Below are 115,343 nucleotides of genomic sequence, written 5' to 3' on the forward strand. Positions count from 1 at the left end.
ACGGGCAGGACCGGGAGGGGTACCGCCGGTACCTGGTCTCCCACGAGGTGGGGCACGTCCTCGGGCACGGGCACGACCCCTGCTCCGGACCCGGGGAGCCCGCGCCCGTGATGCTGCAGCAGACCAAGGGCCTCCAGGGCTGCACGCCCCAGCCCTGGCCGCACCCGTGAGCGCCGCTCCGGGAGCCGTGCCGCCCGGTGGGGCGGCCGGCGGGGGGCGCCTGCCGCCGCTGGTGGAGCCCGGTCCCGCGCTGACGCCGGAGCGGCGCCGCCGCGCGGCGCGCCACCTCGTGCTCGCCGAGCTCGGCGAGGAGGGCCAGCGGCGGCTCGCGGCGGCCCGGGTGCTCGTGGTGGGGGCCGGGGGACTGGGGTCCCCGGTCATCAGCTACCTCGCCGCGGCGGGGGTGGGGACGCTCGGCGTCGTGGACGACGACGTCGTCAGCACCTCGAACCTGCAGCGCCAGGTGCTGCACGGCGCCGACGACGTGGGCCGGCCCAAGACCGCCAGCGCCGCGGACGCGGTCCGCGCCCTCGACCCCGGCGTGGTCGTGGTCGAGCACGCCCGCCGCCTCGCGGACCCGGCCGAGGCCGCCGCGCTGGTGCGCGGCTACGACCTCGTCGTGGACGGGGCCGACAACTTCCCGACGCGCTACCTGGTGGCCGACGCGTGCGAGGCCGCGGGCGTGCCCGAGGTGTGGGGCTCGGTGCTGCGCTGGGACGGGCAGGTCAGCGTCTTCTGGCCGGGGCGGGGCCCGACCTACCGGGACCTGTTCCCCGCGCCGCCGCTCGCCGGCTCGGTCGCCTCGTGCCAGGAGGCCGGCGTCCTGGGCGCCGTGTGCGGCGTCGTGGGCGCGGTGATGGCCGCCGAGGCGGTGAAGCTGCTCACCGGGACGGGCAGGCCGCTCGTCGGCCGCGTCGTCGTCCTGGACTCGCTCGCGATGACCTGGCGCGAGCTGCCGGTCCGCGCGGGCGGCCGGGAGGCGGCCTCCCCCGCGGCCGGGGGCGCGGCGGCGCGCCGCGGCGACCACGGGCAGGTGGTGGCGCCGGAGCGGCCCGGGGTCTCCGAGGTCGCGCCGGAGGACCTCGACGCGCTGCTGGCCGCGGGCGCGGCCGTCGTGGACGTGCGCGGCGAGGCGGAGCGGTCCGCGGCCCCGGTGCCGGGCGGGGTCCGGGTGGACCTCCACGAGGTCCTCTCGGCGCCGGGGGAGCGCCCCGCCGCCCTGCGGCCCGGCGGGGTGCTCGCGGACCTCGACCAGGGCGCGCCCGTCGTCGTCGTGTGCGGCAGCGGCGTGCGCTCGCTGCTCGCGGCCGAGCAGCTGCAGGACGCCGGGTTCTCCTCCGTCCTGCACCTGCGGGGCGGGGTCGCGGCCTGGCTCGAGCGGGCGTGAGCGCCGGCGGGGGCGGGCGGGGCGGTCGCCGGCGCCTGCGCGGGGAGGAGTGGACCCGGGCGGTGCTGTCCCTCGTCGAGCAGGTGCCGCCCGGGCGCGTCCTCACCTACGGCGACGTCGCCGAGCTGCTCGCCAGCGGCGCCGCGCGCTCGGTCGGGCGGACCATGGCGCTGCACGGCTCCGAGGTGGCGTGGTGGCGCGTCGTGCGCGCCGACGGGACGCTCCACGACGCCCTCGTGGAGCGCGCCGCGCGCGAGCACGAGCGCGAGGGCACGCCCCGGCGGGCCGGTGGCGCCGTCGACCTCGCCCGCGCCCGCTGGGACGCCGAGGGCTGGGACGCCGAGGGCCGGGACGGCCCGCCGGCCTGACGCGCGCGCCGGGTCCGCGCGCGCGGTCGGGCGGGGCCGGGCGGTGCCGGTCTCCGGTGCCGGCCCCGGGTCCGCTCCCGGGTCCGCTCCTGGGTCCGGTCGTCGGTGGCTCGTGCTTGGGTGACGGCGTGGTGGAGCAGGAGCGCGCAGCAGCCCCCCGGACCCGACCCGGCTCCGGTGCGGGGCCCGTGCGGCTCGTGCGCCGTCCCCGTGGGGCCGCCCGCCCGGTCGTCCTCGACGCCGACCAGCGCCGCGTCGTCGACGCCGCGCCCGGGTCGGGGCGGCTGGTCGTCCTGGGCGCGCCGGGGACCGGTCGCACCACCGCGCTGGTCGAGCTCGTGGCCTCCCGCGTCGAGCGCTCCGGCGCCGACCCCGGCTCGGTGCTCCTGCTCGCCCCCGGGCGGCTGGCGGCGGCCTCGCTGCGCGACCGGGTGGGCGCGCGGCTGCAGCGCACCGCCGTCGAGCCCGCGGCCCGCAGCTGGCACGCCTACGCCTTCTCCCTGCTGCGCCGCACGGCGCTCGAGCGCGGCGAGCCCTCGCCGCGGCTGGTCTCCGGTCCCGAGCAGGACAGGGTCCTGGCGGACCTGCTGTCCGGCCACGCGCACGGGCAGGGGCGTCGCCCCGGCTGGCCCGCTGCCGTCCTGCCGGCGCTGGGGCCGGCGGGCACGGGGCTGCGCGGGCTGCGCGACGAGCTGCGCGACCTCGTCATGCGCTGCCTGGAGAGGGGCACGACGGCCGAGGAGCTCGAGGAGCTGGGGCGCACCGCCGAGCGGCCGGAGTGGGTCGCGGCTGCCTCGGTGCTGGCCGAGTACGAGGAGGTGGCGGCCCTGCGCGGCGGCGGGGCGCACGACCCCTCCGCGCTCGTGGACGCCGCGGCGCGCCTGCTCGAGGACGACCCCGACGTCGCCGACGCCGAGCGCGCCCGGTGGACGCTGGTCGGGGTGGACGACCACCACGAGGCCGGCGCCGCCGTGGCGCGGCTCCTGGACGCGCTGAGCCCGGGGGGCGTCGCGCCTGACCTCGTCGTCACCGGCGACCCGGACTCCACCACGCAGTCCTTCCGCGGCGGGGACCCGGTGCACCTGGTCGAGCTGGCGTCGCGCTCGCGCGTGGTGGTGCTCGGCACCCGCCACCGCTGCGGCCCCGAGCTGGCGGCCGCCGTGCGCCGGGTGGCGGACGGCGTCCCGAGCGCGGGCCTGGTCGCCCAGCGCCGCGCCGAGCCGTCCGCGGGGCCCGCCGACGCCCCGGCGGCCTCCTCGGAGGCTGGCTCCGAGGGGGCTGGGTCCCCAGGTGCCCACGGGCCGGAGGCCGGGTCCCCGGAGTCCGGGTCCGCCGGGTCCCCTGACGCGGCGTCGCGGCCGGGCCGCCCCGCGCTCTCGCGCGCGGTGCTGGCGTCGTCCGCCGCCGAGGGCGCGTACGCGGCGCACGTGCTGCGCGAGGCGCACCTGCTGGACGGCGTGCCCTGGGGCCGGATGGCCGTCGTCGTCCGCAGCGCCGGGCGCACGGGGAGCCTGCGCCGGGCGCTGGCCGGCGCGGGGGTCCCCGTGGGGGAGACCGGCCCCGGCGTGCCCGTGCGCGACGAGCCCGCCGTCCGCCCGCTCCTGCTGGCGCTCGCGGTGGCCCTGGACCTGCGCGCCGGCACGCGCGAGCACCTCGACGCCGACGCGGCCGTCGCCCTGCTCACCTCGCCCCTCGGCGGCGCCGACCCGGTCTCGCTGCGCCGGCTGCGGCGCCGGCTGCGGGCGCTGGAGCGCGAGGTGGCGCCCGCGGGGGTCGTCCGCAGCAGCGACGAGCTCCTCGTCGGCCTCCTGGCCGACGAGGCGGGCCCGGTGGCGGCGCGGGTGCTCGCCGAGGACGACCGCGACGTCGCCCCCGCGGCGGCCGTGCTGGGCGTCCTGCGCGCCACGCGGGCGGCCCTGCCGCCCCTCGAGGTGCTGGAGCCCGACACCTCCGCCGGGGCGCGGACGCCGGGGCACCCGCCCCCGGGGGCCGCCGACCCGGGCGACGCCGAGGAGGTCCTGTGGGCGCTGTGGTCGGCCAGCGGGCTCGGTCCGCGCTGGCGCGACCAGGCCCTGGCCGGCGGTGCCGCGGGGCGCCGCGCCGACCGCGACCTCGACGCCGTCGTGGCGCTCTTCGAGGCCGTCGCCCGCTTCGCCGACTCCGCCGTCGTGCGCGGGCCGCGCGCGCTGCTCGCCCAGCTCGCCGGGCAGGACCTGCCGGCCGACACCCTCGCCGAGCGGGCGCCCGCGGGCGGCAGCGTCGCCCTGCTGACGCCGCAGGCCGCGGCGGGCGGCGAGTGGGACCTCGTGGTGGTCGCCGGGCTGCAGGACGGCGTGTGGCCGGACACCCGCGTGCGCGACGGCCTGCTCGGCGCCCAGGCGCTCGTCGACCTGCTCGCCGGGCGCGGCGACGGCTCGTCCCGGGGGCCCGGCGTCCGCGCGCAGGTGCTGGCCGACGAGCGCCGGCTCCTGCACGTCGCCGTCTCCCGGGCCCGCCGGCGGCTGGTCTGCACCGCTGTGGCGGACGGCGACCAGCGCCCCTCGCCCTTCCTCGACGTCGTCGTGCCGCCCCTCCCTCCCGCCCCGGGAGCCGAGGCCGACGCCGACGTCGAGGAGCGCACGCGCGTGCCGCGCCAGGTGTCGCTGCCGGCGCTCGTGGCCGAGCTGCGCCAGGTGCTCACCACGCCCGACGGCGGGCGGGACGGCTCCGGGCGCGCCGTGGACGGCGACCGCCGCGCCGCCGCCGCGGTCGAGCTGGCCCGCCTGGCGGCCGCCGGCGTCCCGGGGGCCGACCCCGACGACTGGTACGGCCTGCCCCCGCTCAGCGACCCCGGGCCGCTGCACCCCGGCGACGAGCGCGTGCCCGTCTCGCCGTCCAAGGTCGAGCAGCACGGCGCCTGCCCCCTGCGCTGGGTCCTCGAGGCCTCGGGCGCGCTCGCGCAGGAGTCGTCCTCGGCCGGGGTGGGCACGCTGGTGCACGACATCGCGGCGCACGCCCCCGACGCGGACCGCGCCGCGCTGGGCGCCGAGCTGGACCGCCGCTGGCACGAGCTCGGCGCCCCGGACACCTGGCCGGGCCGCCGGGAGCGGGCCCGCGCGGAGAAGATGCTCGACAACCTCGCGCCCTACCTGGCGACGTCCGGCGGGCGCGAGCTCGTCGGCACGGAGGTCGAGCTGCGCGTCGCCGTCGGGCGGGCCCTGCTCACCGGACGGGTGGACCGCCTGGAGCGCGACGACCAGGGCCGCCTCGTCGTCGTGGACCTGAAGACCGGGAGCGCGGCGAAGAAGGACGACCTCGCGCAGCACCCGCAGCTGGGCACCTACCAGGCGGCGGTCGAGGCCGGGGCCTTCGACGAGGTCGTCGCGCCCGCGGAGCCGGCGAGCGCGTCGCAGGAGCCGCTCGCGCGCCGCAGCGGCGGCGCGCGGCTCGTCAACGTGCACCCGAGCCGGGCCAAGCACGCCGAGCAGGCGCAGCCGCCGCTGGAGGCGGCCGAGGACCCGGGGTGGGCGCGCGACCTCGTCCTGCGCACGGCGGAGGGCATGGCGGGCGCCGTCTTCCCCGCCCAGGACGGCCCGACGTGCCGCACGTGCCCGGTGCGCACCTCCTGCCCCGTGCGCGCCGAGGGCCGGCAGGTGGCCCCGTGAGCCCGGCCGCGGGTCGTCCGTCCGGCGACGGCGACCAGCTGCTGCTCGAGCTGCCCGGTGAGGAGCCCGCGCCCGCCGCTCCGTCGCTGGACGCGCTGGCGGTGGCGCGGCTCCTGCGGCGCCACCCGCCCACGCCCGAGCAGCGCGCGGTCGTCGAGGCCGGGCTGGAGCCCCTGCTCGTCGTGGCGGGCGCCGGGTCCGGCAAGACGGAGACGATGGCGGCGCGGGTGGTCCAGCTCGTGGTGTCCGGCCAGGTGGCCCCCGACCGGGTGCTCGGCCTCACCTTCACCCGCAAGGCCGCCGGCGAGCTGGCCGAGCGGGTGCGCGTGCGCCTGCGCGGGCTGCGGGCCGCTCTGGCGGCGCGCGGGGACGGCGCGCTGGTGGTGCCCGAGGGCGAGCCCGTCGTGGCCACCTACCACTCCTACGCCGCGGGCGTCCTGGCCGAGCACGGCCTGCGCGTCGGCGTCGAGCCGGGCGCGCGGGTGCTGGGGGAGGCGGCGGCCTGGCAGCTGGCGTCGGAGGTGGTCGAGCGGTGGACGGGCGACCTGCCCGGCGTGGACTCCGCCGTCTCGACGGTCGTGCAGGGGGTCCTCGCGCTGGCCGCGGAGGGCGCCGAGCACCTCGTGGAGCCCGAGGCGCTGGACGCCGCCCTCGGCGAGGTGCTGGAGCGGGTGGGCTACCTGCCCAAGGACGACGCCGGCGGTGCGCCGGCCCGGCCGACGCCGTCCTCGCCGGTCGGCAGGGCCGTCTCGGCGCTGCGGGCCCGCCGCGCGCTCGTGCCGCTGCTGCACGCCTACGCCGAGCGCAAGGCCGCCGCCGAGGCGCTGGACTTCGGCGACCAGGTGCGCCTGGCCGCCCGGGCGGCCGCCCGCGCCCCGGCCGTCGGCGCGGTCGAGCGCGGGCGCTACGACGTCGTGCTGCTCGACGAGTACCAGGACACCAGCCACGCCCAGCTCGAGCTGCTGCGCCACCTGTTCGGCGGCGGGCACCCCGTCACGGCGGTCGGGGACCCGCACCAGTCCATCTACGGGTTCCGCGGGGCGAGCGCGGGGACGCTCGAGCGCTTCCCGGCCCAGTTCCCGCGGGCGGACGGCGCGCCGGCGCCGGTGCTGCACCTGTCGACGAGCTGGCGCAACGACGAGGAGGTCCTCGTCGCCGCCAACGCGGTCTCCGCGCCCCTGCGCGGTCCGGTCCCCGACCCGGTGGGCACCGACCCGGTGGACGCCGACCCGGTGGACGCCGCGCCCGTGGGCACCGACCCGGTGGGCACCGACCCGGTGGACGCCGCGCCGGTGGTGCCCGCTCCGGCCGGAGCCGACCCGGCGACCGGCAGCGGGCCCGCGGTCCCCGGCCCCGGTCGGTCCCGCGGCACCGGTGCACCGCTGGTGCCGCCGCTGGCCGCGCGGCCGGAGGCCGGGCGCGGCGAGGTCCGCGCGTCGTGGAGCGCGACGTCGGTCGCGGAGGCCGACGCGCTCGCCGAGGGCGTCGAGCGCGCGTGGCGGGCTCCGGGCGGGCAGCCGACGGCGGCCGTCCTGTGCCGTCGGCGCGCCCAGATCCCGGCCGTCGAGCAGGCCCTGCGGGCGAGGGGGCTGCCCGTCGAGGTCGTCGGCATGGGCGGGCTGCTGGAGCGGCCCGAGGTCCTGGACGTCCTCGCGGTGCTGCGCGTGCTGCACGACCCGGGGCGCGGCGACGCCCTCGCGCGGCTGCTCACCGGGCCGCGCTGGCACCTCGGGCCCCGCGACCTGCGCGCCCTGGGGCGGTGGGCCCGTCGCCTCGCGGACGACCCCGTCGGTGCGGTCGAGCCCGCCCCGGAGGCCGACCCCGCCGGCGAGGTCGGGCCCGAGGGGGTGCCGTCGGCCGAGGACGCCGGGGCTCCGGGGACCCGCCGCGACCGGCCGGAGCCCTCGGAGGCCGCGGGGCTCGTCGAGGCGCTGGCCGCCCTGGCGGGAGACCGCCCGGGCAGCGGCCCGCAGCGCGGGCTCTCGCCCGAGGGCCACCGGCGCCTCGTCCGGCTGGCCCGCGAGCTCGCGGGCCTGCGCGCGCGCAGCGGCCAGCCGTTGCCCGACCTCGTGGCCGACGTCGTCCGCACGACCCACCTCGACGTCGAGCTCGCCGCGGCCCCCGGGGCCTCGCCGTCGTCGGCGCGCGCGCAGCTGGACGCGCTCACCGAGGTCGCGGCGTCCTTCACCGAGTCGGCCCGGGGCGCGTCGCTCGGCGGCTTCCTCGCCTGGGTCGACGCCGCGGCCGCCCGGGAGCGCGGTCTGGAGCAGGCCGAGGAGGACGACCCCGTCGGGGAGCCCGACGAGGTCGAGCCCAGCCGCACCGCGGTGCAGGTCCTCACGGTGCACGCGGCCAAGGGCCTGGAGTGGGACGTGGTCGCGGTCCCGGGCCTGGCCGAGGGCACGTTCCCCAGCCGGGTGGGCGGGGGGCGCGCCGGGGCTCCGGACACCGGGTCCGGCTGGCTCGTCGGGCTCGACGCGCTGCCGTACGACCTGCGGGGCGACGCCGCGTCGCTGCCGCGCTGGCAGTGGGGCACGGCGCGCTCGCTGGAGGAGCTCACCGCGCGCACGACGGCCTTCCAGCAGGACTGCGGCGCCCACGCCGTCGACGAGGAGCGCCGGCTCGCCTACGTGGCCCTGACCCGCGCCCGGCACCTGCTGCTGCTCTCGGGGGCCTCCTGGACGCCGGGCCGCAAGACCCCGGTGCGCCCCTCGCGCTTCCTGCTCGAGGTGGCCGCGGCCCTCGGTCCCGACGTCCTGGCCGACCTCGAGCGCTCGGCGGCGGAGACGGGCGAGGGCGCGCCGCCCCCGGACGCCGTCACGGCGCCCTGGCCCGACCCCTCCGGGCCGCCGGAGGCGCTGCGCGGCGCGGCGGAGGCCGTCCGCGCCGTGCTGGCCGGCGCGTCGTCCGGAACGGCGCCGCTCGGTGAGCAGCCGGCTACGGAGTGGACGCGCGAGGTCGACCTGCTGCTCGCCGAGCGGGCGGCCGCTCGCCGGCCGGTGCGCGACGTCGAGCTGCCGGCGCACCTGTCGGCCTCCCGCGTCGTCGCGATGGCGCGCGACCCGCAGGCGCTGGCGCTCGCGGTGCGCCGCCCGATGCCCGCGCCCCCGGCGCGCGCGGCGCGGCGCGGCACCGCCTTCCACGCCTGGCTGGAGCAGCGCTGGGGGGCGGCGGCGCTCGTCGACCTGGACGACCTGCCGGGCGCGCAGGACGAGGGGGCGGCCGACGACGCCGCGCTTCCCGCCCTGCAGGCGGCCTTCGAGGCGTCCGAGTGGGCCTCGCGGGTGCCCGTGGCCGTCGAGGTGGCCGTGGAGACCCCCGTGGACGGGACCGTGCTGCGCGGTCGCGTCGACGCGGTCTTCCGGACGCCGTCGGGCGGCTACGAGGTCGTCGACTGGAAGACGGGCCGCCCGCCGGGGGCGGGGGACGAGCGCGCCGCCGCGGTGCAGCTCGCCGTCTACCGCCTGGCCTGGTCGCGCGTCGTCGGCGTCCCCCTGGAGGACGTCTCCGCGGCCTTCTTCTACGCGGCCACCGGGAGCACGGTCCGCCCGGTCGAGGGCCTCGACGAGCAGGCGCTCCTGGCGGTGCTGCGCAGCGCCCCGCTCGAGGGCTGAGCCGGGGGGCCGGCCGGGGGACGGCTCGCCGCAGTGCGCCGCTCAGCGGTGGGTCGGGACCTCGAGGTCGACGCACAGGGCGCGGTGGTCGCCCACGCCCAGGTCGAGGGCCACCTCGCCGGTCCGCCACGGCAGCAGGGCGGAGCCGCGGCGGTCGCCCAGCGGCGGCAGGGCGAGCACGTGGTCGAGCTGCCGCTTCGGCGAGGGCAGCGGGTAGGTGTCCCGCGTGACGAGCGCCCGGGCGCGCAGCAGGCGCGACGGGGCGGCGCCCGGGAGGTTCAGGTCGCCCACGAGCAGCACGGGGCCGGGCAGGCGGGCGGCCCACGTGCGCACGGCCCGCAGCTGGCGCACCGCGACGGGCGGCGCGAAGGAGAGGTGGGCGGCCACGACGGTCACGCCGTCGAGCTCGGCGGCCACGGCCACGCGCGGCTCGTCCTGGACGACGAGCACACCGGGGCGCCCGGAGTCCGGGTGCCGCACGGGCAGGGGCAGCGGGAAGCCGCCCGCTCGCAGCGGCAGGGCGCTCCAGCGGCGCACCGGCCGGCGCACGAGCAGGGCGGTGCCGTAGCGCGGCTGCTCGTCCTCGGGCCACAGCGGGTCCTCGAGCCGGCCGGCGACGGGCAGCTGCTCGCCGCCCGACCCGGGGACGCCGAGCACCGTGGGGGCGAAGCGCCAGTCGACCTCGCCGCCGGCGGCCGCCAGGACGCGCGCCACGACGGCGGGCTGGTGGACCCCGCCGGAGCGGGCGGCGCCCACGTCGAGCTCCTGCACGGCGAGGACGTCGGGCGCGACGTCGACGAGGGCGGCCAGGGCGGCCCCGAGCGCGTCGGGGTCGCGCAGGTGGCTCCCGAGCGAGGGCTCGGTCGCCCCCTCGACGGGGGCGTCCGGCTCGGGAGCGCCGGCCGCGGTCCCCGGTCCGCGGCCGGAGGCGATGTTGGCGGTGGCGACGCGCAGCCTCAGAGCGCCTCGCCCCCGACGTCGGAGTCCAGGTCGCGCAGCATCTGCACGGCGTCGTCGACGACGCCCGCGTCGTCCGTGCGCACGCCGTGGAGCAGCCAGCGGACGAGCGCGACCTCGCCGGAGAGCTGCGCGCGCACCGGCAGGTGCCGGTCCGGCGGCTCGTGGCGGGCGACCGCGTAGGCCTCGAGCACCGTGTCGAGCGCGTCGGTGTCGGCGCCGACGGCGACCCAGGCGAGGTCGTCGGCCGGGTCGCCGACCCGGGCCTCGCCCCACTCGACGACGGCGACGACGTCCCGCCCCTCGGCGAGCACGCGCTCGGGGGTCAGGTCCCCGTGGACCAGGCACGGCGAGAAGCGCCAGCGGCCGACGTCCTCGGTGGCCTTCTCCCACCGGCTCAGCAGGCCGGGGGGCACCTGCCCGGTGCTCGCGGCGCGGTCCAGCTCCACCAGCCGGCGCTCGCGGTGCTCCTCGGCGGTGTAGGCCGGGAGCCCGACCTCCTCGGCCGTCGAGGGCGGCAGGTCGTGCAGGCGGCCCAGCGCGGTGCCGAGGGAGGACGACAGCCCGGGGCCCGGGCGGAGGTCGCCGGGGTGCAGCGGGCGCCCGGGCGGTCGGCGGTGGATCACCGCGCGACCGCCCCCCTTGAGGGAGGCGGACCCGACGAGGTCGGGGACGGCGAACGGGAGGACGTCCTCGCCCAGCGAGCTGAAGCGGCGCAGCAGCGAGGACTCCTGGTCGAGGAGCAGGCCGGAGGCGGCGTCCAGCGGGGCGCGCACCACCCACTCGCTCCCGGAGGCGTCGGTGACGACGGCGGCGTCGACGTCCTCGCCGACGCCGTCCTCGACGCCGGCCCGCCGCGTCCCCTGCAGCACCAGCCCGGGGACGGCGGCGCTGGCGAGGGCCGCGAGCACGAGGGGGGAGCGGGGCACCGGCACACGGTAGACGCCCGCGGGGGCCCCGCACCTCCGGGCGGGGAGACGAGCGCCGTCGCCGGGCTCCCCCGCCCGAGCGCGGGTCCGGGCGCCCCGCCCCCGGCCCGTCGGCCGGCCGCGGGGCCCGGGCCCGGTGGCCCCGCGCGGTCCCGCCTACGGTGGCGTGGTGAGCCCGCTGCGCAGCCTCCTGCTCTCCCGCTCGACGGTGGACCGGGACGGTGAGCGGCGCACCGACCCCGAGCTGCTGGCCGCCCTGTGGGCCGACCAGGCCACCCGGGTGCTGCGGGTGCGCCCCGACGGCTCGGCGCCGGTGCGGGCACGCGCCCTGGGGTCGGCCCTCGAGCTCGTGCCCCCGCACCAGGTGGCGCGCGCGCTGCCCGAGGACGCCCCCGTGGTCTACCTGGGGCGCGAGGACGACGGCACGGCGCACGTCGCCGTCGAGGTCCCGGACGACCAGGAGGTCGCGGACGCGGCGGGGTGGCCGGTGCGCTCCGGCGACGAGGAGTGGGCCGGTCTGCGATCCGTGGCCGCCGACCTCGACGACCGGGACGCGGGGCTGCTCGTGGCCGCGGTCGGGGTCCTCAACTGGCACCGGGTGCACCCGCACTGCCCGCGGTGCGGGTCGCGCACGCGCGTCACGACGTCGGGCTGGACCCGCACGTGCGCCGTGGACGGCAGCGAGCACTACCCGCGCACCGACCCGGCGGTGATCATGGCCGTCGTCGACGGCGACGACCGCCTCCTGCTCGCCCACAACGCGCTGTGGCCGGAGGGGCGCTTCTCGGCGCTGGCGGGCTTCGTGGAGCCGGGGGAGCCGCTGGAGGCCGCGGTGCGCCGGGAGGTCCTCGAGGAGGTCGGCGTCGTCGTCGGGGAGGTCCGCTACGAGGGCAGCCAGCCGTGGCCCTTCCCCGCCTCCCTGATGCTCGGCTTCACCGCCCGCGCCGTCTCCACGGTCGTCCGCGTGGACGACGTCGAGATCTCCGACGCCCGCTGGTTCACCCGCGCCCAGCTGGCCGAGGCGGTCACCTCCGGCGAGGTGCTCCTGCCGCCGTCGACGTCGATCGCCCTGCGGCTGGTGGAGGAGTGGTACGGCGAGGAGCTCCCCGCCCGCCCGTCCTGGTGAGCGGCGCGCGGGCGGCCGCCCGGGTCGGGGGAGCCGGGGTCGGGGGAGCCGGGGTCGGGGGAGCCGGGCTCAGGCCCAGGCGCTGGGCACGTCGCCGGTGAGGAGGGCGGGCCGACGCGGGTCCTCGGCCCGCACCACGAGGTCGGCCCGCGGCGCGGGATCGGTCTCCTCGACGTAGCGCGCCCACGCGCCGGTCTGCCGCTCGGCGTCGACGGCCGGCAGCCGGCGCCGCACGGCGGCGTCGGAGACCAGCAGGTGCACGGACAGGTCGAGCGCGTCGGCGGTCTCCCACCGCAGCAGGTAGGGCCCGTCGAGCACCAGCACGGAGCCGGGCGCCGCGGTGCGCCGCGGCGCGCGGGTGGCCCGGTCCGCGGCCTCGTCCCACAGCGTCGCCAGCCACGTGCCGGCGCCCCCGGGCCCGAGCGGGTCGAGGACCTCGCGCCGCAGCCCGAGGTGGTCGGTCCACGCCTCGTAGCCGGTGCCCGGGTCGGCGGGGCCGGCCGCCAGGCGCACCGACCGCGGCCGCAGGAAGTCCCGCGCCCGCACGCGCAGGACGCCGGCGCCCTGCGCGGCGAGCGCCTCGGCGACCGCGTCGCCCACGAGCTCCCCGTCGGCGGGCACGGCCGCGTCGACGCCGACGCGCACCGCCGCCCCGGCCGCGGGGTCCGCGCGCATGGCCAGCGACGCTGTCATCGCGCGGTCGGCCACCCGCTCGGCGAGCGCCCGCACGTCGAGCGGCTCGACCGAGTCCGTCCGGTGGCTGGGCTGCTGCCGTCGGGGCACGTCCGTCCTCCTCCGCGAGCGGTCCAGCGGCCGGTGGGCGGCCGTGTCGGGTCGGCGCGGGCTGGCCCGGCCGCATGTGCGGTGCGTCTCGGCCGGGGGCCCCGCGATGCGCCGCGGCCCCGCCGCCCCGGGGGCAGCGGGGCCGGGCGCACGGCGCGAGCGGGTCAGAGGCGGCTCTTGACCTCGGCGAGCGAGGGGTTGGTGGCCGTCGTGCCGTCGGAGAACAGCAGCGTCGGGACGGTCTGGTTGCCGCCGTTCACCTCGGCGACGAAGTCGGCGGTGCCGGCGACCTCCTCGATGTTCACCTCGCGGTAGGAGATGCCCTCGCGGTCCATCTGCCGCTTGAGGTTGCGGCAGTAGCCGCACCAGCTCGTCGTGAACATGGTGACGCCGCCCTCGGCGGGGCGGTGCTCGGTGGTCGCGCTCATCGGGTCTCCTCGGGTTTGTCGCGGTCTCACGTGCTCGGCGGCGCGGTCAGCGGCGGCGGCCGGGGGCGACCGCCTGCTGCGCGCTGTCGGACCCCTCAACGCGCGGACCCCCGCACGTCATCCGCCCGCGGCACGGGCCGGCGAGGGCTCGTCCACAGCCCCTCCCGCCCGCGCGTCGTCCACCGCGGTGGTGGACGGTCCTCGACCCGCCGGCGAGCGGTGCGAGCATGGGCCCGCCATGACCGACCTCTCCGCTGCCGCCCCCCTCGCCCGCCCGGGCGACCCCGACGCCGTGCTGGAGGGGCTGGACCCCGAGCAGCGCGAGGTCGCCCAGGCCCTGTCCGGGCCGGTGCGCGTGCTCGCGGGGGCTGGCACGGGCAAGACGCGCGCCCTCACCCACCGGATCGCGCACGGCGCCCTGGCCGGGGCGTGGCAGCCCCAGCAGGTGCTGGCGGTCACGTTCACGGCCCGCGCTGCCGCCGAGATGCGCACGCGCCTGCGCGACCTCGGCGTCCCCGGCGTCCAGGCGCGCACGTTCCACGCCGCGTCGCTGCGGCAGCTGCAGTACTTCTGGCCCCAGGTGGTCGGCGGGGCGCTGCCGCCGCTGGTCGAGCACAAGGCGCAGCTGGTCGCGCAGGCCGCCTCGCGACTGCGCCTGCGGGTGGACCGCGCCGCGGTGCGCGACCTGTCGGCCGAGGTCGAGTGGGCCAAGGTCGGCATGCTGACGCCGGACGCCTACCCCGAGGAGGCCCGGCGCCGCGGGCGGGCGGCCCCCGCCGGGCTGGACCACCTCGCCGCCGCGCGCGTGCTGCGCGGGTACGAGGAGGTCAAGACCGACCGCGGCGTCATCGACTTCGAGGACGTCCTGCTGCTCATGGTCGGCGTCCTGGAGGAGCGGGAGGACGTCGCCCGCGCCGTCCGCTCGCAGTACCGGCACCTCGTCGTGGACGAGTACCAGGACGTCAGCGGGCTCCAGCAGCGCCTGCTGGAGCTCTGGCTGGGCGAGCGCGACGACGTGTGCGTCGTCGGCGACGCCAGCCAGACCATCTACTCCTTCGCGGGGGCGGACCCGAAGCACCTCCTGGAGTTCGACCGCCGCCACCCCGGCACGCGCACGGTCCGGCTCGTGCGCGACTACCGCTCCACCCCGCAGGTGGTCGGTCTCGCCAACGGCCTGCTGGACCGCGCGCCCCGCTCCGCCACCCGCGCCCGCGTGGAGCTGGTGGCCCAGCGGCCGGCCGGGCCGGCGCCGGAGTTCTGGGAGAACGCCGACGACGACGCCGAGGCGGCCCGGGTGGCCGCCTGGGTCGAGGCGCGCATCGCGGAGGGCCACCCGGCCAGCGAGATCGCCGTCCTGTTCCGCACGAACAGCCAGTCCGAGCCCCTCGAGCAGGCCCTGGCCGCCCGCGGCATCGGCTACCTGCTGCGCGGCGGTGAGCGCTTCTTCGCCCGCAAGGAGGTCCGCGACGCGGTCCTGCTGCTGCGCGGCGCTGCGCGCTCCGACGACGGCGAGCAGCCCCTGGGGGCCCTGGTGCGCGACGTCCTCTCCGGCGCCGGGTGGGCCGAGAAGGCCCCCGAGGGCTCGGGTGCGGTGCGCGAGCGGTGGGAGTCGCTCCAGGCCCTCGTCGCGCTCGCCGACGACGTCGCGGCCGCCCGCCCCGACGACCGCCTGCCGCAGCTCGTCGCCGAGCTCGACGAGCGCGCCGCGGCGCAGCACGCGCCCGTCGTCGAGGGCGTGACCCTGGCGTCCCTGCACGCCGCCAAGGGCCTGGAGTGGGACGCCGTCGTCCTCGTCGGCCTCTCCGAGGGGCTGATGCCCATCTCCTTCGCCGCTGACGACGCCGACGCCGTCGAGGAGGAGCGCCGCCTGCTGTACGTGGGCGTCACGCGCGCCCGCGAGCGGCTCGTCATCTCCTGGACCCTCTCGCGCACCCCGGGCGGGCGGGCCTCGCGCAAGCCCTCGCGCTTCCTCGACGGCCTGCGCCCGTCCTCGTCCTCCGACGCGGCGCCCGGCCGGGGCAGCGGCTCGACCCGCGGGTCGCGCTCGGGGGGCCGCCGCAGCGCCGCCCTCAGCCGGTGCCGCACGTGCGGCGAGCCGCTGACGAGCGCCGCCGCGCGCAAGACCGGCCGCTGCGAGGACTGCCCGCCCACCTACGACGAGGGCGTCTTCGAGGCGCTGCGGGAGTGGCGCTCGCGCACGGCGGCCGAGGCGAAGGTGCCCGCCTACGTCGTCTTCACCGACGCCACCCTCGTGGCGGTCGCCGAGGCGCGTCCCTCCGACACCGCCGGGCTGGCCGCCATCGCCGGCATCGGCCCCGCCAAGCTCGACAAGTACGGCGAGGACGTCCTCGCGCTGCTCGCCGCCGGCTCCTAGCCCGCGCTCCGAGCCCCCACCACGGCCCGCGGCGACGCCGCGTCTGCACGAGCGGCGGGGTCCGTCCCGCCGCTCGTGCAGGGGCTCGCGCCTCGGGCGCAGCGGCCCTCGGACGTGACCCGCGCCGTGCCCCCCGCCTCCTGCCCGACCACCGTCCGCGGGTCCGCGCGGAAAAGGCGTTGTGCGCGCCGCGGCGGCTCCCCTAGCGTCTGCTCCGGCAGCGCAGGAGCGCGCCCCCGCGACCGCGGGCGGCGCCCAGGTGGAGGAGGTGGTCCCCGGTGGTCAGCACGACGACGTACGACGTCCGCACGGTCGACCGCGTCGGGAACGTCCTCCCCGTCGCCGACTCCGGCACCGGTGGGGTCTGCCTCGCCCTGGCGGCCGACCGCACCGCCTCCAAGGCGGGCGGCTCGCAGATCGCCTTCATCCCGCTGGGTCTCGGAGGAGAGCTCCGTCCCCGGCGCGGCGACCGCGGCTCCGCGGAGCCCGGCGGCCGCGAGCTGACCGGCGCAGAGGTCCGCGAGGGCTCCGCGTCCTCCGGCCGCGGCAGCTCGACCTCCCACCTCATGACCGACTTCGCCCGTGTGGCGGGGGCCGTCGACGGCTTCCGCCACCTCCGCTCCTGCGGGACCCCCGTCCCCGGCAGCGCTCCGAGCGCCACGGCCCCCTAGGCCCGCGCTCGAGGCCCTGCCGAGGCCGCGGCTCCCGACCCGGGAGCCGCGGCCTCACCCGTTGCGCCGCGGCTCCTCCTGACCGCCCCCGCCCGACGACCTCGGGCAGCACGACCAGGAGAAGAACCGTGCAGCTCACGGCCATGCTCGAGCCCCCTCCCACCGGTCCGGACGACCGCGGCGCCGTCCCGTGCCGGGACGGCGACGGCGACCTGTGGTTCGCCGAGGCCCCCGCCGTCCTGGAGGAGGCCAAGACCCGGTGCGCCCCCTGCCCCCTGCGCGAGGCCTGCCTCGCCGGTGCCCTCGACCGGCGCGAGCCGTGGGGCGTCTGGGGCGGCGAGATCTTCGACGGGGGAGCCGTCATCGCGCGCAAGCGGCCCCGCGGCCGCCCCCGCAAGCACCCGGTCGCGGTCGCCTGACCGCTCCCGCCCGCTCGTCCACCAGCCCGCACACCCGCGTCGCCCCCGACCCCCGTCGGGCGCGGCGCGGGACGCCCCTGAGGAGCGCTCGCCGTGAGCACCCGCCCCGCCCGTCCTCCCGACCACCTGCCCGACCCCGCCGGGGTCCTCGCCCGGCCGACGACCCAGCCCGTCAGCTCCTCGACGCTCACCGCCCGCGCGCTGCGCGGGGCCCGGGACGAGCGGCGCCTCACCGACGCCCTGGCGCTGCGCGCCGCCGACCGGCTCGAGCGCCGGGCGCTGCGTGCCACCGAGCGCGCTGCCGGCGCCCGGCGGCGCGCGGAGACCGCCGCTGCCCTCGCCCGCGCCTGACCCGGGAGCCCGCCACCGCCGGTGGCGGGCTCTCCGTCGTCCGGGCGGCAGTCGCCCCGGCGGCGCCCTGGTGACCTGGGCCGCGGTGCATCAGGCCCGGTGCTCTGCGTCGTGGTGACCCGAACCCGTGACCCGAACCCGTGACCCGAACTCGGTGACCCGCACCCGGTGACCCGCACCCGGTGAGCCGCACCCGCTGACCCGCACCCGGTGACCCGCACCCGGTGACCCGCACCCTGGTGACCGGCACCGAGGTGACGTCCAGGGGGGTGGGGCGGCTGGTGCCACGGCACGTGAGCCGAGCAGCCCCCGCGGGGCGCGAGCCCCGCGGGAGCGCGGAGGCAGTGCCGTGGCACCAGTCGCCCCACCCCACCCAGCCCGGCGCCCGCGACGCCGCCCCGCGTCCCCTGTCCCCGTGAGCGCGCCCCCGCCCACCGGGGCCCGGGGAGCCGCTCGAGCCGGGGGAGTGCACGAGCGAAGGGCTGCCGCGGTGCCCGGGCCGCGGCTAGCGTCCGGCGCGTGCGCAGCCACCTCTTCGACCCCGCCCACGCCGAGCAGCAGACCTCGGCCCGCTGGACCCGTCAGAACCACAAGATGGCCCGGGTCGTCCTGGGCCCCGACGTGCTCGCGGCCAAGGGGGCGATGGTCGCGTTCCAGGGCGACGTCCGCTTCGACCACGAGGGCTCGGGCAGCGTCGGGCGCCTGGTGCGCCGGCTCGTGTCGTCGGCGGACACGCCGCTCATGCGCTGCTCGGGCGCGGGCGAGGTCTTCTTCGCCCGCCGGGCCGAGGACGTCTTCACGGTCGAGCTCGAGGGCGACGCCATCTCCGTCGACGGCGCGAACGTGCTGGCCTTCGACGCCGACCTGGACTGGGACGTCCGGCGCGTCCAGGGCGCCGGGACCCTCACGGGCGGTCTGTTCACCCTGGAGATCAGCGGGCGGGGCACCGTCGCCCTGACCAGCGACGGACCGCCGGTGCTGCTGGACTGCTCGCAGCAGCCCACGTCCGTGGACCTGCAGGCGGCGGTGGCGTGGTCGGCGAACCTCCGGCCGACGCTGCGCAGCAGCCTGAACGCGCGCTCGATGCTGCGGGGCGGCACCGGCGAGGCGTTCCAGTACGTGTTCTCCGGGCCGGGCTTCGTGGTCGTCCAGCCCAGCGAGGGCCAGCCGGTGCCGCAGGGCGGTGGCGGGAACGGCGGCGGCCTGGGGGACCTCTTCAGCTGACCGAGCCCTCCTGCCCGGGGCGAGGGCACGGGGCGGCGCGCCCGCCGGGCGTAGTCTCCGGTCCGTGGCTGCCGTCGACTTCCCCGCCCGGATCCGCGACCTCCGGACGACCTACGGGTCCATCCGCGACGTCACGGACGTCGAGGCGCTGCGCGCGACGATCCGCGAGCTCTCCGAGCAGGCGTCGGCGCCGGACCTGTGGGACGACGTCGACGCCGCCCAGCAGGTCACGAGCCGCCTGTCCCACGCGCAGGGGGAGCTGGACCGGATCGACCGCCTCGGCCAGCAGCTGGACGACCTCGAGGTGCTGGTCGAGATGGCGGAGGCCGCCGAGGGGGCCGAGCGCACCGAGACCCTCGCCGAGGCCGAGCGCGAGCTCGAGCAGCTGCGCACGGCGATGGCGCGGCTGGAGGTCCGCACCCTGCTGTCGGGGGAGTACGACCCCCGGGAGGCCATCGTGACGATCCGCGCGGAGGCCGGGGGCGTCGACGCCGCCGACTTCGCCGAGATGCTCCTGCGGATGTACCTGCGCTGGAGCGAGCGGCACGGCTACCCGACCGACGTCTACGACACCTCCTTCGCGGAGGAGGCGGGCATCAAGTCCGCGACCTTCAAGGTCTCGGCGCCCTACGCCTACGGGACGCTGTCGGTGGAGCAGGGCACGCACCGGCTGGTGCGCATCTCGCCGTTCGACAACCAGGGCCGCCGCCAGACGTCGTTCGCGGGCGTCGAGGTGCTGCCCGTCGTGGCCGAGACGGACGCCGTCGAGATCCCGGAGAACGACCTGCGGGTCGACGTCTTCCGCTCGTCGGGCCCTGGCGGCCAGAGCGTCAACACGACCGACTCCGCGGTGCGCCTGACCCACCTGCCCACCGGGGTCGTCGTGTCCTGCCAGAACGAGAAGAGCCAGCTGCAGAACAAGGCGGCGGCGCTGCGCGTGCTGCAGGCGCGCCTGCTCGAGCGCGCCCGCGCCGAGCGCCAGGCCGAGCTGGACGCGCTCAAGGGCGCCGACGCGGGCAGCTGGGGCAACCAGATGCGCTCCTACGTCCTGCACCCGTACCAGATGGTCAAGGACCTGCGCACCGAGCACGAGGTCGGCAACACCTCCGGCGTCTTCGACGGCGACATCGACGGCTTCCTCGAGTCGGGGATCCGCTGGCGCCGGCAGGGCGAGAAGACCTCCGCCTGACCCGGAGGCCCCTAGCACCTCCGGGAGGGCCGCGCGGGACGCCCGGCGGGTGCTGTGGGTGACGACTCCGAGCGTCACTCGTCCGGGTGAACCGCTGCCCCCGGCGGCGCCGCGGGGCGTGCGTTTCGTTGGCGGATCGTGACCGCCTGTGGAGTGCGTTTCGGCATGCGGTGTGCAAGGACGTATGGTCGTCCACGGCCAGGGAGCTGCGCGTCCGGCGCGCAGGCGGGTCGAGCAGGACGGCGGGAGACCGCCGTCCCGGAGACCCGCGTCGACGAACCACCCCGCGCACCACCCGCTGAGGACCCCGAGACCCGGCCCCGCAGGACGTGCAGTGATCCGCTTCGACGACGTCACGAAGACGTACGACCGCACCGCGCGGCCCGCCCTCGACGGCATCGACCTCGAGGTCGCCCGCGGTGAGTTCGTCTTCCTCGTGGGCGCCTCCGGCTCCGGCAAGTCGACCTTCCTCCGCCTGGTGCTCAAGGAGGACGACGCCAGCTCCGGCGCCGTGCTGGTGGCCGGCAAGGACCTGCGCCGGCTCTCCATCTGGAAGGTGCCGCACCTGCGCCGCCAGATCGGCGTGGTCTTCCAGGACTTCCGGCTGCTGCCCGGCAAGACGGTCTTCCAGAACGTGGCCTTCGCCCTGCAGGTCATCGGCCGCTCCCGCGCCTCCATCGCCGTGGCGGTCCCCGAGGTGCTCGAGCTCGTCGGGCTCGAGGGCAAGGGCGAGCGCCTCCCGCACGAGCTCTCCGGCGGCGAGCAGCAGCGCGTGGCCATCGCCCGCGCCATCGTCAACAGCCCCTCGATCCTGCTGGCCGACGAGCCGACCGGGAACCTCGACCCGACCACGAGCCTGGGCATCACGCGCCTGCTCGAGCGCATCAACGGGCGCGGCACGACCGTCGTGATGGCCACCCACGACGACGACATCGTCGACAGCATGCGCAAGCGCGTGGTCGAGCTCGTGGACGGCCGGGTGGTCCGCGACGAGCACCAGGGCGGCTACGTCACCGGCGCCGTCCCGGTCGTGCCCCCGCCGGACCTGTCCGTGGACCACCGCGGTGCGGTCTCGACGGACCTCACCGCCGACGGGCAGGCCGTCGCGGGACCGGGAGGGGGGCAGCGATGAGGTTCCAGTTCATCCTCTCCGAGATCGCCATCGGCCTGCGCCGCAACCTGGCCATGACGGTCTCCGTCGTCCTGGTCACCTTCGTGTCGCTGACCTTCGTCGGCGCCGGCGCCCTCATGCAGCAGCAGGTGTCGACCATGAAGGGCGACTGGTACGACCGCGTCCAGGTCGCGATCTTCCTGTGCACCGCGGACAGCCTGTCCGCGAGCTGCTCGGGGGCGGCCGGCGAGGAGGACAAGGCGGCCATCCAGACGGCGCTGACGTCCCCGCCCCTGTCGCAGTACGTCTCGGAGGTCCAGTTCGAGTCCAGCGACGAGGCCTACGCCCAGTTCCAGGCGCAGGACGAGCAGCTGAGCGCGTCGGTCACGCCCGACCAGCTGCCCGAGTCCTTCCGCGTCGGCCTCGTGGACCCGGAGCGCTTCGGCGTCATCAGCGAGAGCTTCCAGGGCAGCCCGGGGGTGGAGGAGGTCGTGGACCAGCGCGAGGTCCTCGAGCCCTTCTTCGCCGTCCTCAACGCCGCCACGGCTGGATCTCTGGCCCTCGCGGGTGTCATGCTGGTCGCCGCCGTGCTGCTGATCGGCACGACCATCCGGCTCGCGGCCTTCAACCGGAGGCGCGAGACGGGCATCATGCGGCTCGTGGGCGCCTCCAGCACGTTCCTGCAGCTGCCCTTCCTGCTCGAGGGCGTCATCGCCGTCTGCCTCGGGGCGGCCCTGGCGGGCGGCGTGCTGCTGCTCGCGGTCGACCGGGGCGTCACGGGCTGGTTGGCCCAGCAGGTGCCCGCGTTCGACTACATCACCGCGACCGACGTCTGGGCCACGATCCCGTGGCTCTTCCTGGGCGGCATCGTCCTGGCCAGCGTCGCCTCTCTCGTGTCCCTGTCCCGCTACCTGAAGGTCTGACTCGATGAGCCTCCCCCCCACGTCAGCGCTCGTGCGCTCTCGCTGCCTCGTCCGCCCGGTGGTGGCCGCCCTCGGCCTCGCCGTGGCCGTCGCCCTCGTGCCGGGTGGGGGCCCGGCCGCGGCGGCTCCAGCGGACGACGCCCGCGCCGAGAAGCAGGCCGTCGACTCGTCGCTGTCCGCCCTGCAGGGCGACCTGGTCGGCACGTCCGCCGAGCTCACCGCGGCCTACGCCGAGTACGCCTCCGTGCAGGAGGAGCTCCCCGGTGCCCAGGCGGCGGCGGACCTCGCGCGCCAGGTGCAGGCGCAGGCCCAGGCGGCCGCGGACGACCTCGCCCAGCGGCTGAGCGCGTCGGAGAAGGCGCAGACGGCGGCGCAGCAGTCGGTCCAGGAGACCGAGGTCGCGATGAGCGAGTCGAAGAGCTCCCTGGGCAACATCGCGGCGTCCTCCTACCGCAGCAGCGGCGTGCCCAAGGGCCTCGCTCTCGCGATGGGCTCCAGCGACCCCGACGACTTCGCCTCGCGCACGGCAGCCGTCTCCGGCCTGTCGGCCGCCGAGGCCGACGTCCTCGCGGCCCTCAGCTCGGACGAGGCGGTGCGCCAGAGCGCGACCAACCGCCTCGTGGCCGTCCGCGAGCAGGTGGCCGGGCTCAAGGCCGAGGCCGAGGCCCAGCTCGCCGTCGCCACCGAGGCCACGCAGGCCGCCGAGCAGCGGCAGGCCGAGGTCGAGGCCCTCGTCGTCCGCCAGCAGCAGGCCGTCGCCACCATCGAGTCGCGGCAGGCGGAGGAGGAGGCGCGGCTGCAGGAGCTGCAGTCCGAGTCCGACTCCCTGGGTGCGCAGCTTCGCGCCATCGCCGAGGAGGAGCGTCGCAAGGAGGCCGAGGCGGCTGCGGCGGCCGCCGCGGCGCAGGCGGCGGAGGCTGCCCGCAGCAGCAGCAGCTCGTCCGGCTCCAGCTCGTCCAGCTCGGCCTCCAGCGCGCGCGCGGCCGCTCCCTCGGCCGTCAGCCGCAGCGCGGGGCGCGACAGCGGCGGCGCGCTGATGCGCCCGCAGGGCTCGGTCACCTCGCCCTTCGGCATGCGGATGCACCCGATCAAGGGCTACATGCGCATGCACAACGGCGTGGACTTCGCCTCGGGCTGCGGCACGCCGATCCGGGCGGCCGAGGACGGCACCGTCGTCTCGGCCAGCTACAACGGCAGCTACGGCAACATCATCGTGCTCAACCACGGCATCGTCAGCGGCCAGCCCGTCGCGACGGCGTACGCGCACCTGCAGAGCTTCGCGGTGCGCTCGGGCCCGGTCTCCCGCGGCGACGTCATCGGCTACGAGGGCACGACGGGCGGCTCGACCGGCTGCCACCTGCACTTCGAGGTCCGCATCAGCGGTTCCCCCGTCGACCCCCTGAACTGGGTCTGACGCGACCGCCCGTCCCGGCGTCGCCGCGACGGGACTCGTAGACTCAGCAGCCAGACGCCGCGACGCCGGCGGTCCGCCCCGGACCGCCGGCGTCCGGCCGTCCGGGGGTCGACGGCCCCCGGACCGCAGGAGGAGGAGGTGCCGCCATGGCGAGGGCTGGGCACAAGACCGCGCAGAAGAAGGGCGGGCGCGGAGACGACGGCCGCCTCGTCGTCGCGTCCAACCGCCGCGCGCGGCACGACTACCACCTCTCGGAGACGTGGGAGGCGGGGATCGTGCTGTCGGGCACCGAGGTGAAGTCCCTGCGGGCCGGGCGGGCCTCGCTGCTCGACGGCTTCGTCTCGGTGGACCGCGGTGAGGCGTGGCTGGAGGCGGTCCACATCCCCGAGTACACGCTGGGCACCTGGACCAACCACCCGGTGCGGCGCCGCCGCAAGCTCCTCCTGCACAAGCTCGAGATCGAGAAGATGGCCGCCGAGATCCGCGAGGGCGGCATGACAGTGGTGCCCCTGCAGCTGTACTTCACCGGCGGCCGCGCGAAGGTCGAGATCGCGCTGGGGCAGGGCAAGAAGAACTGGGACAAGCGGCAGACGCTGCGCGAGCGGCAGGACACCCGCGAGGCCCAGCGGGCCATCTCCCTGCGCGTCCGCCAGGGGGAGTGAGCCCGGCGCGCGCGGCAGCCCGCGCGGCGGGCGGGACGGGCACCGGGACGACACGACGAGGACGACGATGAGCAGCACGAGCACCTCCGGCCCCGCCCTCGAGCTGGGCATCACGACCTTCGCCGAGACGTACCCGGACCCGAGCACCGGGCGCCTGCTGTCGCACGGCGAGCGCCTGCGCCAGGTCGTCGCGGAGGTCGAGCTCGCGGAGGCGGTGGGCCTCGACGTGTACGGCGTCGGGGAGCACCACCGGGCCGACTTCGCGGCGTCGTCACCGGCGGTCGTGCTGGCGGCCGCGGCGGCGAGGACGAGCCGCATCCACCTGACGAGCGCCGTCACCGTCCTGTCCTCGGACGACCCCGTGCGCGTCTACCAGGACTTCGCGACGCTCGACCTGCTCTCGCAGGGGCGCGCGGAGGTCATCGCGGGGCGCGGCTCCTTCATCGAGTCCTTCCCGCTCTTCGGGTACGACCTCGGCGACTACGACGAGCTCTTCGCCGAGAAGCTCGAGCTGCTGCTGGCCATCCGCGCGGCGGCGGGCGACGGCGAGCCGGTCACCTGGTCGGGCAGGCACCGCCCCGCGCTGCGCGGTGTCGAGGTGCACCCCCGCACCGAGGGCCACGACCTGCCGGTGTGGGTGGGCGTCGGCGGCAACCCGCAGTCGGTCGTGCGCGCCGGGGTGCTGGGTCTGCCCATGGCCCTGGCCATCATCGGCGGCCGGCCGGCCCAGTTCGCCCCCCTCGCCGACCTGCACCGGCGAGCGGTCGCCGAGGCCGGCCACGACCCGCTGCCGGTCGCCGTGCACGCGCACGGCTTCGTGGGGGAGAGCACGTCGGCCGCGGCCGACACCTACTACCCCTCGTACGCGGTGGCCATGTCGCAGCTCGGCCGCGAGCGCGGGTGGGGAGCCATGACGCGGCGGAGCTTCGACGAGATGCGCGCCCCGCAGGGCTCGCTCGTCCTCGGCGACCCGCGGGAGGTGGCCGACAAGATCCTCGCGATGCGGCGCGACCTCGGCATCACGCGCTTCCTGCTGCACGTGAGCGTCGGCACGCTCCCGCACGAGCAGGTGCTGCGCGCCATCGAGCTGCTGGGCACCGAGGTCCGGCCCCTGGTCGAGCGGGCGCTGGCTCCCGCCTGACGACCGAGGAGCGCACCCGGACCGCGCCGCGGGGCGGTCCGGGCGGCGCTGGACCTGGGTCCCCGGCGGCGAGCTCAGGCGTCCGGGGCCAGGCGGACGAGCATCTTGCCCGTGTTGGCGCCGGACAGGACGCCGAGGAACGCCTCGAACGCGCTCTCGACGCCGTCGGTCACGGTCTCGCGGTGCACCAGCTCGCCCCGCGCGAGCCAGCCCGCCATCTCGCGGGTGAACTCCTCGGTGCGCTCGAGGTGGTCGGTGACGATGAAGCCCTCCAGGCGCAGCCGCTTGCCGATGGCGACGCCCAGCGTGCGCGGGCCCGCCGGTGCCGACGTCGCGTTGTAGCCGGAGATCGCCCCGCACAGGGCGACGCGCCCGTGGTCGCGCATGCGGGGGAGGGCGGCCTCGAGCATCGGCCCGCCGACGTTGTCGAAGTAGACGTCGGCGCCCTCGGGCAGCAGGCGGCCCAGCAGCTCGCCTGCCCCGGCGCTGCGGTGGTCCGCGGCGTCGGTGAAGCCGGCCTCGGCGAGCAGCCAGCGCACCTTCTCCTCCCCGCCGGCGGTGCCGACGACCGCGCCGGCGCCCTTGAGCCGCGCCACCTGACCGGCCACGGACCCGACGGCGCCCGCCGCCCCCGAGACGAGCACGACGTCGCCCTCCCGCATCTGCGCGACGTCCAGGACGCCGACGTAGGCGGTCAGGCCCGTCGTGCCGAGGACCCCGAGGTACGCCTGCGCCGGGGCGAGGTCGGCGTCGACGACCCGGACGGCGCCGGCGGGCAGCACGGCGCGCTCGCGCCAGCCGCGGTCGTGGAGGACGACGTCGCCCTCGGAGACGCCCTCGACGCCGTCGCCCACCAGCTCGACCACGCCGACGGCGCCGCCCGTCATCGGCTCGCCGATCGCGAACGGCGGCACGTAGGAGGGCCGGTCGTCCATCCGGCCGCGCATGTAGGGGTCGACGGACAGCCACGTGTTGCGCACGCGCACCTCGCCCGGCCCCGGGTCCGGGACCTGCACCTCGTCGAGGCGGACGTCGGTGCGGGCGGGCTCGCCCTGGGGGCGGGCGGCGAGGGACCACTGGCGGCTCGGTGCGGGGCTCATCCTCCGACGCTACGTCGCCCCCGCCGGCCCGGCGTCGCCGAGGGCTGCCCGGGTGGTGGCCGGGAATCCGGGGTGACCGGGAGCCGTTGTGCGCAGTACAGTCGGAGAGCCCAGCGGGCACCCGGGGGACCGGGTCCGGCTGGACCGGTGGCGCGGCGCGAGAGCGGCGGGCGGCCGGGGACAACTCCACAGGGGGGTGACAGGTTTCGACGTCGTTCTCTGAACCAGGGGAAGCGGGTCGAGGATGCAAGGTCAACTCGTTGATGCTCCTTGCAAACCTATAGGTGCCGATTCCAAGCGCACCGACTTCGCCCTCGCCGCCTGAGCGAGGAGTAGAGGTCCGTCGGTCTGAGAGTGCTCTCGACTCAGTAACCGGCGTCAGCTAGAGAGCCACTGGGTGCGGTCCTCGCCATCGGGGCCGCTCCGACATCCAGATGGCTGGGCCTGGGTCAGCGGCGCGCCTGCGCGATCGCTGGGGCCGAGAAACTCCCGAGCAGGCTGCACCCGGAGAAGCCCTGGTGATGCGACGACGGACCCGGGTTCGATTCCCGGCACCTCCACCCCTGGGGCCACCGCTGCGAGGCGGCGGCCCGTGCGACACCGAGAGGCCCACCCCACCAGGGGTGGGCCTCTCGTCGTGCGCCCACCTCGTGCGGCGGGCGCCCGTGCGGTAGGCAGGGTGCGCCTCCCGTCCCGGTGGGCGGACCCGAGGGCACGAGGAGCACCCGATGGCCGACGACACGACCACCGCCGACGACAGGACCACCGCGGACGACCCGTACGGCCCGTCCGGCGCCCCGCCCCGGACGCGGCTCGGGCTGGTGGCGACCCTCGTCGAGGTGGTCCGCCTGCCGCTGGACCTGCTGCGCGCGCTGGTGGTCCTCGTGCGGCTGCCCGTCGACGTCGTCCTCCTGCTCGGCTACCTGGTCCGCGAGGCCCCGGAGCTGCTGCGCGACGTCCGCAGCACGGTCAACGACGTCGCGCGGCTCGTCCACCACGGCGAGCGCGGAGGCGCCCTCCAGGAGCTGCTCGACGAGCTCGCCCGCGCCGCCCGGGCCGACAGCGCGGGCAGCCTCACCCACCTGCTGCGCTCCGCCGGCGACCTGGCGGCGGCGCGGGCGGAGTCGGAGCGGCGGCGCCTCGCCGCGGGCGTCCTGCCGCCGGGCTCGGACGGCGGCTGAGCCCACCGGGACCGGGGCGCGGAGCCCCTCGGCCCGCAGGCGCGGTGGTGGACCACGCCGATCACCGGTGCAGCTCGCCGGCTGACCTCCCCGCGGCCGGGCGTGCGGGCGCGGCCGGCGGGGGGAGGGCGACCGGTGCGCGGAGCCGCCCCTGCTTGCGGGCGTACATGGCCCGGTCGGCTGCCCTCAGCGCGCCGTCGACCGCGTCGTCGGTCCTCCCCGTGACGGGTGCCAGGCCGATCGAGGCGCCCACGACGACCGACCGCCCGTCCGGCAGGCGGACCGGGGCGCGCAGCGCGCGCGCGAGGGCCTCGACGAGGTCGGACGGGTCCGCGTCGTCGCGTCCGGAGGGGAGGACAGCGGCGAACTCGTCACCACCGAGCCTGGAGACGACGGCGTCCTCGCCGAGGACGGCGCACAACCGCTGGCCCACGGCGACGAGCACGTGGTCACCGGCGTGGTGGCCGTGCCGGTCGTTGACGAGCTTGAAGCCGTCGAGGTCCAGCAGGAGGAGCTCGGCCGTGTCGCCGTGCCCGCCACGGGTGCACAGCGCCTCCCGCAGCCCGCGCCGGTTGAGCAGGCCCGTGAGCTCGTCGGTGCGCGCGAGCCGGTGGGCGTCGGCGGCCTCGCGGGCCTGTCCCAGCGCGAGGGTGAGCAGGAGCACGGCCGCACCGAGCGTCGTGACCGCCGCACCGGCGAGGAGGGGACCCGCCGGGCCGGGGAGGGCGGGCCGGACGACGAGCAGGGCCAGGGCCGCCACGGCGGCGGCCACGACGGGGGTGCGTGAGCGCCACCGGTCGCCCGTCACGAGCGGGGTCCTCGTCGCGGCGAAGCCGCTCACGACCGTCGCCAGGGCGACGCCGTACGCGGTGTGGTGGAGGGCGACGACGACGTCCCCCTCGAGCCAGCCCGACACGAGCAGGGCGTCGAGCACCGCCAGGGCCCCGAGCCCCGCGGCGACCAGCCACGTCCCCGCGGAGGGTCGTGCTCCCGCTCGCCGGACCTGCACGAGCACGAGGACGACCAGCGCTGCCCAGACCGCGGGGTAGACGGCGCCCACGGCGACGCGCGGCGAGAGGTGGCCGGTGACGAGCGGGTTGGCGAGCAGGCCGCCCACGGCGCTCGTGACGCCGCCGACCACGACCACGGTCTCGGCGACGAGCACGGACCACCAGCGGAGGCGGTGGGTGGGGGAGGTCCGCACGTCGGGCGGGGCGACCACGTCGAGCCGGACGGTGGCGGCGAAGGCCAGCAGCGACGCCACGAAGAGCCACTCGTGCTCGGTGGGCAGCGCGGTGGGGGGCTCCTCCTCGAAGACGGCCAGCACGGCGGCTGCCGCCCAGGTGCCCACCGCCAGGACGAGGGCCGTCGCCGCGGCGCGGCGCCGGCGGCGGGTCACGGCCAGCGCGCCGGCGCACGCGACGACCATCGCCATCCCGACGACGGTGAGCAGGGCCATCCCCCGGACCGCGAGCACACCGCCGACGAGGCCCAGCACGACGGCCGTCGGGAGGCCGACGAGGACGACGACGACGAGCACGACGTGCGCGGGAGACGCCGTGCGCGCCCGTCCGCCCGCAGACAGCTCGCCCGGAGGCGTCCCGCCCGCCGAGCCCCTGATCGCCTCGCCCACCCGACCCCCCGCTCCCGTCCGCCCGCGAGCCTCCCAGGTGGGGGGTGCCCGCGGCAGGCGTACCGCGCAAGGCGCCCAGGACGCCCGCGGACCGTGCGCGGGACGCGTCGCTCGCCTAGCGTCGGCGCCGTGCCGGCCCGCGAGCTCGTCGTCCTCGGGACGTCGTCGGCGGTGCCGACGCGGACGCGCGGCCACTCCGGGCACCTGCTGCGCTGGGACGGCGAGGGCCTGCTCGTCGACCCGGGGGAGGGGACGCAGCGGCAGATGCTGCTCGCGGGCGTCTCGGCCTCCGACGTCGACGTCATCGCCCTGACGCACGAGCACGGCGACCACGTGCTCGGCCTGCCCGGCGTCCTGCAGCGGCGGGCGATGGACGGCGCGACGACGCCGGTGCCGCTCGTCTTCCCGGCGCCGGCCGCCCCGCTCGTCGCGCACCTGCTCGGCGCGGCGGCGCACGCGGGCGCGCTCGCCGTCCCGTGCCCCGTGGACGGCGACGGCCCGGTGCGCGGGCCGGACGGAAGCCTGCTGCGCGTCGGGGGCGCCGTCCTGCACGCCGTGGCCCTGGACCACCGCGTCCCGGCGTGCGGCTACCGGCTGGTCGAGCCGGACGGTCGGCGGATGCTGCCGGCCGCCCTCGCCGACCGCGGGGTCACCGGCCCCGCCGTGGGCGCGCTGCAGCGCGAGGGGCGGCTGGAGGTGCCGGGCGGCGTCGTGCACCTGGAGGACGTGAGCGCGCCGCGTCGCGGGCAGGTGGTGGCCGTGGTCGAGGACACGCGCTGGTGCGAGGGGGCGCTGCGCGCGGCGGCCGGGGCCGACCTGCTGCTGTGCGAGGCCACCTTCGCCGACGCCGAGGAGCACCTCGCGGCGCCGTACGGCCACCTCACCGCGCGGCAGGCGGGCCGGCTCGCCCGGGAGGCGGGCGCGCGGCGGCTCGTGCTCACCCACTTCTCCTCGCGCTACCCCGACGTCGGGCCGCTGCTGGCGCAGGCCCGCGAGGAGCACGACGACGTCGTCGCGGCGGCGGACCTGGAGCGCCACCCCGTCCCTCCGCGGCGCTGAGGAGGGCGGACGGGCGACGACTCGCCCGTGATGGGCCGGCGGGTCAGCGGGTCAGCGGTGGAGCCAGGCGGAGAGGTCGTCCGGGAAGAGGTCCCGGGCGCGCTCGGCGTAGCGCTCGCGCACTCCGGATGGGGCGACCCGGTCGCCGTCGCCCGACCGCCCGCCGCGGAAGAAGGCCCGGCGGTCGAGCAGGACACCGGCGTCGGGGGCCAGCTCGTCGGCGCGCCCGCGCATCGCGGCGAACGTCGTCGCCGCCGCCACGGCGGCGACGCGCTCGTCGGACGCGGCCAGGCCCAGGTGCTCGGCGAGGCGCCGGACCTGGCCGGGCAGGTCGGCGAGCAGGTCCGCGTAGTGCACGAGGACGACGTCGTGCGGACCGCCGCGCCGGCCCCGGGCGTCGCGCAGGTGGTGCGCGACGCCGGGGAGGGAGTCCAGGGCCTCGCGCGGGTCGGGGTCGTCCTCGACCCAGCGCGCGAGCCAGTCCTCCAGCGCCGGTCGGGCCCGCGGCGGGGCGGGAGGGGCGCCGGTGAGCCGCGCGAGCGCGGCCCGGTCGAGGTTGGCCCCCTGGTGGAACAGGGAGACGGCGGCGTCGAGCGGGTGGCGCGCGGCGACGACGTAGGTGACGCCCTCGACGAGCGGGACCCCGTCGAGCGGGCTGTGCGTCTTCAGCACGCGTCGGTGCTCCTGCGCCGCGAGCCGCGCCGCCAGCTCCTCGAGGGGCTCCACGAGGTGGTCGACCCACGGCGCGAGGACGGGCAGCGGGCTCGGCAGGGGCCCCGGTCCGTGCAGGAGGTGCAGGCAGACCGCCTGCACCCAGGTGGTCCCGTGCTTGGAGCGGGTGCTCACGACGACGTCGCCCGGGCGCAGAGGGACCGCGCCCCAGCGCGCGCCGTCCTCGTCGGAGGACCGGTAGCGGTGCGGGGGCGGGACGTCCACGCGCTCGACGCTAGCGGCGCCGCCCGACCTTCCGGAGGACCACGAGGTAGAGGCCCACGAGCGCGATGATCGGCCCGGCGGTGGCCCAGAACGAGCTCCCGGTCATCGGGCTGCCGCCCACGACCCCGACGCCCTGCAGGGTGAACAGCACCCCGAGCAGCACGAGGACGACCCCGACGGCGGTGAGCACGGCCGAGCGGCTCACGAGGTCCTCGCCGTCCGCTCGCTGCGGGAGCGGGTGAGCAGGTGCACCACCGCGCCGACTCCGAGCAGCAGGCCGCCGATGAGCCAGTTCTCGAGCGGCTGCTGCGCGAAGAGGACGGCGCAGGAGACGAGGGCGAGGACGGGCAGCGCGCGAGGGGCGCGGAAGTGGTCGTGCGCCACCTCGTCCTCCCGCAGGACGAGGACGGCGAGGTTCGTGCTGGTGAAGACGACGAGGAGCAGCAGCACCACCGTGCTGGCGAGGGTCTCGAGGCTGCCGACCAGGGCCAGCCCCATCGCCAGGGCGGTCGTCACGACGATGGCCGCCCACGGGGTCTGGCGGTTGGGCAGCGTGCGGCCGAGCACGGCGGGCAGGAGGCCCTCCCGGGCCATGCCGTACACGAGCCGGCTCGCCATGATCATCGTGAGCAGCGCCCCGTTGGCGACGGCGATCAGGGCGATGAGGCCGAAGAGCCAGGACGGCACGCCCGCGTCGGCGGCGTCCACGACGGCCAGGAGCGGGCCGCTGGTGCTGGCGAGCTCGTCCGAGGGCAGGACCGTCACGGCGGCGAGCGCGACGAGGACGTAGACGACGCCGGCGATCAGCAGCGACCCGAAGAGCGCCCGGGGGTACGTGCGCCGGACGTCGCGGACCTCCTCGGCGAGGTTGGCGGAGGTCTCGAAGCCGACGAAGGAGTAGAAGGCGAGCAGCGCCGCGCCGAGCACGGCGGCCCAGGGCGAGACGTCGGGCCGCAGCTCGAGCGCGCGACCGAGGTCGCCGTCCCCGCGCCCGAGCACGACGGCGCCGAGGACGACGACGAGCACCAGGCCGCCGACCTCGACGACGGTCATGCCGACGTTGGCGCCCAGCGACTCCTTGATGCCGCGGGCGTTGAGGGCCGCGATCAGGGCGAGGAAGACCACGGCCACCAGCACGGGCGGCGCGTCGAGGAACGGGCTCAGGTAGTCCCCCCCGAAGGCGATGGCCAGCCCCGCGGCGCTGGTGACGCCCGCCGCGAGCATCGACCAGCCCACGAGGAAGGAGATGAAGGGCCGGCCGTAAGCGCGCTGGGCGAAGACGGCCGCCCCGCCGGCGCGCGGGTACTTGGTGACGAGCTCGGCGTAGGACGCCGCCGTCAGCAGCGACATGCCCAGCGCCACGAGCAGGGGGATCCACACGGCGCCCCCGACCTGCTCCCCGATCACGCCGACGAGGGCGTACACCCCCGCGCCCAGGACGTCGCCGAGGATGAACAGCAGGAGCAGGGGTCCGGTCACACCGCGCTTGAGGCGGGTGTCGTCGTCACGCGTGGCGGGAGGTGAGGTCACGGGGACAGGGTGGGGCACACCGCTGTCCGGCGCGTGCCGGGCGTCCGCACCGCGGACGGGGGACGCCCGGCGACGGGCTGCGGGTCAGGGGTGCAGGAGGACCTTGGTCCACCCGTCGGTGCGGTCGTCGAAGTTCCGGTAGGCGTCCGGCGCCTCGTCGAGGGCCAGGTCGTGGCTGACGATGCTGCCGGGGGAGGCCTTGCCGGCGATGATCAGGTCGCGCAGCTGGCGGTTGTAGGCCTTGACGTTGGCCTGGCCGGTGGCCATCGACAGGCCCTTGAACCAGAAGTCGCCGTAGGGGAAGGCGAAGCGCCCCTCCTTCGCCTCCTCCGTGGCAGCGCCCGGGTCCTGCGGCACGAAGACGCCCACGACGCCGATGCCGCCGGTCGCACGGACCGACTGCACGAGCGTCTCGATCGTCGTGCCCGGCTTCTCGGCGCCGGTGTGGTCGTGCGCCTGCCAGCCGACCGCCTCGACGCCGCGGTCGGTGCCGACGCCGTCGGTGAGCTCCATGATCTGCTCGACCGGGTCGCCCTTGCTGTCGTCCACGGCCACCGCACCCATCTTCTCGGCCAGCGCGAGCCGGTCGGGGGCGCGGTCGACGACGTAGACCGCGCTGGCGCCGCGGACCTGGGCCGACAGGGCGGCCATGAGGCCGACGGGGCCGGCGCCCATGACGACGACCGAGTCGCCGGGCTCCATGCCGGACAGCTGCACGCCGTGCCAACCGGTCGGGAAGACATCCGACAGCATCGTGAAGTCGGCCTCGTGCTCGGTGCCCTCGGGCAGGTGGAGCGCGTTGAAGTCGGCGAAGGGCACCCGCAGGAGCTCGGCCTGGCCGCCCTGGTAGGGGCCCATGTCGGCGAAGCCGAAGGCCGCCCCGGCGGTGCCGGGGTTGGTCTCGAGGCAGAAGGCCGTCCGGCCCCGCATGCAGTTGCGGCAGTGGCCGCAGGCGATGTTGAAGGGCAGGGAGACGCGGTCGCCCTTCTTCAGGCGCGTGACGCCGGAGCCGACCTCCTCGACCACGCCCATGTTCTCGTGGCCGAAGATCCGGCCGGTCTCGATGTCGGTCCGGCCCTCGTACATGTGCAGGTCGGACCCGCAGATGTTCGTGGTCGTGATCCTCACGACGGCGTCCGTCGGGACCTCGACCCTCGCGTCGGGGACGTCGACGACCGAGACGTCCTTGGGGCCGTTGTAGACGAGTGCTCGCACAGCTGGTACCTCCGGTGGTGGGTCCCGGGAGCCCTGCAGGTGCGGGCTCCCGGCGCTCTCGACGGTACGAGCGGCGCGCGGGGGCTGCCCGGTGGGCGCTCGGCGGCCCGCCGTGGTGAGCGGGCGGCGGGGGGCGTGCGGCGCCACCCTGGGCCCATGGCGGAGCGCGGGACGACGGGCCGGGTGCTGGACGACGCCGAGGTGGAGGGGCTGGACCGCTGGTGGCGGGCGGCCAACTACCTGGCGGTCGGGCAGATCTACCTCATGGGCGACGACCCGCTGCTGAGCCGGCCGCTGGCCGCGGAGAGCACCAAGCCGCGGCTGCTGGGCCACTGGGGCACGACCCCGGGGCTGAACCTGCTGTGGGCGCACGCCAACCGCTGCATCCGCGAGCGCGACCTCGAGGCGCTGTTCGTCACCGGGCCCGGGCACGGCGGCCCGGCGGTCGTGGCCAGCACCTGGCTCGAGGGCACGTGGACCGACGTCTACCCCGACGTCACGCGCGACCTGGCGGGGATGGGGAAGCTGTTCCGCCAGTTCAGCTTCCCCGGCGGCATCCCCAGCCACGTCGCCGCCGACGTGCCCGGGTCGATCCACGAGGGCGGCGAGCTCGGCTACTCCCTCTCCCACGCGCACGGCGCGGCCTTCGACGACCCCGACCTCGTCGTCTTCTGCGTCATCGGCGACGGGGAGGCCGAGACCGGTCCGCTCGCCGGCTCCTGGCAGTCCGTCGCCTTCGTCGACGCCGCCCGCGACGGAGCCGTGCTGCCGGTCCTGCACCTGAACGGCTGGAAGATCGCCAACCCGACCACGCTGGCGCGGCTCTCGGACGCCGACCTCGTGGCCCACCTCGGCGGCCGCGGCTACGCGCCCGTCGTCGTCGAGGGGCCGCTGGAGGGGGAGGGCCCCGCCGACGTCCACCGCCGCCTGGCCGCCGCGCTCGACGAGTGCCTCGACGGCATCGCCGCCATCCAGGCCCGCGCCCGGCGGGAGGGCGCGCCCACCGGGGAGGTCGAGGACGCGGCCGACGTGCCCCGCTGGCCGCTGCTCGTGCTGCGGACCCCGAAGGGCTGGACCGGGCCGGCCGAGGAGGGCGGGAAGCGCGTCGAGGGGACCTGGCGCTCCCACCAGGTGCCCATCTCGGAGGTGCGCGGCGACGACGACGCCCGCCGCCGGCTCGAGGAGTGGATGCGCTCCTACCGCCCCGAGGAGCTCTTCACGGAGGACGGGACGCCGCAGCAGGACCTGCTGGACCTCGTGCCGCGGCCGGAGCGCCGCATGAGCGCCAACCCGCGCACCAACGGCGGGTCGGTCTCGCGGCCGCTGCGCCTGACCGACTTCCGCGACCACGCGGTGGAGGTCCGCGGCCCGGGCGAGACGATGCACTCCCCGACGACGGTGCTGGGGGACTGGCTCGCCCGGGTGGCCCTGGACAACACGACGACCTTCCGCCTCTTCGGTCCCGACGAGGTGGCCAGCAACCGGCTGCAGGCCGTCGTCGAGGCCGTGGGACGCGCGTGGGCCGAGGAGGGGCACCCCGACGACGACCGGATGCGCCCCTCGGGCCGGGTGATGGAGGTCCTGTCCGAGCACCTCGTCCAGGGGTGGCTGGAGGGCTACCTGCTCACCGGGCGCCACGGCGTGCTCACGAGCTACGAGGCCTTCGTCCACATCGTCGACTCGATGGTCAACCAGCACGCCAAGTGGCTGAAGGTGACGCGGCAGCTGCCGTGGCGGGAGCCGCTGCCCTCGCTGAACTACCTGCTCTCCAGCCACGTGTGGCGACAGGACCACAACGGCTTCTCCCACCAGGACCCGGGCTTCCTCGACCACGTGGCCACCAAGAAGGCGGAGATCACGCGGATCTACCTGCCGCCGGACGCCAACACGCTGCTGTCGACGATGGACCACTGCCTGCGCAGCCGGCACTACATCAACGTGGTCGTCGCCGGGAAGCAGATGGTCCACGACTACCTGCCGGTGCAGGAGGCGGTCGAGCACTGCGCCCGCGGGCTCGGGATCTGGGACTGGGCGAGCGACGACGAGGGGCGCGAGCCCGACGTCGTCGTCGCCGCGGCCGGGGACGTGCCGACCCTGGAGGCGCTCGCCGCCGTCGACCTCGTGCGCACGCACCTGCCCGAGGTGCGGGTGCGCTTCGTCAACGTCGTCGACCTCATGCGGCTGCAGAGCGACCGCGAGCACCCGCACGGGCTGTCCGACACCGAGTTCGAGACGGTCTTCACGAAGGACAAGCCGGTCGTCTTCGCCTTCCACGGCTACCCGGCGCTCGTGCACCGCCTCACGTACGAGCGGGCGAACCACGCGAGCTTCCACGTGCGGGGCTTCATCGAGGAGGGCACCACGACCACCCCCTTCGACATGGTCTCCGCGAACCGGATGGACCGCTTCCAGCTGGCCGTCGACGTCCTCGACCACGTGCCCGGCATGGCGCCCCGGTACGCGGCCCTGCGCCAGCGGCTGCTGGACGCCCGCCGGCGCGCCCGCGAGTTCGCCTACCTCCACGGCGAGGACCCGACCGAGATCAGCGGCTGGCGCTGGCCCCACGGCGGCGTGGACCACCCGATGCCCGGCGGGCAGGAGGAGGCGCCGTCCGCCGCGGCCTCCAGCTAGCGGCCGGCGCCCGTCGCCGACAGGGGCGCCCACACCCCCGGGGCCGTGAAGCGCAGCCACGGGGCGTCCAGGCCGACCTCGCCCGCGCCCGGGGAGGACCAGTCGCACACGCCGTCGGGGAAGACCTCCTGCAGCCGCGCCCAGGCGGCGTCGTCCATCGCCGGGTACTCCTCCCGCGCCGGCTCGCGCAGCGCGCAGGTCACGACGTCGCTCGCCAGCGGACCGCCCGCGACGATCCGCGGCGAGGCGTAGGAGGGGAAGAGCTCGTCGCACGCGCCCTCGCGGTAGCGCTGCTCCTCCTCCAGGCGGCGGCCGTCGGGCGCGACGCAGGCGTCGACGAGGCCGTCCGGCCTCGCCTCCACGACGACGTCGTGGGGGTCCCTCCCGCTGCGGTCCGCCGCCACGGCCAGGAGCCACTCGTCCATGGCGAGCAGCGACTCCTGCAGCAGCGGGCTGCGCAGGTCGAACAGCCCGTAGGTGTCGTCCTCCACGAGCATCACGAGGTTGTCCGCGTCGCCGTTCGCCTCGAGGAGCCGCTCGCGCAGCGAGAACGAGTGGTAGCGCATGTGGATGTCGCCGGAGGGGAGGTCGTCGGTGTAGGCCCGGTAGTCGATGATCGGCACCTGCGCGAGACCGGCGCCCCCGTCGAGGACCCGGCCCGTCCGGTAGGCGGCCTCGCGCGCGGCCGGGTCCGCGCGCATCCGCTCGGGCACGACCCGGCCGTCGACGTCGAGGCCGCCGACGCGCTCGTTGAGGTCGAGGAACTGCGCCGTCGTGAGGGTCCCGTCGGCCAGCGCCCCCAGGCCGTACTGGACCCCGACGTTGTCCAGCGGGCGGCGGGCGAAGCCGGTGGCGGGGTCGACGCCGTAGGCGTTGCGCGCGTGGTCCCAGACGGTCGCGCGGGCGCCGCCGGGGTTGGTCTCGGCGTCGTAGCGCGCCTCCGGCGGGACCGAGGCGTCGAACTCGGCGTCGGGGTCGAGGCGCGCGGCGCCGGCGCTCTGGGACGCCACCGCCTCCAGGACGCCGAAGCCGGAGACCGCTCGCAGCTGCTCGCCGGACAGGGCCCCGGGCGCGGTGGTGCGGGCGTAGTGGTCGAGCAGCCTCGCGTCGGCCAGCTTCTGCGAGGTCGCCTGGCCGACCTCGGGGAAGGTGCACCCGACGACGACGCCGTCGAGCAGGCCCGGGTAGGCGTCGGCGGCCTGCAGCGCCTGGTAGCTGCCGCCGGAGCACCCCCAGCCCACGAGGTAGCGCAGCTCCCCGTGGGTCTCGACGAGCACCTCCTTGGTCAGGCTGATGGTCTCGGAGGTGAGCAGGTCGTTGCAGTTGTGGCCGAAGACGTTGAGCGAGCTCGACACCACGGCCATGCCGCGCGAGAGCATCTCGTCGACGAGGACCCCGCCCGTGGACGACCCCTGCCGGTACCAGCCGCCGCGGCAGCCGCCCCCGAGCGTGTAGACGGCCCGGCCGGTCCACCCCGGGTCCGCGCGGAGCGGGCTCGGGTCCCGACCGTCGCGCGGGTCGTCGAGCGCCGCGATCTCGTAGACGCCGCGGTTGGCGGTGCCCGTCTGCACCCGCACGACGTAGGGGACGTCGGCGCCGTCCAGCGTCGTCGTCGTCGCGACGTCCGCGGGCAGCCTCCGCGTGCTCGGCAGGGGCGCGAACTGCCCGGCGGTGGTCCGGTAGACCCAGTCGACGCGGGTCGCCACCGTGCAGTCCTCGTCGAGCGGCGCCCCGAGGCGGTCGCCCGCGACCGTCCGGAACTCCTCGGTCTCGCAGGCGAAGGGCTCCTCGTGCGGCCCGGAGAGGACCGGCCCGGTGCTCGGGTGGGCGAGCACGTCCAGGTGCGCCGTCGCCGCGCGCGTCGCCGACGCCTCGAGGACGTGCCGGCCGGGCTCCAGGCCGTCGATCAGGGCGAGCAGCCCGCCGCTGCGCGAGCGCTGGAACTCGGCGGTGACGTCCTCCCCGTCCCGGCGCACCTCGAGCGAGCGCGGCCGCACCCCCGGCGGGAGGTCGACGCGCACGAGCGCCTCACCGCCGGTGACGGCGTCCGGCCGGCTGGAGACCACCTCCAGGCGCACCTGCGGCTCGTCCGCCGACCCGGCGGCCGGCGCCGCGGCCGCGGGAGCCGTGACGAGGCCCAGCGCGAGGACCGGGGCCGCCACCGCCCGCAGGACGGGTCCGACGCGTGCGTGCTCCCGGTGCGCCGTCATGGCTCCTCCGTCGTGGTCGTCCTCGACCGCCCCGCCCGAGCGGGCGGGCGCTGCTGCCGGCGCATCCTGCTCCCGAGCGGCCGGTCCGGACAAGAGGGACGTACGTCCCTGTTCTCGGCGGCGCCGCGGACGCGCGCCTCGGTGGCCGGGTGCGCGTCCTGGGGCCGCGCCGCACTGCTGCCCGCGTGAGGAGCAGGGGTGGTGCCCGCGCGGGAAGCGGGGGCGCGGGCGGCGGGTTGGGCCGGTGTGACCACGCTCTTCGACCCCCTCCAGCTGCGCGACGTCGAGATCCCGAACCGGATCTGGGTCTCGCCGATGTGCCAGTACTCCTGCGACCCGGTGGGTGCGCCCGGCCTCGTCCACGACTGGCACCTCGTGCACCTGGGCTCCTTCGCCCTCGGCGGCGCCGGGCTCGTGCTCACCGAGGCCGCCGCGGTCAGCCCCGAGGGGCGGATCTCCCCCGAGGACGCCGGCATCTGGACCGACGAGCAGGCGCGGGCCTGGGCGCGCGTCGTCGCCTTCCTCCACGCGCAGGGCTCGCGCGCGGGCGTCCAGCTGGCGCACGCGGGCCGCAAGGCCTCGACCTACCGGCCGTTCGAGGCCGCCGGGACGGGGAGCGTGCCCGCCGCCGAGGGCGGCTGGGAGACCGTCGGGCCGAGCGCCGAGGCCTTCGGCCGCTACGCCGAGCCCCGCGCGCTGGACGCCGAGGGCCTGCGCCGGGTGGTGGAGGACTTCGCGGCCGCCGCGCGGCGCGCCGACGAGGCGGGCTTCGACGTCGTCGAGGTGCACGCCGCGCACGGGTACCTGCTGCACCAGTTCCTGTCCCCGCTGTCCAACCGGCGCGAGGACTCCCACGGCGGCGACCTCGCCGGGCGCGCGCGCCTGCTGCTCGAGGTCGTCGACGCCGTCCGGGCCGTCTGGCCGCAGGGCAAGCCCGTCGTCGTGCGCGTCTCGGCGACGGACTGGACCGACGGCGGCCTGCAGCTGGACGAGGTCGTCACGGTGTCGGGGTGGCTGCGCGAGCACGGCGTCGACCTCGTCGACGTCTCCACGGGCGGCAACTCGCCCGCGGCCAGCATCCCCGTGGCACCGGGCTACCAGGTGCCCCACGCCGAGGCGGTGCGCCGCGGCGCCGGCGTCGCCACCGGGGCCGTCGGCATGATCACCGACCCGGCGCAGGCCGCGCAGGTCGTCGCGCAGGGCCAGGCCGACGTCGTGCTGCTGGCCCGCGAGCTGCTGCGCGACCCCCGCTGGCCGCAGCGCGCCGCGCGCGAGCTGGGCGGTCAGGTGGCGCGCCCGCCGCAGTACGCGCGCGCCTGAGTCCTGCGACCGGGGCGTCGTCGCGTCCGCGGACGGGGCCGGGTGCGCTCCGGCACTGGCTCGGCGCCCGGGGGGCCGGTGCCGCGGGGTTCCGGGCGCCGGCCTGACGTGCCTGCCGCGCTCCCGGCCCCGTCCGCTCGGGAGCACCTCACCCCTGCGTCCGGCGAGCGGCGCTAGCGTCCTCGGCCGTGGGGGAGAGCGGTGCAGCGGAGCAGACGGGCGGACCCGCCCTGGAGCTGCGACGGCTCGTCAAGCGCTTCGGGGGCCGCACGGCGGTCGACGGGGTGGACCTCGTGGTGCCCGTCGGCTCGGTCACCGGGCTCGTCGGGCCCAACGGCGCGGGCAAGACGACGACCCTGTCGATGGCGACCGGCCTGCTGCGCCCGGACGGCGGCACCGCCCGCGTGCTGGGGCGCGACGTGTGGTCCGACCCGGTGGCCGCCAAGCGGCTCGTGGGCGTCCTGCCCGACGGCCTGCGCCTGTTCGACCGCCTCTCGGGGCGCGAGCTCGTGCGCACGACCGGGCAGCTGCACGGGCTGCGGCGCGACGTCGCGTCCGCGCGCGCCGACGAGCTGCTGGCGGTCCTCGGGCTCGCCGCCCAGGGCGAGGAGCTCGTCGTGGACTACTCCGCCGGGATGACGAAGAAGGTCGCCCTGGCGTGCGCCCTCGTCCACGCTCCCCGGCTGCTCGTGCTCGACGAGCCGTTCGAGGCGGTCGACCCCGTCTCGGCCGCCGCCATCCGCGAGGTCCTCGCCCGCTTCCGCGCGGGCGGGGGGACGGTCGTGCTCTCGAGCCACGTCATGGAGCTCGTCGAGCGCCTGTGCGACCGCGTCGTCGTCGTCGCCGGCGGCCGGGTGCTGGCCGAGGGGACGCTGGAGGAGGTGCGGGGCGGCGGCACGCTCGAGGAGCGCTTCGTCGAGCTGGCCGGCGGGACGAGCCACCTGGGGGAGGGACTCGCGTGGTTGCGGTCCTCCTGAGGCTGCGCCTGGCCCTGTGGCGGGGCGCCCTGCGCCGCGACACCTGGCGCGTCGTCGTCCTGGTGCTCGGCGGCCTCTGGGGCCTCGGCCTCGTCGCGGGCGCGCTGACCGGCCTCGCGGCCCTGTCCGGGGCCCCCGTGGAGGTGGCGCGCGCGGTCGTGGTGGTCGGCGGGACGCTGCTCGTCGTCGGCTGGACGCTCGTCCCGGTGCTGGCCTTCGGCGTCGACCCGTCGCTGGACCCGGCGCGCTTCGCGACGCTGTCGGTGCCCCCGCGCACCCTCGCGGTCGGGCTGCTGCTCGGCGCCCTGGTGGGCGTCCCCGGCGTGCTCAGCCTGCTCGTCGGCGTCGGGACGGCCCTCGCCTGGCTGCGCGGCCCGGCGGCGCCCGCGCTCGCGCTCGTCGCGGCCCTCGGCGGCGTCCTCGGCGTCCTGACGGCCGTCGCGCTGGGGCGCCTGGTGACGTCGGCGGCGGCCGGGGTGCTCTCCCACCGCCGCGCGCGCGAGGCCACGGCCGTGGTCGGCGTCCTCGCGCTCGCGCTGCTCGGGCCCGTGCTCGCCTCCGTCGGCGAGCTGCTGCCGGCCCTGGACCTGGAGGGAGCCGGGCGCGCCCTGGACGTCGTCGCGTGGACGCCGCTCGGCCTCGCCTGGGCCGCGCCGGCCGACGCCGCGGCGGGCGCGTGGGCCACCGCGCTCACCCGCCTCGCGCTCGCCGCCGCGGCGCTCGCCGCCCTCGTGCTGGCCTGGGCCGCGGTGCTGGCCCGGCGCCTGGAGTCGCCGGGCCCCTCCTCGGCGGGGCGGCCGGCGCGCCGCCACCGCTCGTCGGCCTCGCGGCTGCCGGAGGGCGTCCGCTGGGCCGTCGCGTCCCGGTGCCTGCGGTACTGGCGGCGCGACCCCCGCTACGTCGTCGCCGCCGCCAGCTCGCTGGTGATGCCGCTCGTCCTGGCCCTGCTCGCCGTGCTCGGGAGCCTCCCCGAGGTCTTCCTGTGGTGCCTCGGCCCGGCCACCGGGCTCGTCCTCGGGGCCGCCCTGCACAACGACGTGGCCCTGGACGGGCCCGCCTTCTGGTCGCACCTGGCGGCCGGGGTCCGCGGGGTCGACGACCGGGCCGGGCGCAGCGCGGCCCTCCTGCTGTGGGCCGTGCCCGTGGTCGCGGGCACCACGGTGGTCGGCGTCGTCCTCGCCGCGGGCGGCGCCGCCCTCGCCCCCGAGGGGCTGGCGCGGCTCGCCGGGGCGCTGGGCGCCGCGCTGGGGCTGCTGCTCGCGGGCACCGCCGTCTCCGCGGTGGTCAGCGCGGTGCGGCCCTACCCCGCCCAGGCCGCCGGGGAGAGCCCCTTCTCCCAGCCGAGCGGCGCCGCCCTCCCGGGATCGGTCGCCCAGCTCCTGACCTTCCTGCTGACCGGCCTGCTCGCCCTGCCGGCCGTGCTCCTCGGCGCGCTCACGCCGCTGCAGCCGTGGCTGGGGCCGCTGGCGCTCGCCGCGGGCGCGGGGCTGGGCGTCCTCGCGCTGCGCGAGGGGGTGCGGCGCGGGGGAGCGCTGCTGGACCACCGGGCGCCCGAGCTCCTGGCCGCGGTCCGGCGCGACCGCTGAGGCGCGGCGCCGGGGACCCGGTGTCGCACCAGGGCCCGGACGGCGGCCGTGCGGCAGGATGCCGCCATGCCTGCCGCACCCAGCGTGTCGTACTCGATCACCGTCCGCCTCGAGCTGCCGGCCCGCCCCACGGCCGTCAGCGAGCTCACCTCGGCGATCGAGAGCGGGCAGGGCATCGTCACGGCGCTGGACGTCACCGCGTCGGGCGCCGGGCGGGTGCGCGTCGACGTCACCTGCGCGACCCGCGGCACCGACCACGCCGAGGAGATCGTCGAGAACCTCCGCGCGCTCGACGGCGTCGACATCGGCCGCGTCTCCGACCGGACCTTCCTGGCCCACCTCGGCGGCAAGATCTCCGTCGAGCCGAAGATGCCGATCCGCACGCGCGACGACCTCTCGCTCATCTACACCCCCGGCGTCGCCCGGGTCTGCGAGGCGATCGCGAAGGAGCCCGCGGACGCCCGGCGGCTGACCATCAAGCGCAACACGGTCGCCGTCGTCACGGACGGCACCGCGGTCCTGGGCCTCGGCGACATCGGCCCGCTGGCCGCGCTGCCGGTGATGGAGGGCAAGGCGGCCCTGTTCAAGCGCTTCGGCGGCATCGACGCGTTCCCGATCTGCCTCGACACGACCGACACCGAGGAGATCATCACCGCGGTCAAGGCCATCGCGCCGGTCTTCGCGGGCATCAACCTCGAGGACATCGCCGCGCCGCGGTGCTTCGAGATCGAGGACCGGCTGCGCGAGGAGCTGGACATCCCCGTCTTCCACGACGACCAGCACGGCACCGCCATCGTCTGCACCGCGGCGCTGCTCAACGCCCTCAAGGTCGTCGGCAAGGAGCTGGGGGAGGTCCGCGTCGTCATGTCCGGCGCGGGCGCGGCGGGCACGGCGGTGCTCAAGCTGCTGCTGGCCGCGGGGGCCCGCGACGTCGTCGTGGCCGACATCGACGGCGTCGTGCACTCGGGCCGTCCGGGCCTGCACCCCTCGTCCCGGTGGACGGCGGAGAACACGAACCCGCGCGGGCTGACGGGCACCCTCAAGGACGCGATGGCGGGCGCGGACGTCTTCATCGGCGTCAGCGCGCCGAACATCCTCACCGGCGACGACATCGCGACGATGGCGCCCGACTCCGTGGTCTTCGCCCTGGCCAACCCCGTCCCGGAGGTCGACCCGACCGCCGCCGCGGCGCACGCCGCGGTCGTGGCCACCGGGCGCAGCGACTTCGCGAACCAGATCAACAACGTGCTGGCCTTCCCCGGCGTCTTCCGGGGGCTCCTCGACGCGCAGTCGCACTCCATCGACGAGGCCATGCTGCTGGCTGCGGCCCGCGCGCTGGCGGCGGTCGTGGGCGACGACGAGCTGAACGCGGCCTACATCGTCCCCAGCGTCTTCCACCCCGACGTCGCCACCGTGGTGGCGGACGCCGTCGAGGCGGCGGCGCGCGCGGCCGGCGCCGGGGAGGAGCCCTCGCCCGTGGTCGCGGCCACCGAGGCCGCGGCCGGGGCGGGGGAGGACGTCGGGTCCTCCGCCGGGGCGGTCGCCGGCGGCCAGCTCTGACCCCCGGCGCCCCCCGCGCGGGCCGCCGGGCGAGCGCTCGCCGGGGCGGGTGAGGATGGGGCCCGTGGCGGACGAGCGGTACGTGGGGCGCCTGCTGGTGGCCGCCCCCGCGCTCTCGGAGGGGGAGTTCCGGCGCGCCGTCGTCCTCGTGCTCGACCACGACGGCTCGGGGGCGCTGGGCGTGGTGGTCAACCGCCCCCTGCCGGTGCGCGTGGACGCCGTGCTGCCGCCGTGGCAGGCGCACGTCACCGAGCCCGCCCGCCTCTTCCGCGGCGGGCCGGTGGCCCTGGACTCCGCGCTCGGCCTCGTCGTGGTCCCCGGGGACGCGCCCGAGCCCGCCGGGGTGCGCCGGATCATCGGCGCGCTGGGGCTCGTGGACCTGGACGCCGAGCCCGAGGAGGTCTCGCGCTCCGCCTCGGGGCTGCGGATCTTCGCGGGCTACGCGGGCTGGAGCCCCGGGCAGCTCGAGGGCGAGGTCGCCGACGGCTCCTGGATGGTGCTGGACGCCGAGCCCTCCGACGCGGTCACCCCGCGCCCCGAGGACCTCTGGGCGGCCGTCCTGCGGCGCCAGCCGGGCCGGCTCGCGCTGCTGGCCAGCTTCCCCGAGGACGTCGCCCTCAACTGACCCGCCGCGGGGCCGGCGGGCTCCCGGGGCGGGCGGTGGGGCGCCGCGCCCGGCCGCCGGTCGACGTACGATCGGCGACCATGAGCACCTCCTCGCCCGAGCCCCCCAGCGGCCCGTCCACGGAGCCCTCGCGCTCGACGACGTCGGTCCTCGAGCGCGAGCTCGTCGAGCAGCCGCAGCTCTCCGAGCCCGGGGACCACGAGCGCTTCGCGCACTACGTGCGCAAGGAGAAGATCATGACGTCGGCGATGTCGGGCGAGCCCGTCACCGCGCTGTGCGGCAAGGTCTGGGTGCCCGGCCGCGACCCGAAGAAGTTCCCCGTCTGCCCCGCGTGCAAGGAGATCTACGAGGGCCTGCGCGAGCCCGCCGACGGCGGCCCGGGCAGCGGCGGCGGCCAGGGCGGCGGCTCCGGCAGCGGCTCCGGCGGCGGCCAGCAGTGAGCGCCCCGACCCCGACCCCGGCCGGGGGCGCGCCGGCCGCGTGAGCACCCGCACCTCCCGCGCCGTGCCCGCCCAGGGGGCGCAGCGCCGCGCCAGCACGCCCGCGCGCGCCCTGCGCGCCTGGCAGAGCGCCGCGCTGGACCTCTACGACGCCGAGCCCGGCCGCGAGGACTTCCTCGTCACGGCCACGCCGGGCGCCGGCAAGACGACCTTCGCGCTCGCCCTGGCCTCGCGGCTGCTCGAGCGCCGCGTCGTCGACCGCGTCGTCGTCGTCTGCCCGACCGACCACCTGCGCACCCAGTGGGCCGACGCCGCCGACCGCGCGGGCGTCGTGCTCGACCCGTCGCTGCCCAACAGCGTCGGCCCGGTGCCGGCGGGCGCCCAGGGCTACGTGACGACCTACGCGCAGGTGGCCGGCAAGCCGGCGCTGCACGCGGCGCGCTCGACGGCCAAGCGCACCCTCGTCGTCCTCGACGAGGTCCACCACGCCGGGGACGGCCTGTCCTGGGGCGACGCCTGCGCGCAGGCCTTCGAGGGGGCGCGCCGCCGCCTGTCCCTGACGGGCACCCCGTTCCGGACCAAGCCGGGGGAGCGCATCCCCTTCGTCCACTACGAGGACGTCGGCGGGGGCGAGCTGCGCAGCCGGGCGGACTACACCTACGGCTACCGCGAGGCGCTGGCGGACGCCGTCGTGCGCCCCGTGGTCTTCGCGGCGTACACGGGCACCTCGCGCTGGCGCAACAGCGCCGGCGAGGTGGTCGCCGCGTCGCTGTCCGAGCCCGGCACGCGCTCGGTCGAGGCCGCGGCGTGGAAGACGGCGCTCGACCCGCGCGGCGGCTGGGTCCCCCACGTCATCGCCGCCATGGACGACCGCATCTCCCACCTGCGCGAGAGCGGCATGCCCGACGCGGGGGGCCTGGTCCTCGCCAGCGACCAGGACGACGCGCGGGCCTACGCCGACGTCGTGAAGCGGGTGACGGGGACGGCGCCCGTGCTGATCCTCTCCGACGACCCGAAGGCCTCGAAGAAGATCGAGGACTTCGCCGCGGGGACCCAGCGCATGGCCGTCTGCGTGCGCATGGTCTCCGAGGGCGTCGACGTGCCGCGCGCGGCGTGCCTGGCGTGGATGACGAGCTACCGCACGCCGCTCTTCTTCGCCCAGGCCGTCGGCCGCGTGGTCCGCTCCCGCTCCCCGCGGGAGTCCGCCACCGTCTTCCTGCCGGCGGTGCGGCCCCTGCTGGCGCTCGCGGCCGAGCTCGAGAGCGAGCGCGAGCACGTCGTGCCCGCGCCCGCCGAGGCGCCCGACGACGCGCTCGACCTGCTGCCGCCGCCGGAGCGCGAGGCGAGCGGGGCGGGCGAGCACGAGTCGCTCGAGGCCGACGCCCAGTTCGCCCACGTCCTGCACGGCGGGCGCGCGGTCGTCGCCGAGCCGATGGCCCCCGTCGGCGCCGAGGAGGAGGACTTCCTCGGCATCCCCGGCCTGCTGACGCCCGAGCAGACCGCCGCGCTGCTGGCCAGCCGCGACGACGAGACCCGCCGCCGCATCGCCTCCTCCCGCGGGCCGCAGGACGAGGACCTCTGGGCGGACGCCCCGGTCGAGGACGCCCCGGAGGAGCCCGAGGAGGCCTCGTGGCGCAGCACCGCGGGTCTGCGCCGGGAGGTCAACCGCCTCGTCGGCCAGGTGGCCGCGCGCAGCGGCGTCCCGCACGCGGTGGTGCACCGCCGGCTGCGCACCGAGGTCCCGGGCCCCGGCTCCGCCACGGCGTCGCCCGAGCTGCTCGCCAAGCGCCGCGACCACCTGCTCGCCTCCCTCTGACGTGCGTGCGTCGCCAGCGGTCCCACCCGGTGAGATGCGTCGCGGCCGAGGTGTGGACCGCGAGAGGATCGCGCGCGGCGGCGTGCCCGCCGGAGTCCTGGTCCCGTCCTGCGGAGGTGCCGCGTGAACGAGCGCGTGCTGCGCGTCGCGCTGCTCGGCTGCGGCGTCGTCGGCTCGGAGGTGGCTCGCGAGCTGCTCGAGCAGTCCGAGGAGCTGGCGGCCCGCTGCGGCGCCCGGCTCGAGCTGGTGGGTGTCGCCGTGCGGCGGCCCGGCCGCCAGCGCGCCGCGGGGGTGGACCCGGCGCTCTTCACGACCGACGCCGAGTCCCTCGTGGAGCGCGCGGACCTCGTCGTCGAGGTGATCGGCGGCATCGAGCCGGCGCGCTCGCTCATCCTGCGGGCCATGGCGTCGGGGGCGTCCGTCGTCACCGCGAACAAGGCGCTGCTCGCCGAGGACGGCCCGCGGCTGTACGAGGCCGCGGACGCCGCCGGCGTCGACCTCTACTTCGAGGCCGCCGTCGCCGGGGCGATCCCCATCGTCCGGCCCCTGCGGGACTCCCTCGTCGGCGACCGCGTCGACCGGGTGCTCGGCGTCGTCAACGGGACGACGAACTACGTGCTCGACCAGATGGACACCACCGGCGCGGGCCTCGACGAGGCCGTGCAGGAGGCCCAGGCGCTCGGCTACGCCGAGGCCGACCCGACGGCGGACGTCGAGGGCTTCGACGCGGCCGCCAAGGCGGCGATCATCGCCTCGCTGGCCTTCCACACCCGCGTCCGGGCGGCCGACGTCCACCGCGAGGGCATCACCGGCGTCACCGCCGGCGACGTGGCGGCGGCGCGGGAGGCCGGCGCGGTGGTCAAGCTGCTCGCCATCTGCGAGCGCACGTCCGGCCCGGACGGCGACGTGGACGGCCCCGGCGCCGGGGTGTCCGTGCGCGTGCACCCCGCGATGGTGCCGCGCGAGCACCCGCTGGCCGGCGTGCGCGGGGCCTACAACGCCGTCTTCGTCGAGGCCCGCGGAGCCGGCTCCCTGATGTTCTACGGCCAGGGCGCCGGCGGCGCCCCGACGGCCAGCGCCGTGCTCGGCGACCTCGTCGCCGTCGCGCGCCACCGCGTCGTCGGCGGCCGGGGCTCCTCGGAGTCCGCCCACGCCGACCTGCCCGTGCGCCCGATGGGCGAGGCGCTCACGCGCTACCACGTGCGCCTGGAGGTGCACGACCGCCCGGGGGCCCTCGCGCAGGTGGCGCAGGTCTTCGCCGACCACGGCGCGAGCGTCGAGACCGTGCGCCAGACCCCGCTCGGCGAGCAGGCCGACGGGGCGGCCGCGCTCGTGGTCGCCACGCACGAGGCCACCGACGCCGCGCTCGCCGCCACCGTCGAGGCGCTCGCGGTCGCGCCGGCGGTGCTCGGCATCACCTCGGTGCTGCGCGTCGAAGGGGCCTGACCCGCACCAGCAGCAGATCCGCCGCACCACGAGGCCGTGGGGGCGGGGAGCCGGCGGCTCGCCGGCCGCCGGCGCACCGACGACCGACCACGACAGGGGCCCAGCCGGGCCCGCCGACGCGCCAGGCGCGCAGCAGGAGGGGAGCAGCCCGTGGCCCACGTGTGGCGCGGCGTCATCGAGGAGTACCGCGACCGGCTGCCCTTCGGCGCCGGGGACCCGGTCGTGTCGCTGGGGGAGGGCGGCACGCCCCTCGTGCCGGCCCGGGCGCTGTCGGAGCGCACCGGCTGCGAGGTGTGGGTCAAGGTCGAGGGCTGCAACCCGACGGCGTCGTTCAAGGACCGCGGCATGACCTCGGCGATCTCGCGGGCCAAGGGCCTCGGCGCGAGGGCGGTCATCTGCGCCTCCACGGGCAACACCTCCGCCTCGGCGGCCGCCTACGCCACCGCGGCGGGCATGACCTGCGGCGTCCTCGTGCCCGAGGGGAAGATCGCGCTCGGCAAGCTGAGCCAGGCCATCGCGCACGGCGCCACGCTGCTGCAGGTCGAGGGCAACTTCGACGACTGCCTCACCCTCGCCCGCAAGCTCGCCGAGTCCTACCCCGTCGAGCTGGTCAACTCGGTGAACCCCTACCGGATCGAGGGCCAGAAGACGGCCGCCTTCGAGGTCGTCGACGTCCTCGGGGACGCGCCGGACATCCACTGCCTCCCCGTGGGCAACGCCGGCAACATCACGGCGTACTGGAAGGGCTACACCGAGTACACGGACACCTCCGAGCAGCCGGGGCCGGCGACGCGCCTGCCGCGCATGTGGGGCTTCCAGGCCGCGGGCTCGGCGCCGATCGTCCTCGGGCACCCGGTCGACTCCCCGGACACGATCGCCACGGCCATCCGCATCGGCAACCCCGCCTCGTGGCAGCAGGCCCTCGACGCGCGGGACGCCTCCGGCGGGGTGATCGCCTCGGTCACCGACGAGGAGATCCTCGCGGCGCACCGGCTCCTGTCCAGCGAGGACGGCGTCTTCGTCGAGCCGGCGTCGGCCGCCGGGGTGGCGGGCCTCCTGCAGCAGCACGCGGCGGGCGAGCTCGCGCCGGGGCAGCGCGTCGTCATCACGGTCACCGGGCACGGCCTCAAGGACCCGCAGTGGGCGCTGCGCGCCGCGGACGGCGAGGAGGTCCAGCCCGTGCGCGTGCCGGTCGACGCCATGACGGCCGCGTCCGCGCTGGGCCTCGAGGGCTGAGGAGTGGTCGGCCGGGGAGCGGCGCGCCTGCGGGACGGCGGGGAGCCGGGCACGGCGGCTCGCGCGAGCGTGCCCGGCTCCAGCGCCAACCTGGGGCCCGCCTTCGACGCGGTCGGCCTCGCGCTCGACCTGCGCGACGAGCTCGCCGTCCGCCTGCTGGCGCCGGGCGCGGGCGTGCGGGTCGAGGTGACGGGCCAGGGCGCGGGACGCGTCGCGGCGGGGGAGGGCCACCTCGTGGTCCGGGCGCTGCGCACCGCCCTGGAGCGGGTGGGGGCCCCGCAGCCCGACCTGGCGCTCGTCTGCCGCAACGGCGTCCCCTTCGGCCGGGGTGCCGGCTCCTCGGCGGCGGCCGTCGTCGCCGGCGTCGTGCTGGCGCGGGCTCTGCTGGAGGAGCCCGGGCTCCTGGACGACGAGACGGCCCTCGACGTCGCGGCGGGGATGGAGGGGCACCCGGACAACGCCGCGGCGAGCCTGCTCGGCGGCGTGACCATCGGCTGGGTGGACGACGGCGTCTCCCGGGCCGTGCGCGCCGAGCCCTCCGCCGACCTCGTCGCGGTGCTCGCGGTGCCGAGCGCCGAGCTGCTGACCGCGCGGGCCCGGGCGATGCTGCCCGCCGTCGTCCCCCACGGCGACGCCGTCTTCAACGCCGGCCGCGCGGCGCTCCTGGTGGAGGCGCTCACGCGCCGCCCGGAGCTGCTCCTGCCGGCGACGGCCGACCGGCTGCACCAGGACTGCCGCGCCCCCGCGGCGCCCGCGACCGCGGCGCTCGTCGGCGCGCTGCGCGCGCAGGGCCTCGCGGCCGCCGTCTCGGGCGCGGGGCCGAGCGTGCTGGTCCTGGCCGGCGTCGGCGCGGCCGGCGCCCCCGCGCTCGCCGAGCGGGTCACCGCCGTCGCCGGCCCCGGCTGGGACGTGCGCACGCCCGCCGTGGACCGCGGCGGCGCCCGCTGGTCGCCGGTGACCTCGCCCCCCGCGACCTCCTAGGCCCTCCTGCGCCGTGCGGGGCGGCGTCGCGGCACCTCGTCGCCCTCCTCCGGCGGGGCGACCACCCCCGGCGAGGACGGCACGGGTGCTCGCTCGTGCACCCTGACGGGTGAAGGCCGCGCGCCCTCGGGCTCGCGGGAACCGCGGTGCTACAGTCATCGGTGCCGGACCTGCTCCGGGCGAGCGCTGCGGGAACCCTCAGCGCCGCCGCCCGTGGGAGCCCCGGCACCACTCACCTCTCCCGCAGCGCGACCGCGCCCGACCTCGGTCCCGGGCTCTCGTGCGACCGTCGCGCACACGGGCAGGTGGTCCCTGCCGGCCTCTGTGCGCCGGCGCACCCTGCGACCGCGATCCACCGCGCCGCTGACGAGGGGAAGGACCTTCGTGACAGACACCACCGACATCGCCCAGCCCGCGGCCGAGGCCGAGGGCGGCGGCACCGCGCGTCGCGCCCCGCTCTCGCAGCTGCGCCTGGGCCAGCTGCAGGAGCTCGCCACCTCCCTGGGCGTCCAGGGCACCGCGACCATGCGCAAGAGCGACCTCCTCGCGGCCATCCGCGCCGAGCAGGGCGGCTCCGCGCGCGGGCGCCGCGACGGCGGCTCCGCACCGGCGGGCGAGGCCCCCGCCGCGCCGGCCCCGGAGGCCCAGCAGCCGCCGCAGCCCCGGCGCAGCGACGACGACGCCCCCGCCGCGCAGGTCACCGAGGCCGGCCCGCGCCGCTCGCGCCGCGCGGTGCGCGCCGCCGGTGCCCCGGACGCCCGCAGCGACTCCGGCGCCACCGGCGCCGTCCCGGCCGAGGCCGCCCCGGCGCGCACCGCGCCCCAGGACGGCGCCGAGCAGGCCCGCCCGGAGCCGAACGGCTCGGAGCGCAACGGCTCAGGCCGGAGCGGCTCGGACCAGGACGGCTCCGCCCGCGTCGCCGCGGACCAGGTCGGCTCCGCGCAGGACGGCTCGGGGCGGAGCAGCTCGGGCCAGGACGGCTCGGCGCCGGAGCGCGACGAGCAGCCCCGGGCCGAGCAGGGCCGCCAGGGCCGTCGCGAGCGCCAGGAGTCGCGCCGCCAGGAGCAGGACCAGCGCCGCCAGGAGCGCGGCGACCGCGACCAGGGCCGCGCCGACCAGGGCCGCACCGAGCAGGGCGACCCGCAGCAGGGCCGCCAGGAGCAGCAGGACCCGTCCGACGGCCGCCTCGACCCGCGGGCCCAGCTGGAGCAGTCCCTGGACCTGCGCGAGCGCGCCCGGCACCGCCGCGGCGAGGGCGCCGGGCAGGACGAGGAGCGCGGCGAGCGCGGGCAGCGCAGCCGTGACGACCGCCCCGACCGCGGCGACGACCGGGGTGACCGATCCGACCGCGGGCCCGGCCAGCAGGACCGCGGCCAGGGCGGCCAGCAGGACGACGACGAGGACGGCGGCGGCCGTCGCGGCCGGCGCGGGCGCTACCGCGACCGCAAGCGCCGGGGCCGCACCGACGGCGCTCCCAGCACCGGGCAGGGCCCGGAGGTCGAGCCGGACGTCTCCGACGACGACGTGCTGGTCAACGTCGCGGGAGTCCTGGACGTGCTCGACAGCTACGCGTTCGTGCGCACGTCGGGCTACCTGCCCGGCCCGCACGACGTCTACGTCACGCTCGCGCAGGTCAAGAAGCACGGCATGCGCAAGGGCGACGTCGTCACCGGCGCCATCAAGGCGCGCAGCGACAACGACGGCGACGGCCAGGACGCCCCCGGCGGCAGCGGCCGCGGCGGCCGCCAGCAGCGCCAGCAGCGGGCGCAGAAGTTCACGCCGCTCGTGCGGGTGGACACGGTCAACGGCCTGGGCCCCGACGAGGCGCGCCGCCGCCCCGACTTCTCCAAGCTGACCCCGCTGTACCCGCAGGACCGCCTCCGGCTGGAGACCGACCGCGGGCAGTACACCCAGCGGGTCATCGACCTCGTCGCCCCCATCGGCAAGGGCCAGCGCGGCCTCATCGTCGCGCCGCCCAAGGCCGGCAAGACGATCGTCATGCAGCAGATCGCCAACGCGATCACGCGCAACAACCCGGACGTCCACCTCATGGTCGTGCTCGTCGACGAGCGCCCGGAGGAGGTCACCGACATGCAGCGGACGGTGAAGGGCGAGGTCATCGCCTCGACCTTCGACCGGCCGGCCGAGGACCACACCACGGTGGCCGAGCTCGCCATCGAGCGGGCCAAGCGCCTGGTGGAGATGGGCCACGACGTCGTCGTGCTGCTCGACTCCCTCACGCGGCTGTCGCGGGCCTACAACACCTCCGCGCCGGCGTCGGGGCGCATCCTGTCCGGCGGCATCGACGCCTCGGCGCTCTACCCGCCGAAGCGCTTCTTCGGCGCCGCCCGCAACATCGAGAACGGCGGCTCGCTGACGATCCTCGCCTCGGCCCTGGTCGAGACCGGCTCCAAGGCCGACGAGGTCATCTTCGAGGAGTTCAAGGGCACCGGGAACATGGAGCTGCGCCTGGCCCGGCACCTCGCCGACAAGCGCATCTTCCCGGCGGTCGACGTCAACGCCTCCGGCACTCGGCGCGAGGAGATCCTCATGTCGCCGGAGGAGCTCAAGGTCGTCTACAAGCTGCGCCGGGTCCTCGGGGCGCTGGACTCCACGCAGGCCATCGAGCTCGTGCTCGGCAAGCTGCGCGAGACCGGCAGCAACGCCGAGTTCCTCATGCAGGTGCAGCGCACCGCGCCCGCCGGCCCCGGCGGGGACCAGCGCAGCGAGCTCTCCCCGTCCAGCTGACGCAGCCCGGCCTCCCGTCGCCCGCCGGTGCGGGCGGCGGGGGGCCCGGGCAGCGGGAGGCCCAGCAGGTGAGGACCCGGCGCGGGAAGCCCCGGGCGCCCTCGGCCGTTGCAGAGGGCGTCCACCACGATGGCAGGATGGACCGCCGCCCCGGTTCACGTGCGCGCACACGGCGCCGCACGACCCGGGGCCACCGATGAGAGGAACTCCGCGATGAAGGCCGGACAGCACCCCGAGTACGTGACGACGACCGTGTCGTGCACCTGCGGCGCGACGTTCACCACGCGCAGCACCGACAAGAGCGGCGAGATCAAGGCCGACGTCTGCTCCGCGTGCCACCCGTTCTACACGGGCAAGCAGAAGATCCTGGACACCGGCGGCCGCGTGGCCCGCTTCCAGCAGCGCTACGGCAAGAAGGCCGACGCCTCCCAGTAGTCCGGCCCCGACGGCGCCGGTCCGCCCCGCAGGGCGGTCCGGCGCCGTCGTCGCGTCCGGGGCCCCCGCGGCCCCGGACGCCGCACCTCCACCCGCCGTCCTGACCCGAGGGAGCCGCCGTGCGCGACGTCGTCGCCCCGCTGCTGGAGGAGCACGCCGCGCTCGAGCAGCAGCTGGCCGACCCGGCCCTGCACGCCGACGCCGCGCAGGCCCGCCGGGTGGGGCGCCGCTACGCCGAGCTGGGGGCCGTGGTCCGCGCCGAGGCGCAGTGGCGCGCCGCCGCCGAGGACGTCGAGGCGGCCCGCGCGCTGGCGCAGGAGGACGAGGCGTTCGCCGAGGAGCTCCCCGCGCTGGCCGCGCAGGCCGACGGCGCCGCGGAGCGGCTGCGGAGGCTGCTCGTCCCGCGCGACCCCGACGACGGCCGGGACGTCATCCTCGAGGTCAAGGCGGGGGAGGGCGGGGAGGAGTCGGCCCTGTTCGCCGGCGACCTGGTGCGGATGTACCTGCGGCTGGCTGAGCGCCGCGGCTGGCGCGCCGAGGTGCTCGACGCCGCGCCGTCGGACCTCGGCGGCTACAAGGAGGCCTCCCTCGCCGTGCGGGGCCGGGGCGCCGAGCCCGCCGAGGGCGTCTACGCCGCGCTGAAGTTCGAGGGCGGCGTGCACCGCGTCCAGCGGGTTCCCGTGACCGAGTCGCAGGGGCGCATCCACACCTCCGCCGCCGGCGTCCTGGTGCTGCCCGAGGTCGAGGAGGTCGACGAGGTCGAGGTCGCCGCGCAGGACCTGCGGGTGGACGTCTACCGCTCCTCGGGCCCGGGCGGGCAGAGCGTCAACACCACGGACTCGGCCGTCCGGATCACCCACCTGCCCAGCGGGCTCGTGGTCTCGTGCCAGAACGAGAAGAGCCAGCTGCAGAACAAGGAGCAGGCGCTGCGCATCCTGCGGGCCCGGCTGCGGGCGCTGGCCGCCGAGGAGGCGGCCGAGGCGGCCTCCGGCGCCCGGCGCGCCCAGGTGCGCACCGTGGACCGGTCCGAGCGCATCCGGACCTACAACTTCCCCGAGAACCGAGTCAGCGACCACCGGACGGGGTACAAGGCGTACAACCTCGACGCGGTGCTCGACGGCGACCTCGACGCCGTGCTCGCCTCCTGCGCGCGGGCGGACGAGGACGCCCGGCTCGCCGCCGTGGAGACGTCCTGACGCCCCCCGGCTCCGACGTGGGCGCCCTGCTGCGGGCGGCCGCGCAGCGGCTCGCGGACGCGGGGGTCGCCAGCCCGCGGGCCGACGCCGAGGAGCTGCTCGCCGAGGCGCTGGGGTCCACCCGGGCCGCGGTGGTGCTCGCCGGCCTCCGGGGCGACGCGGGGCCGGACGAGGGACGCCGTCGCGCGTTCCGCGAGCTCGTCGCCCGGCGCGCCCGCCGCACGCCCCTGCAGCACCTCACGGGTCGGGCCGGCTTCCGGGGGCTCGAGCTGCGCGTGGGGCCCGGCGTCTTCGTCCCGCGCCCGGAGACCGAGGGGCTGGCCGGCGCCGCGGTCCTCGCCGCCGAGCAGGCGGCCGAGCGCGAGGGGCGGCCCGCCGTCGTGGTGGACCTGTGCACCGGGTCCGGGGCGGTGGCCCTCGCGGTGGCGGCCGAGGTGCCGCGCGCCCGGGTGCTCGGCGTCGAGCTCAGCGAGGACGCGCTCGCCTGGGCGCGGCTCAACGCGACCTCCCTCGGGGCGCTGCCCCCGCTGGCCGGCCGGGCGGGCGGCGCGGTCGAGGTGGTGGCCGGGGACGCCGCGACGGCGCTGCCCGAGCTGGACGGCGCCGTCGACGTCGTCGTGAGCAACCCGCCCTACATCCCTCCCGGCGCGGTGCCCGTGGACCCGGAGGTGCGCGACCACGACCCGCACGTCGCCCTCTTCGGCGGCGGGGATGACGGGCTGGCCGTGCCGCGGGCCGTGCTCGCCCGCGCCGCGGCGCTGCTGCGTCCCGGCGGCGTCGTGCTCGTCGAGCACGCGGAGGTCCAGCAGCCGGCGCTGCTGGCGGCGCTCGCCGGCCCGGCGTGGACCGGGGCGGAGGGCGCCGCGGACCTCACCGGCCGCCCCCGCCGGGTCCGCGCCGTCCGCGTGGGCGCGCCGGGAGCCGGGGGCCCGCCCGGCCGGGGCGCCGAGTCGTGCCACGATGCGCGGTCGTGAGCACGCTCCACGACTGCCGTGAGCCCGAGGGGCGCGACGCCGGCCTGCGCCACGCCGTCGACGCCCTGCGACGGGGGGAGCTCGTGGTCCTGCCGACCGACACGGTCTACGGCGTCGCGGCCGACGCCTTCGACGCCGACGCGGTCGCGGCGCTCCTGGCGGCCAAGGGCCGCGACCGCACGATGCCGCCGCCCGTCCTCGTGCACGACGCCCGGTCCGTCGACGCCCTCGTCGAGCGCTCCGCGAGCGGTGCGTCGTCCTCGGTGGACGACCTGGCCGAGGCGTTCTGGCCGGGCGGGCTGACGCTGGTCTGCTGGGCGCAGGGCTCCCTGCGCTGGGACCTCGGCGACACCGGTGGCACCGTCGCCGTGCGCGTGCCCGACGACGAGCTCACCCGAGCGCTGCTGGCCCAGAGCGGCCCCCTCGCCGTGAGCAGCGCCAACCTCACGGGGCGGGCGCCGGGGGAGAGCGCGGCGGCGGCCCGCGAGCAGCTCGGCGACGCCGTCGCCTGCTACCTCGAGGACGGCCCCCGGGACGGCGGTGTCCCCTCGACCGTCCTGGACCTGACAGGCGCGCGCCCGGAGGTGCTGCGCGAGGGCGCCGTCCCCCTCGCCGAGCTGCGCCGCGTCGTCCCGGACGTGCGCGCCCCCCGCCCGCCGGAGCCGGACCCCGCGCCGGCTCCCGAGCCGGTGGGGGAGGAGGCCGACCCCGGCACCGACCCCGACGGGCCGGCGCCCGTGGAGACCCCGCCCGACCCGTCCGAGGACGCGCCGCCGGAGCGCGCGCCCGAGCGGTGAGGGCCTACCTCCTCGTCCTCGTCACCGCGGCGGCGGTGACCTACCTCTGCACGCCCCTGGCGCGGCGGCTCGCCGAGCAGCTCGGCGCCATGTCGCCCGTGCGCGACCGCGACGTCCACAGCGTCCCGACGCCGCGCCTGGGCGGGACGGCGATGCTCGCGGGCCTCGCGGCCGCGCTGGTCGTGGCGAGCCAGCTCCCCTTCCTCGAGGGCGTCTTCGCGGAGTCGCGGGGCCCGTGGGCCGTGCTGGGCGCCGCGGCCCTCGTGTCGCTGCTCGGGGTGGCCGACGACGTCTGGGGCCTCGACGCGCTCGCCAAGCTGGGGGGCCAGGTGCTGGCGGCGTCGCTGCTGGCCTGGCAGGGGGTCCAGCTGCTCTCGCTGCCCGTCTTCGGCGTCACCGTGGGCTCGGGGCCCACCTTCTTCGCCCTCACCGTGGTTGCGGTGCTCGTGGCGGTCAACGCGGTGAACTTCATCGACGGGCTGGACGGCCTGGCCGCCGGCGTCATGCTGATCAGCGGCTCGGCCTTCTTCGTCTACACCTACCTGCTGAGCCAGGACGCGAGCCCCCGCGACTACTCCAACCTCGCGACGCTCGTGGTCGCCGCCCTCGTCGGCTGCTGCCTGGGCTTCCTGCCCCACAACCTGCACCCCGCCCGCGTCTTCATGGGCGACTCCGGCTCGATGCTCCTGGGGCTGCTGCTGGCCGCCTCGGGGGTGGCCGCCTCGGGCGTCGACCCGACGGTCGTGTCCCGCGCGCAGGTGGTCCCGGTCTTCCTGCCCCTGCTGCTGCCGCTGGCCGTGCTCCTGCTGCCGCTGCTCGACCTCGTGTGGGCCGTGGTGCGGCGGCTCGCCAAGGGGCAGTCGCCGTTCACCCCGGACCGCCTGCACCTGCACCACCGGCTGCTCGACCTGGGGCACAGCCACGGCCGGGCCGTCGGGATCATGTACGCCTGGGCGGCGGTCATCTCCTTCGGCGCCGTGTCGACGGCGTTCGTACCGCTGCCGGTCGCCCTCCCCGTGTGGGGAGCCGCCGTGGTCGTCGTGGCGGTCGTCACGCTCCGCATCCGACGTGGCGTGAGGCCAGCGGCCGCGGTCGCGAGCAGCGACGGGGCCCCGGAGCGCTCGTGATAGTTTTCACGAACTTCGGCCAGGAGGGTCGGGGTCCGACGACCGCTCCCCCGAGGGGGAGCACGCCGCCTGGAGGCCGTACCGCGTGAGCACCGCCGTCGACGCCGACTCGCCGTACGCGGCGATGGTGCGCGGGGCCCTCCTCCCCTCCGCCGCAGTCTCCCTCTCCGCCGTCCCGGTGGCCTTCCTCGTCGCCGGGAGCGCGGGCGCCGCCGGCGCCGCGCTGGCCGCCGCGGTCGTCGTCGGCTCCGGCGGGCTCACCCTGGCCGCCATGCGCGTCGCCCGCGACGCGCCGCCGGAGGTGGAGCTGGCCATGGCGATGCTCACCTACGGCACCAAGGTCGTCGCCCTGGGAGCGCTCCTCGTGGGCATGCCGCCATCGTGGGACGTCTCGCGCACCAGCCTGGCCGTGGTCACGGTCCTGGCGCTCCTCGTGTGGACCGCCTGCCTCGTGCGCACCTCGACCAGGCTCCGCCTGCCCGTGCTGGTGGGCGCCTGATGGCGAAGCGGGCTCCGGCGCGCGGCGCCGCCCGACGCGCCCTGACCCCCGCCGACCTGCCGCCCTCCGAGGCGGCGGCGTGGAACGCCTTCTCCTACCTGCCCGGAGGCCTCCTCCTGGGGGGGCTCGCGGGGTGGGGCCTCGACCGCTGGCTCGGCACCTCGTGGATCATCGGCGTCGGCCTGCTGGCGGGCATCGCCCTGTCCCTGTACGTGATCTGGGTCCGCTACGGTTCGGCGGAGCGCACGGGCGGGGCGCCGGTGAGCGCAGCTCAGCGGACATGGCCCCCCGTGACCCAGCGCCGGACGCCGGCGGACCCGCACCGCACCACACCCACCGAGGAGATGCTGTGAGCCCGCTCGCGCTCGTGGCCAGTGGCAGCTTCGAGCCGCCGTCGGCCTACGACTTCTGGCACCCCCTGGTGGGGGACGGACCGTTCGCCCTGACGCGACCGATGATCCTCATCGCCTTCTCCGTCCTCGTGCTCGCCGTCTTCTTCCTGGTGACGTCGAACCGACGGGCCATGGTCCCGGGCAAGCTCCAGTTCGCGGCCGAGGGCGTCTACGGCTTCGTGCGCAACGGCGTCGCGCTGGACATCCTGGGTCGCCGGGAGTTCCGCCCCTACGTGCCGATGCTGTTCACGATGTTCACGCTGATCCTGGTGAACAACGTCTTCGGCATCATCCCGTTCATCCAGTACCCGACGTTCAGCCGCATCGCCTTCCCGATCGCGCTGACGCTGATCGTGTTCGTCGTCTACCACGCCATCGGCATCCGCCGGCGCGGCCTCGGCGGGTACTTCAAGAGCCTGATGCCGGCCGGCGTGCCGATCATCCTGGCGCCGCTCGTCTACCTGCTCGAGCTCGCGACCTACTTCATCACGCGGCCGCTCACGCTGGCCCTGCGCCTGTTCGCGAACATGTTCGCGGGGCACATGATGCTCCTGGTGTTCGCGCTCGGCGGCGAGTACCTGCTGCTGCACACGGACAGCGTCGTCCTGCAGGCGGCGAGCATCGGCTCGTTCCTCATGTTCATCCTCATGACGTTCTTCGAGCTGCTCGTGCAGGCCCTCCAGGCGTACGTCTTCGTCCTGCTGGCGGCCTTCTACATCGCCGGCTCCCTCGAGGACGCGCACTAGCCCCGGCGTCCCGGCGCCGACCCAGACCGCACCACCCGCACCACCCACCCGACGCGCACTCCGCGCGCCAGCACAAGGAGACGAAAACCATGGAAGGCAGCCTCAACGCGGTCGGATACGGCCTCGCCGCGATCGGCCCGGCGATCGCCGTCGGCCTGATCTTCGCCGCGTACATCAACGGCGTCGCCCGCCAGCCCGAGTCCCGCGGGCTCCTGCAGCCCATCGCCATCCTGGGCTTCGCCCTCGCCGAGGCCCTCGCCATCCTGGGCTTCGTCCTCGCCTTCGTCCTCGGCTGACGACGTCGCCCGAGTCAGATCGACACTAGGAGTGGTGTGCAGATGACCTCCCCGGTTCTCGCCGCGGCGGCCAGTGAGGGAAGCGAGGGCTGGTGGTCGGGGGTCGCCTACCCGATCATCCCGCACCCCGGCGAGATCATCATCGGGCTCATCGCCTTCAGCATCCTCTACGTGGTGATGGCCAAGTTCGTCGTGCCGCGCTTCGAGCAGACCTTCGAGGAGCGCCGCGAGGCCATCGAGGGCGGCATGGAGAAGGCCGAGCGCGCGCAGGCCGAGGCCGAGCGCACGCTCGCCGAGTACAAGCAGCAGCTCGCCGAGGCGCGCGAGGAGGCCGGGCGCATCCGCGAGGAGGCCCGCGCCCAGGGCGCGCAGATCCTCGAGGAGATGCGCCAGCGCGCGGAGTCCGAGGCGCAGCGCGTCACGGAGTCGGCGCAGCGCCAGATCGCCTCCGAGCGCCAGCAGGCGATGCTGTCGCTGCGCGGCGAGGTCGGTGGCCTGGCCACCGAGCTGGCCTCGCGCATCGTGGGCGAGTCCCTGGCCGACGAGGCGCGCCAGTCGCGCGTCGTCGACCGCTTCCTCGAGGACCTCGAGCGCGGCGAGCGGGAGTCGATGCCGCTCGGCGGCACCGGCGGCGGCTCGCACCCGGTCGGGGACCCCGACGCGGGCGGCGGCGTGCTCGGCTTCCTCAAGCGCGGGCGCAGCTGATGCGCGGGGCGAGCCGCACCTCGCTCGGCGCGGTGACCGAGGACCTGCGCCCGGTGCTGGAGGGCGCCCGGGGCACGACCCTGGGCGAGCAGCTGTTCGGCGTCGTCGACGTCCTCGACGGCTCCGGACCGCTGCGGAGGGCGCTGACCGACCCGGCGCGCGACGCCGAGGCGCGCTCCGGGCTCGCCCAGCGGCTGCTGGCGGACCGGGTCGGCGCCGAGGCGCTGGACGTCGTCCTGCGCCTGGTGCGCGAGCGCTGGTCGGGACCTCGGGACCTCGCGGACGCCGTCGAGCAGCTGGCCGTCCTGGCCACCGTGTCGGGCGCCTCGCAGGCGGACGAGTCCGGCGACGGGGTCGACCGCGTGGAGGAGGAGCTCTTCCGCGTGGAGCGGCTCCTCAGCGGTGACCGAGCCCTGCGCGCGGCCGTCTCCGACCGGTACGCCCCGGACGCCTCCCGGACGGCGCTGATCGACCGGCTCCTCGGCGACCGGGTCTCCCCGGGGACGCTGCTGCTCGTGCGCCGCGCAGCCGTCCGCTCGCGGGGGCTCACGCCGGAGCACGCCCTCACCGGGTACGGCGAGCTGGCGGCCGAGTGGCGCAAGCGCGTCGTCGCCCTGGTGACGACGGCCGTCCCGCTCCGCGAGGAGCAGCGGCAGCGCCTGGTGGCGCTCCTGAGCGGCCAGTACGGCCGGGCGGTCCACCTCGACGCGGCCGTCGACCCGGACGTGGTCGGCGGGGTGCGGCTGGAGGTCGGCGGCGAGCTCGTCGACAGCACCATCTCCTCGCGCCTGGGCGAGACCCGGCGCCGGCTCGCCGGCTGACGCCGGCGGGCATCAGGCACCATCGACGCAGACGAGCACGACGCACCACCCGCGGGGCCGCCGGCGCCGCACCGGAGCACCACCCGCCCCCGGGCGGGACGAGCGACCCGAGCGACACGAGAAGGAGCACCCCCCATGTCGGAGCTGACGATCCGGCCCGAGGAGATCCGCGACGCGCTGGACTCCTTCGTGCAGTCCTTCGACCCCACGGGGGTCGACCGCGAGGAGATCGGGCGGGTCACCGAGACCGCCGACGGCATCGCCCGCGTCGAGGGCCTGCCCAGCGCGATGGCCAACGAGCTGCTGCGCTTCGAGGACGGCACCCTCGGCCTGGCCCTGAACCTCGACGTGCGCGAGATCGGCGTCGTGATCCTGGGCGACTTCAGCGGCATCGAGGAGGGCCAGGCCGTGCACCGCACGCGCGAGGTCCTCTCCGTGCCGGTGGGCGACAACTACCTCGGCCGGGTCGTGGACCCGCTGGGGCAGCCCATCGACGGCCAGGGCGAGATCGTGCCGGAGACCCGCCGCGCCCTGGAGCTGCAGGCGCCCTCGGTCGTCCAGCGCAAGTCGGTCCACGAGCCGATGCAGACGGGCATCAAGGCCATCGACGCCATGACGCCCATCGGGCGCGGGCAGCGCCAGCTGATCATCGGCGACCGCCAGACCGGCAAGTCCGCGGTGGTGCTCGACACGATCATCAACCAGCGCGCCAACTGGGAGTCGGGCGACCCGACGAAGCAGGTCCGCTGCATCTACGTCGCGATCGGCCAGAAGGGCTCGACGATCCAGGGCGTGCGCGCGGCGCTGGAGAACGCCGGCGCGATGGAGTACACGACCATCGTCGCCGCTCCCGCCTCCGACCCCGCGGGCTTCAAGTACATCGCCCCCTACACGGGCTCGGCCATCGGCCAGCACTGGATGTACGCCGGCAAGCACGTCCTCATCGTCTTCGACGACCTGTCCAAGCAGGCCGACGCCTACCGCGCCGTGTCGCTGCTGCTGCGCCGCCCGCCGGGCCGCGAGGCCTACCCGGGCGACGTCTTCTACCTGCACTCCCGGCTGCTCGAGCGCTGCGCGAAGCTCAGCGACGAGATGGGCGGCGGCTCGATGACGGGCCTGCCGCTCATCGAGACCAAGGGCAACGACGTCTCGGCCTTCATCCCGACGAACGTCATCTCCATCACCGACGGCCAGATCTTCCTGGAGTCGGACCTGTTCAACGCGAACCAGCGCCCGGCGGTCAACGTCGGCGTCTCGGTGAGCCGGGTGGGCGGTGACGCGCAGACCAAGGCCGTGAAGTCGGTCTCGGGGACGCTGAAGATCGACCTCGCACAGTTCCGGTCCCTCGAGGCCTTCGCGATGTTCGCCTCCGACCTGGACGCGGCCTCGCGCCAGCAGCTGGGCCGCGGCCAGCGCCTGATGGAGCTGCTCAAGCAGCCGCAGTTCTCCCCGTACCCGTTCGAGGAGCAGGCGGTGTCCATCTGGATGGGCACGAAGGGCTTCCTCGACGACGTCCCGGTCGAGGACGTGCGCCGCTTCGAGAGCGAGGTGCTCGAGGCCCTGCGCGGCGGGGACCTGCTCCGCACCATCCGGGAGACCGGGAAGCTCGAGGACGACACCAAGGCCGGGCTCGAGCGCGAGATCAAGGACCTCCGGTCCGGCTTCCGCACCACCGAGGACGGCGGCGGGCAGTCGGAGGACGTCGACGCGAGCGACGCCGACGAGTCGTCGCAGGAGCAGATCGTCCGCCAGAAGCGCTGAGGCGCGCCGGTCCGGCGGGGCCCAGCCCCGCCGGACCGACCGCCCCGCGCCCGAGGAGGGCGCCGGGGCACCACCCACCACGCAGGAGGAGTCGCACCGTGGCAGGCCAGCAGAGGGTCTACAAGCAGCGGATCGGGTCGACGAAGTCGATGCAGCAGATCTTCCGCGCCATGGAGCTCATCGCGACGTCGCGCATCGCCAAGGCGCGGGCGGCCGTGACGGCGTCCACCCCCTACGCGCGCGCCATCACGCGGGCGGTCTCGGCCGTCGCCACGTACTCCGACGCCGACCACGCGCTGACGACCGAGCGGGCCGAGGTGCGCCGCTCCGCCGTCCTCGTGGTGACGAGCGACCGCGGCATGGCGGGGGCCTACTCGGCGAGCGTGCTGCGCGAGGCCGAGCGCCTGGTGGCCCGGCTGCGGGAGGAGGGGCGCGAGCCCGTCCTGTACGTCGTCGGGCGCAAGGGCATCGCCTACTACCGCTTCCGCCGCCGCGACGTCGCCCAGGAGTGGAGCGGCTTCTCGGAGTCCCCGAGCTTCGACGACGCCCGCGAGATCGGCGAGGCGCTGGTCGAGCAGTTCGTGCGCAGCTCGAGCCCCGAGGACGGGGGCGAGCCCGGCGTCGACGAGATCCACGTGGTGTCGACCTCCTTCATCAGCATGGTCACCCAGGAGCCGCAGGTGAACCGCCTGCTGCCGCTGGAGGTCGTGGAGGGCGTCGAGCCCCCGAGCGCCGACGAGCTGCTGCCGCTCTACGACTTCGAGCCCTCCCCGGAGGACGTCCTCGACGCGCTGCTCCCGCGCTACATCACCAGCCGGGTGCACAACGCGCTGCTGCAGGCCGCGGCCAGCGAGCACGCGGCGCGCCAGCGGGCCATGAAGACGGCCGGCGACAACGCCGAGGACCTCGTGAAGATGTACACGCGGCTCGCGAACCAGGCCCGCCAGGCGGAGATCACCCAGGAGATCACCGAGATCGTCGGCGGCGCCGACGCGCTGGCGGCGTCGTCGCCCTCGTGACCCGCAGCGCGCAGCGCCCCCACCGGGACGCCGCGCACGACCACCACCCTCGTCAGGCCCGGGTCCACCGGGCAGCAGCACCCGCCCCGAGCGCGACCTGCCCGGCCGAAGGAGAGCACCGCACATGACCGCCACCGCCACCGAGAACCAGTCCGCGAGCGGCTCGGCCGCCGTCGGCCGCGTCAGCCGCGTCATCGGGCCCGTCGTCGACGTCGAGTTCCCGCCCCAGGGCATCCCCGAGATCAACAACGCCCTGACGATCAGCTACGACCTCATGGGCACCCCGACGTCCATGACGCTCGAGGTCGCCCAGCACCTCGGCGACGGCCTGGTCCGCGCCATCGCGCTCAAGCCGACCGACGGCCTCGTCCGGGGCACGGACGTCCACGACACCGGCGCCCCGATCAGCGTGCCCGTCGGCGACGTCACGCTCGGCCACGTCTTCGACGTCACCGGCAACGTCCTCAACCTGGAGGAGGGCGAGCGCCTCGAGATCACCGAGCGCTGGCCCATCCACCGCCAGGCGCCGGCCTTCGACCAGCTCGAGTCGAAGACGCAGATGTTCGAGACCGGCATCAAGTCGATCGACCTGCTCACCCCGTACGTCCAGGGCGGCAAGATCGGCCTCTTCGGCGGTGCCGGGGTCGGCAAGACCGTGCTGATCCAGGAGATGATCCAGCGCGTCGCGCAGAACCACGGCGGCGTGTCCGTGTTCGCCGGCGTGGGGGAGCGCACCCGCGAGGGCAACGACCTCATCGCCGAGATGGCCGAGGCCGGCGTCTTCGACAAGACCGCGCTGGTCTTCGGCCAGATGGACGAGCCGCCGGGCACCCGCCTGCGCGTCGCCCTCTCGGCGCTGACGATGGCGGAGTACTTCCGCGACGTGCAGAACCAGGACGTGCTGCTCTTCATCGACAACATCTTCCGGTTCACCCAGGCCGGGTCCGAGGTGTCCACGCTGCTGGGCCGCATGCCCTCGGCCGTGGGCTACCAGCCGAACCTCGCCGACGAGATGGGCGTCCTGCAGGAGCGCATCACCTCGACGCGGGGCCACTCGATCACCTCGCTGCAGGCGATCTACGTGCCGGCCGACGACTACACCGACCCGGCGCCGGCGACGACCTTCGCCCACCTCGACGCCACCACCGAGCTCTCCCGCGAGATCGCCTCGCGCGGCCTGTACCCGGCCATCGACCCGCTGACCTCGACGTCGCGGATCCTGGACCCCCTGTACATCGCCCGTGAGCACTACGAGACGGCCACCGCGGTGAAGCAGATCCTCCAGCGCAACAAGGAGCTGCAGGACATCATCGCCATCCTCGGCGTCGACGAGCTCTCCGAGGACGACAAGGTCATCGTCAACCGCGCCCGTCGCATCCAGCAGTTCCTCTCCCAGAACACCTACATGGCGGAGAAGTTCACCGGCGTCGTGGGCTCCACGGTGCCGCTGGCGGAGACGGTCGAGTCCTTCAAGCGGATCACCGAGGGCAAGTACGACCAGGTGGCCGAGCAGGCGTTCTTCAACGTCGGCGGCATCGAGGACGTCGAGCGCAACTGGGCGCGCATCCAGAAGGAGACCGGCGCCTGATGGCGGCTCTCAACGTCGAGCTCGTCTCGGCCGAGCGCCAGGTGTGGGCCGGCGGGGCCTCGCAGCTGCGGGTGCGCACCACGGAGGGCGACATCGGCGTCCTGCCCGGCCACGAGCCCTTCCTCGCCGTCCTGGTGGACGGCGAGGTGCGCATCGAGGCGACGGAGGGGGAGTCCCTGACCGCCACGATCGGCGGCGGGTTCCTCTCCGTGGACCACGACCGCGCCGTCGTGGTGGCCGAGGACGTCGACGTGCAGGGAGCCGCGGGCTCCGCCAGCCGCTGAGGCGACGGGGGCGGGCGGCGTGGAGATGGCGGTCCTGCCCCTGGAGATCGCCCTCGTCGTCCTCCTCCTCGTGGCCCTCGGCGTCCTGCTCGTCTCGCTGAGGCGCCGGGTGATCACCCGGCGCCTCGGCGCGTTCGACTGCTCGGCGCGCCGGGAGGGCGGGCGCTGGGTCCTGGGCGTCGCGGGCTTCCGGCGCGACGACATGGCCTGGTACCGCGTGTTCGGCGTCGACGTCGGCGCCGGCCGCACGTGGGGCCGCCGGGAGATCGAGGTCGTCCGGCGGCGCTCGCCCGAGGGCAGCGAGGCGTACGCGGTGCTCCCGGACGCGGTGGTCGTGGAGTGCCGCCACCGCGAGCAGACCCTCGAGCTCGCCATGAGCGAGGAGGCCTACACGGGCTTCGCCTCGTGGCTCGAGAGCTCGCCGCCGGGCTACCGGGCGGACGTGGCCTGAGCTCCGGTCGCCCCCCGTCGGCCGTCGGGGGTCGCGCGTAGGGTCGCGGCCATGACCACGACCGACGCAGGCTCGCCGGCGACCACGTCGTCCGCCGGGAGCCCGCGCCCCCAGGACGACCTCTTCCGCGCGGTGAACGGCGAGTGGCTGGCCGGAGCCCGCATCGCCCCGGACCGCTCCGTGGCCGGTGCCTTCGTCGACCTGCGCGACGCCGCGGAGGTGGCCGTGCGCGCGATCTGCGAGGACGCCCGCGGGGCGGGGGAGAGCGGCAGCCCGCAGGAGCAGCTCGTCGGGGACCTCTACGCCAGCTTCCTCGACGAGGAGGCGGTGGAGGCCGCCGGCACCTCACCGCTGGTCGGCGCCCTGACCCGGGTCGCCGCCGTGGACGACGTCGAGGGCTTCTGGCGGCTCCTCGGGGAGCTCGACCGGATCGGCTCCGGCGGCCTCCTCGGGATGTCCGTGGACACCGACCTCGGGGACCCCGACCGCTACCTGCCCTACCTGGGCCAGGGCGGCCTGGGCCTGCCCGACGAGGCGTACTACCGGGAGGACCAGCACGCCGAGGTGCTGGCCGCCTACGGCCCGCACGTCACGGCCATGCTGCGCCTGGCCGGCGTGGAGGAGCCCGACGCGCACGCCGCCGAGGTGGTGCGCCTGGAGACCGAGCTCGCCGCCGCTCACTGGGACCGCGTGCGGCGCCGTGACGTGCAGCAGATGTACAACCCCCTCGACCGCGCGGGTCTCGAGGCGCTCGCCCCCGGTCTGGCGTGGGGCGCCTGGCTCGAGGGCCTGGGCGCCCCCGCGTCGCTCCTCGACGAGGTGGTGGTGGCCCAGCCGTCGTTCGTCGAGGCCCTCGGCGGGCTCGTGGTCGCGGACCGGCTGCCGGCCTGGCGCACCTGGCTCACCTGGCGCGTCGTCCACGCCGCCGGCCCGTACCTGTCCGGCGCCTTCGTGGAGGAGGGCTTCGACTTCTACGGCCGCCGCCTGTCGGGCACCGAGCAGATGCGCGAGCGCTGGAAGCGCGGCGTCTCCCTGGTCGAGGGCGGCGTCGGCGAGGCCGTCGGCCAGATCTACGTGCAGCGGCACTTCCCGCCGGACGCCAAGGCGCAGGTGCAGCTGCTCGTGGACCGGCTCGTCGAGGCCTACGCCCAGGAGATCTCCGCGCTGCCCTGGATGACGCAGGAGACGCGCGAGCGCGCCCTGGAGAAGCTGCGCCTGTTCACCCCCAAGGTCGGCTACCCGGACCGCTGGAAGAGCTACGAGGGCCTGGTGGTCGACCGCGCCGACCTCGTCGGCAACGTCCGCCGCGTCACCGCCCACGAGACCGACCGCGAGCTCGCCAAGCTCGGCCGTCCGGTCGACCGGTCCGAGTGGTTCATGACCCCCCAGACGGTCAACGCCTACTTCAACCCGGGCATGAACGAGATCGTCTTCCCCGCGGCCATCCTGCAGCCGCCCTTCTTCGACCCCGCCGCCGACGAGCCGGTGAACTACGGCGCCATCGGCGCGGTCATCGGCCACGAGATCGGCCACGGCTTCGACGACCAGGGCTCGCGCTTCGACGGCCGCGGCCAGCTCCGCGACTGGTGGACCGCCGACGACCGCGCCGCCTTCGACGCCCTCACGCAGCGCCTCGTGGCGCAGTACGACGTGCTCGAGCCCGAGCAGACGCCGGGGCGCACGGTCAACGGCGCCCTCACCGTCGGCGAGAACATCGGCGACCTCGGCGGGCTCGGCATCGCCCTCGTCGCCCTGCGGCTCGCCCGCCGCGCCGAGGGCTCCGACATGAGCGCCGAGGACGTGCGCGCGGCCATGACGTCCTGGGCCACGGCCTGGTGCTCGGTCGCGCGCCCCGAGGAGCGCCTGCGCCGCCTGGCCACCGACCCGCACTCGCCCGAGGAGTTCCGCTGCAACCAGGTGGCGCGCAACCTCGACGAGTTCCACACCGCCTTCGGGACGGTCGAGGGCGACGGCATGTACATGGCTCCCGAGGAGCGCGTGCGCATCTGGTGAGGTGAGGGGTGCTCGGGGCTCGCCGCTCTCGTGGCTGGGTCGGTCCGGGCGGGGCGGGTGCGCCCGGGGCACTGCCTACGCGCTCGGTCGGGGCTCGCGCCCCGCCCTCGCTGCTCGGCTCACGTGCCCTGGGCGCACCCGCCCCGCCCTGTGCGCGTCACCTCGCCCCTCGGTCGGCGCGCTCCGGACCCGCGTCAGCCGTGTCGGCACAGGCCGTTCCCGGTCGGCGTCCTGCGCCCGGGCGCGCAGCGCGTCTCAGCGCTCGGTGTGGGTGCCGCCCGGGCGCCAGAGGACGTCGCCGTCGCCGCCGAGGTCGGGGGTGTTGGCGGCGCGGGCCAGGACGAAGAGCAGGTCCGAGAGGCGGTTGAGGTAGCGCGCCGTCAGGGGGTTGACGCCGCCCTCGGTGGTGCCGTGGGCGGCGACGGCCGCCCAGACCGAGCGCTCGGCGCGGCGGGCCACGGTCCGCGCCAGGTGCAGGTGGGCGGCGGCGGGGGTGCCCCCGGCGAGGACGAAGCTGGTCAGCGGGGGGAGCGCCTCGGTGAGGGCGTCGATCTCGCGCTCGAGGTCGCCGACCCAGGGCTCCTGGACGCGCAGCGGCGTGTGCTCGACGCGCGCGCCGACGGGCAGGCACAGGTCGGCGCCGACGTCGAAGAGGTCGTTCTGCACGCGCCGCACGACGGCGCGCACCCGCTCCAGGACCGACGGGGCCCCCTCGGCGGTCGTCGCGGCGCCTTCTGCCGCCCCACCGCCGGAGGGCGCCGTCGCGGGCAGCGCGGCGAGGACCAGGCCGAGAGCGGCGCCGGTCTCGTCGACGTCGGCGTAGGCCACCAGGCGCGGGTCGGTCTTGGAGGTGCGCGAGAAGTCGCCCAGCCCCGTCGTGCCGTCGTCGCCCGTGCCGGTCCAGATCCTCGTCAGCCGCACCATGCGGGCAGGGTCGCAGAGGCGGGCGGGACGGGAGCGCCGGGTGCGGGAGCGACGGGCGCGGCACCCGGTGGCCGACCGGTCGGGTGCGCAGCGGCGGACCGCCGTCCCCCTAGGCTCGGCGGCCGTGGAGCGGATCATGGTGACCGGAGGCGCCGTCCTCGACGGCGAGGTGCACGTGCCCGGCGCCAAGAACAGCGTCCTGAAGCTGATGGCGGCGAGCCTGCTGGCGCAGGGGCGCACGGTGCTCGAGGACGTCCCCGGCATCGTCGACGTCCGGATCATGGCCGAGCTGCTGCGCCGGCTCGGGTGCGACGTCGAGCACGACGCGCAGGCGCGCACGTGCTCGATCGACGTCCCGGCCGAGGTCGGCCACCGCGCCGACTACGAGCTGGTGCGCGCCATGCGCGCCTCCATCAGCGTGCTGGGCCCCCTGACCGCGCGCATGGGGCGGGCCGACGTGGCCGTGCCCGGCGGGGACGCCATCGGCTCCCGCGGCCTGGACCTGCACGTCGAGGGGCTGCGGGCCATGGGGGCGCAGGTGCACGTGGACCACGGCTACCTGGTGACCGAGGCGCCCGCCGGCGGCCTGCGCGCCGCCGACGTCACCCTGGCCTTCCCGAGCGTCGGGGCCACCGAGAACCTGCTCATGGCGGCCGTGCTGGCGCGCGGGCGCAGCGTGCTGACGGGGGTGGCGCGCGAGCCCGAGATCGACGACCTCGTCGACCTCCTCGTGGCCATGGGCGCCCGGGTGCAGGGGCGCGGCTCGTCGCGCCTCGTCGTCGAGGGGGTGCGCGAGCTCGGGCCCGTCCGCCACGCGGTGGTGCCGGACCGGGTGGTGGCCGGGACGTGGGCCTACGCCGCGGCGCTCACCGGCGGCAGCGTCCACGTGCGCGGCGCGCGCCCCGAGCACCTCGGGATGGTCGTCGCGAAGCTCGTCGAGGCGGGCGCCGAGGTGGAGCCGACGGGGGAGGGGCTCGTCGTCCGCGGCCCGGCGCGGCCCCGGCCGGTCGACGTCGCCACGCTGCCCTACCCCGGCTTCCCGACGGACCTGCAGCCCTTCGCGCTGGCGCTCGCCGCCGTGGCCGACGGCAGCTGCGTGGTCACCGAGAACCTCTTCGAGGCCCGCTTCCGCTTCGCCCACGAGCTGGAGCGCCTGGGCGCCGACCTCGTCGTCGACGGCCACCACGTCCTCGTGCGCGGCAGGTCCCGGCTCTCCGCCGCCCCGGTCGAGGCCAGCGACATCCGGGCGGGCGCGGCGCTCGTCGTGGCGGCCCTGCGCGCCGAGGGGACGACGGCCGTGCACGGCGTGGGCCACGTGGACCGGGGCTACGAGGACGTCGTCGCGTCCCTGCGCGGCCTCGGGGCGGACGTGCGCCGCGAGGTCGTGGCCGACCCCGAGGACGAGCTGGGGCCGCTGGCCTGACGTCAGCGCGACAGGATCGAGCGCGCCACGAGCTCGTCGCGGGGGAAGACCAGGACCCGGGGGCCGTCCGTCGTGGGGGCGAGCGTGGCCCGCAGGCCCTCCTGCTCCAGGCGCAGGCGCAGGGCCTCCGCCTCGATGAACGTGGCGGGCTCGGCGACGGCGACGAGCAGGCCGTAGTCCGTGGGCGCCCCCGAGCGCGCGCGGCCCGCCACCACCGAGGAGCCCCGGCTCCAGCCCCACCGCAGCAGGAGCGCGAGGACCCCCACGACGAGGAACGCGACGAGGGGCCCGAAGAGGATCGAGTAGCTGCCCCAGCTCGTCACCCCTGGAGTGTGCGCCCTCGGCGGTCGCCGCACGCGGTGGCCCTCCCCGCGGTGGCCCCGTCGTCGGCACCCGACGGGGAGCAGGAACCGGGCTCGGGTCGGCGGATGATGGGCGCGGCCCGCGAGACCGTGACTGGTACGGTCGTACCACTCGGGTGCCCGTCGGCGCCCCCACGTCTGGAGCTGCTCGTGGCCTGGGTCCTCGTCGTCCTCGCCGGTCTGCTCGAGACCGTCTTCGCCATCTCCCTCAAGCTGTCCGACGGCTTCAGCAGGCCGGGGTACACCGTCGGCTTCGTCGTCGCGGCCGTGGGGAGCTTCACCCTCCTGTCGCGCGCGCTCACGGACCTGCCGGTGGGGACGGCGTACGCCGTGTGGGTCGGCATCGGGGCCGTCGGGACCGCGGCCGTCGGGATGCTGTGGCTGGGCGACCCCGTGACGACGGGGCGCCTGCTCAGCCTGCTGCTGGTCGTGGCCGGGGTGGTGGGCCTGCAGCTCACCTCCGGCGGCTCCGCGCACTGATGCCCCTCCCGTCGCCGGAGCTCCCCTCGTCGCCGGAGCGCCGGGCGGCGCCGCGCGGCGCCGCCCGGCGTGCGGCGCTGGTGAGCTCGGCGGCCGACCTGGTGGCCGCGGGCGGCCCCGCCGCCGTCAGCGCCCGCGCCGCGGCCCGCGCCGCGCAGGTGCCGCTGGCGGCGGTCTCCTACCACTTCGACGACGTCGCCTCGCTCGTGCGCGAGGCGGTGGCGGAGCTCCTGGACCGGCTGGCGGCAGACGTCGCCGTGCGGTCCGCGGGGCCCCTGCCGCCGGTGGGGCAGGACGAGGACGGCGGCGTCGTCGCGGCGGCCGTCGTCGCGGCGGTGCTCGGCCCGTACGGGGCCGCCGGCGCCGCCGGCGTCCGGGCGCTGTACGCGCGGACGCTCGAGCTGGCCGGGGACGAGGCGCTCGCACCGCGGCTGCGGGCGTTCGACGAGGTCGTCACCGCCGCGGTCGCCCGCCTGCTGGCCGCGGCGGGGCGCCGTCCTGAGCGGGCGCGCGAGGTGCTCGCCCTCGCCGACGGGTGGCTCGTGGCCGCCGCCGTGGCCGGGGCCGGCAGCGGCGCGGACCCGGAGGGCGCGCTGCGGGGGTGGGCCGCCGAGCGGCTGGCGCCGGGCCTCGTGCTCCTGGCGCCGCCGCCCGCCTGAGGGGCCGGGCGCCGGCGGACGCCTGAGGGGCCGAGCGCCCGCTGACGCCTGCGCGCCGTGGCGGGGCGCAGGGCGGTCGAGCCGCGGACGGGGCCGCCCCGCCCCCGCCGGGCGCGGCACCATGCGCGCGTGGACATCGCGCTGGGGCTCCTGGTCGCCGCCTCCGCGGTCGTGGCCGTGCAGCTGCTCGTGCGGCGCACCGGTGGGTCCGCGCCGCTGGTCCTCGTGCTCGTCGGCGTCGTGGCCTCCTACCTCCCCGCCGTGCCCCCTGTGGTCCTGGAGCCGGAGCTGGTCCTCGTCGGCCTGCTGCCCCCGCTGCTCTACGCCTCCGCGCTGGGCACCTCGCTCGTCGACGTCCGCCACGACCTGCGGGCGATCGGGCTGCTGTCGGTCGGCCTGGTGGTGGTCACCGCCCTGGTCGTCGGGGTCGTGGTGTCCGCGCTCCTGCCCGTCCCGCTGGCCGTGGGCATCGCGCTGGGCGCGGTCGTGGCCCCGCCCGACGCCGTCGCCGCGACGGCGGTGGCGCGCCGCGTGGGGCTGCCGCGGCGGGTCGTGACCGTCCTCGAGGGCGAGAGCCTCGTCAACGACGCCTCCGCCCTCGTGCTGCTGCGGACGGCGCTCGTCGCGGTGGCCTCGTCGGTGACCCTGCTCGAGACGGGGGCGCTCTTCGTCCTCGCCGCCGGGGGCGGGGTCGTCGTGGGCGTGGTGGTCGCGGGGCTGGCCGGCGGGCTGCGCCGGCGCCTGGACGACCCGGTGCTGGACACGACGCTGTCGTTCGCCGCCCCCTTCGCCGCCTACCTGCCGGCCGAGGAGATCGGCGCGTCCGGCGTCCTGGCCGTGGTCGTGACCGGCCTGCTGCTGGGCCACCGGTCGCCGGTCCAGCAGACCGCGCGCTCGCGCATCTCCGAGCGGCTCACGTGGCGGACGGTGCAGTTCCTCCTCGAGGGCGGCGTCTTCCTCCTCATCGGGCTGCAGGCCGCCGACGTCGTCGGCGCCGCGCTCGAGGGCGACCTCGGGCTGGGGCGCTCGCTGGTCGTCTGCGCCGCCGTGCTGGCCGTCGTGGTCGTCGTCCGCCTCGTGTACGTGGCCGTCGCCCTGCCCCTCGCCGGGCTGGCGGGGCGGCGGGGCGACGTCCCCTCGAGGCGGGTGGTCCTCGTCATCGGCTGGGCGGGCATGCGGGGCGTCGTGACGCTCGCCGCCGCCGCCTCCCTGCCGGTCTCGACCCCGCAGCGGGAGGTGCTGCTCCTGGCGGCCCTCGTGGTCGTCGGCGGGACCCTCCTGCTGCAGGGCACCACGCTGCCGCCCCTCGTGCGGGCGCTCCGGCTGGGGGCGCCGGACCCGGGGGAGGACGACCTGGCGCACGCGGCGGTGCTGGACCGCACCCGCGCCGCCGCCGAGCGGCGGCTCGAGTCCGTCCGGCGCCCCGAGGACCCGCAGGACGTCGTGGACGGCCTGCGCGACCGCCTCCGCCGGCGCAGCGACCGGGCGTGGGAGCGGCTCGGGCGCGGGGGCGACCTGAGGGCGCCGGGGCGGGCGTGGGTGCGCCTGCGCCTGGAGATGCTCGACGCCGAGCGCGCCGAGCTGCTGGCGGTGCGCGACGAGGGCCGCACCCCCGACGAGGTCCTGCGCCTGGTCCTCGGCGAGCTGGACGTCGAGGAGTCCCTGCTCGACGCCTCCGCCGAGCGCGAGGAGCGCACCCGGGCGCTGCGGGCCCCGGTCGCCGGGCCCACCTGCGAGCACCTGGCCGCGGCGCCGGTGGCCCGCGACGACCTGGCCCCCGAGGGGTGCGACGGGTGCCTCGCCCTGGGGGAGAGGCGCTGGGAGCACCTGCGCCGGTGCCTGGCCTGCGGCTACACCGGCTGCTGCGACTCCTCGCCCCACCGGCACGCCGCCGCGCACGCGGCCGCGCAGCAGCACCCCGTCATCCGCAGCGCCGAGCCCGGCGAGGCCTGGCGCTGGTGCTACCCGCACCGCCTCCTCGGCTGAGACCGCCCGGGACGCGCGAGAGCCCCCTCCGGCGGCGGAGGGGGCTCTCGTGGTGCCGGGGAGGGCCGGCGGGGTGCGGGGTCAGCCCGCCAGCGCCACCAGGGTGACGGGGACGTTGCCCCGGACGGCCTTGGAGTAGGGGCACAGCTGGTGGGTGCGCTCGACGAGCTTCTGCGCCGCGGCCTGGTCGAGGCCCGGGACGCGGACGGTCAGCTCGGCCGTGATGGCGTAGCTCTCGCCCTCGGGGCCGAAGCCGATGTCGGCGCGGACCTCGGCCTGCTCGGTGTCGACGCCCTGCTCCTTGCCGGCGAGGCCGAGGGCCCCGGTGAAGCAGGTCGCGTACCCGGCGGCGAAGAGCTGCTCGGGGTTGGTGCCCGTGCCCGGGCCACCCGTCTCCTTCGGCGCGGTCATGCTCACGTCGAGCACACCGTCGCTCGAGACGGCGTGGCCGGCCTTGCGGCCGCCGCTGGAGGTGACGCTGGCGGTGTACACGATCTTGGACGGGGTCAGCTCGCTCATGCCGGGGGCAGCGACGGGGGGCGCCGACCCATTCCCGCGCCCCTGCGGTGCGCCGGCGGGACGCCGCGGTCGCCGGCCGCGCCGGTGCCCCGGGACGCCGCCGCGACCCGGTCAGAACAGGCGGGTGGTCGGGTCGTCGACGCCGCGCATCGCGTCGTAGTCCAGCACCACGCAGCGGATGCCGCGGTCGGCGGCGAGCACGCGCGCCTGCGGCTTGATCTCCTGGGCGGCGAACACCCCCGTGACGGGGGCGAGCCGCGGGTCCCGGTTGAGCAGCTCGAGGTACCGCGTCAGCTGCTCGACGCCGTCGATGTCGCCGCGGCGCTTGATCTCCACGGCCACCGAGAGGCCGCCGGCGTCGCGGCACAGGATGTCGACGGGGCCGATCGCCGTCGGGTACTCCCGCCGCACCAGCGCGTAGCCGCTGCCCAGGTGCTCGATCTGCTCAGCGAGCAGCCGCTGCAGGTGCGCCTCGACGCCGTCCTTGACCAGGCCGGGGTCCACGCCCAGCTCGACGCTGGTGTCGAGCAGCACCTCGTGGACCGAGACGACGAGGACGTCGTCGGTCTTCGCGCTGGCGACCCGCCACGTCTCCACGGCGCCGGCCTCCGCGGCGGGGCCGTCCGCCGCGGACGTGACCAGGGTGCACGGCGGGCTCATCCAGTTGAGCGGCTTGTAGGAGCCGCCGTCGCTGTGCACGAGCACGCTGCCGTCGGCCTTGACCACGAGCAGCCGCGTCGCGAGCGGCAGGTGCGCCGTCAGGCGCCCGACGTAGTCCACGGAGCACCGGGCGATGACGAGCCTCACGGGCGGCGACCCTAGCCGCCCTCCGGCCGGGGCCCGCGCCCCGGCGTCCCCGGGCCCTCCTCGGGCGTCCTCTGGGGGCCGGTCCCGCCGCCGACCGGCACCATGGGCCCGTGCCGCGCAGCAACCGACCCCGCCGCGGGGGACGCCCCCGTCCGCTCCCCGGCGCCGGACCGGGGGGCGGCGGACCCGGGGGCGGGCCCGGCGGGCCGCGTCCCCTGGGGGGCGGGCTGCGCCGCGTGGAGGACCACCCCGACGGCGAGTGGGTCGTCCAGGTCGTCACCGGCAGCGCCACCGACCGCAGCTACCGGTGCCCGGGGTGCGACCAGCTCGTGCCCGGGGCGAGCCCCCACGTCGTGGCCTGGCCGGCGGACGGCCTGCTCGGCGCGGAGGCGGCCCTCGCCGACCGGCGGCACTGGCACCGCCCGTGCTGGGACCGCCGCGCCGCACGGCGTCCGCGCCGCTGACCCGCTCCGCCGCGGGCCGCGCTCAGGCCCGCGGCGCCGGTTCGACGAGCTCGACGAGCACGCCCCCCGCGTCGGCGGGGTGGACGAAGTTGACGCGGCTGCCGGCCGTCCCGCGCCGGCCCTCGTCGTAGAGCAGGCGCAGCCCCCGCCGCCGGAGGGCGGCGGCCGCGGCGTCGACGTCCCGGACCCGGTAGGCGAGCTGCTGCAGTCCCGGCCCCCGGCGGTCGAGGAAGCGCGCGATCGTCGAGGAGGGCGACAGCGGCGCCAGCAGCTGCACCCGCGCGGCGCCCGGGGCGCCGTCGCCCGCGACGAGCATCGCCTCCCGGACCCCCTGCTCCGCGCTGGTCTCGACGTGCTCCAGGCGCAGGCCGAGCACCTGCACGTGGAAGTCGATGGCCGCGTCGAGGTCCGGCACGGCCAGGCCCACGTGGTCCAGGCCGGTCACCAGGGGCTCGCCGTCCTCGTCGTCCAGCTGCGCCGCCAGGCCGTGCCCGTCCGGGGTCATGCGCCCGAACGTACGGCGGGACGCACGACCTCCGGCAGGGGGCGCCGTCCACCCGATCCAGGTCACGATCGCGTCACGAGCCGGGTCCGGCGGCGTATACCGTGGCCGGATGCTCGTCGCCTTCTCCGTCGCCCCGTCCGGCTCCGGGGACTCGCTCGCCGCCGCGGTGGCGGACGCGGTCCGCGTCGTGCGCGAGAGCGGCCTGCCGCACCGCACCGACTCGATGTTCACCACCCTCGAGGGGGAGTGGGACGAGGTCATGGACGTCGTCCGCCGCGCCACCGAGGCGGTCGGGCGCCACGGCGACCGCGTCTCGCTCGTGCTCAAGGCCGACGTCCGCCCGGGCCGCTCGGGGGAGATGCAGGGCAAGCTCGACCGCCTCGAGGCCGCGCTGGCCGAGCCGTCCTCCGCGCGCGACGAGGGCTGACCCCGCCCCTGCGCGCGGCCTCGCCCCGACCGCTCGCCGCGTCGCGGACGGTGCGCCGTCGTGCGCGGGCGGCCTCCCGAGCGACCGCCGAAGCCGCCGGCGCCGTCCTCGACGCGGCGCCACCCCGACCTGAGACCGGGCGCCCGCCCGCCGAGAGGACCCCCGTGCCTGAGCCCGACGACGTCCGCCGCTCGCCAGCCGTGCGGCGGGCCCGACGCCGCACCGTCGCCGGGTGGGTGGCCGTCGGGCTGCTCGCCGTGCTCGGCCTGGTCGCCGTCGGCCTCGGGGTGGCGGCGCGCACGGTGTGGCTCCCCGACGACGAGGTGAGCGCGAGCGCCCGCACCGCCGGCGGCGGGACCGAGCCGCAGCTCGTGGTGACGGCGCCGGGCGTCCTCGAGACGCGCCCCGGTCCCGTGACGGCCACCGCGACCTCACCCGACGGCGGGCCGGTCGTGCTCGTGCTGGGCCGCGAGACGGACGTGACGGCGTGGACCGACGGCGTGCCCACCGCCGTCGTCGGCGGCCTGGAGGCGGAGGCCTCGCTCGCGGTCGAGCCGCCCGCCGCCGCGGCGGGCGACGTCCCCGTCCCCGACCCGGCGGCCTCCGACCTGTGGGCCCAGGTGGCCGAGGGGGAGGGCTCGGCGACGCTCGAGCTGGACCCGCCCGAGGGGCGCTGGCTGCTGCTGGCGGCCTCCGACGGGACGGCGGCCGCACCGGAGGAGATCGTCCTCACGTGGCCCCAGGAGGTCTCGGCCCCGGCGTCGGTCCCGCTGCTCGCGGGCGGCGGAGCAGCGCTGCTCGGCGCGCTGGTCCTGGCCCTCGTCCACCGCCGGACCTCCCGCCGCCGCCACCAGCGCGCGCTCGCGGGCGCCGGGGGCCCGGTGGCTCCGGCGCACGACCCGGAGCACGAGCAGGCGCCCGTCCCGGAGCACCAGCAGGAGCACGACCACGAGCACGGCGGGGGTCGTCGGGGCGCCAGCCCGTGGGCGCCCGACCGGAGCAGCGACGAGGAGACCCGATGACCGGCGCCCTGCCCAGCCGGGCCACCCTGCTCGGCCGCACCACCTCGCCCGGGCGACGTCGGGGCGCCTCGCGCGCCCTGCGCGCCGCGGCGGCCGCGGTGGTCGTCGCCGGGATCGCGGGGGGCTGCGCCGGTGAGCAGCCGCTGCCCGCGCCGCGTCCGCAGGGGGTGCCGGCGCCCGCCCCGGCCGTCCCCGCCGACCGCGCCGCCGCCGTCCACGCCGAGGTCGAGGAGGCCGTCGCCGCCGCGGACGCCGCCGGCGACGCCGCGCTGCTCGCGCCGCGGGTGACCGGCGCGGCCCAGGAGGTCCGGGCCGCGCGGTACCGCCTCCGGCAGCTCGTCGAGGACGCCCCCGCCCCCGCCCCGCTGGGGGGCGAGGCCCTGCGCGACGTCGTCCCCGCGGTCGGCCTCCCTGGCGCCCAGGAGGGCGAGGCGCCCGAGCGCGCACCCGCGCCCGCCGAGGCGGCCGCCACCTTCCCCCGCACGTGGCTGACCATCACGCAGTCCCCGGAGGCGGGGCAGGCGCCCCAGCTCTCGGTGCTCGTGCAGGAGGACGCCCGCGGCCCCTACCGCGTGGTGACGACGGCCGGGCTGCTGCCGGGCGCCGTCGTCCCGCCGGTCGCCGCGCCCGAGCAGGGCGCTCCTCCGGTGGACCCCGCGTCGGCGGAGGGCCTCGTGCTGAGCCCCGAGGACGCCGTCGCGCAGTACGCGGCGGCTCTCACCGACCCCGAGGCGACCGAGGCCGCCGGCTTCGCCGACGACGCCTTCCGCCGGGAGGTCCTGGCCGAGCGCGCCGAGGCCGACGCCGTCGACTTCTTCGCCCTGGAGACGTCGCGCTCGCCGCGCCCCGGGTCCGTGCGGGCCGTCGCGACGGCGGACGGCGGGGCGCTCGTCGTCGGCGTGCTGGAGAGCCGGTCCGTGCAGGCCGTCGAGGCCGAGGGGGCCGTCCTCCGGCTCGACGAGCAGACGGCGGCCCTCGCCGGCCGCGAGGACGCCCCGGGGCGGCTGGAGCAGCGCTGGCTCGAGGTCGTCGCGCTCTCCGTCCCGCCGGCGGGCGACGGCGGGGAGCCCGCGCAGGTCCAGGTCGTGGGCGCCGACCGGGTCCTCGTGGAGGCCAGCGCCTCCTGACGCGCGCTGCCGCGCCCGGGGGCTGGGTCCGGGAGCCCGGCCGCGGGCGCAGGCCCCGGGTGCTGGTCGCGGGTGGTGAAGGGCGCCTCGTGGCAGCATCGGCGCCGCACGGGCCCCGCGCGGTCAGCACCGCCCGGCGCCCCGCCGGCGCCCGCTCGGCCGTCGGCGACCGCGACGGCCACCAGCTGGACCGACGACGGGCACGACCGACTGACGAGCACGACCGACTGACGAGCACGACCGACGACGAGCACGACGAGAGGCGAGCAGCCATGAGCCAGCGCAGCGGACAGCGACCCGGCGGCCCGAGCGGGGGAGCGGGCCTGAACCTGCGGGGTGCCGTGGACCTCTCCGGGCTGGGCCGCCCGGCCCCGCAGCCGGCGGGTCCCGGTGCAGGCCCCGCGGGCGCTGCGGGGGCGGCGGTCGTCACGGTGACGGAGGAGAGCTTCCGCGAGGTCGTCGAGCAGTCGACGAGCGTGCCCGTCGTCATCGCGCTGTCGTCCGCGCGCGCCGCGGGCGCCGACGAGCTGTCGGCGGTGCTGCGGCGCCTCGCGGCCGAGGACGGCGGGCGCTGGCTCCTCGGCGAGGTCGACGCCGACACCAGCCCGCAGATCGCGGCGGCCTTCCAGGTGGAGACGGTGCCTGCGGTGCTCGCGGTCGTCGCCGGCCAGCCGGTGCCGCTCTTCCAGGGCGTGCTGCCCGAGGAGCAGGTGCGCCAGTACCTCGACGCCCTGCTCGACCTGGCCCAGCGCCAGGGCGTCACCGGCCGCCTGGACGTCGGCGACGGGGCGGTCGAGCCGGAGGAGGAGGTGGAGGCCCCGCTGCCGCCGCTGCACCAGGAGGCGTTCGACGCCATCGAGCGCGACGACCTCGACGGCGCGGCCGACGCCTACCGCCGCGCGCTGCTCGAGGCGCCCGCCGACGAGGAGGCCCGCATCGGCCTCGCCCAAGTCGAGCTGCTGCGCCGCTCCCGCGGCGCCGACCTGCAGGAGGCCCGGGCGGCGGCCGCCGCCGACCCGGCCGACGTCGACGCCGCCCTGCTCGTGGCCGACCTCGACGTCCTCGGCGGCCACGTCGAGGACGCGTTCTCCCGTCTCGTCCAGGCCGTCCGCGCCACCTCGGGCGACGAGCGCGAGCGCCTGCGCGCCCGGCTCGTCGAGCTCTTCGAGGTCATCGGCGCCGCCGACGCGCGCGTCGTGGCCGCCCGCCGCGCGCTCGCCAGCGCGCTCTTCTAGGCCGCCCGGCGGCGGACCGACGACGACCCGCTCGCACGACCCGCTTGCACGCACGAGGGCCCCGCACCGACCGGTGCGAGGCCCTCGTGCGCGTCGGCCCCCGCGGGCGGGTGCCCGCGAGCGCCGGTGCGGCTCAGCTCACGTCGTCGTCGACCCAGTCGAACGTGCGGGTGACGGCCTTCTTCCACAGGCGCAGGACGCGCTCGCGCTCGACCTCCTCCATCTGCGGCTCCCAGCGCCGGTCCTCGGCCCAGTTGGCGCGGACCTCGTCGAGGTCGGACCAGAAGCCGACGGCGAGGCCAGCGGCGTAGGCGGCGCCCAGCGCCGTCGTCTCGGCCACCTGCGGCCGGACGACCGGGACGCCGAGGACGTCGGCCTGGAACTGCATGAGCAGGTCGTTGACGACCATGCCGCCGTCCACACGCAGCTCCGTGAGCGGGACGCCGGAGTCGGCGTTCGCCGCGTCGAGGACCTCGCGCGTCTGGAAGGCGGTGGCCTCCAGCGCCGCCCGGGCGATGTGGGCCTTGGTCACGTAGCGCGTGAGGCCGACGACGGCGCCGCGGGCGTCGCCGCGCCAGTACGGGGCGAACAGCCCCGAGAAGGCGGGCACCACGTACACGCCGCCGTTGTCCTCCACGCTCGCGGCCAGGCTCTCGATCTCCGAGGCCGACGAGATGAGGCCCAGGTTGTCGCGCAGCCACTGCACGAGGGAGCCCGTGACGGCGATGGAGCCCTCGAGCGCGTAGACCGGCTTCGCGTCGCCGAGCTGGTACCCGACGGTCGTGAGCAGCCCGTTGTCGCTGCGCACGAGCTCCTCGCCGGTGGTGACGATGAGGAAGTTGCCCGTGCCGTAGGTGTTCTTGGCCTCGCCGGGGGAGAAGGCCGTCTGGCCGAAGGTGGCGGCCTGCTGGTCGCCGAGGATGCCCGCGATGGGCGTCTCCCGCAGCAGGCTCGACCCCTCGACGGTGCCGTAGACCTCGGAGCTGGACCGGATCTCCGGCAGCATCGCCCTCGGGATGTCCATGGCCGCGAGCACGTCGTCGTCCCACGCGAGGGTCCGCAGGTCCATGAACAGCGTCCGCGAGGCGTTGGTGACGTCGGTGAGGTGCACGCCGCCGTCGGTGCCGCCGGTGAGGTTCCACAGCACCCAGGAGTCCGTGGTGCCGAAGAGCAGGTCGCCGGCCTCGGCCCGCTCCCGCGCGCCCTCGACGTTCTCCAGGACCCACATGATCTTCGTGCCCGCGAAGTACGGGTTGAGCGGGAGGCCGCAGACCTCGCGGAAGCGGTCGACGCCGCCGTCGGCCGCCAGCCGGTCGACGATCGGCTGGGTGCGCACGTCCTGCCAGACGATGGCGTTGTAGACGGGCTCACCGGTGGTCTTGTCCCAGACCACCGTCGTCTCGCGCTGGTTCGTGATGCCGACCGCGGCGACGTCGTGGCGGGTGATGTCGGCCCGGGAGAGCGCCTGGCCGATGACCTCGCGCGTGTTGCGCCAGATCTCGGCGGGGTCGTGCTCGACCCACCCGGCGCGCGGGAAGATCTGCTCGTGCTCCAGCTGCCCGGTGGAGACGATGGTGCCGGCGTGGTCGAAGACGATGGCGCGCGTGCTCGTCGTGCCCTGGTCGATGGCGACGACGTAGCGGGCGCTGCTGCCGGAGGTGCTCTGGCTCATGGGACGTCGGTGTCCTTCCGGGACGGGGTCTGGGTCTGGGTCGGTGCAGGGGCCCGGTCAGGCGGCCGGGACGACGGGCATGACGTGGTAGACGAGGCCGGCGAGGACGCCGCCGAGCACGGGGCCGACGACCGGCACCCACGAGTAGGCCCAGTCGGAGGTCCCCTTGCCGCGGATGGGCAGCAGGGCGTGGGCGATGCGCGGCCCGAGGTCACGGGCGGGGTTGATGGCGTAGCCCGTGGGCCCGCCGAGGGAGGCGCCGATGCCGACGACGAGGAGGGCGACGGGCAGGGCGCCGAGCGCGGCGGGCGTGTTGCCGAACAGGAGGATGACGAAGACGAGGACGAAGGTGCCGATGACCTCGGTGACGACGTTCCACCCGTAGGCGCGGATCTCCGGGCCCGTGGAGAAGACGGCGAGCTTGAGCCCGGCGTCCTCCGTGGCGTCGAAGTGCGTCTTGTACGCGAGGTAGGCCACGACCGCACCGAGGAAGCCGCCGACCATCTCCGCGGCGAAGTACACGAGCGTGTTGACGAGCGTGGGCTCGAGGCCGGGCGCGTACTCGTTGCCCGAGACGAGCAGGCCCAGCGTGACGGCCGGGTTGAGGTGCGCGCCGGAGGCGTAGGCCACGTAGACGCCGGCGAAGACGGCGAGGCCCCACCCGAAGTTGATGAACAGCGGGCCGCCGCCGAAGCCCTTGCTCCGCGACAGCAGGGCGTTGGCGACGACGCCGCAGCCGAGCAGCGTGAGGGTGGCGGTGCCGAGGATCTCGGACAGCACGATCTGTGCCAGGGACGGGGTCATGCAGGTGCTCCTCGTGACGGCGGTGTCAGGGGCTGCAGGTCCGTGTCGAGGGCCTGCAGGGGTGCGCGGGAGCGCCGCGGGACGCGGCGCGGTACGGAGGGTGGCGCCCGGGGCGGGGCCCCGTCAGGCGTTCGGCGCAGCACCGGCGGGCGCCCCTGGTCGGGGCGCCCGCCGGGTGAGGGGCTCAGGCGGCCTCGGTGCCGCTGGTGGTCGAGACCGGGACGTCGGGACGGATGTCGGGCGCCTCGAGACGGCGTCGCTCCGCCGCCGCGTCGTCGTCCTCCACCTCGGCGGCGCGCTCGGCGTCGACGCGGGCGAGGTAGGAGGCGACCTCCTCCTCGACCCGGCCGGCGTCCCAGCCGAGCGGTCCGGCGACGAGCTCGGCCACCGCCCGCGCGCTGGCGGTGCCGCGGTCGGCCTGCTCGTAGGAGAGCCGGGTGCGCCGCGTGAGCACGTCCTCCAGGTGCAGGGCGCCCTCGTGCGTCGCGGCGTACATCGCCTCGGCGCGCAGGTAGTGCGGGGCGCCCTCCAGGGGCTCGCCGAGCGAGGCGTCGGCGTCGACGAGCCCGAGGAGCTCGTCGACCTGCGCTCCGTAGCGGTGCAGGAGGTGCTCGACGCGCTCGAGCGACCAGCCCCGCTCCGCCGCGAGGCGGTGGCGCTGCGCCCAGCGGACCCCGTAGCCGTCGGCGCCGGCCAGGGGCAGCTCCGCCGTGAGCGACGGCCCGGCCGGGCGGTCGCCCGGCGCCTCGTCGGCGAGGGCGGCGTCGACGACGTCGCGGGCCATGACGCGGTAGGTCGTGTACTTGCCGCCGGCGACGACGGTCAGGCCGGGACGGAGGGTGGCCACCGTGTGCTCGCGGGAGACCTTGGTCGTCGTCGACGTCGTGGGGTCGCCGCCCGCGCCGCCCTTCTCGCCGGGCAGCGCGCCCTTGGTCGTCGGCTGGAGCAGCGGCCGGAGCCCGGTGTAGACGCCCATGACGTCGTCGCGGGTCAGCCGGCGGGTCAGCACGGCGTTGGCGTGCTCGAGGAGGTACTCGATGTCCTCGCTCGTCGCGACGGGGTGGTCCTTGTCCAGGTCCCACGGGGTGTCCGTCGTCCCGATCACCCAGTGCGTCTCCCAGGGGATGACGAACAGCACGCTCTTCTCGGTGCGCAGGATGAGCCCGGACTCGCCGTCGACGGCGTCCTTGGGGACCACGATGTGCACGCCCTTGGAGGCGTTGACCTCGAGCCCGCGGGTGCGGAACAGCTCCTGGATCTCGTCGGTCCACACGCCCGTGGCGCCGATGACGTGGCGGGCCCGCACGACGAGCTCCCGACCGGTCTCCAGGTCGACGGCCCGCACGCCGACGACGCGCCCGCCCTCCTCGACGTAGCCGACCACCTGGGTGCGGCTGGCGGCGAGGGCGCCGTGCCCGGCGGCCGTGCGCACGAGCACGTGGACGAGGCGCGCGTCGTCGACCTTGGCGTCCCAGTACTGGATGCCGCCCACGGCGGCGTCGCGCCGGAAGTCGCGGAAGCGCCGGTGCATGCCGCTGCGGGTCAGGTGGCGGTGCAGGGGGACCGTGCGCCGGCCGTCCCGGCCGCTGCGGCCGAAGACGCCCGCCATGCCGTCGTAGAGGGCGATGCCCGCGCCGATGTAGAACCGCTGCCACTGCTTCTCGAGCGGGAAGATGAACGGCACCGGGTGCACCAGGTGCGGCGCCAGGCGGTCCACGAGCAGGCCCCGCTCGCGCAGCGCCTCGTGGACCAGGTGGAAGTCGAGCATCTCGAGGTACCGCAGCCCGCCGTGGATGAGCTTGCTGGCCCGGCTCGAGGTGCCCGCGGCCCAGTCGCGGCGCTCGAGCACGGCGACCGACAGGCCGCGGCTGGCGGCGTCCAGGGCGGCGCCGGCGCCCGTGACGCCGCCGCCCACCACGAGGACGTCGAGCTCCTCGGCGGTCATGCGCTCCAGCGCCTCGGCGCGGGTCGCGGCGGAGAGGGTGGTGCTGCTCATCGTCGAGGTCCTCCAGGTGCGGGCCCTCGTCGACCCGCGGTGGTCGGGGAGGCCGCCCGGTCGGCGCCCTCGTCCGTGGCCGCGAGCATGCGCCCGCGGCCCGTCGCTCGCCCAGCGCCTGCACGGACGTGCACACTGGCGGCGGCGGGGCGGACGTCCCCGCGCGCGCGGCGGGCGGGGGAGGCGGACGTGGCGGCCGACGACGAGGACCTCGAGCGCGTGGCCCGTCGGTACTGGGTCGACCGCGTGACCATGGACGTCGTCGCCCGCGAGGAGGGCGTCTCCCGGAGCACCGTCTCGCGCATGCTCGACGCCGCCCGGGCGCGGGGGATCGTCCAGGTCAGCGTCGGGACCGTGCACGGACGTGCATCGGCGCTGGCGGCCGCGCTGCGCGACCGCTTCGGCGTCGACGCGGTCGTCGAGCCGGTGCCCGAGGGGGCGAGCGACCTCGCGCGGCTGGAGGGGGTGGCCGCCAGGACGGGGGCGCTCCTGGACGGCCTCATGGGCAGCGGTATGGTCCTCGGCGTCGCCTGGGGGACCACCACCAGCGCCGTCGGCCGCCAGCTCGGGGCGCGCTCGACCGTCGACGCCCACGTCGTGCAGCTCAACGGGGCCGCCAACACCCGCAGCAGCGGCCTCGGCTACGCCGGGGAGGTCATCGACCGCTTCGGCGCCGCGTGGGGCGCGGAGGTGCACCAGTTCCCCGTGCCGGCCTTCTTCGACGCCGCCGCCACGCGCCGCGCCATGTGGCGCGAGCGCAGCGTGCGCGGGGTGCTGGCGCTCCAGCAGCGCTGCGACATCGCCCTGTTCGGCGTGGGCACCGTCGCCGCGGGCGTGCCGAGCCGGGTGTACACCGCCGGCTACCTCACCGACGCCGACCGCCTCTCGCTCGCCGAGGAGCGCGTCGTCGGGGACGTGTGCACCGTCTTCCTGCGCGCGGACGGCAGCTGGCAGGGGGTGCCGCTCAACGCGCGCTCCAGCGGGCCGCCCCCGCCGGCCCTGCGGCGCATCCCGCGGCGGGTGTGCGCCGTCGCGGGCACGGGGAAGGTGCCGGCCCTGGCCGCGGCGCTGGCCGCCGGCCTCGTCACCGACCTCGTCGTCGACGGCGGCACCGCCCGGGCGCTGCTGGCGCACCGCTGAGGGCTCGCGCAGCGCGCGCACCGCGGTGGTGCCCGGCGCCGCCGATGAGCCCGGCACCACGAGAGGGTCTGCTCGAGGACGGGGACGGAGTGACCGGCCCCGCGGACGAGGAGGAGCGCGCCGTGGCGCCGAGCAGGATCACCCCCACCCTCTGGTTCGACGGGCGCGTCGAGGAGGCCGCCGACCTGTACGTCTCCGTCTTCGAGGACGCGCGCGTCCTGCGGACCACGCCCTACCCCGAGGGGGCGCCGGGGCCGGCGAGCGGCGTGCTCACCGTGGAGCTGGAGCTCGCGGGCCAGCGCCTGGTGCTGCTCAACGGCGGGCCGGGCTCCCCGCCGACCGAGGCGTTCTCGCTCTCGGTCGCCTGCGCCGACCAGGCCGAGGTGGACCGCGTCTGGGAGGCGCTGCTCGCGGGTGGCGGCCGGGAGTCGCAGTGCGGGTGGCTCGTGGACCGCTTCGGCGTCTCCTGGCAGGTCGTGCCGGAGGGGCTCGCCGAGCTCCTCGGCGACCCCGACCCGGGCCGGGCCCGGCGCGCGACCGAGGCGATGCTCGGCATGCGGCGGCTCGACCTCGCGGCGATGCGGCGGGCGGCGGAGGAGGCCTGAGAGCGGGCCGGGGGACGAGGCGCCTCAGGCCGTCTCGGGGCGCCCGTCGGCGAGGAGCGCGGCGCTCTGCTCCCCGGTCTCGAGGCGGTCGAGGGCCGCCTCGACCCGCTGGGCCAGGCCCGCTCCCGTCCGGGCCCGGACCTCGGCGGGGGTGCACCACGCCGCCTCGAGGACCTCGCCGTCGAGGAAGCGGCAGCGGGCGGGGAGGTCGACGTCGTGGACGCCGCCGTCGAGCAGGGCGAGCGCGCGCTCGCCCTGGCGGCCGTCGCCGGAGCGCCGGTCGAGCACGAGCAGGCGCCCGGGCGCCAGGTCGAGCCCCAGCTCCTCGCGGGCCTCGCGGGCGGCGGCGGCCCGCAGGCCCTCGCCGTCCTCCACCAGGCCGCCGGGCACCTCCCAGGGCTCCTTGTAGGACGTCCGGAGCAGCAGGACGCGACCTGCGCCGTCGCGCAGCACCAGTCCGGCCGCCAGCAGCGAGGTCGGGAGCAGCGGGAGGATCGCCGGCAGCGCGTCGGTCCCGGCGTCCGGGTCGCCCGCCACGTGCGCGACCACGGCGAGGTCGTGCACGGCGGGGGCTCCCGGGGTCGGTGAGCCCGGGCCGGGGACGCCCGGGGCGACGGGGACGCCGCGCAGCACGCCCTCGCGGCGCAGGCCCGCCCGCGCGGCGGCCCACGCGGTGGCTGCGTCGTCGGCGGCGTGCACCGCCTGCACCCGCCGCGCGCCCTCGGAGATCGCCAGGGCCACGTGCCGGGCCAGGCTCTCCGACACCGCCTCGTGCGGCCCCGTCCCCGCGAGCAGGTCGGCCAGGTCCCCGAGGTCGGCCACGCCGTCCGCGGGCCCGCGCGCGGCGGTCGACCCCGGGACGACGGCGCCCCCCGAGGCCCCGGAGGGCCTCGGGGGGCGCGCGCCGACCGGTGCGGGCCCGGTCAGGAGCCGGCCGCCCCGCCCGCGGCGAGGCGCTCGTCCTCGTCGTCCGGCACGAGCCACACCGCGCCGAGCGGCGGCACGCGCAGGGCCACCGAGGCGTCGCGCCCGCTCCAGGGCACGTCCTCGGCCTGCAGCGGACCGGTGTTGGTGACGCCCGAGCCGCCGTAGGCGGTGTCGTCGGTGCTGAGCACCTGCCGCCAGGCGCCGCCCTGCGGGAGGGCGACGCGGTAGCCCTCGTGCGGCTGGCCGGCGAAGTTGACCACGGCCACGAGCGGGCGGCCCGCGGCGTCACGGCGCACGAACGAGACGGCGTTGCGGCCCGCGTCGTCGGCGTCGAGCCACTCGAAGCCGCTGCCGTCGAAGTCGCGCTCCCACAGCTGCGGGTGGGCCACGTACAGCGCGTTCAGGTCGGTGACCAGCTGCTGCACGCCCCGGTGGCCCGGGTCGTCCAGGTGCCACCAGTCCAGGCTGCGGCCCTCGCCCCACTCCTGGTCCTGGGCGAACTCCGAGCCCATGAACAGCAGCTGCTTGCCGGGGTGCGCCCACATGAAGGCCAGGTACGCGCGCACGTTCGCGAGCTGCTGCCACCGGTCGCCCGGCATCTTCCGCAGCAGGGAGCCCTTGCCGTACACGACCTCGTCGTGGCTGATCGGGAGCACGTACTGCTCGGAGAACGCGTACACCAGCGAGAACGTCAGCTTGTGGTGGTGGTGGACCCGGTGCATCGGGTCCTCGCCGACGTAGTCGAGGCTGTCGTGCATCCAGCCCATGTTCCACTTCAGGCCGAAGCCCAGGCCCCCCGCGTCCGTGGGGCGGGTGACGCCCGGCCACGCCGTGGACTCCTCGGCGATCGTGACGATGCCCGGGACCCGGCGGTAGCAGACCGCGTTGAACTCCTGCAGCATCTCGATGGCCTCGAGGTGCTCCCGCCCGCCGTGGCGGTTGGGGACCCACTGCCCGCTCTCGCGCGAGTAGTCGAGGTAGAGCATCGAGGCGACCGCGTCGACGCGCAGCCCGTCGACGTGGAACTCCTCGAGCCAGTACACGGCGTTGGCGACGAAGAAGTTGCGCACCTCGGGGCGGCCGTAGTCCGGCACGAGCGTGCCCCACTCCACGTGCTCGCCCTTGCGGGGGTCCGGGTGCTCGTACAGCGCCTCGCCGTCGAAGCGGGCCAGCGCGAACTCGTCCTTGGGGAAGTGGCCGGGGACCCAGTCGACGATGACGCCGATGCCCGCCGCGTGGAGGGCGTCGACGAGGTGGCGGAACTCGTCCGGGGAGCCGAAGCGCGACGTCGGCGCGTAGTAGGAGGTGACCTGGTAGCCCCACGAGCCGCCGAAGGGGTGCTCGGCGACGGGCAGGAGCTCGACGTGGGTGAAGCCCAGCGCCTGGACGTGGCTCACGAGCTGCTCGGCGAGCTCGGTGTAGGACAGGCCCTGGCGCCACGAGCCGAGGTGCACCTCGTAGGTGCTCATCGGCCCCGAGTGCGGGTCCCGGGCGGCGCGCCGCTCGAGCCACGCCTGGTCCCCCCACGCGTACCTCGACTCGGTGACGACCGAGCCGGTGGCGGGCGGCACCTCGGTGGCGCGGGCCATCGGGTCGGCCTTCTGCCGCCAGACGCCGTCCTGCCCCTGGATCTCGAGCTTGTACACCTCGCCGGAGACGACGCCGGGCACGAACAGCTCCCAGACGCCGGTGGAGCCGAGGGAGCGCATCGCGTGCGAGCGGCCGTCCCAGTGGTTGAAGCCGCCGACGACGCGGACGCCGCGGGCGTGCGGCGCCCAGACCGAGAAGGCCGTGCCGGTCACGTCGCCGAGCTCGCCCGGGTAGCGCAGGACGCGGGCGCCCAGCACCGTCCACAGCTGCTCGTGGCGGCCCTCCCCGATGAGGTGGAGGTCCACCTCGCCGAGCGTCGGCCAGAAGCGGTACGGGTCGTCCGCGGTGTCGCTCGCGCCGCCCGGCCACGTCGTCTCGACCCGGTAGTCGGGCACCTCGGACGTCGGCAGGACGCCGGCCCAGACGCCGTCGTGCTCGTGCTCGAGCTCGGTGCGCCCGGCCGCCGTGACGACCACCACGCGCTCGGCGAGGGGACGGCGCACGCGGACGGTCACGCCCCCGTCGTGCGGGTGCGGGCCGAGGGCGTCGTGGGGGAAGGCGTGCGCGCCGTGCGCGACGGCGTCCAGGACGTCGCCGGGCACGGGGTGGCGGGCCGCCCCCGCGCTCGCCGGGGCGTCGCCGGTCGGTGCGGGGCTCGTGCCGGGGTCAGCGGGGGTGCTGTCGTCCACGGGGGTCTCCTCGGGCGAGGGTGAGGGGGTCCGTGCGAGCAGGCGCTCGACGGCTCCCAGGGGCACGGGCAGCCACTGCGGGCGCTGCTGGGTCTCGTAGACCACCTCGTACAGCGCCTTGTCGAGCAGCAGGGCCCGGTGGAGGGCGGTGCCGGGACGGGCTCGCGGGTCGTCGTCCACCTCGGCGTAGCCGGACAGGAAGGCCTCGGTGGCCTCGGCGGTCCACGCGGCGGCGCGCTCGGCGAGCGCCTCGTCCTGGCGGCCGGCGACCACGTGCGCGCCGGCGTAGTCGAGCGAGCGGACCATGCCCACGACGTCGCGGACGGCGACGTCGGGGCGCACGCGCTCGGACAGCGGGCGCAGCGGCTCGCCCTCGAAGTCGAGCACGACCCACCCGCGCTCGGGCACGGCCAGGACCTGCCCGAGGTGGTAGTCGCCGTGCACCCGCTGCAGCGGGGGGAGCTCCTCGGCGGGCGGGAGGTCCCCCAGGGAGGCCGCGTGGGCCTCGAGGACCTCCCGGTGGGCGGCCAGGGCCGGCGCCGAGCGCAGGGCCCACCGCACCCGCTCGCGCAGGCCCTCGACGAGGTCGTCGCGGGCCGCGGCCGTCACGGGCGTGCGGCCGAAGGAGCCCGCCAGGGCGCGGTGCACCTCGGCCGTGGCGCGCCCGAGCGAGCGGGCGCCCTCGGCGAAGGAGGTCCCGTCCTCGACGGCGCGGCAGGCCTCGCGCCAGGCGTCCTGCGCGCCGGTGAGGAACTCGCTCACGACGGCGAGGTGCCCGGTGGCGGGCGTCCCGTCGGCGTCGGTCCACGAGCCGCTCACCCATCCCAGGGGACGGGCGACCTGCTCGCAGCCGGCCACCCACAGCGCCGTCGCGACGACGACGTCGGGGTTCTCGCCGGGGGACAGGACGCGGAACACCTTGAGGATGGCCGGGTCCGGCGTCCCGGCGCCGAGCACGACGCTGGTGTTCGACTGCTCCCCGCCCAGGACCCTCGAGGCCGCGGCCGGGTCGAGCGAGGCGCCCGGCGCGAGGCGCCCGGCGGCGCGGGCCGGGGCGTCGCCCGCCGCGGTGCCGCCGGTGGCGACGAGCCCGAGCAGCGCCGCGACGAGGTCGGGGTCGGCCGGCCCGTCGTAGACGGCGCGGCCGTCGGCGAGGACGCCCACGAGCGCCGCCTCGGCGCCCTCGCGGGGCGCGGGGCGCACGGCCAGGGGCACCTGGACGACCGCGGGGCCGTCCTCGGTGCGCACGGCGAGCACGTGGAGGGCGCAGGCCACCCCGTCCGCGCCCGGGGCCGTCGGCAGGTCGACCGACCCGAGGAGCTCGAGGTCGGCCCGGCGCCCCTTGGCCGGGTACCAGCGCTGGCCCGGCATCCACGCCCGCAGCAGCTCGAGCAGCTCGTCCTGGGGCACCCGCTCGTCGGGAGCGGTCCCGGCGCTCACCGGTCCTCCACCGCGAGCCAGAGGAAGTCCCGGGCGCCGAGCGTCACCGGGACCGTCCCGTCGTCGCCGACGCGCGGGAAGCCGCTGCCGCCGAACAGGTCCCGCAGGTCGTGCCCCTCCTGACCGGGCAGGCGCAGCACGCTGGCCTGCGGGGTGGCCGCCATGTTGGCGACGCAGAGCACCGTCTCCGGCGCCGTCCCGCGGGGGGTCGAGCCGGCGTCGAGCACGCGCAGGAACGCGAGCACGGCCGGGTTGTCGGCGTGCAGGGGCACGTAGGTCCCCATCCCGAAGACCGGGTGCTCCTTGCGCAGCGCGAGCAGCGAGCGCACCCAGTGCAGCAGCGAGGAGGAGCTCGCGAGGGAGGCCTCCACGTTCACGGCCCCGTAGCTGTAGACGAGCGACTGGATCGTCGGCAGGTAGAGCTTGCCGGGGTCGGCCGTGCTGAAGCCCGCGTTGCGGTCGGGCGTCCACTGCATCGGCGTGCGCACGGCGTCGCGGTCGTCGAGCCAGATGTTGTCGCCCATGCCGATCTCGTCGCCGTAGTACAGGCAGGGCGAGCCGGGCAGGGACAGCAGCAGCGCGTGCAGGAGCTCGACCTCGGCGCGCGAGCCGTCGACCAGCGGGGCCAGGCGCCGCCGGATGCCGATGTTGGCGCGCATGCGCGGGTCCGGCGCGTACCAGCCGTACATCGCGGCGCGCTCCTCGGTGGAGACCATCTCGAGCGTCAGCTCGTCGTGGTTGCGCAGGAAGGTGCCCCACTGGGCGCCGACCGGGATGTCCGGCGTCTCGGCCAGGGTGTCGAGCACCGGCGCCGCACGGCCCTCGCGCACCGAGGAGTACAGCCGCGGCATGACCGGGAAGTGGAAGCACATGTGGCACTCGGGGTCGTCGGCCTCGCCGTAGTACGCGACGACGTCCTCGGGCGGCTGGTTGGCCTCGGCCAGCAGGATCCGCCCCGGGAACTCGCGGTCGACCATCCGCCGGAGCTCCTTGAGGAACTCGTGCGTCCGGGGGAGGTTCTCGCAGTTGGTGCCCTCCTCCTCGAAGAGGTAGGGCACGGCGTCCAGGCGGAAGCCGTCGATGCCGAGGTCCAGCCAGAAGCGGACCACGTCGAACATGGCCTCGGCGACCGCCGGGTTCTCGAAGTTGAGGTCCGGCTGGTGGGAGAAGAACCGGTGCCAGAAGTACTGCCGCCGCACCGGGTCGAACGTCCAGTTCGACGTCTCGGTGTCGACGAAGATGATCCGGGCGTCCTCGTAGCGCTCGGTGGTGTCGCTCCAGACGTAGAAGTCGCCGTAGGGCCCCTCGGGGTCGCTGCGGCTGGCCTGGAACCACGGGTGCGCGTCGCTGGTGTGGTTCATCACCAGGTCGGTGACGATGCGGATGCCGCGGGCGTGCGCCTGCTGCACGAGCTCGGTGAAGTCGGCGAGGGTGCCGAACTCCGGCAGCACCGAGTAGTAGTCGGCGATGTCGTACCCGCCGTCGCGCAGCGGCGAGGCGTAGAACGGCGGCAGCCACAGGCAGTCGACGCCGAGCCACTGCAGGTAGTCGAGCCGGCCGATCAGGCCCGTGAAGTCTCCGGACCCGGACCCGTTGGAGTCGGCGAAGGCCCGGACGAGCACCTCGTAGAAGACGGCCTTCTTGTACCAGTCCGGGTCGTCGGACAGGCCTCCGCCGAAGGAGCCGAGGGCGCTCGCCGTGCCGCCGGCCAGGCCGGCGTCGTCCCCGGCGCTGGCGCCGCCGCCCCCGCCGACGACCGGCACGGGGCCGGTGGCGGGCGAGCCGCCCTGCGCGGGGAGCGGGCCGGTGGCCGGCCCGGTGGGAGGTGCGGTGGGCAGGGGTCCGGTCATCGGGCCTCCCGTCGTGGTGGGTGGGGTGCTCACGCGGCGCCCCCGTCGGGGGTCGAGGAGGTGCCGCGGGTCAGGGAGGCGACGTGGGCGGGGCGCCCGGGCCCGAGGTCGACGTACACGTCGCGGCCCCACGTCCAGCGGTCGCCGCTGAGGCCGTCCTCGGCCACGACCTGCTCGTCCCAGCCGAGGCCGAGGGCGGGCATGTCGAGGCGGACCCAGGTCTGGTGCCACTGCTGGGGGTCCAGGCACACGACGACGAGGACGAGGTCCTCCTCCCCGGTGGGGGAGACCTCCGCCGGCAGGTGGCGGGTGTAGGCGATGACCTGGTCGGAGTCGGTGGGGTGGAAGACCGTGCCGCGCAGGCGCTGCAGCGCCGGGTGCTCCCGGCGCAGCTCGTTGAGGCGCTGAAGGAGGGGGGCGATGCTGCGCCCCTCGACGAGCGCCCGGTCGAAGTCCCGCGGCTTGTACTGGTACTTCTCGTTGTCGATCTGCTCCTGCGCCCCGGGGCGCGGCACGTCCTCGACGAGCTCGTAGCCCGCGTAGATCCCCCAGGTGGGCGACATCGTGGCCGCGAGCACGGCGCGCAGCTCGAAGGCGGCCCGCCCGTTCTGGCTCATGAACGGCGTGAGGATGTCGTGCGTGGTCGGCCAGAAGCTCGGGCGCATGTAGGCGGCGGAGTCGCCGGTGAGCTCGGTGACGTACTCGGTGAGCTCCTCCTTGGTGTTGCGCCAGGTGAAGTAGGTGTAGCTCTGGTGGAAGCCCACCTTCGCCAGGCCGTGCATCATCGCGGGCCGGGTGAAGGCCTCGGCCAGGAAGACGACGTCGGGGTGGTCGCGGGCCACCTCCGCCACCAGCCACTCCCAGAACTCGACCGGCTTGGTGTGCGGGTTGTCGACGCGGAAGAGCGTCACGCCGTGCTCGACCCAGTGCAGGACGACCCGCAGCACCTCGGCGTAGATGCCCTCGGGGTCGCGGTCGAAGTCGACCGGGTAGATGTCCTGGTACTTCTTCGGCGGGTTCTCGGCGTAGGCGATGGAGCCGTCGGCGCGCTGGACGAACCACTCCGGGTGCTCGCGCACCCACGGGTGGTCCGGGGAGCACTGCAGCGCCAGGTCGAGCGCCACCTCGAGGCCGAGCTCGCGCGAGCGGGCGACGAAGGCGTCGAAGTCCTCGAAGGTGCCCAGGTCGGGGTGCAGGGCGTCGTGCCCGCCGTCCTCGGAGCCGATGGCGTACGGCGAGCCCGGGTCCTCCGGGGCGGCGTCGAGGGTGTTGTTGCGCCCCTTGCGGAAGGTGCGGCCGATGGGGTGCACCGGGGTCAGGTAGACGACGTCGTAGCCCTGCTCGGCGATCGCCGGCAGCCGCTCGGCGGCCGTGCGCATCGTGCCCGAGACCCAGCGGCCCTCCGCCTCGTCGTAGCGGGCCCCCTCGGAGCGGGGGAACATCTCGTACCAGGAGCCGGCGAGGGCCAGCGGGCGCTGCACCACCAGGCGGGCGTCCGGGGTCGCGGTCACGAGGTCGCGCAGCGGCAGGCGCCCGAGCGCGTCCAGGACCTCCGGCGAGGTGCCCGCCGCGAAGCGCTCCGCGAGGGCGGCGTCCTCCTGGCGCAGGCCGCGCGCGGCCGCCCGCAGGGCCTCGGCGTCGGCGGCGCCGCGGCCGTCCACGTCGGCGGCGCGCTCCAGCACCAGGGCGCCGTCGGCCAGCGCCAGCGCCGCGTCGGCGTCGCTCACGCCGGGCGTGGTGACCTTGATGCGGGCGCCGTGCTCCCACGTCCCGAAGGGGTCCGACCACGCCTCGACGCGGAAGGCCCACTCGCCCGTCGCGTCCGGCACGACGTCGGCGCGGTGGGCGTCGAGCCCCGGGTTGACGCAGGTCATGCGGGTGCGCGAGGCCTCCGAGCCGTCCGGGCGCAGGAGCACCACCTCGGCGGCGACGGCGTCGTGGCCCTCCCGGAAGACGGTCGCCGTCACGGGGACGGCCTCGCCGACGACGGCGCGCGCCGGCCACCGGCCGCCGTCGACCACGGGGGCGAGGTCCACCACGGGGATGCGCCCCATGACGCACGTCGGCGAGGAGGTGGCGGGCGAGGCGCCGGCGGGCGCCTGGACGGGGGCCGCGGACGTCGCCGCGGCGGGCTGCGTCGGGTCGTCGTCGGCAGCCCCTGCGGTCGCGGGCGGGCCTCCTCCGGGGGCCTGCCGGGCGCCGGTTCGGTCGGTGGACGGGCGTCGCGAGGTCGGCACGGACGCGAACCTACCGAGACCGGGCCCGCGCCACACGCGGGCGGACCGCGCGCCCGGTCCCGCGCCCGGTCCCGCGCAGGGGGCGACGGCGGGCGCCCCGGTGGCTAGCCTCGGCGCCCGTGAGAGCGATCCGACGGTTCACCGTCCGCACCGCGCTGCCCGCACCGCTCGCCGCGCTGGGCCGCCTGTCCCTCAACCTGCGCTGGTCGTGGCACGCGCCCACCCGCGACCTGTTCCGCGACGTCGACCCGCGGGTGTGGGAGGCGGTGCGCCACGACCCGGTGGCCCTGCTCGCCGAGGTGGGCCCGGACCGGCTGGCCGAGCTGGCGCGCGACGAGGCGCTCGTGGCGCGCGTGCGCGACGCCGAGGCCGACCTCGACGCCTACCTCTCCGAGCCGCGCTGGTACCAGGGCGCCTCGTCGGGCTGGGAGGGCGGCGGGCCCGCCTCGATCGCCTACTTCTCGCCCGAGTTCGGCGTCACGTCGGTGCTGCCCCAGTACTCCGGCGGCCTCGGCATCCTCGCCGGTGACCACCTCAAGAGCGCCTCGGACCTCGGCGTCCCCGTCGTCGGCGTCGGCCTGCTCTACCGCCAGGGCTACTTCACGCAGTCGCTGTCCCGCGACGGGTGGCAGACCGAGACCTACCCCGTCCTGGACCCCGCCGGCCTGCCCCTGACGCAGCTGCGCGAGGCGGACGGCTCCCCGTGCACCGTCTCCCTGGCGCTGCCGGGGGACCGGACCCTGCACGCGCACGTGTGGAAGGCCGACGTCGGCCGCGTGCCGCTGCTGCTGCTCGACTCCGACGTCGAGGACAACGACGACGCCGTCCGCTCCACGACCGACCGCCTCTACGGCGGCGGCGGGGAGAAGCGCCTCCTGCAGGAGATGCTGCTGGGCATCGGCGGCGTGCGCGCCCTGCGCCTGTGGTCGCGCCTGACCGGCGCCCCCGCCCCGGAGGTCTTCCACACCAACGAGGGCCACGCGGGCTTCCTGGGCGTCGAGCGCATCGGCGAGGCCCTGGGGGCCGGGCTCGGCTTCGACGCGGCGATGCAGGCGGGGCGCGCGGCGACCGTCTTCACCACGCACACCCCCGTGCCCGCCGGCATCGACCGCTTCGACGCCGCCCAGGTGCGCGAGTACGTCACGGCCGCGGTGCCGGCGGTCGACGGCGCGCGGCTCGTCGCGCTCGGCGCCGAGGACTACCCGGGCGGCCAGCCCGGCATCTTCAACATGGCGGTCATGGGCCTGCGGCTCGCGCAGCGCGCCAACGGCGTCTCGCAGCTGCACGGCGACGTCAGCCGGGGGATGTTCGACGGGCTCTGGCCGGGCTTCGACGCCACCGAGGTGCCCATCACCTCGGTGACCAACGGCGTCCACGCGCCGACGTGGGTCGACCGCCGCCTGGGCGAGCTCGTCGAGGCCTCGACGGGGCAGGACCCCACCACCCGTCCCGAGGCCTGGTCGCGCGCGGGCGAGGTCCCGGCCGCGCAGCTGTGGGCGGCGCGCCGCGACATGCGCGCGTCCCTGGTGGCCGACGTGCGACGCCGGCTGCGGGCCTCGTGGCTCGAGCGGGGCGCCACCTCGGCCGAGCTCGGCTGGGTCGACGACGTCCTGGACCCCGACGTGCTCACCATCGGCTTCGCCCGCCGCGTGCCGACCTACAAGCGCCTGACGCTGATGCTCCGCGACCCGCAGCGGCTGAAGGCCCTCCTGCTGGACCCCGAGCGGCCCGTGCAGCTGGTCATCGCGGGCAAGTCCCACCCGGCCGACGACTCGGGCAAGCGGCTCATCCAGCAGCTGGTGCACTTCACCGACGACCCGGAGGTCCGCCACCGCATCGTCTTCCTCCCGAACTACGACATCGGCATGGCGCAGACGCTGTACCCCGGGTGCGACGTCTGGCTGAACAACCCGCTGCGCCCGCTCGAGGCGTGCGGCACGTCGGGCATGAAGGCGGCCCTCAACGGCGGCCTCAACCTGTCCATCCTCGACGGGTGGTGGGACGAGTGGTTCGACGGCGAGAACGGCTGGGCCATCCCGACCGCCGACGGCGTCGAGGACCCCGACCGGCGCGACGACCTCGAGGCCTCGGCGCTGTACGACCTCGTGGAGAGCCAGGTGGCGCCGCGCTTCTACGACGGCTCCGGGCCGGGCGGAGACGGGCCGCCGGCGCGCTGGCTCGAGATGGTCAGCCACACGCTGTCGACCCTCGGCCCCAAGGTGCTCGCCAGCCGGATGGTCGCGGAGTACGTCGAGCGGCTCTACGTGCCGGCGGCGCAGAGCGGCCGCGTGGTGGCGGCCGACTCCCACGCCGGCGCCCGCAGCCTGGCCACGTGGGTGCAGGGCGTCCGCAGCGGCTGGGACGGCGTGCGCGTCGACCACGCCGAGTCGGTGGGCCTGTCCGACGCCCCGCAGCTGGGCGAGGTCCTGTCCGTCCGCGCCCACGTCACCCTCGGCGCGCTGTCGCCGCAGGACGTCGACGTCCAGGTCGTGCACGGCCGCGTCACCGACGCCGACGAGCTGGAGACCACGAGCACGGTCTCCCTCTCCCTCGCGGAGTCCCTGGAGGACGGGCGCCACAGCTACGCCGGCGAGATCCCGCTGCGCCGCACGGGCGCCGTCGGCTACACGGTCCGGGTGCTGCCGAGGCACCCTCTCCTGGCCTCGCCGACGGAGCTCGGGCTGGTCGCGAACGCCTGACCCCGGACGCGCAGGCGCCCCCGCACGACGGCCGTCGGGCGGGGGCGCCTGCGCGCTCGGGTCGTGCGGCTCAGGAGGCCGGCAGCACCGCGCCGGCGTAGGTCTCCTCGAGGAAGGCCCGCGTCTCCGGCGAGCGCAGGAGCTCCTGGAGCAGCTGCACGCGCTCGTCGTCCTCGTCGCCCGCGCGGACGACGAGCAGGTTGGCGTTGGGGTTGCCCTCGGCCTCCTCGAGCGCCAGGGCGTCCTCCGCGGGGGAGAGGTCCGCGTCGATGGCGTAGTTGCCGTTGACGACGGCGAGGTCGACGTCCTGCAGCGAGCGGGGCACCTGCGCGGCCTCCACCTCGGTGATGTCCAGGTCCCGACCGCCCTCGAGCACGTCCAGGGCCGTCGGCGCGTCGTCGCCGGTGTCGTCGAGGACGACCAGGCCCTCGGCCTCCAGGAGCCGCAGCGAGCGGGCGGCGTTCGTGGGGTCGTTCGGGATGGCGACCGTGGCGCCCTCGGGGACGTCCTCGAGGGAGTCGAAGCGCTGGGAGTAGACGCCCAGCGGCTCCAGGTGCACGGGCTCCAGGGCGGTGAAGTCGTAGCCGGCGCTCCGCTCCTGCTCCTCCAGGTAGGGCACCGTCTGGAAGTAGTTCGCGTCGAGCGAGCCGTCGTCCAGGGCCACGTTGGGCTGGACGTAGTCGGTGAACTCGGTGATCTCGAGCTCGAGGCCGGCGTCCTCGGCCAGCTCCTCGTCCACGAAGCGCAGGATCTCGGCGTGGGGCACGGGCGAGGCGCCGACGCGCAGCGGCTCGTCCGCGGCGCTCAGCTCCGCCTCGCCGCCGCCGCAGGCGGCCAGGGAGCCGGCGAGCGCCAGGGCGGCCAGGGCCGGCAGGGGGGTGCGCAGCGCGCGAGGGGCTCGGGTGGTGCGGGTCACGGCGGTGCCTTCCGGTGGGTGGGTGGGCCGTCTGGCCCGGCGGGGGGAGCGGGCGGGCCCGGGTCGGTGGTGCGGGACCCGGGCCGGGAGGTGGGCGGGGGCGCTCAGCGGTGCGACAGGCGGCGGGCCACGGCGTCGCCGAGCTGCTGGAGCAGCTGCACCACGACCAGCAGCAGGGCGACCGTGACGAGCGTGATGTCGGTGCGGAACTGCTGGTAGCCGTAGCGGATCGCGAAGTCGCCCAGGCCGCCCCCGCCGACGGCGCCCGCCATGGCGGAGTAGCCGACGAGCGCCACGACGGTGACGGTGCAGCTGGCCACCACCGACGGCATGGCCTCGGGCAGCAGCACGGCGCGGACGACGTCGCGGCGGCGCGCGCCCATGGACAGGGCGGCCTGGACCTTGCCGGGCGCGACCTCGCGCAGCGACGTCTCCACCAGGCGCGCGAGGAACGGGACGGCGCCGATGGTCAGCGGCACGATCGCGGCCGCGGAGCCGATGGTCGTCCCCACGACCGCGCGCGTCACGGGGGCGACGGCGACCAGCAGGATGATGAACGGCAGCGAGCGGCCGAGGTCGACGGCCAGGCCCAGCACCCGGTGCACCACGCGGTGCGGGGCGAGCCCGCCGGGTGCGGTGAGCAGCAGCAGCACCCCGAGGGGCACGCCGCCGAGGACGGCGAGGCCGGTGGCGACCGCGACCATGAGCAGCGTCTCGCGGGTGGCCTCGGCCAGCTGGGGGGCCAGGGGCAGCAGGTCCGCCAGCGCGCTCACGGGGCGCTCTCCACGAGGACGCCGCGCTCGCGCAGCGCGGCGGTCGCGGCCCGCAGGCGCGGCGCCCGCTCCGCGGCCCCGCCGAGCACCTCCAGCTGGAGGTGGCCGGAGCGGCGTCCGCCCAGGTGCTCGACCCGGCCGCCGACGACGGCGACGTCGAGCCCGTGCTCGCGCACGAGGGCGCTGAGCACCGGCTCCTCGGTGCCGCCGGTGACGACGAGCTGCAGCAGCGCGCTGCCCTCGCGCAGGGGCGCGGGCGGCGGTGGTGGCAGCAGCCGCGAGGCCAGCGGCGAGCCGGGGCGGTCGGCGACCTCGGAGAGCCTGCCCTCGTCCACGACCCGTCCTCGCTCGAGCAGGACGGCGCTGTCGCACGCGCTGCGGACGACGTCCATCTCGTGGGTGACGACGACGACCGTCAGGCCCAGCTCGTCGCGCAGCTCGCGCACGAGGGCCAGCACGCCGGCGGTGCTCGCGGGGTCGAGCGCGGAGGTGGCCTCGTCGCACAGCAGGACCGACGGGCGGGCGGCGAGGGCGCGGGCGATGGCCACCCGCTGCTGCTGCCCGCCGCTCAGCTGCGAGGGGCGCGCGCCCGCCTTCTCGGCGAGGCCGACGCGGTCGAGCAGCTCGGCGGCCCGGCGCTCGCGCTCGCGGCGGTCGACGCCGGCCAGCTCCAGCGGCAGCGCCACGTTGCCGAGGGCGGTGCGCGAGCCGAGCAGGTCGAAGTGCTGGAAGACCATGCCGATGCGGCGCCGGGCGGCGCGCAGCCCGGCGGGGCCCATCGCCGTGAGGTCCTCGCCGTCGACGACGACCCGGCCCGAGGTCGGCCGCTCGAGGAGGTTGACGCAGCGCGCGAGCGTGCTCTTGCCCGACCCGCTGGGCCCCACGACGCCGACGACGTCGCCGGCCGGCACGCTGATGCTGACGTCGTCCAGCGCCCGGACCTCCCCGACCCCCTGGGGCGCGCCCCGGCGGGCGCGGGCCCCGGCGGTCCGGTCCTGCCGAGCCCTCAGCTCCTCCTGCGCCTCCGGCTCGCCCGGGGCTGCGGCGTCGTCCCGGCGCGCGCCGCGGCGGCCCGGGCGCCCGCCCCGCTGGCCGGACGCCGGGTAGGTCTTGACGAGGGAGGACAGCTCGATCACGGGGGTCGTGCTCCTGGTGCCAGGCGCGACGGCACAGCCGCCGCGGACGCGGAGGCGCAGACCCGGGTGTGGGCCACGCTTGCCGGCGCGCATCCGTCGCGCGACGACCTGGTCCTCACCCGGAGCACCCCGCCGTGGCGGAGGGTTGCTGACCAGCGAGCCGGGGCTTCGCGCTGGCACTCGTGACCGTGGCGGACGGTAGGCAGGCGCCCGAGGCGCTGTCAAAGCGGTCCGGCCGTCGCCGCCGGGGGAGGCGACGACGGCCGGTCCCGGAGTCGTCCCCGGGTCCGCCTCGAGGTCCGTCCGAGGGCCGGCTCAGGGCCGGCTCAGGGCCGCTCGGCGGCGTAGACCCGCAGCGAGGTGGGGCCGAGCTCGACGACGCCGCCCGCGTCCACGCGCGCCGCCGCGACGTCCTCGGGGCGCTCGCACGTGCTGTCCCACAGCAGCTCCCACCGGTGCGCCCACGGCTGCGCCGGCAGGTGGACCGGCGTGCTGCCCGCCCCGGAGTGCAGCACCACGAGCAGCGAGCGGTGGTCCACCGGGTCGCCGTGCAGGAACATCTGCAGCGTCCGCAGGTGCGCCTCGTGCCAGCGGTCCTCGGTCATCGGCCGCCCGTCGGGGCCGAACCAGGCGAGGTCGGTCGTCCCGTCGTCGTGCACGGGGCGGCCGCTCGCGAAGGTGTCCTGGCGCAGCACCGGGTGCTCGCGGCGCAGGGCCACCAGCCGCCGCGCCGTCGCCAGCAGGTCGGCCTCCGGGCCGCCGCGCCGCAGGGCCGGCCAGTCGAGCCAGACGCCCTCGTCGTCGACGACGTAGGCGTTGTTGTTGCCGGCCTGCGTCCGGAGCATCTCGTCGCCGCCCAGCAGCATGGGCACGCCCGTGGAGAGCAGCAGGGTCCCCAGCAGGTTGCGCACGGAGCGGCGGCGCGCGCTCGCGACCTGCGGGTCCTCGGTCGGTCCCTCGACCCCGTGGTTGTCGGAGCGGTTGTCCCCGTGGCCGTCCCGGTTGTCCTCGCCGTTGCCCTCGTTGTGCTTCGACACGTAGGCGCACGCGTCCGCGAGCGTGAAGCCGTCGTGCGCGGCGAGCAGGTTGACCGAGGCCAGCGGGCCCCGCCGGGACGCGTCCGTGCTCGCGCCGTGGGCGAACAGGTCGGCGGAGCCGGCGAGCCGGGTGGCCAGGTGGCGCACGCCGACCTCGGGGTGCTCCCCGCGGCGGGCCCGCGCGGCGTCGGCGAGCCAGAAGCTGCGCACGTCGTCGCGGTAGCGGTCGTTCCACTCGGCGAACGGGAGGGGGAACTGGCCCGTGCGCCACCCGCCGGGGCCGACGTCCCACGGCTCCGCGACCAGCTTCACGTCGGCGAGCACCGGGTCCTGGCGCGCGGCCACGAGGAAGGGGTGCTCGGCGTCGAAGGAGGCCACGTCCCGGCCCCGCGCCAGGGCCGGGGCGAGGTCGAAGCGGAAGCCGTCGACCCCGTAGGCGTCCACCCAGTGCCGCAGGGAGTCCAGGACGAGCTGGACCACGCGGGCGGAGGAGGAGTCGAGCGTGCCGCCGCAGCCGGTGACGTCCACGTCGAGGCCCGCGGAGTCCAGGCGGTAGTACGCCTCCGCGTCCAGGCCGCGGAAGGACAGCGTCGGGCCCTCCACGCCCCCCTCGCACGTGTGGTTGTAGACGACGTCGAGGAGCACCTCGAGGCCGCCCGCGTGCAGGGCGTCCACCGCGCCGGCGAGCTCGTCGGCGACCGCGGCCGGACCCGCCGCGCGAGCCGCCGCGCTGGCGTAGCGGGGGGCCGGGGCGAAGTAGGACAGCGTGCTGTAGCCCCAGGCGTTGCGGCGCCCCCGCCGCGCGAGCCACGGCTCCTCGGCGATGGCGTGCACGGGCAGCAGCTCCAGCGCCGTCACGCCGAGGTCGCGCAGGTGCCCGACCACCGCCGGGTGGCCGAGGGCGGCGTACGTGCCCCGCAGCTCCGGCGGGACGTCGGGGTGGCGCATCGTCAGGCCGCGCACGTGCGCCTCGTAGACGACGGTCTCCGACCAGGGGGTCCTCGGCCGGCCGGAGGCTGCGGCGCGCCGCGCGGGCAGCACGACGCCGTGGGGAGCGCTGGCGGTGGAGTCGCTCGTGCTGCGCCGGCGGGCGCCGCCGGAGCGCGCCGGTCCGTCGACGGGCGCCCAGGCCTCGTCGACCTCGTGGCCGAAGAGCGAGGCGTCCATCCGCACCTCGTCGGCCAGGCCGCGGGCGTAGGGGTCGAGCAGCAGCTTGTCGGCGTTGAAGCGGTGCCCGCGCTCGGGCTCCCAGGGCCCGTGCGCGCGCACGCCGTAGCGCTGCCCCGCGGCGACGCCCGGCAGGTGCCCGTGCCAGACGCCGTGGGTCCGGCCCTCCAGCGGGACGCGGTGCTCGGCCCAGCCCCCGGCGCCGTCGTCGTCGAGGAGGCAGACCTCCACCCGCTCGGCGTGCGGGGCGTAGACCGCCGCGGTGGCGCCGCCCGGCACGAGGTGGACCCCGAGGGGGGAGGGGGCGCTGCGGGGGGCGGGACTGCTGCTCATGGGAGGGGTATCGGCAGGCACGGGCGGCCACTGTGCCACTGCCCGACCCGTGCGCCGGAGCCGGCGGACCCCGGCGGAGAGGGCGCCTCGGAGGTCGTCCGTCGTCGCCCCCCGCGTCGCGGACCGGTCGGCCCCGGCCTCGGCCCGGGCTAGCGTCCACCGTCCCGGGTCGCCGCAGCCGCCGGCGCCGCGGCCACCGCCCCGCCGCAGGAGGACCCGTGCCCGACGCCCGTCCGGAACCCGCCCCGGCCGCTCGGCCCGCCGCCGTCCTGGAGCCGCCCGTGCGCGGGGTCGCCGTGCTGCGGCTGGACAGGCCCCCCGTCAACGCGCTGGACGCGGCGGCGCAGGACCTCGTGGCGGCGCTCGCGCGCGAGGCCGACGGGCGCCAGGACGTGCGGGCCGTCGTCGTCACCGGCGGGGAGCGCTTCGGCGCCGGCGCGGACGTGCACGAGATGGCCGCGATGTCGGGGGAGGAGATGGCCGCGCGCGCGCCGGGCCTGCAGGGCTTCACCGACGCCGTCGCCGCGGTCGGGGTGCCGGTGGTGGCGGCCCTCGAGGGCCCCGTCCTGGGCGGGGGCCTGGAGCTGGCGCTCGCGTGCGACGTCCGCGTGTGCGGCGAGGGCGCCCGGCTGGGTCTGCCCGAGGTCGGCCTCGGCGTCGTGCCCGGCGCGGGCGGCACCCAGCGCCTGGCGCGGCTCGTCGGGCCCGCGCGCGCCAAGGACCTGCTGCTGTCGGCGTCGCCGGTGGGGGCGCAGGAGTCCTGGCGCCTCGGGCTCGTGGACCGCGTCGTGCCCGCCGGCGAGGCGCTCGGCGCCGCGCGCGCCCTCGCCGAGCGCTACGCCGCCGCTGGCCCGCGCGAGGCCCTGCGCGCCGCCAAGAGGGCGGTCGACGGCGGCCTGGAGCTCCCGCTGCCGCAGGGCCTGGCGCTCGAGCGCGCCCTGTTCACCGAGCTCTTCGCCGGTCCGGAGCGCGCGCGGCGCATGGGCGCCTTCGCGGTGCGGCGCCCGGGCACCGGCGCCGTGCCTGGTGACCACCGGCGCACCTGACCGGCGGGTGCGGCCGCTCGCCGGCGCCGACCCCTTCCCCGGGCGGGGAAGACGCCCTTCAGGACCCGCCGGTCGCCGCCGATGGACGGGCAGGCGCCGCCCCGCGGGGGCGGCAGGAGCTCGGCGGGCCACCCCGCCGGAGGGACGGAGGGCGGGCAGTGCGCGAGGGGACCGTGCGGCCGACAGGCGTCGAGCGCCGCTTCGAGGAGGACGAGGTCATCGTGACCAAGACCGACCTGCAGGGGCGGATCACGTACGCCAACGACGTCTTCCTGCGGGTCTCGGCCTATCCCGAGGCGGCCATGCTCGGCCAGCCGCACAACATGATCCGCCACCCGGAGATGCCGCGCTGCGTCTTCGCGCTGCTGTGGAGCACGCTGAAGCAGGGGCGGGAGCTGTTCGCGTACGTCGTGAACCTCGCCGGTGACGGCGCGCACTACTGGGTGCTCGCCCACGTGACCCCCACCCGGGGGCCCGACGGGTCGACCGTCGGGTACCACTCGAACCGGCGCCTCCCCAGCGCCCGGGCGCTGGCCGAGATCCGACCGCTGTACGCCCGGCTGCTCGCCGAGGAGGCCCGCCACCCGCGGCCGGCCGACGCGGTGGCCGCGTCGACGGCCCTGCTCGAGGCCGTGCTGGCCGAGCGCGGGCAGGACTACGACCGCTTCCTGTGGAGCCTCGCGGGCGCCCCCGCGACCGCCGGGCGGGCGGCGTGAGGCGCTCGGCCCCGTGGGGCCGCGACGAGAGCCCCGCCGAGCGCGCCGCGGGCGTCTCCTCGGCGGCCGTGCGCGAGATGCTCCGGGTCTGCCGCCTCGTCGCCGCGGGGGACCTGGAGGCCCGGGTCCAGCACGTGCCGGGCAGCGAGGACGACCCCGACCTGGTCCTGCTGCGCCACGAGCTCAACCGCTTCATCGACCGCACGGACGCCTACGTCCGGGAGTCGGCGGCGTCCCTGGAGGCGGCCAGCGAGGGCCGGTTCCACCGGCAGTTCCTGCTCACCGGCCTGGCCGGGGCCTTCGCCTGCGGTGCCCACACCATCAACGCCGCCCGCGAGGCCATGGCCTCGGCCGCCGCGCGGGCGACCGAGGTGGCCGACGCCCGGCTCCGCCTCGCCGACGAGTTCGAGAGCACGGTCATGACGGTCTCCCAGACCGTCGCGGCGGCGGCGACCGAGCTGAGCGCCTCGGCGGCCAGCCTGTCGGGCTCCGTCGCGCTGGCCGTCCGGGAGGCGGACGACGCCCGGGAGGCGGTGGGGCGCCTGGAGCGCTCCTCGCAGCAGATCCGGCAGGTCGTCACGCTCATCTCCCAGGTGTCGGGGCAGACCCGCCTGCTCGCCCTCAACGCCACCATCGAGGCGGCCCGGGCGGGTGCGGCGGGGCGCGGCTTCGCCGTCGTCGCCTCGGAGGTCAAGCAGCTCGCCGACCAGACCTTCGGCGCCACCGACGAGGTGACGGCGCAGGTGGGCGACGTCCAGGAGGTCGCCTCGACGAGCACCTCGGTGATGTCGCGCATCAGCCAGACCGTGCGGGAGATGGACTCGATGGTCGAGGGCGTCTCCGTCGCGGTGGACGGCGGCGGCGAGCACGGGGGTGCCGCGGACGGCGCTCCGGGCCTCGCCCAGCTCGCCGAGGTCCTGCGCGCGGAGGTCGCCCGCTTCCTCGCCGTGCTGCGCGAGGGCTGAGCCCGGCGCGCCCGCCCGCCGGGCTCCCGCCCGCCGGGCGGGCGGCGCCGCGCGTCTACCCTCCTCGCGTGAGCGCCAGCAGCCCCGCCGGGCGACCGGAGCCCGGCGCCGCGCCCCGTCGGGTCTACGCCGACCACGCGGCCAGCGCCCCCGTGCTCCCCGCGGCCGCCGAGGCCGTGCTCGAGGCCCTCGGCCTGCCGGGCAACGCCTCCTCCGCCCACGCGGAGGGGCGCGCGGCCCGCCGGCTCCTCGAGGAGTCGCGGGAGGAGGTGGCCCGGGTCCTGGGTGCCCGCCCGGACGAGGTCGTGCTCACCTCGGGCGGCACCGAGGCCGACAACCTGGCCGTGGCCGGCCTGTACCGCGCGCGGCGCGCGCAGGACCCACGGCGTCGCCGCGTCCTCGTCAGCGCCGTCGAGCACCCCGCGGTCCTCGACCCCGCGCGCCGGCTCGCCGCCGCGGAGGGCGCCGAGCTCGTGCTCCTGCTCGTCGACGCCCGCGGCCGCCTCGACCTCGCGGCCCTGGCCGTCGAGCTCGAGCGGGCGCCCGGGGAGACCGCGCTCGTCAGCGTCATGTGGGCCAACAACGAGACCGGCGTCCTGCAGCCGCTGCCCGAGGTCGTGGCCCTGGCCGCCGCGGCCGGCGTCCCCGTCCACAGCGACGCCGTGCAGGCCCCGGCGACGCAGGCGGTGGACCTCGCGGCCAGTGGCCTCGCGGCGCTGTCGGTCTCCGGGCACAAGGTCGGGGCGCCGGTCGGCACCGGGGCGCTGCTGGTGCGCCGGGGCGAGGGGCTCGAGCCGCTGGTGCGCGGCGGGGGGCACGAGCGCGGGCTGCGCTCGGGCACCTCGGCGGTGGCGCTGGCGCGGGGCCTCGCGGTCGCGCTCGCCGCGGCCGCCGCAGACCGCGACGCTGAGGCCCCGCGGCTGCGGGCCCTGCGCGGGCGGCTGCTCTCCGGTGTCTCGCAGGACGTCCCGGACGCCGTGCTGCGCGGGGACGCGCGCGAGGGGGCGTCGCTGCCCGGGACGGCCCTGCTCACGCTGCCCGGCTGCGACGGCGACGCGCTGCTGTACCTGCTCGACGCCCGCGGCATCGCCATCTCGACCGGGAGCGCCTGCAGCGCAGGGGCTCTGCAGACCAGCCACGTGCTGGCCGCGATGGGGGTGCCCGGCGAGGAGGCCCGGGGCGCGCTGCGGGTCAGCCTGGGGCGCACCAGCACCGCCGCGGACGTGGACCGGCTGCTCGAGGCGCTGCCCCCCGTCGTCGCCGCCGCGCGGCGCGCCCGGGCCGCCTCCGGGCCGGTCGCCGCTGCGCCGGTGGGGGTCTGAGGCGTGCGCGTCCTGGCCGCGATGAGCGGCGGCGTCGACTCGGCCGTGGCCGCGGCGCGGGCGGTGGACGCCGGCCACGACGTCGTGGGGGTCCACCTCGCCCTGTCCCGCGCGGCGGCGGGCGGGGCGGGAGCGGCGCCCCGGGCGCGGGGCTGCTGCACCGTCGAGGACGCCGGGGACGCCCGGAGGGCCGCCGACGTCCTCGGCATCCCCTTCTACGTCTGGGACCTGTCCGAGCGCTTCCAGGCCGACGTCGTGGACGACTTCACGGCCGAGTACGCGGCCGGCCGCACGCCCAACCCGTGCGTGCGCTGCAACGAGCGCGTGAAGTTCGCAGCGCTGCTCGACCGGGCGCTCGCCCTCGGCTTCGACGCCCTCACGACCGGGCACTACGCGCGCCTGGAGGCGGCCGCGGACGGCGGGCCGCCGTCTCTGCACCGGGCGCGGGACGCCGCCAAGGACCAGTCCTACGTGCTGGCCGTGGTGCCGCCCCACCGGCTCGCGCGCGCGCTGCTGCCGCTCGGGGAGTCGGCGTCCAAGGCCGACGTGCGCGCCGAGGCCGCCGACCGCGGGCTCGCGGTCGCCGAGAAGCCCGACAGCCACGACATCTGCTTCGTCCCGGGCGGTGACGCCCGCGCCTGGCTGCACGAGCGGGTGCCCGCCCGGCCGGGGCTCGTGCGCGACGAGGAGGGCGCGGTCCTGGGCGCCCACGACGGCGCGGCCGGCTTCACGGTGGGCCAGCGCCGCGGCCTGCGGGTCGGGACGCCCGCGCCGGACGGCCGCCCCCGGTACGTGCTCTCGCTCTCGGTGGCCACCGGCGACGTCGTGGTCGGGCCCGGCGAGCGGCTCGAGCGCACCCGGGTCGTCGGCGGCGCCCCGGTGTGGACGGGGGCGGAGCCGGCGGTGGGGGAGCGGCTCGGCGCCCAGCTGCGCGCGCACGGCGCCGAGGTGCCGTGCGTCCTGACCTCCCGCGACCCGCTCGCGGTCGAGCTCGCCTCCCCCCTCCGCGGCGTCGCGCCCGGGCAGACCCTGGCCCTGTACGACGGCACCCGCGTCGTCGGCTCCGCCACGGTGGACTCCGCCGCCTGACGCTGTGCCGGTCTCGAGCGCCCCGACGGCGTCGACCGCCTCGGGCGGGCGGGCGGGCCGCCGGGCGCGGCTACGGTCGGCTCGTGAGCCAGCGCGAGGACTCCCCGACCGAGGTGGACCCGGCGGCGGGCGGGCCCGCGGACGACGAGCCGGGCCGCCCCGCCCTGCTCGGGCGCGCCAGCGGCACCGGCTCCTGGCCGGAGCAGGACCCGCTGGAGGCCGCGCGCACGGTGCTCGGCGAGCTCGGCGCCCCGCCGGGGCTGCCGCACGTCGTGGAGATGCCCGGCCGGGGCCCGGGGGCGGAGCTGGTCGGGCGCGCGGCCGCTCTCCTGGTCGGCCTCCCTGTCGACCTCCAGCCCTCCGGGTGGCGCTTCGTGGACCACCCCGGGCGCGACCTCCAGCGCGCCCGCAGCTACCGGCGGGCGGACCTCGACGCCCTGGCCGAGGCCGCCGACGGCTACGCGGGCGAGCTCAAGGCGCAGGTCGCGGGCCCGTGGACCCTGGCCGCCTCGGTGCGGCTCGGGCGGGGGGAGCGCTCCACCACCGACCCCGGGGCGCGGCGCGACGTCGTCGCCTCGCTGGCCGAGGGGGTGCGCGAGCACCTGGCGGACCTGGCCCGGCTCGTCCCGGGCGCGCGCCTGGTGCTGCAGCTGGACGAGCCCTCCCTGGGCGCCGTGCTGGACGGGCGGCTGCGCCGCTCCAGCGGCTTCGGCCACCTCGAGCCCGTGCCGGCCGACGAGGTCGAGGCGGGGCTGCGCGCCGTGGCGGAGGCGGCGCGGGAGGCCGGTGCGGAGCACGTCGTCGTGCACTCGTGCGCGGACGACGTCCCCTTCCCCGTGCTGCGCCGCAGCGGCGCCGACGGCCTGTCGGTCGACCTGTCGCGCCTGCGGGCCGCCGGGTGGGAGTCGGTCGCCGTCGCGGTCGAGGAGGGGCGGCGGCTGTGGGCGGGGCTGGGCGTCGCCGACCCGCAGGCGGGTGCGGCGTCCGTCGACCGCCTCGTGGAGGCGGTCCGCGAGCCGTGGCGGCGCGTGGGCCTGCCGCTCGCCGGGCTGGCCGACGTCGTGCTCACGCCGGCCTGCGGCCTCGCCGGCTCCTCGCCCGCCGCCGCGCGGGCGTCGCTGCGCCGGCTGCGCGAGGCGTCCGACGCGCTGGGAGAGGCCGCGCAGGCCTGAGCAGCGCTGCTCGGTGCCCGGGCGCACTACCACGCTCCGTCACCCGGTGGGGGTCCCGGACGCCACCCGTTCGGCGCTGTCCGGTCGCTCGCCGTGCCGCCCCGTGGAGTTGGCCCGGCGTTTCCACCAAGGCCATTGCCTCGTCGTGATCGTTCTGAGAACGTACGGTCCGTCCGATTGACACCGACGTCCGTTCCGGCAGACCACGACCCCGGGTCAGCCCGATCACCTCGCCCTCTCACGAGGCCCTCGAAGGAGCCACTCCCTCATGAAGCTGATCAGCGCCCTCACCGCCGGCACCCTCCTCGCCGCCGGCGGCGTCGTGGCCGTGGCCGGCCCGGCCACCAGTGCGCCCGCCCTCACCACCCGCTGCTCCGGGACCGCGGACGGCATCACCATCACCGGCGACCTCGTGGTCCCCTCCGGTCAGTCCTGCGACCTGACGGGCGTGACCGTCACCGGCAGCACCCGCGTGGCGGCCGGCGGCGACCTCGTCGCCGAGGGCAGCTCCTTCGGCGGCGGCGTCGTCGTCGCCGAGGACGCCTTCTTCGGCGCCGTCGACTCGAGCGTCGCGGGCCGCGTCACCTCGCGGCAGGGCTTCGGCGTCACCCTCGAGGGCAGCCAGGCGCAGTCCGTCGTGACCCGCGCCGTCGAGGGCTCCGACGTCCTCGGCGTGACCTGGCTCGAGGACGGCAGCACGGTCTCCGGCGCGGTGGACGCGCGCGCCGGCGAGCTGCTGATCTCCTCCTCGACGGTGGGCGGCCCCGTCCGCGGCATCGGCACGACCTACACGGACGTCGTCGACTCGACCCTGCGCGGCAGCCTCGACGTCGTCGACAACGCCGAGGGCGGCGTGTTCTGCGAGAGCGAGGTGTACGGCGACGCCATCTACACCGGCAACATGTCGCTGCTGCAGCTCGGCGCCGACGGCCCGGTCGAGGTCTGCGACGGGGCGAGCTTCTGGGGCGGGGACGTGACGATCTCCGACAACATGGCCGAGATCACCCTCGACCAGAACATCGTCGCCGGGAACCTGTCCGGCGAGGGCAACGACCCGGCCCCCACGGTCGGCGAGGGCAACCGCGTCCGCGGCGAGCTGAGCGGCCAGTTCGGGGCCCCGGCCGAGGAGGACGCGACCGTCGGCGTGCAGGCGCTCGAGGCCTCCGTCGCCCGCATGGCGGCCACGACCGAGGGCGCCGAGGAGGCGACCGTCGAGAGCGTCGTCGAGCGCACCGAGGCCACGCGCGCGCTCCTCGACGAGCGCGTCGCCGTCGCCGAGGCCGCGGCCGCCGCGGAGGGCCCCATCGCCTGACGCCCCACCCCGCGGCCGCGCCCGCGCCGCCGCACCCCGAGGCCGTCCCGGCCGGTCCTGCAGGACCGGCCGGGACGGCCTCGCCGCGTCCAGGCCGTGGTGGGCGGCCGGCCGGCCGGCTCCGGAGAGCCGGTGTCGTGAGCCGGTGCCGCGCGCGCCGGGGTCATCAGGGCTGGTGTCGGGGGGCTGGGGCAGGATGCCGGGCGTGAGCGCGACACCGCCGCACGACGAGCACGCAGCCCCGCCCGCCCCCGCGACGGACGACGAGCGCCGGGAGTGGGCCGCCCTGGCGGAGGAGGTCCGCGCCCACCAGTTCGCCTACTACGTGCGCGACGCCCCCACCGTGCCCGACGCGGCGTTCGACGCGCTGCTGCAGCGGCTGCAGTCCCTCGAGGCGTCCCACCCCGAGCTCGCCGCCCCGGACTCGCCGACCCAGCAGGTGGGCGGCACCTTCTCCACCGACTTCACCGCGGTCGACCACCTCGAGCGGATGCTCAGCCTCGACAACGTCTTCACCCCCGCCGAGCTCGACGAGTGGGTGGAGCGCGTGGTGCGCGAGGCGGGGGAGGGGGCGCAGCTGCGGTGGCTGTGCGAGCCGAAGATCGACGGGCTGGCGGTCGACCTCGTCTACGAGCAGGGGCGGCTCGTGCGGGCCGCGACCCGCGGCGACGGCCGCACCGGCGAGGACGTCACGCTCAACGTCCGCACGCTCAGCGGCGTCCCGCTCCGCCTGGACGACGGGACGGCGCCGGTCCCCGAGCTGCTCGAGGTGCGCGGCGAGGTGTTCTTCCCCGTGGAGGCCTTCCGCGAGCTCAACGCCGGTCTGGTCGAGGCGGGCCGGCAGCCCTTCGCCAACCCGCGCAACGCCGCGGCGGGGTCGCTGCGGCAGAAGGACCCCCGCGTCACCGCCCGCCGCCCCCTGCGGATGCTGGTGCACGGCCTGGGCCGGCGCAGCGGCTTCGACGTCGCGAGCCAGTCCGGGGCCTACGAGCGCCTGGCCGCGCTCGGGCTCCCGGTGAGCGGCCACACGCGCCTGCTCGAGGACGTCGCGGCGGTCCGCGACTTCGTCGCGCGCACGGGCGAGGGCCGCCACGACGTCGAGCACGAGATCGACGGCGCGGTCGTCAAGGTCGACGACCTCGCCCTCCAGCGGCGCCTCGGCGCCACGAGCCGCGCCCCCCGGTGGGCCATCGCCTACAAGTACCCGCCGGAGGAGGTGACCACGCGGCTGCTGGAGATCTCCGTCAACGTCGGGCGCACCGGGCGCGTGACGCCGTTCGCGCGCATGGAGCCCGTGCTCGTGTCGGGGTCGACGGTCGAGCTGGCCACGCTCCACAACGGCGACGAGGTGCGGCGCAAGGGCGTCCGGCCCGGAGACCTCGTCGTCGTCCGCAAGGCCGGGGACGTCATCCCCGAGGTCCTCGGGCCCGTGCTGGCGCCGGACGCCGACCCCTCCGGGCGCGCCCCGGAGTGGGTGATGCCCACCCACTGCCCCTCGTGCGGGACGCGGCTGGCGCCCGAGCGCGAGGGCGACAAGGACATCCGCTGCCCGAGCTCGCGCACCTGCCCCTCGCAGCTGCGGGAGCGCCTCTTCCACATCGCCTCCCGCAACGCGCTGGACGTCGAGGCGCTCGGCTGGGAGGCCGCCGGGGCCCTGCTCGGCGGGGTGCCGGACGCCGGGGGGAGCCGCGACGCCCGTCCGGAGGCCGACGGCGCCCCCGTCGACGCCGGGGGCCGGGTGCTCGTCGACGAGAGCGGCCTGTTCGACCTCACCGACGTCGACCTGCTGCGGGTCCCGCTGTTCCGCAACGCCAACGGCGACCTGTCGGCCAACGGCCGGCGTCTGCTCGACAACCTCGCGGCCGCGCGCGACCGCCCGCTGTGGCGGGTGCTCGTCGCGCTGTCGATCCGCCACGTGGGGCCGACCGCGGCGCGCTCCCTCGCCACGCGCTTCGGCAGCCTCGACGCCGTCGTCGGCGCCAGCGTCGAGGAGCTGGCCGCGGCCGACGGCGTCGGCCCCGTCATCGCCGAGGCCGTGCTGGCGTGGTGGGACGTCGACTGGCACCGCGCGACCGTCGAGGCCTGGCGGGCGGCGGGCGTGCGCCTGGAGGACGAGCGCGACACCTCCGCGCCGCGCCACCTCGAGGGCGTCACGGTCGTCGTCACCGGCGGCCTCGAGGGCTTCAGCCGCGACGGCGCCAAGGAGGCCATCCTCACGCGCGGGGGCAAGGCGTCGGGCTCGGTCTCCAAGAAGACCGACTTCGTCGTCGTCGGGGAGAACGCGGGGCAGAAGGAGCTGCGCGCCCGCGAGCTCGGCCTGCGCATCCTCGACGAGGCGGGCTTCCGCGTGCTCCTGGAGCAGGGCCCGGACGCGCTCCCCGAGCCCGAGCTCGGGCCCGGGCCCGGGCCCGAGCTGTCGGCGGAGGGCGGCGCGGCACCGGCTCCCGCGGGCGAGGACGCCGGGCCCGCCGACGGTCCGCCGGGGGGCGAGCCGGCGCAGGGGCCTGCGGCCAGGCGGACGGACCTCGCCGAGATCCGAGCCTGGGCGCGCGAGAACGGCCACGTCGTCGCCGACCGGGGCCGCGTCGCGCAGTCGGTCCGCGACGCCTACGACGCCCGCTGACGGGTGCCGCGCCGGGTCGCAGGAGAGCTCCCTCTCGGACGGGGCGGTCCGCGGCCGCCGGCGTCGTGCCCGCCCGCGCTCCGGGGGCGCTCCCGCGACCCGGCGCGGTCGGGTCGGTCCGCGGCCGGGCGTCGGGTGCGACTCCTAGACTCCCCGGCATGCCCGTTCTCTCCACCGACGACGTGGCGCGCCTGGCCGCCCTCGCGCGCATCGACCTCGACCCCGACGAGCTGGAGCGGCTGGCCGGTGAGCTCGACGCCGTCGTGGCCGCCGTCGCCTCGGTGTCCTCGGTCGTCTCCGACGACGTGCCCGCCACGAGCCACCCGCTCCCGCTGACCGACGTCTACCGCGAGGACGTGGTCCAGCCGTCGCTGCCGGTCGACGACGTGCTCGCCGGCGCGCCGGCCGCCCAGGACGGGCGCTTCCTCGTCCCGCAGATCCTCGAGGAGGACTGATGGCCCCCGCCGAGAGCGGCCGCCCCGGCGCCGACGACCTGGTGCGCGCCACCGCCGCCGACCTCGCGCAGCGCCTGGCCGCGCGCGAGGTCTCCAGCGAGGAGGTCGTGCGCGCCCACCTGGACCGCATCGCCGCCGTGGACGGCGCGCCCGGCGACGGCCGCGGCGTCGCGGCCTTCCTGCACGTCAGCGGCGAGGAGGCCCTGGCCGCCGCCCGCGACGTCGACGCCCGCCGCGCCGCCGGCGAGGACCTGCACCCCGCCGCGGGCGTGCCCGTCGCCGTCAAGGACGTCGTCGTCACGCGGGGCACGCCCACGACGGCCGGGTCGAAGATCCTCGAGGGCTGGGTGCCGCCCTACGACGCCACGCTGGTCGAGCGGCTGCGCGCGGCCGGCATGCCGCTGCTCGGCAAGACGAACATGGACGAGTTCGCCATGGGCAGCTCGACCGAGCACTCCGCCTACGGGCCCACCCGCAACCCGTGGGACACCTCCCGGACCCCCGGCGGCTCCGGCGGCGGCAGCGCCGCTGCGGTGGCGGCCTTCGAGGCGCCGCTCGCCGTCGGCACCGACACGGGCGGGTCCATCCGCCAGCCGGCCGCCGTGACGGGCTCGGTGGGGGTCAAGCCCACCTACGGCGGCATCTCGCGCTACGGCCTCGTCGCCATGGCCTCGAGCCTCGACCAGGCCGGTCCCTGCGCCCGCACCGTGCTCGACGCCGCCCTGCTGCACGAGGTCATGGGCGGGCACGACCCCCGCGACGCGACGTCGCTGACAGATCCCGTCGGGGCGCTCGCCGACGCGGCGCGCTCGCGCGACGTCCGCGGCATGCGCGTGGGCGTGGTGCGCGAGCTGACGGGCGAGGGCTTCTCGGACGGCGTGAGCGCCAGCTTCCGGGCGTCGCTGGACCTGCTGGCCGACGCCGGGGCCGAGGTCGTGGAGGTCTCGTGCCCGACCTTCGCGCACGCCCTGGACGCCTACTACCTGATCATGCCCAGCGAGGCCTCCAGCAACCTGGCGCGCTTCGACGGCATGCGCTTCGGCCTGCGGGTCGAGCCGTCCGAGGGGCCCGTCACGGCCGAGCGCGTCATGGCCGCCACGCGCGGCGCCGGGTTCGGCGCGGAGGTCAAGCGTCGGATCATCCTCGGCACCTACGCCCTGTCGGCGGGCTACTACGACGCCTACTACGGCTCGGCCCAGAAGGTGCGCACGCTCGTCCAGCGCGACTTCGCGGCGGCCTTCGAGCAGGCGGACGTGCTGGTCTCCCCGACGGCGCCGACGACGGCGTTCCCGCTCGGCAGCAGGCTGGACGACCCCCTGGCCATGTACGCCGCGGACATCGCCACCATCCCGGCCAACCTCGCCGGGGTGCCGGGCATGTCGCTGCCGAGCGGCCTGGCCGAGGACGGCCTGCCCGTCGGCTTCCAGGTGATGGCGCCGGCCCGGGCCGACGAGCGCCTGTACCGCCTCGGCGGCGCCCTCGAGGCGCTGCTCGAGGAGCGCTGGGGCGGACCGCTGCTCGCGTCCGCGCCCCGCCTCGAGACCGTCCCCGCCACCCGACCGGAGGTCGCGCCCGCATGAGCACCACCACGACCGCGCCGGCGGCGACGGGCGGCGCCGAGCCCCTCGTCGCCTACGACGACG

General features: G+C 77.0%; 98 protein-coding genes, 1 other RNA gene and 1 riboswitch (2 of these 100 running past the window's edge). Of the genes, 72 read left to right on the top strand and 27 right to left on the bottom strand.

Annotation, left to right across the window (positions count from 1 at the left end; translation table 11 throughout):
* The 5 genes from Q0848_RS00920 to Q0848_RS00940 all read left to right on the top strand — a co-directional run.
* Positions 1–170: the 3' end of a DUF3152 domain-containing protein gene (locus tag Q0848_RS00920; protein WP_299033490.1), read on the top strand. It extends 652 nt beyond the left edge of the window; the window shows 170 of its 822 coding nt (coding positions 653–822); its start codon lies off the left edge, out of view; it ends in the stop codon at positions 168–170.
* Positions 167–1,387 (top strand): ThiF family adenylyltransferase, encoded by a 1,221-nt coding sequence (locus Q0848_RS00925; RefSeq protein WP_299033492.1) that lies wholly within the window; start codon positions 167–169, stop codon positions 1,385–1,387. The genes Q0848_RS00920 and Q0848_RS00925 overlap by 4 nt, the downstream gene beginning before the upstream one ends.
* Positions 1,384–1,755, top strand: a complete 372-nt coding sequence (locus Q0848_RS00930; RefSeq protein WP_299033494.1) for an MGMT family protein — start codon at positions 1,384–1,386, stop codon at positions 1,753–1,755. Before Q0848_RS00925 ends, Q0848_RS00930 begins: the two co-directional genes overlap by 4 nt.
* 128 nt (positions 1,756–1,883) lie before the next feature.
* Entirely contained in the window at positions 1,884–5,399 is a 3,516-nt protein-coding gene (locus Q0848_RS00935) for a UrvD/REP family ATP-dependent DNA helicase (protein ID WP_299033496.1), read from the top strand.
* Positions 5,396–9,013 (top strand): UvrD-helicase domain-containing protein, encoded by a 3,618-nt coding sequence (locus tag Q0848_RS00940; RefSeq protein WP_299033498.1) that lies wholly within the window; start codon positions 5,396–5,398, stop codon positions 9,011–9,013. The genes Q0848_RS00935 and Q0848_RS00940 overlap by 4 nt, the downstream gene beginning before the upstream one ends.
* A 42-nt stretch (positions 9,014–9,055) precedes the next feature.
* On the opposite strand, the gene Q0848_RS00945 is transcribed toward Q0848_RS00940, so the two are convergent.
* Both Q0848_RS00945 and Q0848_RS00950 read right to left on the bottom strand, forming a co-directional pair.
* A complete protein-coding gene (locus Q0848_RS00945; protein WP_366146363.1) occupies positions 9,056–10,072 on the bottom strand; it encodes an endonuclease/exonuclease/phosphatase family protein in 1,017 nt (338 codons plus the stop codon).
* Complete coding sequence (locus Q0848_RS00950) at positions 9,970–10,899, bottom strand: phosphotransferase (RefSeq protein ID WP_299033502.1); 930 nt, start codon at positions 10,897–10,899, stop codon at positions 9,970–9,972. Before Q0848_RS00950 ends, Q0848_RS00945 begins: the two co-directional genes overlap by 103 nt.
* 169 nt (positions 10,900–11,068) lie before the next feature.
* Here Q0848_RS00950 and nudC point away from each other — a divergent pair, with 169 nt between their 5' ends.
* A complete protein-coding gene (gene nudC / locus Q0848_RS00955; RefSeq protein WP_299033503.1) occupies positions 11,069–12,025 on the top strand; it encodes an NAD(+) diphosphatase in 957 nt (318 codons plus the stop codon).
* A gap of 69 nt (positions 12,026–12,094) precedes the next feature.
* Here nudC and Q0848_RS00960 read toward each other — a convergent pair whose 3' ends face one another.
* On the bottom strand, positions 12,095–12,808 hold the full coding sequence (locus Q0848_RS00960; RefSeq protein ID WP_299033505.1) for a hypothetical protein: 714 nt from the start codon (positions 12,806–12,808) through the stop codon (positions 12,095–12,097).
* A gap of 164 nt (positions 12,809–12,972) precedes the next feature.
* Positions 12,973–13,236, bottom strand: a complete 264-nt coding sequence (locus Q0848_RS00965) for a mycoredoxin (RefSeq protein ID WP_299033507.1) — start codon at positions 13,234–13,236, stop codon at positions 12,973–12,975.
* Positions 13,237–13,474: 238 nt separating this feature from the next.
* Here Q0848_RS00965 and Q0848_RS00970 point away from each other — a divergent pair, with 238 nt between their 5' ends.
* The 11 genes from Q0848_RS00970 (at position 13,475) to Q0848_RS01020 (ending at position 24,715) form a co-directional block, all read left to right on the top strand.
* Entirely contained in the window at positions 13,475–15,610 is a 2,136-nt protein-coding gene (locus Q0848_RS00970) for an ATP-dependent DNA helicase UvrD2 (RefSeq protein ID WP_299033509.1), read from the top strand.
* Between the two features lie 278 nt (positions 15,611–15,888).
* Entirely contained in the window at positions 15,889–16,281 is a 393-nt protein-coding gene (locus Q0848_RS00975; RefSeq protein ID WP_299033511.1) for a hypothetical protein, read from the top strand.
* A gap of 143 nt (positions 16,282–16,424) precedes the next feature.
* Complete coding sequence (locus tag Q0848_RS00980) at positions 16,425–16,700, top strand: WhiB family transcriptional regulator (protein ID WP_366146364.1); 276 nt, start codon at positions 16,425–16,427, stop codon at positions 16,698–16,700.
* 93 nt (positions 16,701–16,793) lie between these two features.
* Positions 16,794–17,051, top strand: a complete 258-nt coding sequence (locus Q0848_RS00985) for a hypothetical protein (RefSeq protein ID WP_299033514.1) — start codon at positions 16,794–16,796, stop codon at positions 17,049–17,051.
* Positions 17,052–17,570: 519 nt separating this feature from the next.
* Positions 17,571–18,275, top strand: coding sequence for an AIM24 family protein (locus tag Q0848_RS00990; protein ID WP_299033515.1), 705 nt, complete (start codon positions 17,571–17,573; stop codon positions 18,273–18,275).
* Between the two features lie 64 nt (positions 18,276–18,339).
* The gene (prfB, locus tag Q0848_RS00995; RefSeq protein ID WP_299033516.1) at positions 18,340–19,464 is read left to right on the top strand and encodes a peptide chain release factor 2; all 1,125 of its coding nucleotides are present in this window, start codon (positions 18,340–18,342) and stop codon (positions 19,462–19,464) included.
* 334 nt (positions 19,465–19,798) lie between these two features.
* Positions 19,799–20,596, top strand: coding sequence for a cell division ATP-binding protein FtsE (gene ftsE / locus Q0848_RS01000; protein ID WP_366146343.1), 798 nt, complete (start codon positions 19,799–19,801; stop codon positions 20,594–20,596).
* A complete protein-coding gene (gene ftsX / locus Q0848_RS01005; protein ID WP_299033518.1) occupies positions 20,593–21,498 on the top strand; it encodes a permease-like cell division protein FtsX in 906 nt (301 codons plus the stop codon). The genes ftsE and ftsX overlap by 4 nt, the downstream gene beginning before the upstream one ends.
* Before the next feature lie 4 nt (positions 21,499–21,502).
* The gene (locus Q0848_RS01010; RefSeq protein ID WP_299033520.1) at positions 21,503–22,912 is read left to right on the top strand and encodes a M23 family metallopeptidase; all 1,410 of its coding nucleotides are present in this window, start codon (positions 21,503–21,505) and stop codon (positions 22,910–22,912) included.
* Between the two features lie 146 nt (positions 22,913–23,058).
* On the top strand, positions 23,059–23,574 hold the full coding sequence (smpB, locus tag Q0848_RS01015; protein ID WP_299033522.1) for an SsrA-binding protein SmpB: 516 nt from the start codon (positions 23,059–23,061) through the stop codon (positions 23,572–23,574).
* 67 nt (positions 23,575–23,641) lie between these two features.
* Positions 23,642–24,715 carry an LLM class flavin-dependent oxidoreductase gene (locus Q0848_RS01020; protein WP_299033524.1) on the top strand — a complete coding sequence of 358 codons (1,074 nt, stop codon included), beginning with the start codon at positions 23,642–23,644 and terminating at the stop codon, positions 24,713–24,715.
* A 74-nt stretch (positions 24,716–24,789) separates the two neighbouring features.
* Here the strand turns inward: Q0848_RS01020 and Q0848_RS01025 are convergent, their stop codons facing one another.
* Positions 24,790–25,815, bottom strand: coding sequence for an NADP-dependent oxidoreductase (locus Q0848_RS01025; RefSeq protein ID WP_299033526.1), 1,026 nt, complete (start codon positions 25,813–25,815; stop codon positions 24,790–24,792).
* A 192-nt stretch (positions 25,816–26,007) separates the two neighbouring features.
* On the opposite strand from Q0848_RS01025, the gene ssrA reads away from it, so the two are divergent.
* Both ssrA and Q0848_RS01035 read left to right on the top strand, forming a co-directional pair.
* Positions 26,008–26,378, top strand: a transfer-messenger RNA (tmRNA) gene (ssrA, locus tag Q0848_RS01030).
* Positions 26,379–26,543: 165 nt separating this feature from the next.
* A complete protein-coding gene (locus Q0848_RS01035; RefSeq protein ID WP_299033528.1) occupies positions 26,544–26,996 on the top strand; it encodes a hypothetical protein in 453 nt (150 codons plus the stop codon).
* Positions 26,997–27,057: 61 nt separating this feature from the next.
* Here the strand turns inward: Q0848_RS01035 and Q0848_RS01040 are convergent, their stop codons facing one another.
* Positions 27,058–28,629, bottom strand: a complete 1,572-nt coding sequence (locus tag Q0848_RS01040; protein WP_299033530.1) for a GGDEF domain-containing protein — start codon at positions 28,627–28,629, stop codon at positions 27,058–27,060.
* Positions 28,630–28,758: 129 nt separating this feature from the next.
* Between Q0848_RS01040 and Q0848_RS01045 the strand changes: the two genes are divergently transcribed.
* Positions 28,759–29,688, top strand: coding sequence for a ribonuclease Z (locus Q0848_RS01045; RefSeq protein WP_299033532.1), 930 nt, complete (start codon positions 28,759–28,761; stop codon positions 29,686–29,688).
* A gap of 51 nt (positions 29,689–29,739) precedes the next feature.
* On the opposite strand, the gene Q0848_RS01050 is transcribed toward Q0848_RS01045, so the two are convergent.
* The 4 genes from Q0848_RS01050 to Q0848_RS01065 all read right to left on the bottom strand — a co-directional run bounded on the left by Q0848_RS01050 (position 29,740) and on the right by Q0848_RS01065 (position 33,369).
* The gene (locus Q0848_RS01050) at positions 29,740–30,624 is read right to left on the bottom strand and encodes a sulfotransferase domain-containing protein (protein ID WP_299033534.1); all 885 of its coding nucleotides are present in this window, start codon (positions 30,622–30,624) and stop codon (positions 29,740–29,742) included.
* Positions 30,625–30,634: 10 nt separating this feature from the next.
* Entirely contained in the window at positions 30,635–30,829 is a 195-nt protein-coding gene (locus Q0848_RS01055; RefSeq protein ID WP_299033536.1) for a hypothetical protein, read from the bottom strand.
* Positions 30,826–32,154, bottom strand: a complete 1,329-nt coding sequence (locus Q0848_RS01060; RefSeq protein WP_299033539.1) for an APC family permease — start codon at positions 32,152–32,154, stop codon at positions 30,826–30,828. Before Q0848_RS01060 ends, Q0848_RS01055 begins: the two co-directional genes overlap by 4 nt.
* A gap of 84 nt (positions 32,155–32,238) precedes the next feature.
* The gene (locus Q0848_RS01065) at positions 32,239–33,369 is read right to left on the bottom strand and encodes a glutathione-independent formaldehyde dehydrogenase (protein ID WP_299033542.1); all 1,131 of its coding nucleotides are present in this window, start codon (positions 33,367–33,369) and stop codon (positions 32,239–32,241) included.
* 156 nt (positions 33,370–33,525) lie between these two features.
* On the opposite strand from Q0848_RS01065, the gene Q0848_RS01070 reads away from it, so the two are divergent.
* Positions 33,526–36,000, top strand: coding sequence for a phosphoketolase (locus Q0848_RS01070; protein ID WP_299033544.1), 2,475 nt, complete (start codon positions 33,526–33,528; stop codon positions 35,998–36,000).
* Here the strand turns inward: Q0848_RS01070 and Q0848_RS01075 are convergent.
* Positions 35,997–38,210 (bottom strand): DUF6351 family protein, encoded by a 2,214-nt coding sequence (locus Q0848_RS01075; RefSeq protein WP_299033547.1) that lies wholly within the window; start codon positions 38,208–38,210, stop codon positions 35,997–35,999. The genes Q0848_RS01070 and Q0848_RS01075 overlap by 4 nt on opposite strands.
* 246 nt (positions 38,211–38,456) lie before the next feature.
* Here Q0848_RS01075 and Q0848_RS01080 point away from each other — a divergent pair, with 246 nt between their 5' ends.
* From Q0848_RS01080 to Q0848_RS01215, 28 genes are all read left to right on the top strand, one after another.
* Positions 38,457–39,530, top strand: coding sequence for an NADH:flavin oxidoreductase/NADH oxidase (locus Q0848_RS01080; protein WP_299033550.1), 1,074 nt, complete (start codon positions 38,457–38,459; stop codon positions 39,528–39,530).
* Between the two features lie 188 nt (positions 39,531–39,718).
* Positions 39,719–40,507 (top strand): ABC transporter ATP-binding protein, encoded by a 789-nt coding sequence (locus tag Q0848_RS01085; protein ID WP_299033553.1) that lies wholly within the window; start codon positions 39,719–39,721, stop codon positions 40,505–40,507.
* A complete protein-coding gene (locus Q0848_RS01090; RefSeq protein WP_299033556.1) occupies positions 40,489–42,093 on the top strand; it encodes a hypothetical protein in 1,605 nt (534 codons plus the stop codon). Before Q0848_RS01085 ends, Q0848_RS01090 begins: the two co-directional genes overlap by 19 nt.
* A 66-nt stretch (positions 42,094–42,159) precedes the next feature.
* Positions 42,160–43,653, top strand: coding sequence for an NAD-dependent malic enzyme (locus Q0848_RS01095; protein WP_299033559.1), 1,494 nt, complete (start codon positions 42,160–42,162; stop codon positions 43,651–43,653).
* A 55-nt stretch (positions 43,654–43,708) separates the two neighbouring features.
* On the top strand, positions 43,709–44,278 hold the full coding sequence (locus Q0848_RS01100) for a YqgE/AlgH family protein (RefSeq protein ID WP_366146344.1): 570 nt from the start codon (positions 43,709–43,711) through the stop codon (positions 44,276–44,278).
* An 80-nt stretch (positions 44,279–44,358) separates the two neighbouring features.
* Positions 44,359–44,718 carry a DUF3039 domain-containing protein gene (locus tag Q0848_RS01105; protein ID WP_299033565.1) on the top strand — a complete coding sequence of 120 codons (360 nt, stop codon included), beginning with the start codon at positions 44,359–44,361 and terminating at the stop codon, positions 44,716–44,718.
* A gap of 40 nt (positions 44,719–44,758) precedes the next feature.
* On the top strand, positions 44,759–46,534 hold the full coding sequence (locus tag Q0848_RS01110) for a DEAD/DEAH box helicase (RefSeq protein ID WP_299033567.1): 1,776 nt from the start codon (positions 44,759–44,761) through the stop codon (positions 46,532–46,534).
* A gap of 123 nt (positions 46,535–46,657) precedes the next feature.
* Positions 46,658–47,980 carry a homoserine dehydrogenase gene (locus tag Q0848_RS01115; protein ID WP_299033570.1) on the top strand — a complete coding sequence of 441 codons (1,323 nt, stop codon included), beginning with the start codon at positions 46,658–46,660 and terminating at the stop codon, positions 47,978–47,980.
* A gap of 150 nt (positions 47,981–48,130) precedes the next feature.
* Positions 48,131–49,216: a threonine synthase gene (gene thrC / locus Q0848_RS01120; protein WP_299033573.1), complete on the top strand. Its 1,086-nt coding sequence runs from the start codon at positions 48,131–48,133 to the stop codon at positions 49,214–49,216.
* A gap of 69 nt (positions 49,217–49,285) precedes the next feature.
* Entirely contained in the window at positions 49,286–50,197 is a 912-nt protein-coding gene (thrB, locus tag Q0848_RS01125) for a homoserine kinase (protein WP_299033576.1), read from the top strand.
* A gap of 384 nt (positions 50,198–50,581) precedes the next feature.
* A complete protein-coding gene (rho, locus tag Q0848_RS01130) occupies positions 50,582–52,945 on the top strand; it encodes a transcription termination factor Rho (protein WP_299033579.1) in 2,364 nt (787 codons plus the stop codon).
* Between the two features lie 213 nt (positions 52,946–53,158).
* Positions 53,159–53,380 carry a 50S ribosomal protein L31 gene (gene rpmE / locus Q0848_RS01135; protein ID WP_299033582.1) on the top strand — a complete coding sequence of 74 codons (222 nt, stop codon included), beginning with the start codon at positions 53,159–53,161 and terminating at the stop codon, positions 53,378–53,380.
* A gap of 119 nt (positions 53,381–53,499) precedes the next feature.
* Entirely contained in the window at positions 53,500–54,576 is a 1,077-nt protein-coding gene (gene prfA / locus Q0848_RS01140; RefSeq protein WP_299033585.1) for a peptide chain release factor 1, read from the top strand.
* A gap of 17 nt (positions 54,577–54,593) precedes the next feature.
* Positions 54,594–55,550 (top strand): peptide chain release factor N(5)-glutamine methyltransferase, encoded by a 957-nt coding sequence (gene prmC / locus Q0848_RS01145; protein WP_299033588.1) that lies wholly within the window; start codon positions 54,594–54,596, stop codon positions 55,548–55,550.
* On the top strand, positions 55,547–56,347 hold the full coding sequence (locus Q0848_RS01150) for an L-threonylcarbamoyladenylate synthase (protein WP_299033590.1): 801 nt from the start codon (positions 55,547–55,549) through the stop codon (positions 56,345–56,347). The genes prmC and Q0848_RS01150 overlap by 4 nt, the downstream gene beginning before the upstream one ends.
* Positions 56,344–57,474, top strand: a complete 1,131-nt coding sequence (locus tag Q0848_RS01155) for a glycosyltransferase family 4 protein (RefSeq protein ID WP_299033593.1) — start codon at positions 56,344–56,346, stop codon at positions 57,472–57,474. Before Q0848_RS01150 ends, Q0848_RS01155 begins: the two co-directional genes overlap by 4 nt.
* 85 nt (positions 57,475–57,559) lie before the next feature.
* The gene (locus tag Q0848_RS01160; RefSeq protein WP_299033596.1) at positions 57,560–57,973 is read left to right on the top strand and encodes a hypothetical protein; all 414 of its coding nucleotides are present in this window, start codon (positions 57,560–57,562) and stop codon (positions 57,971–57,973) included.
* On the top strand, positions 57,973–58,326 hold the full coding sequence (locus Q0848_RS01165) for an AtpZ/AtpI family protein (RefSeq protein WP_299033599.1): 354 nt from the start codon (positions 57,973–57,975) through the stop codon (positions 58,324–58,326). Before Q0848_RS01160 ends, Q0848_RS01165 begins: the two co-directional genes overlap by 1 nt.
* Entirely contained in the window at positions 58,323–59,111 is a 789-nt protein-coding gene (gene atpB, locus Q0848_RS01170) for a F0F1 ATP synthase subunit A (protein WP_299033602.1), read from the top strand. The genes Q0848_RS01165 and atpB overlap by 4 nt, the downstream gene beginning before the upstream one ends.
* An 89-nt stretch (positions 59,112–59,200) precedes the next feature.
* Positions 59,201–59,407 carry an ATP synthase F0 subunit C gene (locus Q0848_RS01175; RefSeq protein ID WP_299033605.1) on the top strand — a complete coding sequence of 69 codons (207 nt, stop codon included), beginning with the start codon at positions 59,201–59,203 and terminating at the stop codon, positions 59,405–59,407.
* A gap of 42 nt (positions 59,408–59,449) precedes the next feature.
* Complete coding sequence (locus tag Q0848_RS01180; protein WP_299033608.1) at positions 59,450–60,112, top strand: F0F1 ATP synthase subunit B; 663 nt, start codon at positions 59,450–59,452, stop codon at positions 60,110–60,112.
* Positions 60,112–60,933 carry a F0F1 ATP synthase subunit delta gene (locus tag Q0848_RS01185; RefSeq protein WP_299033611.1) on the top strand — a complete coding sequence of 274 codons (822 nt, stop codon included), beginning with the start codon at positions 60,112–60,114 and terminating at the stop codon, positions 60,931–60,933. Before Q0848_RS01180 ends, Q0848_RS01185 begins: the two co-directional genes overlap by 1 nt.
* A 135-nt stretch (positions 60,934–61,068) precedes the next feature.
* The gene (atpA, locus tag Q0848_RS01190; RefSeq protein WP_299033614.1) at positions 61,069–62,694 is read left to right on the top strand and encodes a F0F1 ATP synthase subunit alpha; all 1,626 of its coding nucleotides are present in this window, start codon (positions 61,069–61,071) and stop codon (positions 62,692–62,694) included.
* 98 nt (positions 62,695–62,792) lie between these two features.
* Positions 62,793–63,713, top strand: a complete 921-nt coding sequence (locus tag Q0848_RS01195) for a F0F1 ATP synthase subunit gamma (protein WP_299033617.1) — start codon at positions 62,793–62,795, stop codon at positions 63,711–63,713.
* 124 nt (positions 63,714–63,837) lie between these two features.
* Entirely contained in the window at positions 63,838–65,301 is a 1,464-nt protein-coding gene (atpD, locus tag Q0848_RS01200) for a F0F1 ATP synthase subunit beta (protein WP_299033620.1), read from the top strand.
* Positions 65,301–65,585: a F0F1 ATP synthase subunit epsilon gene (locus tag Q0848_RS01205; RefSeq protein WP_299033623.1), complete on the top strand. Its 285-nt coding sequence runs from the start codon at positions 65,301–65,303 to the stop codon at positions 65,583–65,585. The genes atpD and Q0848_RS01205 overlap by 1 nt, the downstream gene beginning before the upstream one ends.
* A gap of 25 nt (positions 65,586–65,610) precedes the next feature.
* Positions 65,611–66,036 (top strand): DUF2550 domain-containing protein, encoded by a 426-nt coding sequence (locus Q0848_RS01210; RefSeq protein ID WP_299034509.1) that lies wholly within the window; start codon positions 65,611–65,613, stop codon positions 66,034–66,036.
* Between the two features lie 51 nt (positions 66,037–66,087).
* Entirely contained in the window at positions 66,088–68,049 is a 1,962-nt protein-coding gene (locus Q0848_RS01215) for a M13 family metallopeptidase (RefSeq protein WP_299033626.1), read from the top strand.
* Between the two features lie 255 nt (positions 68,050–68,304).
* Here Q0848_RS01215 and Q0848_RS01220 read toward each other — a convergent pair whose 3' ends face one another.
* The gene (locus Q0848_RS01220; protein WP_299033629.1) at positions 68,305–68,973 is read right to left on the bottom strand and encodes a cob(I)yrinic acid a,c-diamide adenosyltransferase; all 669 of its coding nucleotides are present in this window, start codon (positions 68,971–68,973) and stop codon (positions 68,305–68,307) included.
* Positions 68,974–69,109: 136 nt separating this feature from the next.
* On the opposite strand from Q0848_RS01220, the gene murA reads away from it, so the two are divergent.
* Positions 69,110–70,396 (top strand): UDP-N-acetylglucosamine 1-carboxyvinyltransferase, encoded by a 1,287-nt coding sequence (gene murA, locus Q0848_RS01225; protein WP_299033632.1) that lies wholly within the window; start codon positions 69,110–69,112, stop codon positions 70,394–70,396.
* Between the two features lie 2 nt (positions 70,397–70,398).
* On the opposite strand, the gene Q0848_RS01230 is transcribed toward murA, so the two are convergent.
* Positions 70,399–70,719, bottom strand: coding sequence for a hypothetical protein (locus Q0848_RS01230; RefSeq protein WP_299033635.1), 321 nt, complete (start codon positions 70,717–70,719; stop codon positions 70,399–70,401).
* A 189-nt stretch (positions 70,720–70,908) separates the two neighbouring features.
* Between Q0848_RS01230 and Q0848_RS01235 the strand changes: the two genes are divergently transcribed.
* The 3 genes from Q0848_RS01235 (at position 70,909) to Q0848_RS01245 (ending at position 73,883) form a co-directional block, all read left to right on the top strand.
* On the top strand, positions 70,909–71,238 hold the full coding sequence (locus tag Q0848_RS01235; RefSeq protein WP_299033638.1) for a multidrug efflux SMR transporter: 330 nt from the start codon (positions 70,909–70,911) through the stop codon (positions 71,236–71,238).
* Positions 71,238–71,897 (top strand): hypothetical protein, encoded by a 660-nt coding sequence (locus Q0848_RS01240; RefSeq protein WP_299033641.1) that lies wholly within the window; start codon positions 71,238–71,240, stop codon positions 71,895–71,897. The genes Q0848_RS01235 and Q0848_RS01240 overlap by 1 nt, the downstream gene beginning before the upstream one ends.
* A gap of 129 nt (positions 71,898–72,026) precedes the next feature.
* The gene (locus tag Q0848_RS01245) at positions 72,027–73,883 is read left to right on the top strand and encodes a Na+/H+ antiporter (protein ID WP_299033644.1); all 1,857 of its coding nucleotides are present in this window, start codon (positions 72,027–72,029) and stop codon (positions 73,881–73,883) included.
* Positions 73,884–73,964: 81 nt separating this feature from the next.
* Here the strand turns inward: Q0848_RS01245 and Q0848_RS01250 are convergent, their stop codons facing one another.
* Both Q0848_RS01250 and nucS read right to left on the bottom strand, forming a co-directional pair.
* Entirely contained in the window at positions 73,965–74,402 is a 438-nt protein-coding gene (locus tag Q0848_RS01250) for an organic hydroperoxide resistance protein (protein WP_299033647.1), read from the bottom strand.
* A 111-nt stretch (positions 74,403–74,513) separates the two neighbouring features.
* Positions 74,514–75,209 (bottom strand): endonuclease NucS, encoded by a 696-nt coding sequence (nucS, locus tag Q0848_RS01255; protein WP_299033650.1) that lies wholly within the window; start codon positions 75,207–75,209, stop codon positions 74,514–74,516.
* A 236-nt stretch (positions 75,210–75,445) separates the two neighbouring features.
* Between nucS and Q0848_RS01260 the strand changes: the two genes are divergently transcribed.
* Positions 75,446–75,673 carry a hypothetical protein gene (locus Q0848_RS01260; protein ID WP_299033653.1) on the top strand — a complete coding sequence of 76 codons (228 nt, stop codon included), beginning with the start codon at positions 75,446–75,448 and terminating at the stop codon, positions 75,671–75,673.
* Positions 75,674–75,695: 22 nt separating this feature from the next.
* On the opposite strand, the gene mce is transcribed toward Q0848_RS01260, so the two are convergent.
* A complete protein-coding gene (mce, locus tag Q0848_RS01265) occupies positions 75,696–76,178 on the bottom strand; it encodes a methylmalonyl-CoA epimerase (protein WP_299033656.1) in 483 nt (160 codons plus the stop codon).
* Between the two features lie 109 nt (positions 76,179–76,287).
* Here mce and Q0848_RS01270 point away from each other — a divergent pair, with 109 nt between their 5' ends.
* From Q0848_RS01270 to Q0848_RS01285, 4 genes are all read left to right on the top strand, one after another.
* A complete protein-coding gene (locus Q0848_RS01270) occupies positions 76,288–76,605 on the top strand; it encodes a thiamine-binding protein (RefSeq protein WP_299033658.1) in 318 nt (105 codons plus the stop codon).
* A 164-nt stretch (positions 76,606–76,769) separates the two neighbouring features.
* Positions 76,770–77,627: a hypothetical protein gene (locus tag Q0848_RS01275; RefSeq protein WP_299033661.1), complete on the top strand. Its 858-nt coding sequence runs from the start codon at positions 76,770–76,772 to the stop codon at positions 77,625–77,627.
* Positions 77,624–78,754 carry a hypothetical protein gene (locus Q0848_RS01280; RefSeq protein ID WP_299033664.1) on the top strand — a complete coding sequence of 377 codons (1,131 nt, stop codon included), beginning with the start codon at positions 77,624–77,626 and terminating at the stop codon, positions 78,752–78,754. The genes Q0848_RS01275 and Q0848_RS01280 overlap by 4 nt, the downstream gene beginning before the upstream one ends.
* Before the next feature lie 272 nt (positions 78,755–79,026).
* Positions 79,027–79,989 carry a tetratricopeptide repeat protein gene (locus tag Q0848_RS01285; protein ID WP_299033667.1) on the top strand — a complete coding sequence of 321 codons (963 nt, stop codon included), beginning with the start codon at positions 79,027–79,029 and terminating at the stop codon, positions 79,987–79,989.
* 133 nt (positions 79,990–80,122) lie between these two features.
* On the opposite strand, the gene glpK is transcribed toward Q0848_RS01285, so the two are convergent.
* The 3 genes from glpK to Q0848_RS01300 all read right to left on the bottom strand — a co-directional run bounded on the left by glpK (position 80,123) and on the right by Q0848_RS01300 (position 84,461).
* Positions 80,123–81,661: a glycerol kinase GlpK gene (gene glpK / locus Q0848_RS01290; protein WP_299033670.1), complete on the bottom strand. Its 1,539-nt coding sequence runs from the start codon at positions 81,659–81,661 to the stop codon at positions 80,123–80,125.
* 57 nt (positions 81,662–81,718) lie between these two features.
* Complete coding sequence (locus Q0848_RS01295) at positions 81,719–82,465, bottom strand: MIP/aquaporin family protein (RefSeq protein WP_299033673.1); 747 nt, start codon at positions 82,463–82,465, stop codon at positions 81,719–81,721.
* A 184-nt stretch (positions 82,466–82,649) separates the two neighbouring features.
* Positions 82,650–84,461 (bottom strand): glycerol-3-phosphate dehydrogenase/oxidase, encoded by a 1,812-nt coding sequence (locus tag Q0848_RS01300; protein ID WP_299033676.1) that lies wholly within the window; start codon positions 84,459–84,461, stop codon positions 82,650–82,652.
* Between the two features lie 189 nt (positions 84,462–84,650).
* Here Q0848_RS01300 and Q0848_RS01305 point away from each other — a divergent pair, with 189 nt between their 5' ends.
* Together Q0848_RS01305 and Q0848_RS01310 are read left to right on the top strand one after the other, a co-directional pair.
* The gene (locus tag Q0848_RS01305; protein WP_299033679.1) at positions 84,651–85,601 is read left to right on the top strand and encodes a sugar-binding transcriptional regulator; all 951 of its coding nucleotides are present in this window, start codon (positions 84,651–84,653) and stop codon (positions 85,599–85,601) included.
* A gap of 89 nt (positions 85,602–85,690) precedes the next feature.
* Positions 85,691–86,206, top strand: a complete 516-nt coding sequence (locus Q0848_RS01310; protein ID WP_299033681.1) for a VOC family protein — start codon at positions 85,691–85,693, stop codon at positions 86,204–86,206.
* A gap of 24 nt (positions 86,207–86,230) precedes the next feature.
* Here the strand turns inward: Q0848_RS01310 and Q0848_RS01315 are convergent, their stop codons facing one another.
* The 4 genes from Q0848_RS01315 to Q0848_RS01330 form a co-directional block, all read right to left on the bottom strand.
* Positions 86,231–87,028, bottom strand: a complete 798-nt coding sequence (locus Q0848_RS01315; protein ID WP_299033684.1) for an NUDIX domain-containing protein — start codon at positions 87,026–87,028, stop codon at positions 86,231–86,233.
* 101 nt (positions 87,029–87,129) lie between these two features.
* Positions 87,130–90,852 carry a 1,4-alpha-glucan branching protein GlgB gene (gene glgB / locus Q0848_RS01320; RefSeq protein WP_299033687.1) on the bottom strand — a complete coding sequence of 1,241 codons (3,723 nt, stop codon included), beginning with the start codon at positions 90,850–90,852 and terminating at the stop codon, positions 87,130–87,132.
* On the bottom strand, positions 90,849–92,702 hold the full coding sequence (gene treS / locus Q0848_RS01325) for a maltose alpha-D-glucosyltransferase (RefSeq protein ID WP_299033690.1): 1,854 nt from the start codon (positions 92,700–92,702) through the stop codon (positions 90,849–90,851). Before treS ends, glgB begins: the two co-directional genes overlap by 4 nt.
* Before the next feature lie 29 nt (positions 92,703–92,731).
* The gene (locus Q0848_RS01330; protein WP_366146365.1) at positions 92,732–94,756 is read right to left on the bottom strand and encodes an alpha-1,4-glucan--maltose-1-phosphate maltosyltransferase; all 2,025 of its coding nucleotides are present in this window, start codon (positions 94,754–94,756) and stop codon (positions 92,732–92,734) included.
* A 302-nt stretch (positions 94,757–95,058) separates the two neighbouring features.
* On the opposite strand from Q0848_RS01330, the gene glgP reads away from it, so the two are divergent.
* On the top strand, positions 95,059–97,638 hold the full coding sequence (glgP, locus tag Q0848_RS01335; protein ID WP_299033695.1) for an alpha-glucan family phosphorylase: 2,580 nt from the start codon (positions 95,059–95,061) through the stop codon (positions 97,636–97,638).
* A 70-nt stretch (positions 97,639–97,708) separates the two neighbouring features.
* Here glgP and Q0848_RS01340 read toward each other — a convergent pair whose 3' ends face one another.
* The 4 genes from Q0848_RS01340 to glgX all read right to left on the bottom strand — a co-directional run bounded on the left by Q0848_RS01340 (position 97,709) and on the right by glgX (position 103,000).
* Complete coding sequence (locus tag Q0848_RS01340; RefSeq protein WP_299033698.1) at positions 97,709–98,554, bottom strand: MetQ/NlpA family ABC transporter substrate-binding protein; 846 nt, start codon at positions 98,552–98,554, stop codon at positions 97,709–97,711.
* 104 nt (positions 98,555–98,658) lie between these two features.
* On the bottom strand, positions 98,659–99,258 hold the full coding sequence (locus tag Q0848_RS01345) for a methionine ABC transporter permease (protein WP_366146366.1): 600 nt from the start codon (positions 99,256–99,258) through the stop codon (positions 98,659–98,661).
* Between the two features lie 65 nt (positions 99,259–99,323).
* Complete coding sequence (locus tag Q0848_RS01350) at positions 99,324–100,463, bottom strand: methionine ABC transporter ATP-binding protein (RefSeq protein ID WP_299033703.1); 1,140 nt, start codon at positions 100,461–100,463, stop codon at positions 99,324–99,326.
* A 70-nt stretch (positions 100,464–100,533) separates the two neighbouring features.
* Positions 100,534–100,651, bottom strand: a riboswitch (SAM riboswitch).
* A gap of 138 nt (positions 100,652–100,789) precedes the next feature.
* Positions 100,790–103,000 carry a glycogen debranching protein GlgX gene (gene glgX / locus Q0848_RS01355; RefSeq protein ID WP_299033705.1) on the bottom strand — a complete coding sequence of 737 codons (2,211 nt, stop codon included), beginning with the start codon at positions 102,998–103,000 and terminating at the stop codon, positions 100,790–100,792.
* Between the two features lie 269 nt (positions 103,001–103,269).
* On the opposite strand from glgX, the gene Q0848_RS01360 reads away from it, so the two are divergent.
* The 11 genes from Q0848_RS01360 to gatB all read left to right on the top strand — a co-directional run.
* The gene (locus Q0848_RS01360) at positions 103,270–104,046 is read left to right on the top strand and encodes an enoyl-CoA hydratase-related protein (protein ID WP_366146367.1); all 777 of its coding nucleotides are present in this window, start codon (positions 103,270–103,272) and stop codon (positions 104,044–104,046) included.
* 158 nt (positions 104,047–104,204) lie between these two features.
* On the top strand, positions 104,205–104,762 hold the full coding sequence (locus Q0848_RS01365) for a PAS domain-containing protein (RefSeq protein WP_366146345.1): 558 nt from the start codon (positions 104,205–104,207) through the stop codon (positions 104,760–104,762).
* A complete protein-coding gene (locus Q0848_RS01370; RefSeq protein WP_299033714.1) occupies positions 104,759–105,727 on the top strand; it encodes a methyl-accepting chemotaxis protein in 969 nt (322 codons plus the stop codon). The genes Q0848_RS01365 and Q0848_RS01370 overlap by 4 nt, the downstream gene beginning before the upstream one ends.
* 68 nt (positions 105,728–105,795) lie before the next feature.
* Positions 105,796–107,049, top strand: coding sequence for a cysteine desulfurase family protein (locus tag Q0848_RS01375; protein WP_299033717.1), 1,254 nt, complete (start codon positions 105,796–105,798; stop codon positions 107,047–107,049).
* 3 nt (positions 107,050–107,052) lie between these two features.
* Positions 107,053–108,138 carry a tRNA 2-thiouridine(34) synthase MnmA gene (mnmA, locus tag Q0848_RS01380; RefSeq protein WP_299033720.1) on the top strand — a complete coding sequence of 362 codons (1,086 nt, stop codon included), beginning with the start codon at positions 107,053–107,055 and terminating at the stop codon, positions 108,136–108,138.
* Between the two features lie 83 nt (positions 108,139–108,221).
* A complete protein-coding gene (locus Q0848_RS01385) occupies positions 108,222–109,310 on the top strand; it encodes a methionine synthase (RefSeq protein ID WP_299033723.1) in 1,089 nt (362 codons plus the stop codon).
* Between the two features lie 268 nt (positions 109,311–109,578).
* Positions 109,579–110,622 (top strand): hypothetical protein, encoded by a 1,044-nt coding sequence (locus tag Q0848_RS01390; protein ID WP_299033730.1) that lies wholly within the window; start codon positions 109,579–109,581, stop codon positions 110,620–110,622.
* A gap of 205 nt (positions 110,623–110,827) precedes the next feature.
* On the top strand, positions 110,828–113,245 hold the full coding sequence (ligA, locus tag Q0848_RS01395; protein WP_299033733.1) for an NAD-dependent DNA ligase LigA: 2,418 nt from the start codon (positions 110,828–110,830) through the stop codon (positions 113,243–113,245).
* A 158-nt stretch (positions 113,246–113,403) separates the two neighbouring features.
* Complete coding sequence (gene gatC / locus Q0848_RS01400) at positions 113,404–113,700, top strand: Asp-tRNA(Asn)/Glu-tRNA(Gln) amidotransferase subunit GatC (protein ID WP_299033736.1); 297 nt, start codon at positions 113,404–113,406, stop codon at positions 113,698–113,700.
* Positions 113,700–115,280, top strand: a complete 1,581-nt coding sequence (gene gatA, locus Q0848_RS01405; protein WP_299033739.1) for an Asp-tRNA(Asn)/Glu-tRNA(Gln) amidotransferase subunit GatA — start codon at positions 113,700–113,702, stop codon at positions 115,278–115,280. The genes gatC and gatA overlap by 1 nt, the downstream gene beginning before the upstream one ends.
* Positions 115,277–115,343, top strand: the beginning of a protein-coding gene (gene gatB, locus Q0848_RS01410; RefSeq protein ID WP_299033742.1) for an Asp-tRNA(Asn)/Glu-tRNA(Gln) amidotransferase subunit GatB. Its footprint extends 1,478 nt past the window's final position; 67 of the gene's 1,545 nt are visible here — the first part of the coding sequence; its start codon is at positions 115,277–115,279; its stop codon lies off the right edge, out of view. The genes gatA and gatB overlap by 4 nt, the downstream gene beginning before the upstream one ends.

The organism is uncultured Pseudokineococcus sp. (assembly GCF_947495735.1).
Taxonomy (GTDB): Bacteria; Actinomycetota; Actinomycetes; order Actinomycetales; family Quadrisphaeraceae; genus Pseudokineococcus.

Bases quoted from the DNA above. Each gene is read 5' to 3' on its own strand.
- Q0848_RS01105 (WP_299033565.1), top strand. From the start codon at position 44,359: ATGAGCACCTCCTCGCCCGAGCCCCCCAGCGGCCCGTCCACGGAGCCC.
- Q0848_RS01210 (WP_299034509.1), top strand. From the start codon at position 65,611: ATGGCGGTCCTGCCCCTGGAGATCGCCCTCGTCGTCCTCCTCCTCGTG.
- Q0848_RS01285 (WP_299033667.1), top strand. From the start codon at position 79,027: ATGAGCCAGCGCAGCGGACAGCGACCCGGCGGCCCGAGCGGGGGAGCG.
- Q0848_RS01025 (WP_299033526.1), bottom strand. From the start codon at position 25,815: ATGAGCCCCGCACCGAGCCGCCAGTGGTCCCTCGCCGCCCGCCCCCAG.
- Q0848_RS01205 (WP_299033623.1), top strand. From the start codon at position 65,301: ATGGCGGCTCTCAACGTCGAGCTCGTCTCGGCCGAGCGCCAGGTGTGG.
- smpB (WP_299033522.1), top strand. From the start codon at position 23,059: ATGGCGAGGGCTGGGCACAAGACCGCGCAGAAGAAGGGCGGGCGCGGA.
- Q0848_RS01035 (WP_299033528.1), top strand. From the start codon at position 26,544: ATGGCCGACGACACGACCACCGCCGACGACAGGACCACCGCGGACGAC.
- Q0848_RS01390 (WP_299033730.1), top strand. From the start codon at position 109,579: ATGAAGCTGATCAGCGCCCTCACCGCCGGCACCCTCCTCGCCGCCGGC.
- Q0848_RS01185 (WP_299033611.1), top strand. From the start codon at position 60,112: ATGCGCGGGGCGAGCCGCACCTCGCTCGGCGCGGTGACCGAGGACCTG.
- Q0848_RS01220 (WP_299033629.1), bottom strand. From the start codon at position 68,973: ATGGTGCGGCTGACGAGGATCTGGACCGGCACGGGCGACGACGGCACG.
- ftsX (WP_299033518.1), top strand. From the start codon at position 20,593: ATGAGGTTCCAGTTCATCCTCTCCGAGATCGCCATCGGCCTGCGCCGC.
- Q0848_RS01250 (WP_299033647.1), bottom strand. From the start codon at position 74,402: ATGAGCGAGCTGACCCCGTCCAAGATCGTGTACACCGCCAGCGTCACC.
- Q0848_RS01070 (WP_299033544.1), top strand. From the start codon at position 33,526: ATGGCGGAGCGCGGGACGACGGGCCGGGTGCTGGACGACGCCGAGGTG.
- Q0848_RS01020 (WP_299033524.1), top strand. From the start codon at position 23,642: ATGAGCAGCACGAGCACCTCCGGCCCCGCCCTCGAGCTGGGCATCACG.
- Q0848_RS00965 (WP_299033507.1), bottom strand. From the start codon at position 13,236: ATGAGCGCGACCACCGAGCACCGCCCCGCCGAGGGCGGCGTCACCATG.
- Q0848_RS01270 (WP_299033658.1), top strand. From the start codon at position 76,288: ATGCTCGTCGCCTTCTCCGTCGCCCCGTCCGGCTCCGGGGACTCGCTC.
- Q0848_RS01300 (WP_299033676.1), bottom strand. From the start codon at position 84,461: ATGAGCAGCACCACCCTCTCCGCCGCGACCCGCGCCGAGGCGCTGGAG.
- Q0848_RS01345 (WP_366146366.1), bottom strand. From the start codon at position 99,258: ATGGTCGCGGTCGCCACCGGCCTCGCCGTCCTCGGCGGCGTGCCCCTC.
- Q0848_RS01075 (WP_299033547.1), bottom strand. From the start codon at position 38,210: ATGACGGCGCACCGGGAGCACGCACGCGTCGGACCCGTCCTGCGGGCG.
- Q0848_RS01330 (WP_366146365.1), bottom strand. From the start codon at position 94,756: ATGGGGCGCATCCCCGTGGTGGACCTCGCCCCCGTGGTCGACGGCGGC.
- murA (WP_299033632.1), top strand. From the start codon at position 69,110: ATGGTGACCGGAGGCGCCGTCCTCGACGGCGAGGTGCACGTGCCCGGC.
- glgX (WP_299033705.1), bottom strand. From the start codon at position 103,000: ATGAGCAGCAGTCCCGCCCCCCGCAGCGCCCCCTCCCCCCTCGGGGTC.
- Q0848_RS00980 (WP_366146364.1), top strand. From the start codon at position 16,425: ATGCTCGAGCCCCCTCCCACCGGTCCGGACGACCGCGGCGCCGTCCCG.
- Q0848_RS01175 (WP_299033605.1), top strand. From the start codon at position 59,201: ATGGAAGGCAGCCTCAACGCGGTCGGATACGGCCTCGCCGCGATCGGC.
- glpK (WP_299033670.1), bottom strand. From the start codon at position 81,661: ATGAGCCAGAGCACCTCCGGCAGCAGCGCCCGCTACGTCGTCGCCATC.
- Q0848_RS01095 (WP_299033559.1), top strand. From the start codon at position 42,160: ATGCCTGCCGCACCCAGCGTGTCGTACTCGATCACCGTCCGCCTCGAG.
- Q0848_RS00970 (WP_299033509.1), top strand. From the start codon at position 13,475: ATGACCGACCTCTCCGCTGCCGCCCCCCTCGCCCGCCCGGGCGACCCC.
- atpD (WP_299033620.1), top strand. From the start codon at position 63,838: ATGACCGCCACCGCCACCGAGAACCAGTCCGCGAGCGGCTCGGCCGCC.
- Q0848_RS01295 (WP_299033673.1), bottom strand. From the start codon at position 82,465: ATGACCCCGTCCCTGGCACAGATCGTGCTGTCCGAGATCCTCGGCACC.
- Q0848_RS01240 (WP_299033641.1), top strand. From the start codon at position 71,238: ATGCCCCTCCCGTCGCCGGAGCTCCCCTCGTCGCCGGAGCGCCGGGCG.
- mce (WP_299033656.1), bottom strand. From the start codon at position 76,178: ATGACCCCGGACGGGCACGGCCTGGCGGCGCAGCTGGACGACGAGGAC.
- gatC (WP_299033736.1), top strand. From the start codon at position 113,404: ATGCCCGTTCTCTCCACCGACGACGTGGCGCGCCTGGCCGCCCTCGCG.
- atpA (WP_299033614.1), top strand. From the start codon at position 61,069: ATGTCGGAGCTGACGATCCGGCCCGAGGAGATCCGCGACGCGCTGGAC.
- Q0848_RS01100 (WP_366146344.1), top strand. From the start codon at position 43,709: ATGGGGCCCGTGGCGGACGAGCGGTACGTGGGGCGCCTGCTGGTGGCC.
- Q0848_RS01165 (WP_299033599.1), top strand. From the start codon at position 57,973: ATGGCGAAGCGGGCTCCGGCGCGCGGCGCCGCCCGACGCGCCCTGACC.
- gatA (WP_299033739.1), top strand. From the start codon at position 113,700: ATGGCCCCCGCCGAGAGCGGCCGCCCCGGCGCCGACGACCTGGTGCGC.
- Q0848_RS01010 (WP_299033520.1), top strand. From the start codon at position 21,503: ATGAGCCTCCCCCCCACGTCAGCGCTCGTGCGCTCTCGCTGCCTCGTC.
- Q0848_RS01180 (WP_299033608.1), top strand. From the start codon at position 59,450: ATGACCTCCCCGGTTCTCGCCGCGGCGGCCAGTGAGGGAAGCGAGGGC.
- Q0848_RS01215 (WP_299033626.1), top strand. From the start codon at position 66,088: ATGACCACGACCGACGCAGGCTCGCCGGCGACCACGTCGTCCGCCGGG.
- Q0848_RS01280 (WP_299033664.1), top strand. From the start codon at position 77,624: ATGACCGGCGCCCTGCCCAGCCGGGCCACCCTGCTCGGCCGCACCACC.
- rpmE (WP_299033582.1), top strand. From the start codon at position 53,159: ATGAAGGCCGGACAGCACCCCGAGTACGTGACGACGACCGTGTCGTGC.
- treS (WP_299033690.1), bottom strand. From the start codon at position 92,702: ATGACCGGACCCCTGCCCACCGCACCTCCCACCGGGCCGGCCACCGGC.